Annotated in this window: 98 protein-coding genes, 4 pseudogenes and 1 riboswitch (2 of these 103 only partly in view); of the genes and pseudogenes, 35 read left to right on the top strand and 67 right to left on the bottom strand. The window is 65.2% G+C overall.

Features of this window, described 5'->3' with window-relative positions; all coding sequences use genetic code 11:
* The 4 genes in view from rlmH to ACZ899_RS16455 are tightly spaced (at most 44 nt apart) and all read right to left on the bottom strand, a layout consistent with a single transcriptional unit that may run on beyond the window.
* Positions 1-184, bottom strand: the beginning of a protein-coding gene (gene rlmH, locus ACZ899_RS16440) for a 23S rRNA (pseudouridine(1915)-N(3))-methyltransferase RlmH (RefSeq protein ID WP_023631106.1). 284 nt of this gene lie to the left of the window's left edge; 184 of the gene's 468 nt are visible here — the first part of the coding sequence; the start codon lies at positions 182-184; its stop codon lies off the left edge, out of view.
* Positions 185-193: 9 nt separating this feature from the next.
* The gene (gene rsfS / locus ACZ899_RS16445; protein WP_203648165.1) at positions 194-625 is read right to left on the bottom strand and encodes a ribosome silencing factor; all 432 of its coding nucleotides are present in this window, start codon (positions 623-625) and stop codon (positions 194-196) included.
* Between the two features lie 44 nt (positions 626-669).
* Complete coding sequence (nadD, locus tag ACZ899_RS16450; RefSeq protein ID WP_234562431.1) at positions 670-1,329, bottom strand: nicotinate-nucleotide adenylyltransferase; 660 nt, start codon at positions 1,327-1,329, stop codon at positions 670-672.
* A gap of 1 nt (position 1,330) precedes the next feature.
* Complete coding sequence (locus tag ACZ899_RS16455) at positions 1,331-2,602, bottom strand: glutamate-5-semialdehyde dehydrogenase (protein ID WP_203648167.1); 1,272 nt, start codon at positions 2,600-2,602, stop codon at positions 1,331-1,333.
* Positions 2,603-2,898: 296 nt separating this feature from the next.
* Between ACZ899_RS16455 and ACZ899_RS16460 the strand changes: the two genes are divergently transcribed.
* Entirely contained in the window at positions 2,899-3,591 is a 693-nt protein-coding gene (locus ACZ899_RS16460) for a DNA-3-methyladenine glycosylase (protein ID WP_234562432.1), read from the top strand.
* 3 nt (positions 3,592-3,594) lie between these two features.
* On the top strand, positions 3,595-4,911 hold the full coding sequence (locus tag ACZ899_RS16465; protein WP_203648169.1) for a bifunctional DedA family/phosphatase PAP2 family protein: 1,317 nt from the start codon (positions 3,595-3,597) through the stop codon (positions 4,909-4,911).
* A 167-nt stretch (positions 4,912-5,078) separates the two neighbouring features.
* Here the strand turns inward: ACZ899_RS16465 and ACZ899_RS16470 are convergent, their stop codons facing one another.
* From ACZ899_RS16470 to ACZ899_RS16480, 3 genes and pseudogenes are all read right to left on the bottom strand, one after another.
* Positions 5,079-5,669: an LON peptidase substrate-binding domain-containing protein gene (locus tag ACZ899_RS16470; RefSeq protein ID WP_203648170.1), complete on the bottom strand. Its 591-nt coding sequence runs from the start codon at positions 5,667-5,669 to the stop codon at positions 5,079-5,081.
* 9 nt (positions 5,670-5,678) lie between these two features.
* The gene (locus ACZ899_RS16475; RefSeq protein WP_203648171.1) at positions 5,679-6,395 is read right to left on the bottom strand and encodes an LrgB family protein; all 717 of its coding nucleotides are present in this window, start codon (positions 6,393-6,395) and stop codon (positions 5,679-5,681) included.
* Positions 6,392-6,755 (bottom strand): annotated as a pseudogene (locus tag ACZ899_RS16480) (CidA/LrgA family protein). Before ACZ899_RS16480 ends, ACZ899_RS16475 begins: the two are co-directional and overlap by 4 nt.
* Before the next feature lie 151 nt (positions 6,756-6,906).
* Between ACZ899_RS16480 and ACZ899_RS16485 the strand changes: the two are divergent.
* The 3 genes from ACZ899_RS16485 (at position 6,907) to ACZ899_RS16495 (ending at position 9,856) form a co-directional block, all read left to right on the top strand.
* The gene (locus ACZ899_RS16485) at positions 6,907-7,362 is read left to right on the top strand and encodes a MaoC family dehydratase (RefSeq protein WP_110737952.1); all 456 of its coding nucleotides are present in this window, start codon (positions 6,907-6,909) and stop codon (positions 7,360-7,362) included.
* An 88-nt stretch (positions 7,363-7,450) separates the two neighbouring features.
* A complete protein-coding gene (locus tag ACZ899_RS16490) occupies positions 7,451-9,184 on the top strand; it encodes a C13 family peptidase (protein ID WP_234562433.1) in 1,734 nt (577 codons plus the stop codon).
* 27 nt (positions 9,185-9,211) lie between these two features.
* Positions 9,212-9,856, top strand: a complete 645-nt coding sequence (locus ACZ899_RS16495; RefSeq protein ID WP_028690375.1) for an oxidoreductase — start codon at positions 9,212-9,214, stop codon at positions 9,854-9,856.
* Between the two features lie 95 nt (positions 9,857-9,951).
* Here the strand turns inward: ACZ899_RS16495 and ACZ899_RS16500 are convergent, their stop codons facing one another.
* The 4 genes and pseudogenes from ACZ899_RS16500 to ACZ899_RS16515 form a co-directional block, all read right to left on the bottom strand.
* A complete protein-coding gene (locus tag ACZ899_RS16500; RefSeq protein WP_234562434.1) occupies positions 9,952-10,239 on the bottom strand; it encodes a YceK/YidQ family lipoprotein in 288 nt (95 codons plus the stop codon).
* Entirely contained in the window at positions 10,236-10,865 is a 630-nt protein-coding gene (ubiX, locus tag ACZ899_RS16505) for a flavin prenyltransferase UbiX (protein ID WP_198744903.1), read from the bottom strand. The genes ACZ899_RS16500 and ubiX overlap by 4 nt, the downstream gene beginning before the upstream one ends.
* Positions 10,862-12,212, bottom strand: a pseudogene (gene mpl / locus ACZ899_RS16510) (UDP-N-acetylmuramate:L-alanyl-gamma-D-glutamyl-meso-diaminopimelate ligase). The gene ubiX and the pseudogene mpl overlap by 4 nt, the downstream one beginning before the upstream one ends.
* Before the next feature lie 66 nt (positions 12,213-12,278).
* The gene (locus ACZ899_RS16515) at positions 12,279-14,255 is read right to left on the bottom strand and encodes a sigma-54-dependent Fis family transcriptional regulator (RefSeq protein ID WP_234562436.1); all 1,977 of its coding nucleotides are present in this window, start codon (positions 14,253-14,255) and stop codon (positions 12,279-12,281) included.
* A gap of 267 nt (positions 14,256-14,522) precedes the next feature.
* Between ACZ899_RS16515 and exaC the strand changes: the two genes are divergently transcribed.
* The 8 genes from exaC to ppa all read left to right on the top strand — a co-directional run bounded on the left by exaC (position 14,523) and on the right by ppa (position 23,003).
* On the top strand, positions 14,523-16,043 hold the full coding sequence (exaC, locus tag ACZ899_RS16520) for an acetaldehyde dehydrogenase ExaC (protein ID WP_203648175.1): 1,521 nt from the start codon (positions 14,523-14,525) through the stop codon (positions 16,041-16,043).
* Positions 16,044-16,272: 229 nt separating this feature from the next.
* On the top strand, positions 16,273-17,721 hold the full coding sequence (eat, locus tag ACZ899_RS16525; protein ID WP_028690369.1) for an ethanolamine permease: 1,449 nt from the start codon (positions 16,273-16,275) through the stop codon (positions 17,719-17,721).
* Between the two features lie 49 nt (positions 17,722-17,770).
* A complete protein-coding gene (locus tag ACZ899_RS16530; protein WP_234562437.1) occupies positions 17,771-19,165 on the top strand; it encodes an ethanolamine ammonia-lyase subunit EutB in 1,395 nt (464 codons plus the stop codon).
* A gap of 8 nt (positions 19,166-19,173) precedes the next feature.
* Complete coding sequence (eutC, locus tag ACZ899_RS16535; protein WP_234562438.1) at positions 19,174-19,992, top strand: ethanolamine ammonia-lyase subunit EutC; 819 nt, start codon at positions 19,174-19,176, stop codon at positions 19,990-19,992.
* A gap of 107 nt (positions 19,993-20,099) precedes the next feature.
* A complete protein-coding gene (locus tag ACZ899_RS16540; RefSeq protein WP_110737966.1) occupies positions 20,100-20,558 on the top strand; it encodes a GNAT family N-acetyltransferase in 459 nt (152 codons plus the stop codon).
* A 354-nt stretch (positions 20,559-20,912) separates the two neighbouring features.
* Entirely contained in the window at positions 20,913-21,560 is a 648-nt protein-coding gene (locus ACZ899_RS16545; RefSeq protein ID WP_234562164.1) for a DedA family protein, read from the top strand.
* Positions 21,561-21,567: 7 nt separating this feature from the next.
* A complete protein-coding gene (locus ACZ899_RS16550; protein ID WP_203648180.1) occupies positions 21,568-22,383 on the top strand; it encodes a M90 family metallopeptidase in 816 nt (271 codons plus the stop codon).
* 92 nt (positions 22,384-22,475) lie between these two features.
* Positions 22,476-23,003, top strand: a complete 528-nt coding sequence (gene ppa / locus ACZ899_RS16555) for an inorganic diphosphatase (RefSeq protein ID WP_203648181.1) — start codon at positions 22,476-22,478, stop codon at positions 23,001-23,003.
* A 93-nt stretch (positions 23,004-23,096) separates the two neighbouring features.
* Here ppa and ACZ899_RS16560 read toward each other — a convergent pair whose 3' ends face one another.
* The 13 genes and pseudogenes from ACZ899_RS16560 to ACZ899_RS16620 all read right to left on the bottom strand — a co-directional run bounded on the left by ACZ899_RS16560 (position 23,097) and on the right by ACZ899_RS16620 (position 37,617).
* A complete protein-coding gene (locus tag ACZ899_RS16560; protein ID WP_371263162.1) occupies positions 23,097-23,981 on the bottom strand; it encodes a methyl-accepting chemotaxis protein in 885 nt (294 codons plus the stop codon).
* A 21-nt stretch (positions 23,982-24,002) separates the two neighbouring features.
* Positions 24,003-24,695: pseudogene (locus ACZ899_RS16565) on the bottom strand (methyl-accepting chemotaxis protein); the annotation flags it as partial.
* Positions 24,696-25,338: 643 nt separating this feature from the next.
* The gene (locus ACZ899_RS16570; protein ID WP_028688256.1) at positions 25,339-26,631 is read right to left on the bottom strand and encodes an adenylosuccinate synthase; all 1,293 of its coding nucleotides are present in this window, start codon (positions 26,629-26,631) and stop codon (positions 25,339-25,341) included.
* Positions 26,632-26,686: 55 nt separating this feature from the next.
* Positions 26,687-27,874: an ATP phosphoribosyltransferase regulatory subunit gene (locus tag ACZ899_RS16575; protein WP_110734905.1), complete on the bottom strand. Its 1,188-nt coding sequence runs from the start codon at positions 27,872-27,874 to the stop codon at positions 26,687-26,689.
* Positions 27,875-28,166: 292 nt separating this feature from the next.
* The gene (gene hflC / locus ACZ899_RS16580; protein ID WP_203648182.1) at positions 28,167-29,036 is read right to left on the bottom strand and encodes a protease modulator HflC; all 870 of its coding nucleotides are present in this window, start codon (positions 29,034-29,036) and stop codon (positions 28,167-28,169) included.
* Positions 29,036-30,220 carry an FtsH protease activity modulator HflK gene (gene hflK / locus ACZ899_RS16585; RefSeq protein ID WP_110734900.1) on the bottom strand — a complete coding sequence of 395 codons (1,185 nt, stop codon included), beginning with the start codon at positions 30,218-30,220 and terminating at the stop codon, positions 29,036-29,038. Before hflK ends, hflC begins: the two co-directional genes overlap by 1 nt.
* Before the next feature lie 96 nt (positions 30,221-30,316).
* Complete coding sequence (hflX, locus tag ACZ899_RS16590; RefSeq protein ID WP_023629895.1) at positions 30,317-31,618, bottom strand: ribosome rescue GTPase HflX; 1,302 nt, start codon at positions 31,616-31,618, stop codon at positions 30,317-30,319.
* Between the two features lie 18 nt (positions 31,619-31,636).
* Positions 31,637-31,897 carry an RNA chaperone Hfq gene (gene hfq, locus ACZ899_RS16595; RefSeq protein ID WP_203648183.1) on the bottom strand — a complete coding sequence of 87 codons (261 nt, stop codon included), beginning with the start codon at positions 31,895-31,897 and terminating at the stop codon, positions 31,637-31,639.
* 93 nt (positions 31,898-31,990) lie between these two features.
* Complete coding sequence (miaA, locus tag ACZ899_RS16600) at positions 31,991-32,962, bottom strand: tRNA (adenosine(37)-N6)-dimethylallyltransferase MiaA (protein ID WP_203648184.1); 972 nt, start codon at positions 32,960-32,962, stop codon at positions 31,991-31,993.
* A gap of 1 nt (position 32,963) precedes the next feature.
* A complete protein-coding gene (gene mutL / locus ACZ899_RS16605; RefSeq protein ID WP_203648185.1) occupies positions 32,964-34,865 on the bottom strand; it encodes a DNA mismatch repair endonuclease MutL in 1,902 nt (633 codons plus the stop codon).
* Entirely contained in the window at positions 34,862-36,304 is a 1,443-nt protein-coding gene (locus ACZ899_RS16610) for an N-acetylmuramoyl-L-alanine amidase (RefSeq protein ID WP_442800006.1), read from the bottom strand. The genes mutL and ACZ899_RS16610 overlap by 4 nt, the downstream gene beginning before the upstream one ends.
* A complete protein-coding gene (tsaE, locus tag ACZ899_RS16615; protein WP_442800007.1) occupies positions 36,305-36,757 on the bottom strand; it encodes a tRNA (adenosine(37)-N6)-threonylcarbamoyltransferase complex ATPase subunit type 1 TsaE in 453 nt (150 codons plus the stop codon).
* Positions 36,758-36,765: 8 nt separating this feature from the next.
* Positions 36,766-37,617: an NAD(P)H-hydrate dehydratase gene (locus ACZ899_RS16620; protein WP_234562158.1), complete on the bottom strand. Its 852-nt coding sequence runs from the start codon at positions 37,615-37,617 to the stop codon at positions 36,766-36,768.
* A 65-nt stretch (positions 37,618-37,682) separates the two neighbouring features.
* On the opposite strand from ACZ899_RS16620, the gene queG reads away from it, so the two are divergent.
* The gene (gene queG, locus ACZ899_RS16625) at positions 37,683-38,747 is read left to right on the top strand and encodes a tRNA epoxyqueuosine(34) reductase QueG (RefSeq protein WP_197866894.1); all 1,065 of its coding nucleotides are present in this window, start codon (positions 37,683-37,685) and stop codon (positions 38,745-38,747) included.
* Between the two features lie 896 nt (positions 38,748-39,643).
* On the opposite strand, the gene ACZ899_RS16630 is transcribed toward queG, so the two are convergent.
* Both ACZ899_RS16630 and orn read right to left on the bottom strand, forming a co-directional pair.
* A complete protein-coding gene (locus ACZ899_RS16630) occupies positions 39,644-40,255 on the bottom strand; it encodes a trimeric intracellular cation channel family protein (protein WP_203648189.1) in 612 nt (203 codons plus the stop codon).
* 92 nt (positions 40,256-40,347) lie between these two features.
* Positions 40,348-40,890, bottom strand: a complete 543-nt coding sequence (gene orn, locus ACZ899_RS16635) for an oligoribonuclease (protein WP_203648190.1) — start codon at positions 40,888-40,890, stop codon at positions 40,348-40,350.
* Positions 40,891-40,999: 109 nt separating this feature from the next.
* Here orn and rsgA point away from each other — a divergent pair, with 109 nt between their 5' ends.
* On the top strand, positions 41,000-42,031 hold the full coding sequence (gene rsgA, locus ACZ899_RS16640) for a small ribosomal subunit biogenesis GTPase RsgA (protein WP_203648191.1): 1,032 nt from the start codon (positions 41,000-41,002) through the stop codon (positions 42,029-42,031).
* 145 nt (positions 42,032-42,176) lie between these two features.
* The gene (locus ACZ899_RS16645) at positions 42,177-42,656 is read left to right on the top strand and encodes a molecular chaperone Tir (RefSeq protein ID WP_234562156.1); all 480 of its coding nucleotides are present in this window, start codon (positions 42,177-42,179) and stop codon (positions 42,654-42,656) included.
* Positions 42,657-42,786: 130 nt separating this feature from the next.
* On the opposite strand, the gene motB is transcribed toward ACZ899_RS16645, so the two are convergent.
* Together motB and motA are read right to left on the bottom strand one after the other, a co-directional pair.
* Positions 42,787-43,803, bottom strand: coding sequence for a flagellar motor protein MotB (gene motB / locus ACZ899_RS16650; protein ID WP_234562154.1), 1,017 nt, complete (start codon positions 43,801-43,803; stop codon positions 42,787-42,789).
* Between the two features lie 3 nt (positions 43,804-43,806).
* Positions 43,807-44,658: a flagellar motor stator protein MotA gene (gene motA, locus ACZ899_RS16655; protein WP_023630652.1), complete on the bottom strand. Its 852-nt coding sequence runs from the start codon at positions 44,656-44,658 to the stop codon at positions 43,807-43,809.
* 130 nt (positions 44,659-44,788) lie between these two features.
* On the opposite strand from motA, the gene ACZ899_RS16660 reads away from it, so the two are divergent.
* Genes ACZ899_RS16660 through asd form a run of 3 tightly spaced genes read left to right on the top strand, consistent with a single transcriptional unit; the run spans position 44,789 to position 48,051 of the window.
* Positions 44,789-46,324 (top strand): HDOD domain-containing protein, encoded by a 1,536-nt coding sequence (locus tag ACZ899_RS16660; protein ID WP_234562152.1) that lies wholly within the window; start codon positions 44,789-44,791, stop codon positions 46,322-46,324.
* A gap of 44 nt (positions 46,325-46,368) precedes the next feature.
* On the top strand, positions 46,369-47,178 hold the full coding sequence (locus ACZ899_RS16665) for a rhodanese-like domain-containing protein (protein WP_234562150.1): 810 nt from the start codon (positions 46,369-46,371) through the stop codon (positions 47,176-47,178).
* A gap of 9 nt (positions 47,179-47,187) precedes the next feature.
* On the top strand, positions 47,188-48,051 hold the full coding sequence (asd, locus tag ACZ899_RS16670) for an archaetidylserine decarboxylase (protein WP_232856319.1): 864 nt from the start codon (positions 47,188-47,190) through the stop codon (positions 48,049-48,051).
* 172 nt (positions 48,052-48,223) lie between these two features.
* On the opposite strand, the gene serB is transcribed toward asd, so the two are convergent.
* Complete coding sequence (gene serB / locus ACZ899_RS16675) at positions 48,224-49,438, bottom strand: phosphoserine phosphatase SerB (RefSeq protein WP_203648197.1); 1,215 nt, start codon at positions 49,436-49,438, stop codon at positions 48,224-48,226.
* A gap of 136 nt (positions 49,439-49,574) precedes the next feature.
* Here serB and ACZ899_RS16680 point away from each other — a divergent pair, with 136 nt between their 5' ends.
* Positions 49,575-51,026 carry a histidine kinase gene (locus ACZ899_RS16680; RefSeq protein WP_203648198.1) on the top strand — a complete coding sequence of 484 codons (1,452 nt, stop codon included), beginning with the start codon at positions 49,575-49,577 and terminating at the stop codon, positions 51,024-51,026.
* A 186-nt stretch (positions 51,027-51,212) separates the two neighbouring features.
* On the opposite strand, the gene ACZ899_RS16685 is transcribed toward ACZ899_RS16680, so the two are convergent.
* From ACZ899_RS16685 to ACZ899_RS16725, 9 genes and pseudogenes are all read right to left on the bottom strand, one after another.
* Complete coding sequence (locus tag ACZ899_RS16685) at positions 51,213-51,923, bottom strand: PqiC family protein (RefSeq protein ID WP_203648199.1); 711 nt, start codon at positions 51,921-51,923, stop codon at positions 51,213-51,215.
* A 175-nt stretch (positions 51,924-52,098) separates the two neighbouring features.
* The gene (gene parC, locus ACZ899_RS16690) at positions 52,099-54,357 is read right to left on the bottom strand and encodes a DNA topoisomerase IV subunit A (protein WP_203648200.1); all 2,259 of its coding nucleotides are present in this window, start codon (positions 54,355-54,357) and stop codon (positions 52,099-52,101) included.
* Between the two features lie 10 nt (positions 54,358-54,367).
* On the bottom strand, positions 54,368-54,886 hold the full coding sequence (locus ACZ899_RS16695; RefSeq protein ID WP_203648201.1) for a retropepsin-like aspartic protease family protein: 519 nt from the start codon (positions 54,884-54,886) through the stop codon (positions 54,368-54,370).
* A complete protein-coding gene (locus tag ACZ899_RS16700; RefSeq protein ID WP_234562148.1) occupies positions 54,883-55,869 on the bottom strand; it encodes an esterase-like activity of phytase family protein in 987 nt (328 codons plus the stop codon). The genes ACZ899_RS16695 and ACZ899_RS16700 overlap by 4 nt, the downstream gene beginning before the upstream one ends.
* A complete protein-coding gene (gene parE / locus ACZ899_RS16705) occupies positions 55,866-57,770 on the bottom strand; it encodes a DNA topoisomerase IV subunit B (RefSeq protein WP_203648202.1) in 1,905 nt (634 codons plus the stop codon). Before parE ends, ACZ899_RS16700 begins: the two co-directional genes overlap by 4 nt.
* Before the next feature lie 33 nt (positions 57,771-57,803).
* Positions 57,804-58,412 (bottom strand): YqiA/YcfP family alpha/beta fold hydrolase, encoded by a 609-nt coding sequence (locus ACZ899_RS16710; protein ID WP_234562146.1) that lies wholly within the window; start codon positions 58,410-58,412, stop codon positions 57,804-57,806.
* Between the two features lie 199 nt (positions 58,413-58,611).
* The gene (gene cpdA, locus ACZ899_RS16715) at positions 58,612-59,415 is read right to left on the bottom strand and encodes a 3',5'-cyclic-AMP phosphodiesterase (RefSeq protein ID WP_234562144.1); all 804 of its coding nucleotides are present in this window, start codon (positions 59,413-59,415) and stop codon (positions 58,612-58,614) included.
* An 85-nt stretch (positions 59,416-59,500) separates the two neighbouring features.
* Positions 59,501-59,954 (bottom strand): annotated as a pseudogene (locus ACZ899_RS16720) (DUF1249 domain-containing protein).
* Positions 59,945-60,562: an NUDIX domain-containing protein gene (locus ACZ899_RS16725; protein WP_234562142.1), complete on the bottom strand. Its 618-nt coding sequence runs from the start codon at positions 60,560-60,562 to the stop codon at positions 59,945-59,947. The pseudogene ACZ899_RS16720 and the gene ACZ899_RS16725 overlap by 10 nt, the downstream one beginning before the upstream one ends.
* A 185-nt stretch (positions 60,563-60,747) precedes the next feature.
* Here ACZ899_RS16725 and ACZ899_RS16730 point away from each other — a divergent pair, with 185 nt between their 5' ends.
* Positions 60,748-61,494, top strand: a complete 747-nt coding sequence (locus ACZ899_RS16730) for an RsiV family protein (protein ID WP_234562140.1) — start codon at positions 60,748-60,750, stop codon at positions 61,492-61,494.
* On the opposite strand, the gene cytX is transcribed toward ACZ899_RS16730, so the two are convergent.
* Both cytX and thiC read right to left on the bottom strand, forming a co-directional pair.
* The gene (gene cytX / locus ACZ899_RS16735) at positions 61,463-62,746 is read right to left on the bottom strand and encodes a putative hydroxymethylpyrimidine transporter CytX (protein ID WP_234562138.1); all 1,284 of its coding nucleotides are present in this window, start codon (positions 62,744-62,746) and stop codon (positions 61,463-61,465) included. The two genes, ACZ899_RS16730 and cytX, sit on opposite strands and share 32 nt — an antisense overlap.
* A gap of 129 nt (positions 62,747-62,875) precedes the next feature.
* Complete coding sequence (gene thiC, locus ACZ899_RS16740; RefSeq protein WP_234562136.1) at positions 62,876-64,756, bottom strand: phosphomethylpyrimidine synthase ThiC; 1,881 nt, start codon at positions 64,754-64,756, stop codon at positions 62,876-62,878.
* Between the two features lie 156 nt (positions 64,757-64,912).
* A riboswitch (TPP riboswitch) is annotated at positions 64,913-65,019 on the bottom strand.
* Between the two features lie 160 nt (positions 65,020-65,179).
* On the opposite strand from thiC, the gene ACZ899_RS16745 reads away from it, so the two are divergent.
* Positions 65,180-66,616 (top strand): TolC family outer membrane protein, encoded by a 1,437-nt coding sequence (locus ACZ899_RS16745; protein WP_234562132.1) that lies wholly within the window; start codon positions 65,180-65,182, stop codon positions 66,614-66,616.
* 138 nt (positions 66,617-66,754) lie between these two features.
* Here the strand turns inward: ACZ899_RS16745 and waaA are convergent, their stop codons facing one another.
* On the bottom strand, positions 66,755-68,026 hold the full coding sequence (waaA, locus tag ACZ899_RS16750; RefSeq protein ID WP_234562130.1) for a lipid IV(A) 3-deoxy-D-manno-octulosonic acid transferase: 1,272 nt from the start codon (positions 68,024-68,026) through the stop codon (positions 66,755-66,757).
* Positions 68,027-68,064: 38 nt separating this feature from the next.
* Positions 68,065-68,955, bottom strand: a complete 891-nt coding sequence (locus ACZ899_RS16755) for a LysR family transcriptional regulator (protein ID WP_203648210.1) — start codon at positions 68,953-68,955, stop codon at positions 68,065-68,067.
* A 90-nt stretch (positions 68,956-69,045) separates the two neighbouring features.
* Here ACZ899_RS16755 and ACZ899_RS16760 point away from each other — a divergent pair, with 90 nt between their 5' ends.
* The 4 genes from ACZ899_RS16760 to ACZ899_RS16775 all read left to right on the top strand — a co-directional run bounded on the left by ACZ899_RS16760 (position 69,046) and on the right by ACZ899_RS16775 (position 72,507).
* Positions 69,046-69,378 (top strand): DMT family transporter, encoded by a 333-nt coding sequence (locus tag ACZ899_RS16760; protein WP_050707183.1) that lies wholly within the window; start codon positions 69,046-69,048, stop codon positions 69,376-69,378.
* A 138-nt stretch (positions 69,379-69,516) separates the two neighbouring features.
* On the top strand, positions 69,517-70,692 hold the full coding sequence (locus ACZ899_RS16765) for an NAD(P)/FAD-dependent oxidoreductase (RefSeq protein WP_203648212.1): 1,176 nt from the start codon (positions 69,517-69,519) through the stop codon (positions 70,690-70,692).
* Entirely contained in the window at positions 70,689-71,501 is an 813-nt protein-coding gene (locus ACZ899_RS16770; protein ID WP_203648213.1) for an aldo/keto reductase, read from the top strand. Before ACZ899_RS16765 ends, ACZ899_RS16770 begins: the two co-directional genes overlap by 4 nt.
* A gap of 37 nt (positions 71,502-71,538) precedes the next feature.
* Positions 71,539-72,507: a metal ABC transporter ATPase gene (locus ACZ899_RS16775; RefSeq protein WP_203648214.1), complete on the top strand. Its 969-nt coding sequence runs from the start codon at positions 71,539-71,541 to the stop codon at positions 72,505-72,507.
* A gap of 63 nt (positions 72,508-72,570) precedes the next feature.
* On the opposite strand, the gene hldE is transcribed toward ACZ899_RS16775, so the two are convergent.
* Positions 72,571-73,992, bottom strand: coding sequence for a bifunctional D-glycero-beta-D-manno-heptose-7-phosphate kinase/D-glycero-beta-D-manno-heptose 1-phosphate adenylyltransferase HldE (gene hldE / locus ACZ899_RS16780; protein WP_234562686.1), 1,422 nt, complete (start codon positions 73,990-73,992; stop codon positions 72,571-72,573).
* A 132-nt stretch (positions 73,993-74,124) separates the two neighbouring features.
* Positions 74,125-75,927 (bottom strand): lipid A export permease/ATP-binding protein MsbA, encoded by a 1,803-nt coding sequence (msbA, locus tag ACZ899_RS16785; RefSeq protein ID WP_203648215.1) that lies wholly within the window; start codon positions 75,925-75,927, stop codon positions 74,125-74,127.
* 110 nt (positions 75,928-76,037) lie between these two features.
* Here msbA and ACZ899_RS16790 point away from each other — a divergent pair, with 110 nt between their 5' ends.
* The gene (locus ACZ899_RS16790; RefSeq protein WP_234562687.1) at positions 76,038-76,676 is read left to right on the top strand and encodes a phosphotransferase; all 639 of its coding nucleotides are present in this window, start codon (positions 76,038-76,040) and stop codon (positions 76,674-76,676) included.
* Between the two features lie 36 nt (positions 76,677-76,712).
* On the opposite strand, the gene ACZ899_RS16795 is transcribed toward ACZ899_RS16790, so the two are convergent.
* The 9 genes from ACZ899_RS16795 to putP all read right to left on the bottom strand — a co-directional run bounded on the left by ACZ899_RS16795 (position 76,713) and on the right by putP (position 87,502).
* Positions 76,713-77,870: an O-antigen ligase domain-containing protein gene (locus ACZ899_RS16795; protein ID WP_234562688.1), complete on the bottom strand. Its 1,158-nt coding sequence runs from the start codon at positions 77,868-77,870 to the stop codon at positions 76,713-76,715.
* Positions 77,863-78,630: a glycosyltransferase family 2 protein gene (locus tag ACZ899_RS16800; protein WP_203648218.1), complete on the bottom strand. Its 768-nt coding sequence runs from the start codon at positions 78,628-78,630 to the stop codon at positions 77,863-77,865. The genes ACZ899_RS16795 and ACZ899_RS16800 overlap by 8 nt, the downstream gene beginning before the upstream one ends.
* A 23-nt stretch (positions 78,631-78,653) precedes the next feature.
* Positions 78,654-79,616 carry a glycosyltransferase family protein gene (locus ACZ899_RS16805; RefSeq protein ID WP_203648219.1) on the bottom strand — a complete coding sequence of 321 codons (963 nt, stop codon included), beginning with the start codon at positions 79,614-79,616 and terminating at the stop codon, positions 78,654-78,656.
* Positions 79,613-81,040, bottom strand: a complete 1,428-nt coding sequence (locus ACZ899_RS16810; RefSeq protein WP_234562689.1) for a PIG-L deacetylase family protein — start codon at positions 81,038-81,040, stop codon at positions 79,613-79,615. The genes ACZ899_RS16805 and ACZ899_RS16810 overlap by 4 nt, the downstream gene beginning before the upstream one ends.
* 2 nt (positions 81,041-81,042) lie before the next feature.
* On the bottom strand, positions 81,043-81,939 hold the full coding sequence (locus ACZ899_RS16815) for an antimicrobial resistance protein Mig-14 (RefSeq protein WP_234562690.1): 897 nt from the start codon (positions 81,937-81,939) through the stop codon (positions 81,043-81,045).
* The gene (locus tag ACZ899_RS16820; protein WP_232856302.1) at positions 81,939-83,069 is read right to left on the bottom strand and encodes a glycosyltransferase; all 1,131 of its coding nucleotides are present in this window, start codon (positions 83,067-83,069) and stop codon (positions 81,939-81,941) included. The genes ACZ899_RS16815 and ACZ899_RS16820 overlap by 1 nt, the downstream gene beginning before the upstream one ends.
* A complete protein-coding gene (locus ACZ899_RS16825) occupies positions 83,053-84,810 on the bottom strand; it encodes a carbamoyltransferase family protein (protein ID WP_234562691.1) in 1,758 nt (585 codons plus the stop codon). The genes ACZ899_RS16820 and ACZ899_RS16825 overlap by 17 nt, the downstream gene beginning before the upstream one ends.
* A 234-nt stretch (positions 84,811-85,044) precedes the next feature.
* Positions 85,045-85,881, bottom strand: a complete 837-nt coding sequence (locus ACZ899_RS16830) for a 23S rRNA (adenine(2030)-N(6))-methyltransferase RlmJ (protein ID WP_203648224.1) — start codon at positions 85,879-85,881, stop codon at positions 85,045-85,047.
* 142 nt (positions 85,882-86,023) lie between these two features.
* Positions 86,024-87,502 (bottom strand): sodium/proline symporter PutP, encoded by a 1,479-nt coding sequence (putP, locus tag ACZ899_RS16835; protein ID WP_234562692.1) that lies wholly within the window; start codon positions 87,500-87,502, stop codon positions 86,024-86,026.
* A gap of 358 nt (positions 87,503-87,860) precedes the next feature.
* Here putP and putA point away from each other — a divergent pair, with 358 nt between their 5' ends.
* The gene (gene putA / locus ACZ899_RS16840; protein WP_234562693.1) at positions 87,861-91,811 is read left to right on the top strand and encodes a trifunctional transcriptional regulator/proline dehydrogenase/L-glutamate gamma-semialdehyde dehydrogenase; all 3,951 of its coding nucleotides are present in this window, start codon (positions 87,861-87,863) and stop codon (positions 91,809-91,811) included.
* 175 nt (positions 91,812-91,986) lie between these two features.
* Here the strand turns inward: putA and ACZ899_RS16845 are convergent, their stop codons facing one another.
* From ACZ899_RS16845 to ACZ899_RS16855, 3 genes are all read right to left on the bottom strand, one after another.
* Positions 91,987-92,250 carry a DUF3077 domain-containing protein gene (locus ACZ899_RS16845; RefSeq protein ID WP_234562694.1) on the bottom strand — a complete coding sequence of 88 codons (264 nt, stop codon included), beginning with the start codon at positions 92,248-92,250 and terminating at the stop codon, positions 91,987-91,989.
* A gap of 143 nt (positions 92,251-92,393) precedes the next feature.
* Positions 92,394-92,636, bottom strand: coding sequence for a hypothetical protein (locus tag ACZ899_RS16850; RefSeq protein WP_046854291.1), 243 nt, complete (start codon positions 92,634-92,636; stop codon positions 92,394-92,396).
* A 393-nt stretch (positions 92,637-93,029) separates the two neighbouring features.
* Positions 93,030-93,314 carry a helix-turn-helix domain-containing protein gene (locus tag ACZ899_RS16855; protein ID WP_234562695.1) on the bottom strand — a complete coding sequence of 95 codons (285 nt, stop codon included), beginning with the start codon at positions 93,312-93,314 and terminating at the stop codon, positions 93,030-93,032.
* 698 nt (positions 93,315-94,012) lie between these two features.
* Here ACZ899_RS16855 and ACZ899_RS16860 point away from each other — a divergent pair.
* From ACZ899_RS16860 to yccS, 7 genes are all read left to right on the top strand, one after another.
* Positions 94,013-95,809 (top strand): acyl-CoA dehydrogenase, encoded by a 1,797-nt coding sequence (locus tag ACZ899_RS16860; RefSeq protein ID WP_234562696.1) that lies wholly within the window; start codon positions 94,013-94,015, stop codon positions 95,807-95,809.
* A 30-nt stretch (positions 95,810-95,839) separates the two neighbouring features.
* The gene (locus ACZ899_RS16865) at positions 95,840-97,282 is read left to right on the top strand and encodes a TldD/PmbA family protein (RefSeq protein ID WP_234562697.1); all 1,443 of its coding nucleotides are present in this window, start codon (positions 95,840-95,842) and stop codon (positions 97,280-97,282) included.
* The gene (locus ACZ899_RS16870) at positions 97,282-98,610 is read left to right on the top strand and encodes a TldD/PmbA family protein (protein ID WP_234562698.1); all 1,329 of its coding nucleotides are present in this window, start codon (positions 97,282-97,284) and stop codon (positions 98,608-98,610) included. The genes ACZ899_RS16865 and ACZ899_RS16870 overlap by 1 nt, the downstream gene beginning before the upstream one ends.
* Positions 98,611-98,726: 116 nt before the next feature.
* Positions 98,727-100,154: a multidrug transporter subunit MdtD gene (gene mdtD, locus ACZ899_RS16875; protein WP_234562757.1), complete on the top strand. Its 1,428-nt coding sequence runs from the start codon at positions 98,727-98,729 to the stop codon at positions 100,152-100,154.
* Positions 100,155-100,266: 112 nt separating this feature from the next.
* Positions 100,267-101,604: an ATP-dependent RNA helicase DbpA gene (gene dbpA, locus ACZ899_RS16880; protein ID WP_231845326.1), complete on the top strand. Its 1,338-nt coding sequence runs from the start codon at positions 100,267-100,269 to the stop codon at positions 101,602-101,604.
* 146 nt (positions 101,605-101,750) lie between these two features.
* Positions 101,751-102,932, top strand: coding sequence for a BaiN/RdsA family NAD(P)/FAD-dependent oxidoreductase (locus ACZ899_RS16885; RefSeq protein WP_234562758.1), 1,182 nt, complete (start codon positions 101,751-101,753; stop codon positions 102,930-102,932).
* A 210-nt stretch (positions 102,933-103,142) separates the two neighbouring features.
* Positions 103,143-105,326 (top strand): YccS family putative transporter, encoded by a 2,184-nt coding sequence (yccS, locus tag ACZ899_RS16890; RefSeq protein WP_234562759.1) that lies wholly within the window; start codon positions 103,143-103,145, stop codon positions 105,324-105,326.
* A 127-nt stretch (positions 105,327-105,453) separates the two neighbouring features.
* Here yccS and ACZ899_RS16895 read toward each other — a convergent pair whose 3' ends face one another.
* The 11 genes from ACZ899_RS16895 to ACZ899_RS16945 form a co-directional block, all read right to left on the bottom strand.
* Entirely contained in the window at positions 105,454-106,191 is a 738-nt protein-coding gene (locus ACZ899_RS16895; protein ID WP_234562760.1) for a substrate-binding periplasmic protein, read from the bottom strand.
* 150 nt (positions 106,192-106,341) lie between these two features.
* Entirely contained in the window at positions 106,342-107,289 is a 948-nt protein-coding gene (locus ACZ899_RS16900; protein ID WP_234562761.1) for an ornithine cyclodeaminase family protein, read from the bottom strand.
* Positions 107,286-108,263, bottom strand: coding sequence for a threonine/serine dehydratase (locus ACZ899_RS16905; RefSeq protein WP_203648240.1), 978 nt, complete (start codon positions 108,261-108,263; stop codon positions 107,286-107,288). Before ACZ899_RS16905 ends, ACZ899_RS16900 begins: the two co-directional genes overlap by 4 nt.
* A gap of 98 nt (positions 108,264-108,361) precedes the next feature.
* Positions 108,362-108,991 (bottom strand): helix-turn-helix transcriptional regulator, encoded by a 630-nt coding sequence (locus ACZ899_RS16910; protein ID WP_234562762.1) that lies wholly within the window; start codon positions 108,989-108,991, stop codon positions 108,362-108,364.
* Positions 108,992-109,146: 155 nt separating this feature from the next.
* Complete coding sequence (locus tag ACZ899_RS16915; RefSeq protein ID WP_028688318.1) at positions 109,147-109,449, bottom strand: winged helix-turn-helix domain-containing protein; 303 nt, start codon at positions 109,447-109,449, stop codon at positions 109,147-109,149.
* A gap of 14 nt (positions 109,450-109,463) precedes the next feature.
* Positions 109,464-109,964, bottom strand: a complete 501-nt coding sequence (locus ACZ899_RS16920) for a M48 metallopeptidase family protein (protein ID WP_234562763.1) — start codon at positions 109,962-109,964, stop codon at positions 109,464-109,466.
* Between the two features lie 38 nt (positions 109,965-110,002).
* On the bottom strand, positions 110,003-112,120 hold the full coding sequence (locus ACZ899_RS16925; RefSeq protein WP_234562764.1) for a putative bifunctional diguanylate cyclase/phosphodiesterase: 2,118 nt from the start codon (positions 112,118-112,120) through the stop codon (positions 110,003-110,005).
* 224 nt (positions 112,121-112,344) lie between these two features.
* Positions 112,345-113,409 (bottom strand): class II fructose-bisphosphate aldolase, encoded by a 1,065-nt coding sequence (gene fba, locus ACZ899_RS16930; protein ID WP_232856288.1) that lies wholly within the window; start codon positions 113,407-113,409, stop codon positions 112,345-112,347.
* A gap of 100 nt (positions 113,410-113,509) precedes the next feature.
* On the bottom strand, positions 113,510-113,839 hold the full coding sequence (locus tag ACZ899_RS16935) for an MliC family protein (protein ID WP_110734782.1): 330 nt from the start codon (positions 113,837-113,839) through the stop codon (positions 113,510-113,512).
* A 160-nt stretch (positions 113,840-113,999) separates the two neighbouring features.
* Positions 114,000-114,218, bottom strand: a complete 219-nt coding sequence (locus ACZ899_RS16940) for a hypothetical protein (protein WP_110735172.1) — start codon at positions 114,216-114,218, stop codon at positions 114,000-114,002.
* A gap of 32 nt (positions 114,219-114,250) precedes the next feature.
* A protein-coding gene (locus tag ACZ899_RS16945; RefSeq protein WP_234562765.1) for a phosphoglycerate kinase crosses the window boundary here: on the bottom strand, positions 114,251-115,343 show its 3' portion. Its footprint extends 71 nt past the window's final position; 1,093 of the gene's 1,164 nt are visible here — the last part of the coding sequence; its start codon lies off the right edge, out of view; it ends in the stop codon at positions 114,251-114,253.

The raw sequence follows: 115,343 nt of genomic DNA on the forward strand, positions 1-115,343 counted from the left end.
TCAGCATCGCCTCGCCCTCCTGACGGATCAGGCGGGCGACATCGGCGTTCTTGCCGCGGGTGTTAAGCGGGATTTCCACCAGCTCCAGCGCAAGCTCCGGGGGCAGGCGCTTGGCATACTCATGCCAGCCTTCCTCGACCCACTTGGGCATGCGCGAGCCGACCGCGATCAGACGCAGACGCACGGCGCTTCCTTATTCCCGGTCTTTGAGCTTGTCGGTGAAGTAATCGCTGGCGTTTTCCGGGCTGTGGTGCTTGGCATCGGCGGCACGGCTCTGCTCGGCACCCAGCCACAGGCGCTCCAGGTCGTAGAACTGGCGGGCAGCGGCGGTCATCATGTGCACGATGACGTCGTTCAGGTCCAGCAGGACCCAGTCGCTGTCGCCCTTGCCTTCTTCACCCAGGGGTTGCGCACCCTCTTTCTTCACCGCTTCACGGACCTTTTCCAGCATCGCGTTGATCTGGCGATTGGAGGTACCGGTGGCAATGATCATGTAGTCGGTCAGGCTGTGCTTTTCGCGCACGTCGATGACCTGGATGTCCTGGGCCTTGACGTCTTCCAGGGCGCTGATGGTCAGTTTGACCAGCTCTTCGCCACTGATGCCATTGATTTTCTGCTTGGTCATATAAAACTCGTTCAACTCATTGATTGAGGCGCCAGCGGGCGCCGTCAGTTGGACACACGATACAGGTCGTGTGCCTCGATATAGGCCAGTACTGCGTCCGGCACCAGGAACCGCACCGACTTGCCGCTGGCCAGCAGCTGTCGGATTTGCGTGGCGGACACCGCGAGCGGGGTCTGCCAGACGAACGAAATGTGCCCCGCCGGGCCGGACATGGCGGTGGGATCGCTCTCCGAGCGCGCCGCCAACAGGTTGCGCAACTCGTCAGGGGGTTCGACATCGGCATCCGGGCGCTGCAGCACCAGGATGTGACAGTGTTGCAGCAGCTCTTCCCAGCGATGCCAGCTGGGCAGGCCGCAGAACGCGTCCCAGCCCAGCACCAGGAACAGCTGGTCGTGCACGTTCAATTCAGAGCGGATCGATTCGAGCGTGTCGATGGTGTACGACGGTTTGTCGCGGCCCAGTTCACGGGCATCGACACTCAGGCAATCAACCCCGGCCACCGCGCCGCGCACCATGGCCAACCGATCCTGGGCCGACACCAGCGGCGTGTCGCGGTGCGGCGGGCGGGCGTTAGGCAGCAGGCGCAGCTCGTCCAGGCGCATGAACTCGGCCACTTCCAGCGCGCTGCGCAGGTGACCGATATGCACCGGGTCGAAGGTACCGCCGAGAATGCCGATGCGCCGGACTGCCACAGCGTTGCTCAACTCAGCACGACTCCTGGCCGCGCAGCTGGCCGTCGCCGATCACCACGTACTTCTCGCAGGTCAGGCCTTCCAGGCCGACCGGGCCGCGGGCGTGCAGCTTGTCGGTGGAGATGCCGATTTCCGCGCCCAGGCCGTACTCGAAGCCATCGGCGAAGCAGGTCGGGGTGTTGAGCATGACCGACGCCGAGTCTACCTCGGCGATGAAACGCCGGGACTGGCCCTGGTGCTCGGTAATGATCGAGTCGGTGTGGTGCGAGCCGTAGTGGTTGATGTGTTCGATGGCCTGCTCCAGGCCGTCGACGACGCGGATCGACAGGATCGCGTCAAGGTATTCGGTGTGCCAGTCGTCTTCACTGGCCGGCTTGGCGTCGATGATCGCCCGGGTGCGCTCGCAGCCGCGCAGCTCGACGCCCTTGTCGTGGAATCGGCGGGCCATTTCCGGCAGGAAGCGCTCGGCCACGGCCTGGTCCACCAACAGGGTTTCCATGGCGCCACAGATGCCGTAGCGGTAGGTCTTGGCGTTGAAGGCCACGCGCCATGCCTTGTCCAGGTCGGCATGGGCATCGACGAAGACATGGCAGATGCCGTCCAGATGCTTGATTACCGGTACCCGGGCGTCGCGACTGATGCGCTCGATCAGGCCACGGCCGCCACGCGGGACAATCACATCGACGAATTCCGGCATGCTGATCAGCGCGCCCACGGCCTCGCGGTCGGTGGTCTCGACCACTTGCACCACCGCCGGCGGCAGGCCGGCCTCGGCCAGGCCGCGCTGGATGCAGGCGGCGATGGCGCGGTTGGAGTGGATGGCCTCGGAGCCGCCGCGCAGGATGGTGGCGTTGCCCGACTTCAGACACAGGCTGGCGGCGTCGATGGTCACGTTGGGGCGCGACTCGTAGATGATGCCAATGACACCCAGCGGCACGCGCATCTTGCCGACCTGGATGCCCGACGGGCGGTAGCTCATGTCGCGGATGGCACCGACCGGATCCGCCAGGCTGGCCACCTGGCGCAGGCCGGTGATCATGCCGTCGATGCGCGCCGGGGTGAGCGCCAGGCGGTCGAGCAGCGCCGGCTCCAGGCCGTTCTTGCGACCGTTGGCCAGGTCCTGTTCGTTGGCTGCGGTGAGCGCGTCGCGAGCCGCGTCGAGGGCGTCGGCGGCGGCCTGCAGGGCGCGGTTCTTCTGCGCGGTGCTGGCACGGCCGATCACCCGCGAGGCCTCACGGGCGGCGCGACCCAGGCGGGTCATATAGTCAAGAACGGACTCGGTCATGGGTTCGGTGTCTTGGCAAAGGGGAAATCGGCTGATTATAACTGGAGCGCTCGGGTACGCCCAGCGGCGGGTGGCGGATGGTCGAAAATGGTGGGGGGAATGTGTTGGAAAGATGTAACCGCCCGTATCGAAAAACGCCTCCGCCTCATCGCGGGGCAAGCCCGCTCCCACGCTGGCCGCGCTGCCCAGGCATTGTCGTGGGAGCGGGCTTGCCCCGCGATGGCGTCACTCCGATTCAGCCTCGATTAAGCCATTCATTGCTATCATCGCCGCCTTCACAGCCACGAACCGTGCGTATGTCCGTCCCAGCCCCCTGCCCGGCCCAGGCCTTGCCCGACAGCTTCTTCGACCGCGACGCCCAGACCCTCGCCCGCGAGCTGCTGGGCAAGGTCATCCGTCATCGCCACGGCGATCTCTGGCTGGCGGCGCGAATCATCGAGACCGAGGCCTACTACCTCACCGACAAGGGCAGCCACGCCTCCCTGGGCTTCACCGAGAAGCGCAAGGCGCTGTTCCTCGATGGCGGGCACATCTACATGTATTACGCCCGTGGCGGCGATTCACTGAACTTCAGCGCCCAGGGCCCGGGCAACGCGGTGCTGATCAAGTCCGCCTACCCCTGGACCGACGCCATCTCAGACGCCAACAGCCTGGCCCGGATGCAGCTGAACAACCCCGACGCCAGCGGCAACCTGCGCCCACCCGAGCGCCTGTGCAACGGCCAGACCCTGCTGTGCCGGGCCCTGGGCCTGAAGGTGCCGAACTGGGACGCCCGGCGCTTCGACCCCGAGCGCCTGTATGTCGAGGACTGCGCCATACAGGTACCAAGGGTGATCCAGACCACCCGGCTGGGCATCCCCCACGGCCGCGACGAACACCTGCCCTACCGCTTCGTCGATGCCGACTACGCGCGCTTCTGCAGCCGAAACCCGCTGCGCCGCGGCCAGGTCGAAGGCAAAGACTTCTTCATGCTCGAACAAGGAAACTGAACCATGGGCCAATGGCTCGACAGCCTGACCACCTGGCTTGGCGCCAATCCGCAGTGGCTCGGCCTGGCGATCTTCATCGTCGCCTGCGTCGAATGCCTGGCGATCGCCGGCATCATCGTGCCCGGCACCGTGCTGCTGTTCGCCGTCGCCGTGCTGGCCGGCAGCGGCGCCTTCAGCCTCGGCGAGACGCTGTTGCTGGGCTTCCTCGGCGGGATGCTGGGCGATGCGATCTCCTACGGCATCGGCAAGTACTTCCACCAGAACATCCGCCGCCTGCCGCTGCTGCGCAGCCACCCGCAGTGGATCGGCAGCGCCGAGGCGTACTTCCAGCGCTACGGCATTGCCAGCCTGCTGGTCGGCCGCTTCATCGGCCCGCTGCGACCGATGCTGCCGATGGTCGCCGGCATGTTCGACATGCCGCTGCCACGCTTCATCGCCGTGAGCCTGGTGGCCGGCGCCGGCTGGTCGGTAGCCTACCTGCTGCCCGGCTGGGCTACCGGCGCGGCCATGCGCCTGCCGCTGCCGGAAGGGTTCTGGCTGGACGCCGGGATCGTCGTCGGCACCCTGGCAGTGCTCATCGGCCTGAGCTTGAGCACCAGCATTCGCGACCAGCGCCACGGCACCCGGCTGATCGCCGCCCTCAGCGGCCTGGCCGTGGCCGCGCTGTTCATCGGCTGGCCATACCTGAGCGAGTTCGACCAGGGCGTGATGACCCTGGTTCAGGAACACCGCAGCCAGGCCATCGACGGCGCCGTGGTGCTGGTCACCCGCCTGGGCGACTTCCGCACCCAGTTCTTCCTGGGCGGCCTGCTCACCGGCTTGCTGCTGCTGGCCCGGCAATGGCGTCACGCCTTGTTCGCCGGCACCGCGCTGATCGGCACGGCCTTGGCCAACGGTACGCTGAAATGGCTGTTCGCCCGCGCCCGCCCCGAGGTGCTGGTCGATCCGCTGACCAGCTACAGCATGCCCAGCGGCCACAGCTCGGCGTCATTCGCCTTCTTCCTGGTGCTGGCGGTGCTGGCCGGACGCGGGCAGCCGCCGCGCATGCGCCTGACCTGGGTCATGCTGGGCTGCCTGCCGGCGCTGGCGATCGCCTTGTCGCGGGTTTACCTGGGCGCGCACTGGCCAACCGATATCCTCGCCGGAGCGTTGCTGGCGTGCTGCGTGTGCGCGGCGAGCCTGACCCTGGTGCAGCATCGCCAGCCGCTGGTGGCGCTGGCGCAACGGGTGTGGTGGCTGGTGCTGCCGGCATGCGTCGCGTTGCTGGCGTTCTTTGCCCTGCACGCGCTGCCAAAGGCGTTGTTGCGCTACCAGTATTGATACAGTCGCAAGTCCCTGTAGGAGCGGCCTTGTGCCGCGAAAGGGCTGCGAAGCGGCCCCGGGATTTCAGCGCTAAAGCAAAAATCGCCGGGGCCGCGTTGCGCCCCTTTCGCGGCACAAGGCCGCTCCTACAGGGATCGCATGGGCCGCTGGGCGGGCAATCCTGATCAGGCGAACAACTCGCCCTGGATCCGCTCGAGCAACGCCTGGATCGCCTCCAGCCTGAGCTGCGGCGAATCGATGGCCAGCAGGCCGAGCTTATCCTCTTCCATGAACGGCAGCAGGTACGCCAGCTGGTTGCCCAGCGACTGGCGCCCGTCCACGTCGCGCGGCATGTCCAGCGCTTCGACCATCGGGTGCTCGCCCAACGCCAGCAGCAGGGCCAGGAGGTCGTCGTCCTGCTCCAACAACGGGCTGTCCGCCAGGTCCGGCAGCCATTGCACCTCGGCGAGCATCAGCTGGTCCTTCTGCACCTCGGTCCGCTCGACGCGAAACCGCCGCACGCCCTCGACACGGATGCCCAGCAGGCCGTTGTCCTGCTGCACGAAATCGCGGATCAACGCCTCGCAGCCGAGCGAGGCCACCACTGGCGGCGCCTTGCCCACCTGTTCGCCTTCAAGGATGCACACCACGCCGAAACCGGCGCCCTGCTTCATGCAGCGGCCGATCATGTCCAGGTAGCGCGCCTCGAAGATCTGCAGGTCGAGCAGGCAACCGGGGAACAGCACGGTATTGAGGGGAAACAGCGGTAACGTCATCTCGATTCCTCAAGCCACCAGGCTGACCGCCAACGGCAGGAACACCGCCGTGGCCACCCCCATCAGGCTCATCGCCAGCGCGGCGAAGGCGCCGCATTCGTCACTTTCCTGCAAGGCCACCGAGGTACCCACCGCGTGGGCGGTCACCCCCAGCGCCATGCCCCGCGCCTCCGGGCTGAGCACGCCGCAGCGGGTCAACAGCGCCGGGCCGAAGATCGCGCCGATCACCCCGGTGATCAGCACGAACACCGCGGCCAGGGCCGCCACCCCGCCGATCTGCTCGGCCACCAGCATGGCGATCGGCGAAGTGACCGACTTCGGCGCCATGGTCATCAGGATCATGTGTTCGGCACCGAACCACCACCCCAGCGCCAGGCACGCCACGGTGGCGAACAGGCCTCCGACTACCAGCGTAGTAAATGTCGGCCAGAACAGCTGCCGAATACGCCGCAGGTTGAGGTAGAGCGGCACCGCCAGGGCCACGGTAGCCGGCCCCAGGAGGATGTTCATGATCTCGGTGCTCTTGCGGTACTCGGCGTAGTCGATGCCGCAGGCCAGGAGGATGCCGATCACCACCAGCATCGACACCAGCACCGGCTGCAGGAAGATCCAGCGGGTCCTCTCATAGCCCGCCAGCACCAGCTGGTAGGCGGCCAGGGTGATGCCGATGCCGAACAACGGATGGTGGATGACCGCCTCGAGCGCGCCGTGCCAGTCGAGGATCATGGCTGCTCCTCACGCCTGCCCTGACGCTGGATCAACTTCTGCATCAGCACGCCGACGAACACCAGGGTCAGCAGGCAGGAAATCAGCAGGGCTCCGACAATGGCCCAGAAGTCGGCGGCGATGTCCCTGGCATAGACCATCACCCCCCACCGCCGGCGGCACCAGCAGCAGCGGCAGGTAGCGCAACAGGCTGCCGGCGGCCTCGTTGAGTGGCTGGCCGACCTCGCCACGGATCATCAGGAAGGCCATCAGCAGCAACAGGCCGATGATGGGCCCGGGCAGGATGGGCAGCAACAGGTGGTTGATCGCCGTTCCCAGCAACTGGAACAGCACCAGCCAGGTCAAACCACGCAACAGCATATGGACCTCCCTCAGAGCATGGCGACCATTATAAGCACGCTAAGCAACTGCCTATAAGGCGATATTCGGCGAAAAGCGGGCAACTTGACTGAAACGGTTCGCCGTGCTGATCTTGCACACTCGTACCAAATGACAATCTGGAGATGTCGCGATGCCCTATGTACCCGTTACAGAGCTTTCGCAGTACGTTGGCAAGGAACTGGGACGTTCCGCCTGGCTGAAGATCGATCAGCAACGCATCAACCTGTTCGCCGAGGCCACTGGCGATTTCCAGTTCATCCATGTCGACCCGGTCAAAGCGGCCAAGACCCCGTTCGGCACCACCATCGCCCATGGTTTTCTCACCCTGTCGTTGATTCCCAAACTGATGGAAGACATCCTCGTGCTGCCCGAAGGGCTGAAGATGGTGGTCAACTACGGCCTGGACAGCGTGCGCTTCATCCAGCCGGTGAAGGTCGACAGCCAGGTACGACTGAAGGTCGACCTGACCGACGCCACCGAGAAGAAACCGGGGCAATGGCTGCTCAAGGCCACCGTCACCCTCGAGATCGAAGGCGAAGAAAAACCCGCCTACATCGCCGAACCGCTGTCGCTCTGCTTCGTCTGAGCCGCCCCAGGGGTCGCCACGCGGCCCCGATTCACGCACCTGCGCATTCTGCGGCATACTCGGCGCATCGATTGTCCCGGAACCCGCCATGCGCCGTCTGCTCCCCCTGACCCTGATCCTGCTGCTCGCCGCCTGCGGCGAAGGCGAACCACTGTCGCCCCCGGACGCCCGGCTGCCCGACGGCGGCCGCTACCGCGGCCAGGTGGTTGACGGCCTGCTGCAAGGCGAGGGGCGCATCGACTATCCCAACGGCAGCTGGTACGCCGGCACCTTCAAGGACGGCCAGTGGCATGGCCAGGGCGAATGGCACGGCAGCAACGGCGAGGTCTATCGCGGCCAATTCAGCGAAGGCCTGTTCCAGGGCCTGGGCGACCTGACCACCCCCGGCAGCCATTATGCCGGCACCTTCAAGCATGGCCGCCGCGATGGCGAGGGCACGCTCAAACAAAACGACCAGACCTACCGCGGCCAGTTCAAGGACGACCAGTACGAAGGTGCCGGCCAGCTCGAACTGGCCGACGGCAGCCGCTACCAGGGCCTGTTCGCCAAGGGCAAGCCCAACGGCGCCGGGGTGCGCAGCGACGCCAGCGGCAACCAGTTCGGCGGCCACTTCATCGACGGCCAGCTGCAAGGCGCCGGCACCTACGACAGCGCCGACGGCGAGCAGTACATCGGCGAGTTCAAGGACAACCGCCTCGAAGGCCGGGGTCGCTACGAGAGCGCCGACGGCGATGTCTGGATCGGCGACTTCAAGGATGGGTCGCTGGTCGGCCAGGGCGAACTGCTGGGCAGCGACGGCAGCCGCTACAAGGGTGGTTTTCGCGACTGGCGCTTCGCCGGCAGCGGCACCTTGCAACTGGCCGACGGCAGCCAGTATGTCGGCGGTTTTGCCGACGACGCCTACCATGGTCGCGGCAAGCTGACCCACCCGGACGGACGGGTCGAGAGCGGCACCTGGGTCAACGGCGTGCGGGTGCGCGATACCCAGGGCAAGCTGCTGCCCGACCCGCTGGACCTGGCCCTGCTCAACCAGGGCAAACTACTGGCCGATGCACTGGCCAAGGTGCCTGCGTCGGTGCCGCCTGTGCAGCTGTACAGCCTGGTGGTGGCCGGTGACGGCCAGCAAAGCGTGTTCCTGCGTGAGGCCGACTATGTCAGCAACATGCTCAAGGTGCGCTTCGGCGCCCACGGCCAGGTGACCCTGGTCAATCATCGCGACCATCTGGCCGACCGCCCCATGGCCACACGCGAGAACATCACCCGTGCCGCCCGTACCCTGGCCGAGCGCAGCGGCCCGGAGGACCTGGTGTTCATCTACTTGACCAGCCACGGCAGCCATGACCACCAACTGGTGCTCGACCAGCCGCGCCTGCAACTGGCCGACCTGTCCGCCGACGAACTGGCCAGCGCCCTGGCACCACTGAAGGACCGCGACAAGGTGATCGTCATCTCCGCCTGTTATTCCGGTGGCTATATCGCCCCGCTCAAGGACGACCGCACCCTGGTCATGACCGCCGCGCGCCCCGACCGGGTGTCGTTCGGCTGCTCGGAAGAGGCCGACTTCACCTACTTCGGCGACGCCCTGTTCGCCCAGGCGCTGAACCAGACCGACGACCTGAAACAGGCGTTTGAACTGGCGCGGCAAAGCGTTGCCGAAAGAGAACGAAGGGAGGGCTTCGAAGCCTCGGAGCCACAGCTCTGGGCGCCGCCGCCAGTGATCAGCCACTGGCAGCGCCTGCGCCACCAACAGGCCGAGCAAGCCCTGCGCAATGAAGCCCAGCCAGCTTCGGGGGAACAGGCAAAAAAACCTGGCGCCCACTAAGCTGTGTAGTAACGAGGGAGAGACACCATGTACCTGACGCCTCAACATGTCCTGCTTGCCGGTGCCACGGGTCTGACGGGTGAACACCTGCTGGATCGCCTGCTCAACGAGCCCACCATCAGCCGCGTGCTGGCACCGACCCGCCGCCCCCTGGCCGAGCATCCGCACCTGGAAAACCCGGTGGGCGATCCGGCCGTGTTTCTCCCGCAACTGGCCGGTCGTGTCGATATCGCCTTCTGCTGCCTGGGCACCACGCTCAAGCAGGCAGGCTCGGAAAACGCCTTCCGCGCCGTCGACCTGGACATGGTCGTGGCCTTCAGCAAGCGTGCCCGCGAGATGGGTGCGCGCCACCTGCTGGTGATCAGCGCCCTGGGCGCCGATCCGAAATCGTCGGTCTTCTACAACCGGGTCAAGGGCGAGATGGAAGAGGCGCTCAAGCAGCAGGACTGGCCGCAGTTGACCATCGTGCGGCCTTCGCTATTGCTCGGAGAGCGCATAGAGCCGCGCCTGGGTGAGCGCATGGCGGCGCCGTTTGCCCGTCTGATACCGGGCAAGTACCGGGGCATCGAGGCCTGCACCCTGGCCCGGGCGCTGTGGCGCCTGGCGCTGGAAGAGGAAGACGGGATTCGGGTGGTCGAGTCGGACGAGTTGCGAAAACTCGGCAAGAAATAAGTCGCCAATGCCGGCCTCATCGCGGGGCAAGCCCGCTCCCACGCTCCGGGTATCGTTCAAGGGCGTGGGAGCGGGCTTGCCCCGCGATTGCTTTATTACAGACCACCGGTGGCGTTGAAACCCACCCCCGCCGCAGTCAACAACGACAGCGGCAGCAACAAGGTATCCAGCAACGCGCTCCCCGGCAGGTCCAACCCCGGATAAGCCGGCGCCTCGGCGCCGAAGCGATCTTCGGGACAACAACCGCCATTGATCACGTACAGGTCAAGCCGCGTTCCGGCATACACCACCGGCGCCCCCGGCTTGTTGGCATCGAGGGTGCGCACCGTGGCGCAGCCGCCGAGCAGGGCCAGTATCACCAGCCCCGCCAACACCCGCTTCAATCATCGACCCCGTAGTGATGCTCGCCCCAGCGCGGCAGCATGTCCTGCGGGATGTTCAGCAGGTTGAGGATGCGCGCCACGACGAAATCGACCAGGTCGTCGATGCTCTGCGGCTGGTGATAGAACCCCGGTGCCGCCGGCAGGATCACCGCGCCCATCTGCGACAGCTTGAGCATGTTCTCCAGGTGGATGGTGGAGAACGGCGCCTCGCGCGGCACCAGGATCAGTTGCCGACGTTCCTTGAGGGTCACGTCGGCGGCGCGCTCGATCAGGTTGTTGCAGGCACCCGTGGCGATCGCCGACAGGGTGCCGGTGGAACAGGGCACCACCACCATCGCCGCCGGCGCGCCGGAGCCCGAGGCCACCGGCGACATCCAGTCCTCCTTGCCGTACACGCGGATCTGCCCGTCGGCCGCGCCGGTGTACTCGGTGAGGAACGCCTGCATGGCCTGGGGCTTGGCCGGCAGCAGCACGTCGGTCTCGGTGGCCATCACCAACTGCGCGGCCTTGGAGATGAGGAAGTGCACCTCGCGGTCCTCGCGCACCAGGCAATCGAGCAGACGCAGGCCATACTGCGCCCCGGAGGCGCCGGTCATGGCCAGGGTGATGCGTTCCGGCCCGCTCACTTCAGCGCCTCGGCCAGCTTGCCGTGCAGGCCGCCGAAGCCGCCGTTGCTCATGATCACCACATGGGTGCCCGGGCGGGCCTGGCCCTTGATGCGCTCGATGATGGCTTCGAGGCTGTCGGCCACCACGCTCGGCACCTTGCACTGCGCGGCGGTGCCCGCCAGGTCCCAGCCCAGGGTTGGGCGGCGCGTACCAGATCACCTGGTCGGCGTCGTTGACGCTTTCCGGCAGGCCATCGCGGTGGGCGCCAAGCTTCATGGAGTTGGAGCGCGGCTCGATCACCGCAATCACCGGCGCCTCGCCAACGCGCTTGCGCAGGCCATCGAGGGTGGTGGCAATGGCAGTCGGGTGGTGGGCGAAGTCATCGTAGATGGTCACGCCTTGAACTTCGGCGATCTTCTCCATACGCCGTTTGACGCTCTTGAACGCGCTCAGGCCCTCGATGCCCATGGCCGGGGCCACACCCACATGGCGGGCGGCCGCCAGGGTGGCCAGGGCGTTGGCAACGTTGTGCTGGCCAGTCAGGGCCCAGTCCACCACGCCTTGCGCCTCGTCCTCGAACAGCACCTCGAAGCGCGAACCGTCGGCGCTGAGCAGGCGCGCCTGCCACTGGCCACCAGCTCCGGTGGTCTGCACCGGGGTCCAGCAGCCCATGCCGATCACTCGCTCCAGCGCCTGCTCGGTGGTCGGGTGGATGACCAGGCCTTCGCTCGGGATGGTGCGCACCAGGTGGTGGAACTGCCGCTCGATGGACGCCAGGTCCGGGAAGATGTCCGCGTGATCGAACTCGAGGTTGTTGAGGATCGCGGTGCGCGGGTGGTAGTGCACGAACTTCGAGCGCTTGTCGAAGAAGGCGCTGTCGTATTCGTCGGCCTCGACCACGAAGAACGGTGTGCCGCCCAGGCGCGCCGACACCGAGAAGTTCTGCGGCACGCCGCCGATCAGGAAGCCCGGGCTCATGCCGGCATGTTCCAGGACCCAGGCCAGCATGCTGCTGGTGGTGGTCTTGCCATGGGTACCGGCCACGGCCAGCACCCAGCGGCCCTGCAGCACATGGTCGGCCAGCCACTGCGGGCCGGACACATAGGGCAGGCCCTTGTTCAGCACGTACTCCACCGCCGGGTTGCCCCGCGACATGGCGTTGCCGATCACCACCAGGTCAGGTGCCGGCTCCAGCTGGGCCGGGTCGTAGCCCTGGGTCAGCTCGATGCCCTGGGCCTCGAGCTGGGTGCTCATCGGGGGATAGACGTTGGCATCGGAGCCGGTGACGCGGTGGCCCAGTTCCTTGGCCAGCACCGCCAGCGAACCCATGAAAGTGCCGCAAATACCGAGAATATGAATGTGCATGATCGACCTCGCAAAACGTCGAGGCAGGGTAGCCCAGGGCGAGGGAAATCGCACTCGCTGTTTCGCTCAACCAGCCCTGGCGATGCCGTGTTTGCGCAGTTTTCGATACAAGGTATTGCGGCTGATGCCCAGGTGTTCGGCGACGCGGGTCAAGTGCCAGCGGTTTGCCTCCAGTACGGCGAGCAATGCATCGCGCTCGGCGTGTAGGAGCGGCCTTGTGCCGCGAAAGGGCTGCGCAGCGGCCCCGGCGATTTCAGCGATATGGTCAGGATCCTGGGGCCGCTCTGCGGCCCTTTCGCGGCACAAGGCCGCTCCTACAGAGGGCGCGCCATGGCGGACAATTGCAGGGAGATCGGAAAACTCGATGTGCGCACCTTCGCACAACGCCACCAGCGTACGCAGCACATTCCTCATCTGCCGCACGTTACCCGGCCAGGTGAAGTCCAGCAGTGCCTGGCGGGCGGCCGGGTCGAGGCCAACGGGTTGGCCCTCGGCCTCCTGCGCCAGCAGGAAATCGAGCAACTGCGCCTTGTCGCTACGCTCGCGCAGCGCCGGCAGTGCAACCTCGAGGCCATTGAGGCGGTAATAGAGATCTTCGCGAAAGCCCCCCTGTTCAACCCGTTCCAGCAGGTCACGGTGGGTGGCGCTGACGATCCGCACATCCACCGCCTGCGGCTCGCCACCGATGGGCACCACCTGGCGTTCTTCGAGCACCCGCAGCAGGCGGGTCTGTAGCGCCAGCGGCATATCGCCGATCTCATCCAGCAGCAAGGTGCCGCCATCGGCCTGCAACAGCTTGCCGCGCATGCCCTCCTTGCGCGCGCCGGTGAAGCTGCCGCCGCGATAGCCGAACAGCTCGCTCTCGATCAGGCTCTCGGGAATCGACGCGCAGTTGATCGCCACGAACGGCTTGTGCCGGCGCGAGCTGGCCTGGTGCACGGCCTGGGCGAAGGCCTCCTTGCCGCAGCCGGTCTCGCCGCGCAGCAGCAGCGGCACATCACGCTCGAACACCCGCACGGCGCGGCGAAAGTCCTCGCGCAGGGCCGGGTCGAGCAGGCAGATGCCGGGGTCGCTGGCCCGGGGCAAGGCCACCGGCACTGACCACACCGGCGTTCGGGCCTGGCCGCGCAAGCTGGCGAACACCTGGCGGCCATCGCGGGTGTGCAGCGGCCAGGCGCTGCTGCCCTGGGGCGTGGCGCGACTGAACAGCTCGTCGTGGCTGCAGGCGAAGAACCTGTCCAGTGGCTTGCCCAGCACGCCGCCTCGGATGGTCCCCAGCAGGTTCAAGGCGCTCTGGTTGGCGGCGCAAATCCGCCCGTCGCCATCGACGGCAAGCAACCCTTCGCTGAACAGGCCGACCGACTCGGCCTGCAGGTGGAAGCGCAGCAGCCACTGCTGCTCGAAATGACGCAGGAAATAACAGCTTTCGATCATCTTCGCCGACAGGTTGACCAGGGCCATGGTGTGGAACTGGCTCTGGCGCGAAACATCCGGCCGTGCCGATGACACGTCGAGTACCCCCAGCAGTTCACCGTGGGGGTCGAATACCGGGCTGGCCGAGCAGGTCAGGCCGGTATGGCGGCCACGAAAGTGCTCGTCCTGGTGAATGGTCAGGGCCTGGCGCTCGACCAGGCAGGTGCCGATGCCGTTGGTGCCCTCGCGGGCTTCGCTCCAGTCGGCGCCAAGCCACAGCCCGGCGCGCTCGAAGATGCGCCGCTCGCCGGGAGCGGTGACGCAGTTGAGGATCACCCCGCGGGCGTCGGTCAGCAACACCGCGTGCCCGCTGCCGGAGAGCTGCTGGTGCAGGCTGTTCATCTCGTTGTCGGCGATCTGCAGCACCTGGCGCAGGCGCTCGCGGCTCTCCAGCAGGCGGCCGTGCTCGAGCACCACCGGGGCCTGGGCCCGTGCCGGGTCGAGGTGGTAGTCCTCCAGGCAGCGCAGCCAGGAGCGGGCGATCGACGGGTCGCTGCCCGGCCCGCTGGCCTGGCCGTGGGCGACCGTGAGCACTTGCTGGGCATGGCGGCTGAACGGGTTGCTCTGCATTTGTAGTTGTTCTCCGCAGATAGAGCGTGTCGCCAGCATCCTCCAGGCGGGAACGCTTTGCAATGGTGCACTGACCCTGCGGTCACGACCCGTGTCGCAAACGGTACAAAGTGTCACCCAGGCCGTACCGGCCTTGGCACAGAGCATGGCCAACCGCTTACCGCCCTTGACCCAAGTCATTGATACACAAGGACCTCCAGGCGCTGGCCCGACCTTTGCTCTACGCTAGGAAACTCCGCAACAATCACAACGACCAGGAGACACACCATGCGTTACGCACATCCCGGTACCGAGGGCGCGAAGGTTTCCTTCAAGAGCCGCTACGGCAACTACATCGGTGGTGAGTTCGTTCCTCCGGTAAAGGGTGAGTACTTCACCAACACCTCGCCGGTGAACGGCCAGGCGATCGCCGAGTTCCCCCGCTCCAGCGCCGAAGACATCGAAAAGGCCCTCGACGCCGCCCATGCCGCCGCCGACGCCTGGGGCCGCACCTCGGTGCAGGACCGCTCCAACGTCCTGCTGCGCATCGCCGATCGCATCGAGCAGAACCTCGAACTGCTGGCCATCACCGAGACCTGGGACAACGGCAAGCCGATCCGCGAAACCCTCAACGCCGACATCCCGCTGGCGGTCGATCACTTCCGCTACTTCGCCGGCTGCATCCGCGCCCAGGAAGGCGGCGCCGCCGAGATCAACGAATCCACCGTGGCTTATCACATCCACGAGCCACTGGGCGTGGTCGGGCAGATCATCCCGTGGAACTTCCCGCTGCTGATGGCCGCCTGGAAGCTGGCCCCGGCCCTGGCCGCCGGCAACTGCGTGGTGCTCAAGCCTGCCGAGCAGACGCCGCTGGGCATCACCGTGCTGCTGGAGCTGATCGGCGACCTGCTGCCCAAAGGCGTGCTCAACGTGGTGCAAGGCTATGGCCGCGAGGCCGGTGAAGCCCTGGCCACCAGCAAGCGCATCGCCAAGATCGCCTTCACCGGCTCCACCCCGGTCGGCGCGCATATCATGAAATGCGCCGCCGAGAACATCATCCCGTCCACCGTCGAGCTGGGTGGCAAGTCGCCCAACGTCTACTTCGAGGACATCATGCAGGCCGAGCCGGCCTTCATCGACAAGGCCGCCGAAGGCATGGTGCTGGCGTTCTTCAACCAGGGTGAAGTATGCACCTGCCCGTCGCGCGCCCTGGTGCAGGAGTCGATCTACCCGCAGTTCATGGAAGTGGTGATGAAGAAGGTCCTGCAGATCAAGCGCGGCGACCCGCTGGACACCGACACCATGGTCGGCGCCCAGGCATCCCAGCAGCAGTTCGAAAAGATCCAGTCGTACCTGAAGATTGCCCAGGAAGAAGGCGCCGAGCTGCTCACCGGCGGCAAGGTGGAGCAGCTCGAAGGCGCGCTGGCCAGCGGGTACTACATCCAGCCGACCCTGCTCAAGGGCAACAACAAGATGCGCGTGTTCCAGGAAGAAATCTTCGGCCCGGTGGTCAGCGTCACCACCTTCAAGGACGAAGCCGAGGCCCTGGCCATCGCCAACGACACCGAGTTCGGCCTCGGTGCCGGCGTGTGGACCCGCGACATCAACCGCGCCTACCGCATGGGCCGCGGTATCAAGGCCGGCCGCGTGTGGACCAACTGCTACCACCTGTACCCGGCGCACGCCGCGTTCGGTGGCTACAAGAAGTCCGGCGTCGGCCGTGAAACCCACAAGATGATGCTCGACCACTACCAGCAGACCAAGAACCTGCTGGTGAGCTACGACATCAACCCGCTGGGCTTCTTCTAAACAGGCCCCAGGGGCTGCTGCGCAGCCCTTTCCGGCCGGTCCGGCGCCCCGGCGAGGCCGCTCCTACAGAAACAACGCGATCCCATGTAGGAGCGGCCTTGCCGAGGCGTCGGACCGGCCGGAAAAGGCCGCAAAGCGGCCCCAAAGGCTCTGGCTCGCTTCCTGCAGTAAAAATCACCAAGGGCCGGCAGTCCCTCCGGCAACCTAAGAAAAACAACAGGTGAACCCTATGCCAAGCGATCATTCCGGCAGCGCGCCGGCGAGTTCCTCCGTCGACTTCGAAAAAGTCGGATCGGACTATTTCCAGCAACGTGAACTGAAGAAAGGCGCCGCCGGCTGGGTCCTGCTGGTGGGCCTGGGCGTGGCCTACGTGATCTCCGGCGACTATGCCGGCTGGAACTTCGGCCTGGCCCAGGGTGGCTGGGGCGGCATGTTCCTCGCCACCCTGCTGATGGCCACCATGTACCTGTGCATGTGCTTCTCCCTGGCGGAACTGTCGTCGATGATCCCCACCGCCGGCGGCGGCTATGGCTTTGCCCGCAGCGCCTTTGGCCCCTGGGGCGGGTTCCTCACCGGCACGGCGATCCTCATCGAGTACGCCATTGCCCCCGCAGCCATCGCCGTGTTCATCGGCGCCTACTGCCAGTCGCTGTTCGGTATCGGCGGCTGGATGATCTACCTGGCCTTCTACATCGTGTTCATCGGCATCCACATCTTCGGGGTGGGCGAGGCGCTGAAGCTGATGTTCATCATCACCGCCGTCGCCGCCATCGCCCTGGCGGTGTTCCTGATCGGCATGGTGCCCCATTTCGATGCAGCCAACCTGTTCGACATCGCCAAGACTGACGCCGTGGGTGCCAGCAGCTTCCTGCCGTTCGGCTATGTCGGCGTGTGGGCGGCGATTCCCTACGCAATCTGGTTCTTCCTCGCGGTCGAGGGCGTACCGCTGGCCGCCGAAGAGACCAAGAACCCGAAACGCGACCTGCCCCGCGGCCTGATCGGCGCGATGCTGGTGCTGCTGGCCTTCGCCCTGCTGATCCTGGTGGTCGGCCCCGGCGGCGCCGGCTCAGAGGCCCTGAAAGCCTCGGGCAACCCGCTGGTCGAGGCGCTGTCCAAGGCCTACGGCGGCTCCACCTGGATGGGCGGCTTCGTCAACCTGGTGGGCCTGGCCGGCCTGATCGCCAGCTTCTTCTCGATCATCTATGCCTATTCGCGGCAGATCTTCGCGCTTTCCCGTGCCGGCTACCTGCCGCGCAAGCTGTCGGAAACCAACAAGAGCAAGGCCCCGGTACTGGCCCTGGTGATCCCCGGCATCATCGGCTTCGCCCTGTCGCTGACTGGCCAGGGCGACCTGCTGATCCTGGTGGCGGTGTTCGGCGCCACGCTGTCCTACGTGCTGATGATGGCCGCGCACATCACCCTGCGTATCCGTCGCCCGAAAATGGAGCGCCCGTACCGCACCCCCGGCGGCATCTTCACCTCGGGCGTGGCCCTGGTGCTGGCCTGCATCGCCGTGGTCGCCGGGTTCCTGGTCGATCCGCGGGTGGTGATTGGCGCTGCGGTGATCTATGCAGTATTAATTGCCTACTTTGCTTTCTACAGCCGTCACCACCTGGTGGCTGGTACCCCGGAAGAGGAATTCGCCGCGATCCAGAAGGCCGAAGAGGCCCTGCACTGATCGCCGACTTGCGCCGCAGGCCAGGCCTGCGGCGCCCTGGAGATTCTGTATGGCAAGTTTCACGCATACGGTGGGCCACCAGGTCTACCGCTTCGACAGCCTCAAAGAGGTGATAGCCAAGGCCAGCCCGGCGCGTTCGGGCGACTACCTGGCGGGGGTCGCCGCCAGCAACGACGGCGAGCGGGTGGCGGCGCAGATGGCCCTGGCCAACATCCCGCTCAAGCACTTCCTCAGCGAGGCGCTGATTCCTTATGAACAGGACGAAGTCACCCGCCTGATCATAGACACCCACGATGCGCAGGCCTTCGCCGCTGTCAGCCACCTGACCGTCGGCGGCCTGCGCGACTGGCTGCTGGGCGAGCAGGCCGACGAGCACAGCCTGCGCGCCCTGGCGCCAGGCCTGACGCCGGAAATGGCGGCGGCGGTATCGAAGATCATGCGCGTGCAGGACCTGGTGCTGGTGGCGCAGAAAATCCGCGTGGTCACCGCCTTTCGCGGCACCATGGGGCTGCGCGGGCGGCTGTCGACGCGCCTGCAGCCCAACCACCCGACCGACGAACCGGCCGGCATCGCCGCGAGCATCCTCGACGGCCTGCTGTACGGCAACGGCGACGCCATGATCGGCATCAACCCGGCCACCGACAGCATCGCCTCGATCTGCGCACTGCTGGAGATGCTCGACGCGATCATCCAGCGCTACGACATCCCCACCCAGTCCTGTGTGCTGACCCACGTCACCACCTCGATCGAGGCGATCAACCGTGGCGTGCCGCTGGACCTGGTGTTCCAGTCCATCGCCGGCACCGAGGCGGCCAACGCCGGCTTCGGCATCAACCTCAACGTGCTCCAGGAAGGCTACGAGGCGGGCCTGTCGCTCAAGCGCGGCACGCTCGGGCAGAACCTGATGTACTTCGAGACCGGCCAGGGCAGCGCGTTGTCGGCCAACGCCCACCACGGCGTCGACCAGCAGACCTGCGAGACCCGCGCCTACGCCGTGGCCCGCCACTTCAAGCCGTTCCTGGTCAACACAGTGGTCGGCTTCATCGGCCCGGAATACCTGTACAACGGCAAGCAGATCATCCGCGCCGGTCTCGAGGACCACTTCTGCGGCAAGCTGCTGGGCGTGCCGATGGGCTGCGACATCTGCTACACCAACCACGCCGAGGCCGACCAGGACGACATGGACACCCTGCTGACCCTGCTGGGCGTGGCCGGGATCAACTTCATCATGGGCATCCCCGGCTCCGACGACATCATGCTCAACTACCAGACCACCTCGTTCCACGACGCGCTCTACGCGCGCCAGACCCTGGGCCTGAAGCCCGGGCCGGAATTCGAGGCGTGGCTGGAGCGCACCGGCATCTTCACCCAGGCCGACGGCCGCATCCGCTTCGGCGACAACCTGCCGCCAGCCTTCCGCCAGGCCCTGGCACAGCTGGCCTAGAGGTGACCATGGAACGACACACCCCCACTCCGGACAATCCCTGGCTGGCCCTGCGCAACCTCACCCCGGCGCGCATCGCCCTCGGCCGCACCGGCATCAGCCTGCCGACCGGCGCCCAGCTGGACTTCCAGTTCGCCCACGCCCAGGCCCGCGATGCCGTGCATCTGCCGTTCGACCACGTCGGCCTGCGCCAGCAGCTTGGCGAGCGCGGCCGCGACAGCCTGCTGCTGCACAGCGCCGCCAGCGACCGCCATCAGTACCTGCAACGCCCGGACCTTGGCCGGCGCCTGCACGAGGACTCGGCGCAGCGCCTGCGCGAGCATGCCCAGGCCAACCCCGGCGGCGTAGACCTGGCGATCGTCGTCGCCGATGGTCTGTCGGCGTTGGCCGTGCACCGCCACACCCTGCCCTTCCTGAGCCGCTTCGAGGAGCAGGCCGCCGCCGATGGCTGGACCAGCGCCCCGGTTATATTGGTGGAGCAAGGCCGGGTCGCGGTGGCCGACGAAGTCGGTGAGCTGCTTGGCGCACGCATGACAGTCATGTTGATCGGCGAACGCCCGGGCTTGAGTTCGCCCGACAGCCTGGGGCTGTACTTCACCTACGCGCCCAAGGTCGGCTTGACCGACGCCTACCGCAACTGCATTTCCAACGTGCGCCTGGAAGGCCTGAGCTACGGCATGGCCGCCCACCGCCTGCTGTACCTGATGCGCGAAGCGTGCCGACGCCAGCTCTCGGGGGTGAATCTGAAGGACGAAGCAGAGGTCCATAGTATCGACAGTGAAGACTCTGCCGGAAAAAGCTCAAACTTCCTGCTCGGTGAAGGGTAAACAACATGTCACGGAAGGCGGATTGCGCTTCTGGCCTGCTTTAGGCAGCATGCCAGAGGACGCTGCAGGCAATCCGCCGTATCCCCAATGGACTCAGAGGCCCGCCCATGCGCATCATCCAGGCAACCTTGGAACACCTCGACCTGCTCACCCCGCTGTTCGTGAAATATCGCGAGTTTTATGGGCAATTGCCTTACCCGGACAGCTCACGATCCTTCCTCGAGAAGCGCCTCAAGCGTAAAGAGTCGATTATCTACCTGGCCCTGCCGGATGACGGCGATGATCGCCTGCTGGGCTTCTGCCAGCTGTACCCGAGCTTCTCCTCGCTGTCACTCAAGCGCGTGTGGATCCTCAATGACATCTACGTGGCCGAGGACTCACGACGCATGCTGGTAGCGGACAACCTGATGCGCGAGGCCAAGAAGATGGCCAAGCAATCCAACGCCGTGCGCATGCGCGTGTCCACCAGCAGCGACAACGAAGTGGCGCGCAAGACTTATGAGTCCATGGGTTTTCGCAAGGACACCGAGTTCGAGAACTATATCTTGCCGATCAGTCAGGATTGAGCGATGCACGGGGCCATCGGCATACAAGATGACCGTACACGTACGCCTGTAGGAGCGGCCTTGTGCCGCGAAAGGGCTGCGAAGCGGCCCCGGGATTTTGGATGCACCAACAATCGCCGGGGCTGCTCCGCAGCCCTTTCGCGGCACAAGGCCGCTCCTACAGAGAATGCGCCTGGTCTGAAAGAGTCGTAACCCCTCGCTACAAACTCTCCGGGCACAATCCGGACTTCGCCGTATAATCCCCTTCCTGTCATGTGCGAAAAGTTACCCGCCTAGCCGGTAAACCTTCCCCAACCATGGCGCTGTCCGTCATCGCGCGCCCGTAGTAGCGGGTCAAGAACACAGGTGCTGTACATGGATTTCAACCCGCTGGACCTCATCCTGCATCTCGATGCCTACCTCGATCTGCTGGTCAACAACTACGGTCCCTGGATCTATGCCATCCTCTTCGCCGTGATCTTCTGCGAGACCGGCCTGGTGGTGATGCCGTTCCTGCCGGGCGACTCGCTGCTGTTCATCGCCGGCGCCGTGGCCGCCGGTGGCGGCATGGATCCGGTGCTGCTGGCCGGCCTGCTGATGACCGCAGCTATCCTCGGCGACAGCACCAACTACGTGATCGGGCGCACGGCGGGCGAACGCCTGTTCCGCAACCCCAACTCGAAGATCTTCCGCCAGGACTACCTGCAGCGCACCCACGAGTTCTATGAACGCCATGGCGGCAAGACCGTCACCCTGGCGCGCTTCCTGCCGATCCTGCGCACTTTCGCGCCGTTCGTCGCCGGTATCGCCCACATGCACTACCCGCGTTTCCTGGCCTTCAGCGTGGCCGGCTCGCTGCTGTGGGTAGGTGGCCTGGTGACCCTGGGCTACTTCTTCGGCAACGTACCGTTCATCAAGCAGCACCTGTCGTTGATGGTCGTCGCCATCATCATCCTGTCGCTGGTGCCGATGATCCTCGGCCTGTTGCGCGGTCGCCTGGGCCGTACGGCCAAGGCCCACTGAGCGGCGCATGTGGTCCTTCAGCGCCTGGCGCCGCCGGCGCACCCTGGCCCGTTATCCAGTCGACCCGCGCATGTGGCAGGTGGTCCGCGAGCGCCTGCCGCTGCTGGATGGTATCAGCGACGAGGAAGACCGCTGGCTGCGTGAAGCCAGCGTGCTGTTCCTGCATGACAAGCACCTGACTACCCTGCCGGGCGTCGAGCTGGACGACGAGCAGCGCCTGTTCCTCGCCGCCCAGGCCCAATTGCCGCTGCTGCACCTGGGCGAGCTGAACTGGTACCAGGGCTTCCACGAGATCATCCTCTACCCCGACGACTTCAAGAGCCCTCAGCGCCACCGCGACGCCAGCGGCGTCGAGCACGTGTGGGATGCCGAGCACAGTGGCGAAGCCTGGCAGCAGGGCCCGGTGATCCTGGCCTGGCCCGGGGTCCTGGCCAGCGGCGGCTGGGAAGCCTACAACCTGGTGATCCACGAGCTGGCGCACAAGCTGGACATGCTCAACGGCGACGCCAACGGCCTGCCGCCCCTGCACCACGGCATGCGCGTCGAGGACTGGGCCCAGGCCATGCAGCAGGCCTATGACGCGATGAATCGCCAGCTCGATGCCGACCCGGACGCCGAAACGGCCATCGATCCCTACGCCGCGGAAAACCCTGCCGAGTTCTTTGCCGTCACCAGTGAATACTTCTTCAGCGCCCCCGATCTGCTGCACCAGGCTTACCCGCAGGTCTACCAGCAGCTGTCGCTGTTCTATCGCCAGGATCCGCTCGAGCGTCTGATGCACCTTCAGGCCGAACACCCGGACTATCGCGAAAGCCACGCCTGAACGCCCGCACATCAGGCCGGACGTGGCACCCACCGTGGGAATGTGCCTATAATCGCCGCCACTTTTTTGTTCAAACACGGGGGCATTGCCCAATGAGCTACAGCAAGATTCCAGCCGGCAAAGACCTGCCGAACGACATCTACGTCGCCATCGAAATCCCGGCCAACCACGCGCCGATCAAGTACGAGATCGACAAGGACAGCGATGCCCTGTTCGTCGACCGTTTCATGGCCACCCCGATGTTCTACCCGGCCAACTACGGCTACATCCCCAACACCCTGGCCGACGACGGTGATCCGCTGGACGTGCTGGTCGTTACCCCGTACCCGGTTGCCCCAGGCTCGGTGATCCGCGCCCGTCCGGTCGGCATCCTGAACATGACCGACGACGGCGGCGGCGACGCCAAGGTCATCGCTGTTCCGCACGACAAGCTGAGCCAGCTGTACGTTGACGTGAAGGAATACACCGACCTGCCAGCCCTGCTGATCCAGCAGATCGAGCACTTCTTCGCGAACTACAAGGATCTCGAGAAGGGCAAATGGGTCAAGATCGAAGGCTGGGAAGGCGCCGACGCCGCCCGTGCCGCGATCACCAAGTCGGTCGCTGCCTACAAGGGCTGAGCCTGACACAAGAAAAGCCCTGCTTCGGCAGGGCTTTTTCATGGGCGTTCGGCAACGGACATTGCCCAACGCAGGCGCTATAAAGGCGCAATATCAGGCCCTGAACTGCCCCAGGCTGGCCCGCAACTGCGCCGCCAGGTCGTCCAGCACCTTGCTGCTGGCCGTGGTCTGCATCACTACCTCGGCCGAACGCTCAGCCTGGGCATGGATGTTCTCCACCCGCCCACGTACCGCCTGCGCGCCATTGGCCTGCTGCTCCGCCGCACGGGTGGCCAGGCCGATCGCCGCATGCACCTGTTCCACTGCCGCCTGCACCGACTGCTGGCGCCGCTCGTTGTCGCGCAGCACCAGCAGGCCCTCGCTGGCCTGGCGCCCAGCCTGGCTGATGGTCGCCACCGCCTCCTTGGCCCCCTGCTGCAAGGCGGCGATATGCGACTGGATATCCCCGGTCGAACTCTGCGTCTTGCTCGCCAGCGCCCGCACCTCGTCGGCCACCACGGCGAAGCCGCGCCCGGTTTCCCCGGCCCGCGCCGCCTCGATGGCGGCGTTCAGCGCCAACAGATTGGTCTGCTCGGCGATACCATGGATCACCGTCAACACCACCTCGATCTGTTCGCTCTGCTTGGCCAGCCGCTCGATCACCTGGGAGCCGGTCTGTACCTCACCGGCCAGGTTCTCGATCAACCGCGCCAGCTGGGTAGAGGCGCGGCTGTTCTCATCGGTGGCCTGGCGAATGTCCACCACCTGCTGCAACGCCGCCTGCATGGCATGGCTCTCGGCCTGGGCCTCGTCGGCCATGCTCGACAGGTCGCGCAGGCTGGCCGCCACTTCGTCGCGCTGCAGCGCAGCGGCAGCATCGGCCCCCGCGTTGCGCTGGGCCATGCTGCCGATCTCCACGCCAGTGCGCTGTGCCACCTCACCGGCCTCGCGAACGATGGGCTGGAGCTTGTCGACGAAGCGGTTGACCGCCGAGGCCATGTCACCGATCTCGTCACGGCTGTCGAGCTTGACCCGCTTGGTCAGGTCGCCCTCGCCCGCGGCCAGGTCGTTCAGCGCGGCGATCAGCAGGCCGAGCTTGCTCAGTACCCGGCGCCCGAGCACCACCGCCACCACCAGCAGCACGCCCAAGCCGACCAGCACCAGGCCCAGGCCGATGCGCCAGCGCAGCTCGGCGGCGGCATCGCGCACGGTCTGCGCGGTATTGGCCTGCATCGCCGTGGCGCTGTTCTGGGCCGTCTCCAACCGCGCGCGCAGGGCCTTGCCGCTGTCGGCGGCGGCAGCCACCAGGCTGTCGCCGACCAGTTGCTCGCCGCTGGCGATCAGTGCGGCGAAGCGCTGGTCGAGGGCCTTGAGCTCCTGGTCGACGCCCGCGGTGGAGACGCCCATCAGCACCTTGCCGATCTCGGCACCGTTGGGGTTGATCGAGGCCTCGACGTAGTACACCGACGGGTCCTTGCGTGCGGCATCCAGCACCTTGTCCAGCGCCCGCTCGCCCTGCCCCTTGTCCATCAACGCCTGGTTGATCGGGTTCTGCCGGTTGAGGTAGCGGGTCAGGTGCTGGCCCTGGGCGTCGTCATAGATGACGAACAGCACGTTGGGATTGCGCTGGGCACGGCGGGCGAAGTCCGACAGCGTCGGCACGTCGTTGTCCCAGATCGCCCGCGGCGCTACCGAGGCCAGCAGCTCGGCCATGTCGTTGGCCGAATCCTTGAGGTTCTTTTCCAAGGTGGCGCGCAATTGCTGCTGCTCGGCCTGCAGCCGCTCGGAAAGGCCGGCGCTTAGGCGCTGGCGGGTACTGGCCGACAGGCTGTCGAGCCCGGCGCGGACATCCTGCCCGGCCTGCTCGAGTTCGGCGGCCAGTTTCTGGCTGTCGTTGCCCAGGCGCGCCCCCAAATCGGCCTCCAGGGCGGTGACCGTGCTCCGTGTCAGTGCAACGGCGACCAGCACCTGCACCAGAAGAGCGATACCAAGCGCAACAAACACAGGCCGCAAGAGGCGGCTTCGTAACAGTGAAAGGATGGCAGACACGTTGTAACCCTCGTGTTTCTGGCGCCATTACTTTGATGGCATCGTCAGAAACTTCTTACAGCAAGGGTTGTGCCGAAGGCAGCAGGTAAAAATGCCAGGTCGGGCGGCATCTGTACCTGTGACAGAGTTGAAAGCAAAGCAACATCTCTGTGGGAGCGGGTTTACCCGCGAATGCAATGCTGGATTCACCGCCGCATTCGCGGGTAAACCCGCTCCCACAGAGACTCGACAGTACTGCCATACAGAAACAAAAACGCCGCGTTCCCTTGCGGGAACGCGGCGTTCAATCAGCTACCGAAGCGGCCGATCAGGCAAACGGATGACGCAGCACGATGGTCTCGTTGCGGTCCGGGCCGGTCGAGATGATGTCGATCGGCGCGCCGACCAGCTCCTCGATACGCTTGATGTAGTTGCGCGCGGCTTGCGGCAGCTCTTCCAGGGTTTTCACGCCCAGGGTCGACTCGCTCCAGCCCGGCATCTCTTCGTACACCGGCTCCAGGCCGATGTAGCTGTCGGCATCGGACGGCGCGTCGATGACGGCACCGTTCTCGTTCTTGTAGCCAACGCAGATGTTGATGGTTTCCAGGCCGTCCAGTACGTCCAGCTTGGTCAGGCAGATGCCCGAGATGCTGTTGACGTCGATGGCGCGACGCAGGATGACGGCGTCGAACCAGCCGCAACGACGGGCGCGGCCGGTAGTCGAGCCGAACTCGTGACCACGCTTGGCCAGGGTGGCGCCGGTCTCGTCGAACAGTTCGGTCGGGAACGGACCGGAACCGACGCGAGTGGTGTACGCCTTGGTGATGCCCAGGATGTAGTCCAGGTACATCGGGCCAACGCCGGAACCGGTGGAGATGCCGCCGGCGGTGGTGTTGGAGCTGGTGACGTACGGGTAGGTACCGTGGTCGATGTCCAGCAGCGAGCCCTGGGCGCCTTCGAACATGATGTCCTTGCCGGCGCGGCGCAGGTTGTGCAGTTCGGCGGTGACGTCGAGCATCATCGGCTTGAGCTGCTCGGCGTAGGCCATGCACTCGTCCAGGGTCTGCTGGAAGTCGATGGCCGGCTCTTTGTAGTAGTTCACCAGCTGGAAGTTGTGGTAGTCCAGCAGCTCACCGAGCTTGGCGGCGAAACGCTCGCGGTGGAACAGGTCGCCGACGCGCAGGCCGCGACGGGCCACCTTGTCTTCGTAGGCCGGGCCGATGCCACGACCGGTGGTGCCGATCTTGGCTTCGCCACGGGCCTTCTCACGGGCCTGGTCGAGGGCCACATGGTACGACAGGATCAGCGGGGCGGCCGGGCTGATGCGCAGGCGCTCGCGCACTGGCACGCCCTTCTCTTCCAGCTTGGTGATTTCACGCATCAGGGCGTCAGGAGCAACGACCACGCCGTTGCCGATCAGGCACTGCACGCCTTCACGCAGGATGCCAGAGGGAATCAGGTGCAGAACGGTCTTCTCACCGTTGATCACCAGGGTGTGGCCCGCGTTGTGGCCACCTTGGTAGCGCACTACGGCGGCAGCATGTTCGGTCAGCAGATCGACGATCTTGCCTTTGCCCTCATCACCCCACTGGGTGCCCAGGACGACGACATTCTTACCCATAACACTTGTCCTCATTCACGCAACTTGGTTGCCGGCCCACTGCCGGCGAAGAATCTCAATGGGTCAGCGGCAGAACCTGCCAGCGCCCGTCTTGCTGAATCAATTGCCGATCACAATCCGCTTCGAAGGCAGCACTCAACGGCTGGCCAGGCAGGGCCTGGACCACACGCTGGCCTTCGTTGCGCAACTGGCAGACTTGCTGCCAGAGGGCCGCATCGCTGCTGTCGGGCATCCAGATGCCGCCAGCAGGCAATACGACCTCCGCTCGCCCCAGTGTGACCAGGGTCTTCAAATCCGTGGAGAATCCGGTGGCCGGGCGTGCCCGGCCGAAATCGGCGCCGATGTCGTCGTAGCGACCGCCCTGGGCGATCGACTGACCTTCGCCCGGCACGAACACCGCGAACACCACGCCGGTGTGATAGTTGTAGCCGCGCAGCTCGCCGAGGTCGAAGTACAACGGCAGGTCCGGGTAGCGCGACGCCAGGCGATCGGCGATCGCCAGCAGGTCGTCCAGCGCCGCCAGCACGCTGGCCGGGGCACGGCCCAGGCGCACACGGGCCTCGGCCAGCACTTCACGGCCGCCGCACAACTCGACCAGGGCGCGCAGCATGTTGCCCAGGTCCTTCGGCAGGTCGGCGGTGAGCGCCTGCACTTCGTCGACCGCCTTGCGCTGCAGGGCGTCGAACAGCTGCTGCTCGACCGCGCCAGACAGGTTGGCGGCGCGGGCCAGGCCGCGGTAGATACCGACGTGGCCAAGGTCCATGTGCACATCCGGCACATCGGTCAGCTGCAGCGTGGCGAGCATCAGGCTGATGACCTCGACATCACTGGTGGGGCTGGCGTCGCCGTACAGCTCGGCGCCCAGTTGGATCGGGCTGCGCGAGGTGGACAGGGCACGCGGTTGCGCGTGCAGCACGCTGCCGGCGTAGCACAGGCGGCTCGGGCCTTCACGGCGCAAGGTGTGGGCGTCGATACGCGCCACCTGCGGGGTGAAGTCGGCACGGAAGCCCATCAGGCGGCCGGACTGTGGGTCGACGACCTTGAAGGTGCGCTGGTCCAGGTCCTGGCCGGCGCCGGTGAGCAGCGACTCCAGGTACTCGATATGCGGCGTGACGACCAGTTCGTAACCCCAACTCTGGAACAGGTCCAACACCTGACGTCGCGCGATCTCGATGCGCGCGGCCTCAGGTGGCAGTACTTCCTCGATGCCATCTGGCAGCAGCCAGCGGTCTACCGTTGCCATTACGCCATTTCCCCTCTGGTCCGGGCGGCCTGCCCGCAGGCGAGCCGTGAGTAAAGCAGGCGTTGGCGCACAATAGCGGGCAGCACCGATCCCAGCGCAACCACCGTACCCAACACCCTCGAATTGCCTTGCGTCCTGACCAAACCGTCAACAAGCCATGGGCCGATCAACCTTGCAGACGCAAAAAAGCCGGGAATTTCCCGGCTGCCGCATCATACACCCCTTTTCATTCAGGATGCACCCCGCCTGGCATTTTAGCTGCCAGACGGGGCGCCCCGTCATGAGAGCAGCATCAGGGCTTGCTCTTGTCCAGGTAACGGAAGAACTCGTTCTTCGGGTCCAGGACCAGTACGTCGCTCTTGCTCGAGAAGCTCTCGCGGTAGGCCTGCAGGCTACGGTGGAACGCATAGAAATCAGCGTCCTGGCTGTAGGCCTTGGCGTAGATGGAGGCCGCCTGGGCGTCGCCATCACCGCGGGTCTCTTCCGCTTCACGATACGCCTCGGCCAGCAGCACGCGGCGCTGACGGTCGGCGTCGGCACGAATACCTTCGGCCAGCTCGTTGCCCTTGGCGCGGTGCTCGCGAGCCTCACGCTCACGCTCGGTGCTCATGCGGTCGAATACGCTACGGTTGACTTCCTTCGGCAGGTCGATGGCCTTGACGCGAACGTCGACCACTTCGATACCCAGCTCCTTGCTGGCCATGCGGTTCAGCGAAGCGGTGATGTCAGCCATCAACGCGTCACGCTCACCGGACACCACTTCGTGCAGGGTGCGTTTACCGAACTGGTCACGCAGGCCGCTTTCCAGACGACGCGACAGACGCTCGTCGGCGATCTGCTTCATGCCCGAAGTGGCGGTGTAGAAGCGCTCGGCGTCCTTGACCCGCCACTTGGCGTAGGCATCGACCATCACCGCCTTCTTCTCCAGGGTCAGGAAACGCTGGGTCGGGGCGTCGAGGGTCATCAGGCGGGCATCGAACTTGCGCACCTGGTTCACGTACGGCACCTTCACGTGCAGGCCGGGCTGGACATCAGCCTTGACCACGCGGCCGAACTGCAGCAATACCGCGCGCTCGGTCTGCGAGACGATGTAGAAGCAGTTCCAGGCGACGATCGCCAGCACCACGGCGCCAATCAGGGCGAACAGCGATTTATTGCTCATCAGCGGCTCTCCCTGGAACGCAGCGGCGGTTGTTGTTGCAGGTCCTGCGCGGCACGTGCGGCGGCGTCGTTAACCGACGGCGAAACTCCGCTGACCGGCGCTGGCGTGCTGTTGCGGCTGCCTTCGACCATCTTGTCCAGTGGCAGGTAGAGCAGGTTGTTCTGCCCGTCCTTGGTCGCCACCATGACCTTGCTGGAGTTGCTGTACACCTCCTGCATGGTTTCCAGGTACAGACGCTGACGGGTCACGTCCGGCGCCTTGCGGTACTCGGCAACCAGCTTGGTGAAGCGATCGGCCTCACCCTTGGCACGGGCGATTACCTCATCGCGGTAGCCATTGGCGTCCTCGATGATGCGCTGCGCCTGACCGCGGGCCTCGGGCACCACGCCGTTGGCGTAGGACTCGGCCTGGTTGCGCGCACGCTGTTCGTCTTCACGGGCACGGATCACGTCGTCGAAGGCTTCCTGTACTTCACGCGGAGCTGCCGCGCTCTGCACGTTGACCTGGGTGACGGTGATACCGGTGCGGTAGGTGTCGAGGAAACGCTGCAGACGCTCGCGGATGTCCACGGCCATCTGCTCGCGGCCTTCGGTCAGCACCTGGTCCATCGAGGTGGAACCCACCACGTGGCGCAGGGCGCTGTCGGTCGCATGCTGCAGGCTGACTTCCGGCTGGTCGACGTTGAGCACGAAGTCCTGCAGGTTGCTGATGCGGTACTGCACGGTCAGCGGCACCTCGACGATGTTCTCGTCTTCGGTGAGCATCTGGCCCTGCTTGGTGTAAGCCCGCTCGCGAGTCACGTTTTCCATGTACTTGCGGTCGATCGGCGGGAAGTAGATGTTCAGGCCGGGACCGACGGTCTCGTAGTACTTGCCGAAGCGCAGCACCACGGCCTGCTCCTGCTCGTCCACCACGTACACGGCGTTGTACAGCCAGATGGCCGCCAGCACCGCCAGGCCGATACCCAGCAAGCCATAGCTGCCGCCCTTGCCGATATTGCGGTCGCCACCGCCACCGCGTTTCTTGCCACTGCCGAACATGCCGTTCAGGCTGTCCTGCAGCTTGCGGAAGGCCTCGTCGAGATCCGGTGGACCTTTCTTGTCGCCACCACCGCCGCCGCCGTTACGGCGACCGCCCCAGGGATCCTGATTGTTCGAGTTGCCACCCGGCTCGTTCCAAGCCATAGCGCTCTCCATCTGATAAAGCAAAGACGCGCCCACGGCGCGCCGTCCAATGCTACAGAATGCCTGTCACCGCTGCCCGACGACCTCGACGGGCATTTATTGCAAAGTGTGTTGCTCGACAAACACTTGCGGCTCCATGCCTTCGCGGCTGACCAGGCGATTCAACTCGACCCTGGGCAGTCGCACGCTCAGCAGGCTGCGCCCTTCTTCATCATGCTCTTCACTCTGCACGGCACCCAGGGCAAAGAATTGCGCGCGCAGGCGGGCAAACCGTTGCTCCAGGCACAGGGTTCCGACATACAGGTCGTCCCCCAGCAACTCGGCAATCGCCTGGCCAACCAGCTCCAGGCCTCGACCATCGCGTGCCGATACCCAGACCCGCTGCGGCTTGCCATCGGCATCGCGCTGGATCTGCGGCTCGACATCTTCGAGCAGGTCGAGTTTGTTATAGACCTCGAGGATCGGCAAGCTCTCGGCCCCGATCTCACCCAATACCGCCAGCACCTGCTCGATCTGCTCCATGCGTTCGGGCTCATGGGCGTCGATCACGTGCAGCAGCAGGTCGGAGTTGCTCGACTCTTCGAGCGTAGCCCGAAATGCCTCGACCAGCTTGTGCGGCAGGTGGCGAATGAAGCCCACGGTGTCGGCCAGCACGATCGGTCCCAGGTCGGCCAGTTCGAGCCGGCGCAAGGTCGGGTCGAGGGTGGCGAACAACTGGTCCGCGGCATACACGTCGGATTGCGTCAGGGCGTTGAACAAGGTCGACTTGCCGGCGTTGGTGTAGCCCACCAGCGAAACCGACGGAATGTCCGCGCGTTTGCGCCCGCGACGGGCCTGCTCACGCTGGCTGCGCACCTTCTCAAGGCGTGCCTTGATCTGGCGCAGACGCACCCGCAGCAGGCGGCGGTCGGTTTCCAGCTGGGTCTCGCCCGGGCCGCGCAGGCCAATACCACCTTTCTGTCGCTCAAGGTGGGTCCAGCCGCGCACCAGCCGCGTGCTCATGTGCTCGAGCTGGGCCAGTTCGACCTGCAGCTTGCCTTCATGAGTACGCGCCCGTTGGGCGAAGATATCGAGAATCAGCCCGGTACGGTCCAGCACGCGACACTCGAAGACACGTTCGAGGTTGCGTTCCTGGCTGGGCGTGAGGGTGTGATTGAAAATCACCAGATCGGCTTCGGCCGAATGGACCAGGTCGCGTAGCTCCTCGACCTTGCCGCTGCCGATCAGAAACTTGGCGGTGGGCTGATGCCGCGCCACTGTTACCAGCGAAACGATATCGGCGCCGGCCGACAGCGCCAGCTCCTGAAACTCCTGCGGGTCTTCGCGCGCCTCAGGGTTCTGACCTTCCAAGTGAACGAGCAGCGCTCGCTCACCACCACCGTGGCGCTCAAAGAACAATGCAGGCTCCTACTATTTTCAAGCGTTGCCTGGCTCGCTGTCACCGTGCTCGGCATCGGTCGGGCTTGGCAGGCGAACCGGACGTGCCGGGACGACGGTCGAAATGGCGTGCTTGTAGACCATCTGGCTGACGGTATTCTTCAGCAGCACGACGAACTGGTCGAAGGATTCGATCTGGCCCTGCAGCTTGATCCCGTTGACCAGATAGATCGAAACCGGGACTTTTTCTTTTCTCAAGGTGTTCAAGTAAGGGTCTTGTAGCGAATGCCCTTTTGACATATGCCGCACTCCTGTAAGGATCAATAGTAGAAAAACTGGAAATTCGATGATTCATGCCGTTTTTCGTAAGAATAGACGGCTATAAGCAGGGACTCAGCTCAATATGGAGACGGCCCCAAGGTATTTCAAGGTGCGGGACAGATTGTCGCAGGCCAGGCTATCCAGCCAGTGCACGCCTTCCCAGCCGCGCAACCAGGTGAACTGCCGCTTGGCCAGCTGGCGCGTGGCAATGATACCGCGTTCACGCATCTCATTCTCAGTCAGCTGACCGTCGAGATAATCCCAGACCTGTCGATAGCCCACTGCCCGTATAGACGGCAGCCCCGCGTGCAAGTCACTTCTGGCGCGCAGCGATCGGACCTCATCGACGAAGCCCTGTTCCAGCATCTGCGAAAATCGTAGCGCAATTCGCTGATGCAAAATGTGACGATCTGTAGGAGCAATCGCCAAACTCGCGACAGTATAGGGCAAATGCCCGTTCGCGCCTGCGTCTGCGTCGCGACTTTCCGCGAATTGACGCTGGCGGTGGGCGGTCATGCTCTCGCCGCTCACCCGGTATACCTCGAGCGCGCGGATAAGACGCTGCGGGTCATTCGGATGGATGCGCGCGGCTGATTCCGGGTCGACTTCGGCCAGTTGCCGATGCAATTCAGCCAGCCCCAGCGCACTTGCCTGCGCCTCGAGCTCGGCGCGCACGGCGGCGTCGGCCGGTGGCATGTCAGCCAGACCATCGACCAGGGCCTTGTAATAGAGCATGGTGCCGCCCACCAGCAGCGGGATCTTGCCGCGCGCGGTGATCTCGGCCATGGCTTCAAGGGCGTCGGTGCAGAACTGCTTGGCCGAATAGCTTTCGACCGGGTCAAGAATGTCGATCAGCCGATGCGGATGAGCGGCCAAGATCTCTTTCGAAGGTTTGGCAGTGCCAATATCCATGCCGCGATAGACCAACGCCGAATCGACGCTGATCAGCTCGCAGGGCAGCACCTGGGTCAGCTCGATGGCAAGGTCGGTCTTGCCGGCCGCAGTCGGTCCCATGAGGAATATCGCCGGGGGTTTTGCGCTCATCTTATCGGCCCCGCAGGAACAGCTTGTCCAGGTCGTCCAGGCCCATCTGGGTCCAGGTCGGCCGGCCATGGTTGCACTGGCCGCTGCGCTCGGTGTTCTCCATGTCGCGCAGCAGCGCGTTCATCTCCGGGATGGCCAGGCGCCGATTGGCGCGCACCGCGCCGTGGCAGGCCATGGTCCCGAGCAGTTCGTTCAGGTGCGCCTGGATACGGTCGCTGGTGCCGTATTCCATCAGGTCGGCAAGCACGTCCTGGACCAGACGGTTAGCCTCGGCCTGCTTGAGCAGCGCCGGGATCTGGCGGATCGCCAGGGTTTCCGGGCCCAGGCGCTGCAGCTCGAAGCCCAGGCGCTGGAACCACTGGGCGTGCTCCTCGGCGCAATCGGCCTCGCGCTGGCTCAGCGCCAGCGACTCGGGCACCAGCAGCGGCTGGCCGCTCAGGCCCTCGCTGGCCATGGCCACCTTCAGACGCTCGTACATGATCCGCTCATGGGCGGCGTGCATGTCCACCAGCACCAGGCCGACGGCGTTCTCGGCGAGGATATAGATACCCTTGAGCTGCGCCAGGGCGTAGCCCAGCGGCGGGATGTCGCCCTGGCTTTCCGGCAGCGCGTTTGGCGTGGCGGTAGCGTTGTCCAGCGGCGCGTAGAACTCGCGGTAGACCGCCTGGGCCTCGCCGACGTTGACCGGCTGCGCGGGGCGCGGGGTGTACTGGTACTGATAGCCGGCGCCAGAACCGCCGGAGGAAAAGGCCGGCCGCGCCTCGCCCTGGGGCTGCTCGAGCACTGGCGAGGCCAGGCGCATCTCGCCCTGCGGGCCGAACTCGCCGGCCTGCAGACCGCTAGGGCGAAGCATCTCGCTGGTCGCGGCGGGCGCGGCGAGCTGGTCCTCCGGACGCACGTCGGCCAGGGCGCGGTGCAGGGTGCCATAAAGGAAGTCGTGGACCGTGCGCCCTTCGCGGAAGCGCACCTCGTGCTTGGTTGGGTGTACGTTGACGTCCACCCCGGTCGGGTCGCACTCGAGGAACAGTACGAAAGTCGGGTGCCGGCCATTGAACAGCACGTCGCGATAGGCCTGGCGCACCGCGTGGGCGACCAGCTTGTCGCGCACGGCGCGGCCATTGACGAAGAAGTACTGCAGGTCGGCCTGGCTGCGCGAGAAGGTCGGCAGGCCGACCCAGCCCCACAGCCGCAGGCCGTTGCGCTCGACGTCGATCGGCAGCGCTTGTTCGAGGAAGCCCGGACCACAGATGGTGCCCACGCGCCGCGCGCGGGCCATCTCGTCGGCTGCTTCGTGCAGGCTGAAGATGGTCTTGCCGTTGTGGCGCAGGTGGAAGCCGACATCAAAGCGCGCCAGCGCCAGGCGCCGGATCACTTCCTGCAGGTGATCGAACTCGGTCTTCTCGGCCTTGAGAAACTTGCGTCGGGCCGGGGTGTTGAAAAACAGGTCGCGCACTTCGACCGAGGTGCCGACCGGATGCGCGGCAGGCTGCACCCGCGGCGTCATCTCGCGCCCTTCGGTTTCCACCTGCCAGGCTTCGCTGGCGTCGGCGGTACGCGAGGTCAGGGTCAGGCGCGCCACCGAGCTGATCGAGGCCAGGGCCTCGCCGCGAAAACCGAGGCTGAGCACGCCTTCGAGGTCCTCCAGTTCGCGGATCTTGCTGGTGGCGTGGCGCGCCAGGGCCAGCGGCAGGTCGTCCGGGGCGATGCCGCTGCCGTTGTCGCGCACCCGCAGCAACTTCACGCCACCCTGCTCGACCTCGACCTCGATGCGCCGGGCACCGGAGTCGAGGCTGTTTTCCAGCAGCTCCTTGGCCACCGACGCGGGGCGCTCGACCACCTCGCCGGCGGCGATCTGGTTGGCCAGCCGCGGGCTGAGCAGCTGGATACGCGAACCGCCACTCATTGCTGGGACGCCAGGGCGGTGGTGGGGATATCCAGGTGCTGGCCGACCTTCAGTTCGTCGGTCTTCAGGCTGTTGCTGCTGCGCAGGCTGGCAACGCTGACCTGGTAGCGCACCGCGATCATCGCCAGGGTCTCGCCGGGACGCACGGTGTGCTCACGCGGCCCCTGGGCGATCTTGCCGCTGTCGCGCAGCCAGGCGATGTAGGTGCCCGGTGGCGGGTTCTGCTGGAAGAACTGGCGCACGCCGGTGTGGATCGAGCGCGCCAGTGCCTGCTGATGGCTACGTGTCGCCAGCTTGGCGGCCTCGTTGGCGTTGGAAATGAAGCCGGTCTCGACCAGGATCGACGGAATGTCCGGCGATTTCAGCACCATGAATCCGGCCTGTTCCACGCGCTGCTTGTGCAGCGGCGTGACCCGCCCCATGTTGCCCAGCACCTTCTGGCCGACGTTGAGACTGGAGCTGAGGGTGGCGGTCATCGACAGGTCGAGCAGCACACCGGCCAGCATGCGGTCCTTGTCGTCGAGGCTGACATTGCCGGCACCGCCGATCAGGTCGGAGCGGTTTTCCGTGTCGGCCAGCCAGCGAGCGGTCTCGGAGGTGGCGCCACGGTCGGACAAGGCGAACACCGAGGCGCCAAAGGCGGCCTTCGACGGCGCGGCGTCGGCGTGGATCGAGACGAACAGGTCGGCGCCCTTCTTGCGAGCGATCTCGGTGCGCTTGCGCAGCGGGATGAAGTAGTCGCCGGTCCGGGTCAGCTCGGCGCGGTAACCCTTCTCGGAGTTGATCTGGCGCTGCAGCTCCTTGGCGATATCCAGCACGATGTCTTTTTCGTGCTGGCCGCGCGAGCCGGATGCGCCCGGGTCCTCGCCGCCGTGGCCGGCGTCGATGGCGACCACGATGTCACGCTTACCGGCCGGGGCTGGCGGCAGTTTGATCGCCGGTTGCGCCGGGGTGACCGGCACCGCCGGCGTGGTGGCCGGTGGCTGCGGCGTCGGTGGCGGGGTCGGGTTGCTGGCGGCAACGGCGTCGGCTTCCTGGTCGTACAGGTCGACCACCAGACGGTTGCCGTACTGGGCGTTCGGCGCCAGGACGAAGCTTTTGGGCGAGACGGCCTTCTTCAGGTCGACCACTACGCGCAGGTCGGTAGGCGTGCGCTGGGCCGAGCGCACGCTGGTGATCGGCGTGTTCGAGGTGGAGACGTTCAGCGGCGCGCCCAGGGCGGCGCCGTTGATGTCGATCACCAGGCGATCGGGTGCGGTCAGGGTGAAGACGCTGTGCTGCACAGGCCCGGACAGGTCGAAGACCAGCCGCGTGTTGTCCGGAGCGCGCCACAGGCGCATGCTCTTGACTTGAGTGACGGCCAGAGCGTCAACGGTCACCGCGGTCAGCAGCAGCCCAACGACGGCGACCAGTGCGCGTATGCGCATACCTTTCCCCACTTACTGTTTGAATTCTTTGGCCAGAACGGCACACCAGGCTTCGCCGCGTGCCCCCTGCGGCGACAGGTTCAGCGAACGTCCGCCCGCTTGCGGGCTTATGGTAATGGTCAGGTCGGGCTTTGGCAAAACGCCCGCGCCTTTATCCGGCCATTCGAACAGGCACAGCGCATCGCCCTCGAAATAGTCGCGAATGCCCATGAACTCCAGTTCCTCCGGATCGACCAGGCGATAGAGGTCGAAATGGAAGGCGCGGATGTCGCCGATCTCGTAGGGTTCGACCACGGTGAAAGTCGGGCTTTTCACCGAGCCGTCGTGGCCCAGGCCACGGATCAGGCCACGGGACAGCGTGGTCTTGCCGGCGCCCAGGTCGCCTTCGAGAAAGATCACGCCATGACCTTGGGTCACTTCGGCCAGCTTGGCGCCAAAGGCGACGGTGGCTGGCTCGTCGGCCAGAAACAGGGTTACACCTGACACGCTGAATGCTCCTCCAATAACGCTCTAATGACCGGGACCAGATCGCTGGCCGCCAGCCCTCTACCTTTGACACCCAGGCTCTCGCCCGCGCAGGCATGCAGCCATACCCCCAGGCACGCGGCCTGCCAGGCGTCCAGCCCCTGGGCCAGCAACGCCGCCAGCACGCCGCTGAGCACATCCCCCAGCCCGGCACCGGCCATGGCCGGATGCCCTCGCCCGCACTGCGCCAGCTGCCCGACCGGGTCGGCCACCAGCGTGCCCGCGCCCTTGAGCACGCAGACGCTGGCGTAGCGCCGCGCCAGCTTGCGCGCGGCCCCCGGCCGGTCGGCCTGCACCGCCTCGGTGGAGATGCCCAGCAGCCGCGCTGCCTCGCCCGGGTGCGGGGTGAGGATGCTGCCGCTGGGCAACGCCAGTGGCGCAGCGGCCAGCAGGTTGAGGGCATCTGCATCCCATACCTGCGGCAGATGCGCAGGGGTCACCGCCGACAGCAGGCTGCGGCCCCAGGCCGCCTGGCCCAAGCCGGGGCCGACCACCAGCACCGTGGCCCGTGCGAGCGGGCCGAGCAACTGGTTGGCCGAACTCACGCCCTGCCACATCACCTCCGGCAGACGGGCCAGCCCGGCAGCGACGTGCTCGGCACGGGTCGCCACGCTGACCAGGCCGGCGCCGCAACGCAGCGCCGCCTCGCTGCTGAGCATGACCGCGCCGCCGGTACCCAGGTCGCCGCCGATCACCAGCACATGGCCGAAATCGCCCTTGTGGGCATCGGCGGCACGGGGTGGCAGCCCGGCCAAGGTCAGGCTGCTCAGCAGCAATGGGGGGTGTTTGGTCTGAGGCATGGGGTCAAAGGCTCCGATGTCTGGCAGAATTATACGCACCTGTGCCTGTAATGCCTTATCCATCCATGCCCGCCACGACTCCAGACATCGCCACACTGGCCCAATCGATCAAGGATTGGGGCCGCGAACTCGGTTTTGCCCATGTCGGCATCGCCGGCGTCGACCTTGGCGAACACGAACAGCACCTGCAGCGCTGGCTCGCCGCCGGCTACAACGGTGAGATGGAGTACATGGGTGACCATGGCCACAAGCGCTCGCGCCCTGCCGAGCTGATCCCCGGCACGCTGCGGGTGATTTCGTTGCGCATGGACTACCTGCCCGGCGACACGCAGATGGCCAAGCGCCTGGCGGAGCCGGAAAAAGCCTACATCTCGCGCTACGCCCTGGGCCGCGATTACCACAAGCTGGTGCGCAAGCGCGTGCAGCACTTCGCCGACCGCATCCAGGAGGCCATCGGCCCCTTTGGCTACCGTGCCTTCGTCGACAGCGCCCCGGTGCTGGAGAAGGCCCTGGCCCAGGAGGCCGGCCTGGGCTGGATCGGCAAGAACACCCTGCTGCTCAACCGCAAGGCCGGCAGCTATTTCTTCCTGGCCGAGCTGTTCGTCGACCTGCCGCTGCCGATTGATGGCGTGCAAGGTAGCGACCATTGCGGGCGCTGCCAGGCGTGCCTGGACATCTGTCCGACCCAGGCTTTTGTTGGGCCTTACCAGCTCGATGCGCGGCGTTGCATTTCGTACCTGACTATCGAATTGCGCGGTGCCATTCCACTGGAACTGCGGCCATTGATTGGTAACCGGGTGTTCGGTTGCGACGATTGCCAGATCGTCTGCCCTTGGAACCGTTTCGCCAAGACCACTACCGAAGACGACTTCATGCCCCGCCGGGGGCTGGACAATATCGAGCTGGCCGAGTTGTTCCTGTGGGATGAAAAGCGTTTTCTCGGCTGCACCGAGGGTTCGCCCCTGCGGCGGGCGGGGTATGAGCGGTTTTTGCGTAACCTGGCGGTGGGGCTGGGGAATGCGCCTTCGACCATTCCCGTCTTGGAAGCGCTCAACGCGCGGCGGGATGATCCTTCGGAGCTGGTACGCGAGCACGTGGAGTGGGCGCTGGCTCGCCACGACGCCCTTTGACGCTTGCTGCCTTTTGCTTTTGCTTTTGCGATCAGAAGATTAACCCCGCAGCCCACTAGCGACAGCTGCGCCATCCCAGGCGCCGCCCGTAACTTCGCGACTTCAGGAGGCCGAACGCAGGCCTTGCGGAGGGAGGTGACGGGCATGGATGCCCGTCAAGCGCTGGGGCCCAGGATGGGCCCTGCAGCGCGGTCCTCCCGGGAGCAAGGCCGGAGTGAGGGGACCCGGAGCGAAGCGTAGGGCCGGATGAATGGAGCGAGGATTTTTTGGTTCCTTTTTGATCCTTCAAAAAGGGACTCGCCGTAAGGGCGAAAAGGTGACTATGCGTCAGTATAGCCAATGAATGCGCTTACACCTGTAAAAACCCACGCCGATCGCATTTGACTTTGACTTTGACTTTGACTTTGACTTTGACTTTGACTTTGACTTTTAGAGCATGTGTTTTGAAAGTTATATGCGCATTCATTCGCGATAGTGACGCGAAGTCACCTTTCCGCCCTTACGGCGGGTCCCTTTTTGAAGGATCAAAAAGGAACCAAAAAATCCTCGCTCCATTCATCCGGCCCCTACGCTTCGCTCCGGGGTTCCCTCGCTCCGTTCTTGCTCCCGGGAGGACCGCGCTGAACGCCCCATCCTGGGGCGCAGCGCTTGACGGGCATCCATGCCCGTCACCTCCCTCCGCAAGAACTCCGCTCGGCCTCCTGAAGTCGCAATTGGCGTCGCCTGAACTACCGCGCACTTACAAGCAAGATCAAAATCAAGATCAAAATCAAGATCAAAATCAACGGGCATGGGCCAATTATCGGGGTACTGGCAGTGTAGCTACAACTTTATGCTCTCGCCGGCAAGCCGGCTCCCACAAGAACAACTGAACACCTCAGAGCGCAGCGCCATACTTATTGTTGATCGTTGTAATGAAACTTCGGCATCTCCCAATGAAACCGAATAGCCAACAACCGCACCAGAAAACCACCAAACAGCGTCAGCAACATGGCCTGTTCCGCCGGCACGTTGAAGTAAACACACCCCAGGTAGAACCAGGCCGCCGCGAACGACACACTGGCATAGAGCTCACGCCGAAACACCAGCGGAATATCGTTGCAGAAGATATCCCGCAGGATGCCACCAAACACCCCGGTGATTACCCCGCTGATCGAAGCGACCAGGAACCCCTGCCCCATTTCCAGAGCAGTCATGCAACCAATCAGGGTGAACGCCACAAGCCCCAGGGCGTCGAGCACCAGGAACAGCGACCGCAGGTGGCGCATCAAGGGCGCGATGAAGATGGTCAGCAGCGCCGCGAAACTGGTCAGCACCAGGTACTCCGGATGCTTCACCCAGGTCAGCGGGTAATGCCCGAGCAGCACGTCGCGCACCGAGCCGCCACCGAGCGCGGTAACGCAGGCGATCAGCACCACGCCGAACCAGTCCATGCCGCGACGGCCGGCGGACAGGGCGCCAGTCATGGCTTCGGCGGTGATGGCGATGAGGTAGAGCATCAGCAACATGGTGCAGGTCCGTGCGGGAAAGGCGCGCAGTCTACCCAGTCGCGCGGGGCACCAAAAGGGGGCGCGCCGACGATCGTCGGCGCACGGCAAGGTCAGACCTTGATGAAGTGCTCGCGATAGTGGCGCAGCTCACCGATCGACTCGCGGATGTCATCCAGCGCCAGGTGGGTGCTGCCCTTCTTGAAACTGTCGCGCACATCCGGCGCCCAGCGTGCGGCCAGCTCCTTGAGCGTGGAGACATCGAGGTTGCGATAGTGGAAGTAGTTTTCCAGTTCACGCATGTGGCGATAGAGAAAACGGCGGTCCTGGCAGATGCTGTTGCCACAGATCGGCGACTTGCCCTTCGGCACCCACTGCTCGAGGAAAGCGATGGTCTGCGCCTCGGCCTGCGCCATGCTCACCTTGCTCTCGCGCACACGCTGGGTCAGGCCCGAGGCGCCGTGGGTGCGGGTGTTCCACTCGTCCATGCGCGCCAGCACCTCATCGCTGTGATGAATGGCGATCACCGGGCCTTCGGCCAGGGTGTTCAGCTCGCTGTCGGTGACGATGGTGGCCATCTCGATGATGACGTCGTTGTCCGGATCCAGGCCGGTCATCTCCAGATCGATCCAGATCAGGTTCTGTGGGTTCTGCATGAAAAGGCTCCTCGAATAGCCCGTCATATTAGCCTAGCGGGGCGGCTCGTGGGCACGCCGTGCTAAACTGCCCGCCGTTTTCTTTCTGCCCCGCCGACACGGAACCCTCATGGCCAAACGCCAGCTCAACCGCCGCCAGAACTGGCGCATCGAAAAGATCCAGGGCGAGCGCGCCGCCCGCGCCGCCAAACGCGAGCAGCACGTGCTGCAGGAGCTGGAAGGTGGCGACCTGGGGCCTGAGCAGCTTGGCCTGGTGATCGCCCACTTCGGCGTGCAGGTCGAGGTCGAGGCCCAGGACGGCGAGGCCGCCGGCCAGGTCTTCCGCTGCCACCTGCGGGCCAACCTGCCGGCGTTGGTCACCGGCGACCGCGTGGTCTGGCGCGCCGGCAACCAGGGGATCGGCGTGATCGTCGCGCAGATGCCGCGCAGCACCGAGCTGTGCCGACCGAACAACCACGGCCAGCTCAAGCCGGTAGCGGCCAACGTCGACCTGATCGTCATCGTCTTCGCCCCGGCGCCCGAGCCGCACCCCAACCTGATCGACCGCTACCTGGTAGCCGCCGAGCATGCCGGTATCCGCCCGCTGCTGCTGCTGAACAAGGCCGACCTGATCGACGACGAGAACGGTCCGACCCTCCATGCGATGCTCGAGGTCTACCGTGGCCTGGGCTACCCGCTGCTGGAGGTCTCGGCCCACCACGGCGATGGCATGCAGCGCCTGCAGGAGACCCTCGACGGCCATATCAGCGTGTTCGTCGGCCAATCCGGCGTGGGCAAATCCTCGCTGGTCAACAGCCTGCTGCCCGCCGCCGACACGCGCGTTGGCGACCTGTCGGAGTGGTCCGGCCAGGGTACCCATACCACCACCACGGCACGGCTGTACCACTTCCCCAACGGCGGTGACCTGATCGACTCGCCGGGCATCCGCGAGTTCGGCCTGATGCACGTCAGCCGCGATGATGTCGAGGATGGTTTTATCGAATTCCGCGAACTGATCGGCCACTGTCGCTTTCGCGACTGCAAACATGATCGCGAGCCCGGTTGCGCGCTGCTCAAGGCTCTGGAGGACGGCAGCGTCACCCAGCAGCGGATGAACAGTTACCGCTCGATCATCGCCAGCCTGCCTGAAGACACCTACTGATTGGCAGGTTTGCCTGCCTAGATCGTAGGAAATTTTACCGTAGCAGGTAGGACCGCTCCGGTTTTGCGGTCACCTATTGTCCCTATCCCTGCTTTCCCTGATGGTCATGCCTTGTCGTCGGCATTGATCAGGGAGGGCAACAAGGATGCCGGTTTTCATCAGTTACCGCCGGGATGAGCGGCTCGATGCCTTCATCCTTAATGAACGCCTGCTGCTCGAAGGCATTCCCACCCAACTGGTGCCCTTCGACAGTGAAGGGCAGACCCTGGACGACCTGCATGGCGGCTTCTGCCAGCACATGGCCGATGCCACCCACTGGATCGGCGTGCTGTCCGAGCACACCGTCGACGACTGGTGGACGGCCTGGTTGCTGGGCGCTGCAGCCATGGCCAATCGCCGGGTGAGTTTCTATCACGCAGGTACCGGCGAGCTGCCGGAGTGCCTTGGCAGATGGCCGGCAATGCGCGAGCGGGAGCATATCGAGCTGTTCGTGCGGGCCTACCACGACGAGCAGACCTTTGGCCGCGCCATGGCCTCGATGGCCCGGAGCGGGAGCGAATCGGACAGGGACAACGCGGATTTCTTTCACGCCGACCTCAAGGCCAAGATCAGGCGGGGTTTCTGAATGCAGCCGGACAGGCTTGTGGGAGCAACTGTCTTGCACTGCCTGCGCTTGACTCATCGCGGGGCAAGCCCGCTCCCACGCTGAACGTGATGCTGGCAATGAAAAAGGGCCGCGATGCGGCCCCTGTCATTTACTGGTCCTTGGCCTCGTCCATCTTCAACACGCCATCCTCGAAGATGTTCAGTTTCTGGCGCAGCTCGCGCGGCTGCATCGGCGCGTCGCCCGGCGCCGCGGCGGCCCCGGGTGCGGCTTCCGCAGGCGGTGTTGCAGTGGCCGGTGGCGTGGCCTCCGGCGCACCCTGCTCACCCTCGATATCGCGCTGGGCCTTCTTGGTCAGGACGATGATATCGATGCGGCGGTTTACCGGGTTGAACGGATTGGCCCGGTCGAACAGCGAAGACGAGGCATAGCCGACCACCCGTGCCACCTGCTCGTCCGGATAGCCACCGGCAACCAGGGCCCGACGCGCGGCGTTGGCGCGGTTGGCCGACAGTTCCCAGTTGCCGAAGTCGCCAGTGCCGGAATACGGCTTGGCGTCGGTGTGGCCACTGATGCTGATCTTGTTCGGCACCGCCTTGATGGTGTCGGCCATGGCCAGCAGGATGTCCTCGAAATACGGCTGCAACCGCGCGCTGCCGAGGTCGAACATCGGCCGGTTCTCGGCGTCCATGATCTGGATGCGCAGGCCGTCCTGGGTGATCTCGAACAGGATCTGGTCCTTGAACTTCTGCAACTGCGGGTTTTCCTCAACCTTGTTCTGCAGCTCCTGCAGCAGCAGCTCGAGACGCTCGCGCTCGACCTGCTCGGCCATGGTCTCGACCTGGTCCTTGTCCAGCTGGATGCTGGTGTCAGGCGTCGGCTCCGACTTGGTTTCCGGGTTGATGGTCTTTTCCGGCGCCAGTTGCGGCGAGCCGCCCAGGTCAATGATGTAGGGCGTGCCGCTCTCGGAGAAGCCAATCGGATCCTTGAAGTAACCGGCGATGGCGATCTTCTGCTCGGGCGTGGCCGTCGACAGCAGCCAGAGCACCAGGAAGAACGCCATCATCGCCGTGGCGAAGTCGGCGAAGGCGATTTTCCAGGCGCCGCCGTGATGGCCGTCGCCAAAGCGCTTGACGCGCTTGACGATGATGGGCTGATTGTTCTCCATGGCTTAGCGACCGCGTACTGCTTGTTCCAGCTCGGCAAAGCTCGGGCGGTGCGCCGGGTACAGCACCTTGCGACCGAACTCGACCGCCAGCGACGGCGGCATGCCGGAGGCCGAGGCCACCAGCGAGGCCTTGATCGCCTCGTAGACGTTCAGTTCCTCTTTCGCATCGTGGCGCAGGGCGTTGGCCAGCGGGCCGAAGAAGCCGTAGGCGGCGAGAATACCGAAGAAGGTACCGACCAGCGCCGCGCCCACGTGCAGGCCGATGGACTTCTGGTCGCCATCACCCAGCGAGGCCATGGTCACCACGATACCCAGTACCGCCGCGACGATACCGAAGCCGGGCATGCCGTCGGCGATGCCGGTCACCGCGTGGGACGGGTGCTCCAGCTCCTCCTTCATGCTCAGCAGCTCCATGTCGAACAGGCCTTCGAGCTCATGGGGCGCCATGTTGCCGGTGGACATGATCCGCAGGTAATCGCAGATGAACGCGGTCATGCGCTCATCACCCAGCACGGCCGGATACTTGGCGAAGATCGGGCTGGCCGCGGCGTCCTCGATGTCGCCCTCGATCGCCATCATGCCTTCACGACGGCTCTTGTTGAGGATCTCGTACACCAGGCCCAGCACCTCGAGGTAGAAGGTGTGGGTGAAGCGGGTGCCGAACATCTTCAGCGACTTCTTGATTACATGCATGGTCATGTAACCAGGGTTGGCCTGGAGGAACGCACCAAAGGCCGCGCCGCCGATGATCAGCACTTCGAACGGCTGGATCAGTGCCGCGATCTTGCCGTGGGAAAGCACGTAGCCGCCGAGCACGCTCGCGAATACGACGATGATGCCGATAATTTTAGCCATAAGTTGGAAGCACTTGCTGTCGTGGTCAGGGTAGGGAACGGAAGCTTGAAAACTCTTCTTCTACTTATCGGCAGAACTGCGCCAGACTATAGCCACTCATTGCGAAAAGCCAGTTCGGACTGATGTCAATATGCCAATTGAAACCAAGGTGCCAACTCAGGTCCCGACGAGCCTGGAGGGCTGGATAAAGCTGCTCGACGGGGTCCGCGTGCCGGTCCCGAAAGAGAGCCATGACCGCGTTCTGCAGGCCATCAACGACAGTCGCCGCTCCCTGCGCGACATAGCCGAACTGATGCAGGACAGCCCCGCGCTGGTGCTGTGCGTGATGCGCGAGGCCAACCATTCGGCCAATGCCAGCCAGGCCGAGCCAGCTGAAAGTCTGGAAATTGCCCTCAACCGCCTGGGCCTGGCCCGTATCAGCCAACTGCTGGCACGCTTGCCAGCGGTGCCCGGCGACGACATTCCACCGGTACTGCGCCAGTTCCTGCTGATCAGCCAGCATGCCACCCAGCAGGCCAATGGCCTGTTCGCCAGCCGCCTGGCACGGCTGTGGCAGGAGATCCACTGGGGCAGCCTGCTGTTCCTCTCGCCGCTGTGGCCCCTGGCCCTGGCCTACCCCAAGCTGCTCGACACCTGGGAACTGCGGGTGATTCACAAGGGCGAGGACGCTGCCGTGGTCGAGCGGGAGCTGTTCGGGGTGCGCCTGATGCAGCTGTGCCGAAGCCTGGCCGAACACTGGCGCCTGCCCGAATGGGTCATCCAGGGCTACCGCCTGCTGCTCGAAGAACGCGAGCAGCTCGCCCAGGTGCTGAACATCGCCCGCGAGCAGGACCCGCTGGTCCAGCAGCAGCGCCTGGACGACGAACCGGCCCTGCGCCGCTGGTTCAACCAGCCGCCCAACACCGTGCTGCTGGCCAACGGCCTGGCCCTGGCGGCCCAGGTCGGCTGGGACAACCCGCACCTGCTGCGCTGGCAGCTGCTCACCGCGCTGTACCTGCAGACCACCCTGGACGATGTCCAGCAGCAGGTCCACCAACAGGCTGCGGCCAGTGCCCGCCATCACGCCCGGCATGCGCTTTTCCACCCGGCCGAGGCGCTGATCTGGCCCTGGCACCAGCGCCGGCCGCACCCGGACATGCTCACGCCGCCACCGCCCAGCACCGAGGACCTCGGCCGTTGGCGTGCGCTGTGCCAGGAACTGCTGGCCCAGCCCAGCCCGTTCAGCAACGCCGTGCACCTGGCCACCCAGGCCCGCGACGCCCTGCTGGCCTGTGGCATGCAGCGCATCATGCTGCTGAGCCTGGACAAGGCCACCGACTATCTGCGCGTGCAGCAGACCGCCGGCCTGCCGCAAGAGGCCGCCGCCATGGCGTTGCCCGTCGCGCAGAACAAATTGTTGCAAAAGTTGATGGCAAAAGCCGGCCAACTGCGCCTGACGCCCGACAACCATGGCCAGTTCAGCGCCCTGCTGCCGGCACCGCTACGCGCCTTCTTTCGCGGCGAGCACCTGTTGCTGCGCTCGCTGGCGGTGGGCGACCAGGTGCTGATGCTGGCGGTGGCCGACCAGGGCGGCAAGCCACTGGCCGATGTCAGCGTGCAGGCGTTCGGCAAGACCGCGCAATGCGTTGAACGCGCCCTCGCCGTGTTTGCCACCCGCAATGCCTGACCCTTGCGCTACAATCGCCCCTCTTTCCACCCTGGAGAACGTGGATGACTGACTTTTCCGGCCTGCCCCTGGTGATCGAAGCCGATGACCTGTTGCCGCGTCTGGATTCGCCGCGGCTGATCCTGGTCGACCTGAGCAGCGCCAACCGCTATGTCAGCGGGCATATCCCCGGAGCCCGCTTCGTCGACCCGAAACGCACCCAGTTGGGCCAGCCCCCGGCCCCCGGCCTGCTGCCGGCCCGGGCCGACCTGGAGAAACTGTTCGGTGAACTCGGCCACCGCAACGATGCTGTGTATGTAGTCTACGACGACGAGGGCGGCGGCTGGGCCGGGCGCTTCATCTGGCTGCTCGACGTCATCGGCCATAAGGGTTACCACTACCTGAATGGCGGCATCCAGGCCTGGCCGGCGGACAAGCTGTCCACCGAAACCCCCAAAGTCGCCGGCGGCCCGGTGAGTCTGCACCTGCATGGCGAACCCACCGCCACCCGCGAGTACCTGCAGAGCCGCCTGGGCGCCGCCGACCTGGTCATCTGGGACGCCCGCGGGCCACTGGAATACAGTGGCGAGAAGTTGCTGGCGGCCAAAGGCGGACACATTCCCGGCGCGGTCAACTTCGAGTGGACCGCCGGCATGGATCTCAACGACCACCTGCGCATCCGCAAGGACATCGCCGAGGTCCTGCAAAACCTGGGTATCACTCCGGACAAGGAAGTGATCACCCACTGCCAGACCCACCACCGCTCCGGCTTCACCTACCTCGTGGCCAAGGCCCTCGGCTATCCACGGGTAAAGGGCTATGCCGGTTCCTGGGGCGAATGGGGCAACCACCCCGATACGCCCGTCGAAGTTTAAGGACGCTCAATGAAATCCCGCTTGTTCATCATCAGCCAGTACCTGCTGCCGCACCACCTGCTGTCGCGGCTGGCCGGCTGCGTCGCCGAGTGCCGCGCGCGCTGGTTCAAGAACGCCTTCACCGCCTGGTTCGCCAAGCGCTACCAGGTGAACATGTCCGAGGCACTGGTCGAAGACCTCAGCGCCTACGAGCACTTCAACGCCTTCTTCACCCGCGCCCTCAAGCCCGGTGCCCGCCCGCTGGACGAAACCCCCGGCGCGATCCTCTGCCCAGCCGATGGTGCCGTCAGCCAGCTCGGCCCGATTGAGCACGGCCGCATCTTCCAGGCCAAGGGCCACGGCTACAGTGCCCTGGAGCTGCTGGGCGGCGATCCGGCCCTGGCCGCACCGTTCATGGGCGGCGAATTCGCCACCATCTACCTGTCGCCCAAGGACTATCACCGCGTGCACATGCCGCTGGCCGGCACCCTGCGCGAGATGGTCTATGTGCCGGGCCGGCTGTTCTCGGTCAACCAGACCACCGCAGAAAACGTGCCTGAGCTGTTCGCCCGCAACGAGCGCGTGGTCTGCCTGTTCGATACCGAGCGCGGGCCGATGGCCGTGGTGCTGGTCGGCGCGATGATCGTCGCCTCGATCGAAACCGTCTGGGCCGGCCTGGTCACGCCGCCGAAGCGCGAGCTGAAGACCTTCCGCTACGACGAAGCCAGCCGTGCGCCGATCCATCTGGAAAAAGGTGCCGAACTGGGCCGCTTCAAGCTGGGCTCCACCGCCATCGTGCTGTTCGGGCCGGAGCAGGTGAAGTGGGCCGAGAGTCTGGGTGCGGGTTCTGCAGTGCGCATGGGTGAGCTGCTGGCGCAGCCGAACCAGGCCTGAGCATCCGGTAATAAAAAGGCCCTGCATGATTCATGTCATGCAGGGCCTTTTTTTGCCTTGGGATTGCTGGGAGGGCTTCGCCCTCCTTTCGCGACGCAAGGCCGCTCCTACAGGGGGACGCGATCATCTGTAGGACCGGCCGCAAGGGCCGCAACGCGGCCCCGGCTCAAGATCAACCGCGCGCTTCGCGATCGCGCACGCCCAGCAGGTACAGCACGCCATCCAGCCCCAGGGTCGAGATCGCCTGCTTGGCCGACTGACGCACCAGCGGCTTGGCACGGAAGGCCACGCCCAGGCCGGCCAGGGACAGCATCGGCAGGTCGTTGGCGCCATCGCCAACAGCGATGGTCTGCTCGAGCTGCAGGCCTTCCTCGCTGGCCAGCTGCTGCAGCAGTTCGGCCTTGCGCTGGGCATCGACGATCGGCTCGACGGCAACGCCGGTCACCTTGCCGTCAACCACCTCCAGTTCATTGGCGAACACGTAGTCGATGCCCAGGCGCGCCTGCACCTGCTTGGCAAAGTAGGTAAAGCCGCCAGAGAGGATAGCGGTCTTGTAGCCCAGGCGCTTGAGCTCGGCGAACAGGTGCTCGGCACCCTCGGTCAGGCGCAGCGAGGCGCCGATCTGGTCGAGCACACCCACGTCCAGGCCCTTGAGCAGCGCCATGCGCTCCTTGAAGCTGGCGCGAAAATCCAGCTCGCCACGCATGGCGCGCTCGGTGATCGCCGCCACCTGCTCGCCAACGCCAGCGGCCTTTGCCAACTCGTCGATCACCTCGGCCTCGATCAGGGTCGAGTCCATGTCGAACACCGCCAGGCGGCGGTTGCGACGGAACAGGTCATCGCGCTGGAAGGCGATGTCGACGTTGAGTTCTTCGGACAACGCAAAGAAATCGGCGCGCAGGGCCTGGGCATCGCTGGCCTCGCCTCGCACGGAGATTTCCAGCGCGGACTTGCCCTTGTCGGTCGGGGCATCCAGCGCCACGCGGGCGGACAGCCGCTCGATGCGCTCGATGGTCAGGCCATACTGGCTGATGATCGCGCTGACCCGCTGCAACTGCTGCGGGGTCACCCGGCGGCTGAGCAGGGTAACGATATGGCGCGCCTCGCCCTGGCTGTCGGCCCAGTGCTGGTAGTCGGCCTCGGAAATGGGGGTGTAGCGGGCCTGCAGGTCCAGTTCGTGAGCCTTGGACTGCACGCTCTGCAGCAGCGCGGTGGCCACTTCGTTGTCGGGGATGTCGACCAGGATGCCGAACGACAATGTGCCGTGCATGACCGCCAGGCCTATGTCGAGAATGTTCACACCGCCCTGGAGCAGGACGCCGGTGATGGCCGCAGTGAGACCTGGACGGTCTTCACCAGTGATGTTGATCAGGACGATTTCGCGCAAGACCGGGGCTCCAACTCGATGAAAAATGCGCATTCTACCGATTTTCCATGACCATCGGGCGCCAACGATACTTTGCCGACAAAACACGTATCGCTATACTGCGCAGCAACTTTCTCGCCATAAAGAGCCGAGCTCTGTGAACCGGCCCACGCCCGTAAAACCCGACAACTTCTTCCTGATGATCTACCGAGCCCTGAGCCAGCGCCGAATTCCACTGGCCCTGCGCATTGCCAGCCATAACATCTTCCTGGTGGCCCTGGCCCTGGTGATCTACGCCTGCGTGATGGGCCTGCAGTTCAAGCAGGCCATGCACGAGCAGGCCGATGCCGTCGGCCAGAGCCTGACCACCCAGACAGCCACCTCGGCCACCGAGCTGCTGGTGTCCAACGACATCCTCAGCCTCAACGTGCTGCTGGGCAACCTGGTGAAGAACCCGCTGGTGGCCCATGCGGCCATCTATAGCGTGGACAACCGCATCCTCGCCGAGGCCGGCCAGCGCCCGCGCAACAGCCTGCTGGGCGAAACCGAAGGGGTCTACCAGACCAAGATCACCTTCCAGGACGTCACGGCCGGCCAGTTGCGCATCAGCCTGGACATGAGCCAGTTCCAGCAGCCGATGCTGATCAGCCTGCAGAGCATGGGCATCCTCGCCGCGATCCTGCTGGCCCTGGCCCTGACCCTCAGCCTGCGCCTGGGCCGCTTCATCTCGACCCCGCTGCTGCAGCTGCGCGTCTGGTTGCGCGACCCGCACCCCTACACGCCGGGCACCGACCGCCAGGACGAGATTGGCGACCTGGCGCGCCAGCTGCACGCCCGCCTCGCCCCGCCACCGCCACCGGAGCCTGAGGAAGAAGACGAGGAAGACGATTTCGACGACGCGCCAGCTGCCAAGGTCGCTCCACGGGCGAAAGCGGCGGTACAGACTGTCGATCACGACGAGGACGACGACGCCTTCGCCGATCTGATGGATGAGCAAAGCGCCCCGGCCAAGCCTGTCATCGTCGAGTCCGACGAGCCGCAGTTCAGTGCCGTGCTGGCCGTGCAGCTGGGCTCCCAGGAGCAACTGCGCCGCCTGCCACGCACCCGCCTGACCGAATTGCTCGAACGCTACCGCGACTGCCTGGAGCAGGCCGCTTCGCTGTACGAAGGGGAAGTCCACACCCTGAATGACGGCAGCACCCTGCTGTTGTTCCACAGCCGCGATTGCGGCGAGGACTACCTGACCAACGCCATCTGCTGTGGCGAGCTGCTGCGCGCCCTGGGCCATGCCCTGCAGATCGAGGTGGCTGACAGCGGCATCACCCTGCAACTGCAACTGGGCCTGGTACTGGCCGACGACCTGCAGGGCATGGATCAGGTCGACCTGCTGATGACCGAGCAGGCCCAGGATGCCCTGGCCCTGTCGCAGCACAGCCGCAACCTGCTGCTGGTGGAACGCCGTATCAGCGATGACGCCCTGGTGCGCCAGCGTGCGCGTATTAGGCCGATCGCAAGCCCCGAGGGCGCCTGCTGCGTCGAGCGCCTGATGGAGCCTTACCCGTCGATGCTCGAACGCCAGCTGGCACGGATGCACGAGCGCCGCGCCTGAGCTCTCGCGATCCCTGTAGGAGCGGCCTCGTGCCGCGAAAGGGCTGCGTAGCAGCCCCAGGATCTCAGTGTTGATGCGAAGATTGTCGGGGCCGCTCTGCGGCCCTTTCGCGGCACGAGGCCGCTCCTACAGGTCATCGTGCACAAAAAAGCCCGCATCGCTGCGGGCTTTTTTTGTCTGCGGATATCAGAAGCGGAACACTTCCATATCGGTACGAATCGGCGAAGCCATCGGGATCTTCGGCTTCTCCGGCTCTTTCTTCACCTGCACCGGGGCCGCCTGCTTGCGGGGCGTCTCCTCGGCGATGGCCGGCTGGTTGGCCAGTGGCTTGACTGCGCTGCTCAGCTGTTCGGCCAGCTTCTGCAGCAATTGCCCCTGGGCCTGGACCTGCGCCGACTCGGTGCCCGCATGGGGCTGCTCGAGGTGGACGATGCGGTTGTCACGCACCTGGCCCCGGCGGTCCAGCACGCGCCACTGGGCATCCAGGATCGCCGGCTGGTTCTTGCCCGAATCCAGGCGGGTGATCGACAGCAGCACCTGCACGTCCGGCGTGAAGCCGGCGCTTGCCGGCGCCAGCACCACGCGCTGGCTGTCCAGGCGCCAGGCCAGCTGGCGCACCAGCAACTGGTCGATATCCGACGAAAGGCTACCGGCCCAGCGGCCATCGGTGGCCGCTGTCAGGCTGCCGTCGGCCTGACGCTGGAGAAAGGTCTCGCGTTGCAGGTAGTCGGCCACCGATACCGGGCCGAGCACCACCGCCATGCCCGCCGCCTGGGTCGGCTGGCCGGGTTCACCACTGTCGAGCTGATACAGGGCAACCGGCTGATGCATGCTGCATCCGCTCAGGCCCAGCAAACCAGTCATCAGCAGCGCAAATGGAAGGCGCGGAAATTTCATTCATCCCATCCAGGCGGCCGTCACCAGACTGACCGCAGTGATACTCATGTAGATTCATCCTGGCACTCGGCCACGCCGGCGCCACGCGGGCACTATCATCCGCGAAATAGCCACCAGACTCCAGCATTTCCGCCTGAAGCGGCGCCGAAAGCGCCGCAGCAGACGGTCCATCCACTCAGGCCGGGGTTTCCACCATCAGCCCGTCGACGCGCTGGAAGCCACGTGGCAATTTGCTACCACGGCGACCACGCTCACCCTTGTAATGCTCGAGGTCATCCGGCTTCAGGGAAAGGGTACGCTTGCCAGCCTGCAATACAAGGGTCGAGCCCTCGCTGATCACCGCCAGGTCGGTCACGTACTCCTCGCGGCTGGCTACCCGGTCGCCCGGCACGCCGATGATCTTGTTGCCCTTGCCCTTGCCCAGCTGCGGCAGGTCGGCGACCTTGAACACCAGCAAACGGCCTTCGGTGGTCACCGCGGCCAGCCAGTCCTGCTCGCGGTTGGCCACCGGGCGCGGGGTCATCACCTTGGCGCCGTTGGGCAGGCTGAGCAGGCCCTTGCCGGCCTTGTTCTTGGCCTGCAGATCCTCACCCTTGACCACGAAACCGTAGCCAGCGTCGGAGGCCACCACGTACAGAGCGTCATCTTCAGGCAACAACACACACTCGAAGGTGGCGCCTGGTGGTGGGGTCAGGCGACCGGTCAGCGGCTCGCCCTGGCCACGAGCCGACGGCAGGCTGTGGGCGGCCAGTGAGTAGCTGCGGCCGGTGGAGTCGATGAGCACGGCGAATTGGTTGGAGCGTCCGGCAGCGGCAGCCTTGAAGCCGTCCCCCGCCTTGTACGAAAGCCCCGTGGCGTCGATGTCATGGCCCTTGGCGCAACGCACCCAGCCCTTCTCCGACAGCACCACGGTGACCGGCTCGGTCGGCATCAGCTCGTTTTCCGACAGGGCCTTGGCCTCGGCGCGCTCGACGATCGGCGAGCGGCGGTCGTCACCATAGGTTTCGGCGTCTTCGAGCAGTTCGCTGCGCACCAGCTTGCGCAGCTTGGCATCGCTGCCCAGCAGGGTAGTCAGGCGCTTCTGTTCCTTGAGCAACTCGTCCTGCTCGCCACGGATCTTCATCTCTTCCAGACGGGCCAGCTGACGCAGGCGGGTCTCGAGGATGTAGTCGGCCTGGATCTCGGTGAGGCCGAAACGGGCGATCAGGGCCTGCTTGGGGTGCTCCTCGGTGCGGATGATGTGGATCACTTCATCCAGGTTGAGGAACGCGGTGAGCAAGCCTTCCAACAGGTGCAGGCGCTTCTCGACCTTGTCCAGACGGTGCTGCAGGCGGCGACGAACGGTACCGATCCGGTACTCCAGCCACTCCAGCAGCAGCGCGCGCAGGTTCTTCAGCTGCGGACGGCCGTCGAGGCCGATGATATTGACGTTGACCCGGTAGGTGCTCTCGAGATCAGTGGTGGCGAACAGGTGCTGCATCAGTTCGGCGGCATCGACGCGGTTCGAACGCGGGATGATGACGATGCGGCAGGGGTTCTCGTGGTCCGACTCGTCGCGCAGGTCGGCGACCATCGGCAGCTTCTTGGCCTGCATCTGCGCGGCGATCTGCTCCAGCACCTTGGCCCCGGAGACCTGGTGCGGCAGCGCGGTGACGACGATGTCGCCATCCTCGATGCGGTACACCGCGCGCATGCGGATCGAGCCCTTGCCACTCTCGTACATCTTCAGGATATCGGCACGCGGGGTGACGATCTCGGCCTCGGTCGGGTAGTCCGGGCCCTGGATGTGCTCGCACAGCTGCTCGAGGGTGGCCTTGGGCTCGTCGAGCAGGCGCACGCAGGCGCTGGCCACTTCGCGCAGGTTGTGCGGCGGCACGTCGGTGGCCATGCCCACGGCAATGCCGGTGGTGCCGTTGAGCAGGATGTTCGGCAGCCGCGCCGGCAGCACCGCCGGCTCCTGCAGGGTACCGTCGAAGTTCGGCACCCAGTCGACGGTGCCCTGGCCCAGTTCGCTGAGCAGCACTTCGGCATAGCGCGACAGGCGCGCCTCGGTGTAACGCATGGCGGCGAACGACTTCGGATCGTCCGGCGCACCCCAGTTGCCCTGGCCGTCGACTAGGGTATAGCGGTAGCTGAACGGCTGGGCCATCAGCACCATGGCCTCGTAGCAGGCCGAGTCGCCGTGGGGGTGGAACTTGCCGAGCACGTCGCCGACGGTACGCGCCGACTTCTTGTGCTTGGAGTCGGCGTCGAGCCCCAGCTCGCTCATGGCATAGACGATGCGACGCTGCACCGGCTTGAGGCCGTCGCCGATGTGCGGCAGGGCACGGTCCATGATCACGTACATGGAGTAGTTGAGGTAGGCCTGTTCGGTGAAGTCAGCCAGGGAACGGCGTTCGACGCCTTCAAGGCTGAGTTCGAGTGAGTCGCTCATGCGGGCCTCGTCATTTCAGGTTCTGGCGCAGCAGCATGGTGCCGCCGCGCTGGGTAAATTCAAGTTGTTTCAGGGCGCTCATGCCCAGCAGCACGGCCTGGCCATCCAGGCCGGGCACCACCAGCGCGCGCACGTCGCGCAGGTGGATGTCACCCAGTTGCAGGCTGTCGAGCCGGGTGCGGTAGCCTTCGGTGCGGCCATTGGCGGTACTCAGTTGCACCGGGGCGCCGCGGGCCAGGTCCAGCTCGCGGGCCATCGCTTCGGGGATCGCCACATCAGTGGCGCCGGTATCGAGCATGAAATGCACCACCCGGCCATTGATTGCGCCGTCGGCGACGAAATGGCCCTGGCCGTTGCTCAGCAGGCGCACTTCGACGAAGCCGTCGCCCTGCTCGCTCTGCACCACGGCGTTGGGGTTCTGCTGGCGCTCCTCCCATTGGCCGAAAAAGCGCGTGGCCAGGAACATCGCCGCCGCCCAGGCGACGATCATCAGCACCCTGCCCGCCCGCTTGCCCGCTGGCTGGCTCATGGCTTGGCGCTCCAGCCGCCGGCCGGCGCACCGAAGCGCCAGACGACCGGCCGCGTTTCACCGTCCGACCGCGGGCGGTCGTTGTTGTCCACGCCGATCCAGGCACCGTCCTTGTCGATTACCAGCGCCTCGGCCAGGCCATAGGGCTGTGAATAACGACGCGATTCCACCAGCGCATCGGCGGCGAACGACCAGCAGCGCTCCACGGCGCCGCTGTCGGCATCGCGCCGGCAAATGCGATAGGCGTTGCGCTCGAGGGTGAACAGCTTGCCCTCGAACCAGGCCAGGTCGGCGAAGTCGCGGGAAACCGGGCGTGCCTCGGGGAATTGCGGCGGTTGCATTTCCACGCCGGCCTCACTGAGCAGCACGCAGCCGCGCCCGCAGTTCCATACCGACTGCTGGCGCTGCACGGAGAGCAGGCCGCGCCGCTCACGCTCGGCGGCCAGCCACAGGCGGTCGCCCGCCGGGTTGATTGCCAGCCCTTCGAACAGTGCGTTGAAATGCAGCAGCATGCCGCTGGCCCGCGCCTGACGTACCATGGCCTGGTCGATTCTCAGCCAGTCCGGCTCGCCTTCCAGGGGCAGTTGCATCACCGCGGCCTGGGCCTCGCTGACGATGAACAGGTTGCCGGCCTGGTCGCAGGTGATGCCTTCGAAATCCAGCGCGCCGCCACGGATGTAGGACGCTGCCCAGTTGCGCGATTTCAGCCCCCAGGGCAACCCGGTATCGGGGGCCGGCGGCGGGGTGAAGGTCAGCGGCTGGGCCTGCCAGGCCGCACCGTCCTGGTCCAGGCGGTAGATGCGGTCGTCATCGCGGTCGGACACCGCCCACAACGCCCCCCGGCACCAGGCCAGGCCCGACAGGTTGCCGCCGCGCATGCCATCGACCACGTGCTCGCCGCTGAGCTTGAACTGCGGCCAGTCGCCGGCCTGGGCCTGCAGGGCGAACAGCGCCAGGCAGGCCATGAGCAACGGACGAATCAAACCAGGACCTCGGCCAGGTTACCTTTGGTTTCCAGCCAGTTCTTGCGGTCACCCGCACGCTTCTTGGCCAGCAGCATGTCCATGATCTCGGTGGTGCCCTGCACGTCGTCCAGGGTGAGCTGGACCAGGCGCCGGGTGTTCGGGTCCATGGTGGTCTCACGCAGCTGCGGCGGGTTCATCTCGCCCAGGCCCTTGAATCGGGTGACCTGCGGCTTGCCGCGCTTCTTCTCGGCGACCAGCCGGTCGAGGATGCCGTCGCGCTCGGCTTCGTCCAGGGCGTAGTAGATCTCCTTGCCCAGGTCGATGCGGTACAGCGGCGGCATGGCCACGTAGACGTGCCCGGCCTCGACCAGCGGACGGAAGTGCTGGACGAACAGCGCGCACAGCAGGGTGGCGATGTGCAGGCCGTCGGAGTCGGCGTCGGCGAGGATGCAGACCTTGCCGTAGCGCAATTGCGAAAGGTCGGTGGCACCCGGGTCGACGCCGATGGCCACGGCGATGTTGTGCACCTCCTGGCTGGCCAGGACTTCGCCGCCATCGACTTCCCAGGTGTTGAGGATCTTGCCGCGCAGCGGCAGGATCGCCTGGAATTCCTTGTCCCGCGCCTGCTTGGCCGAACCGCCGGCGGAATCACCCTCGACCAGGAACAGCTCGGCGCGCATCGGATCCTGGCCTGCGCAGTCGGCCAGCTTGCCGGGCAGCGCCGGGCCCTGGGTGATGCGCTTGCGCTCGACCTTCTTGCTTGCTTTCAGGCGACGGCCGGCGTTGCTAATGGCCAATTCGGCCAGTTGCATGCCCAGCTCGGGATTGGCATTGAGCCACAGGCTGAAAGCGTCCTTGACCACGCCGGAGACGAAGGCCGCCGCCTCACGGGACGACAGGCGCTCCTTGGTCTGCCCGGAGAACTGCGGCTCCTGCATCTTCATCGACAGCACGAAGCTGATGCGTTCCCAGACGTCCTCGGGGGCCAGCTTGACCCCGCGCGGCAACAGGTTGCGGAACTCGCAGAATTCACGCATGGCGTCCAGCAGGCCCTGGCGCAAGCCATTGACGTGGGTGCCACCTTGCGCGGTGGGGATCAGGTTGACGTAGCTCTCCTGGATGCTGTCGCCGCCCTCGGGCAGCCACAGCAGGGCCCAGTCCACGGCTTCCTTGTTGCCGGCCAGGCTGGCGCAGAACGGCTCGTCGGGCAGGCGCAGGTACTCGCTGACCGAGTCGACCAGGTAGGAACGCAGGCCGTCCTCGTAGTGCCATTCGACCTTCTCGCCGGTGCCCTTGTCCTCGAAGCTGATGGACAGCCCCGGGCACAGCACGGCCTTGGCCTTGAGCACGTGCTTGAGGCGGCTGATGGAGAATTTCGGCGAGTCGAAGTACTTCGGATCGGGGGTGAAGTACACGCTGGTGCCGGTGTTGCGCTTGCCGACGGTGCCGACCACTTCCAGCTCGCTGGCCTTGAAGCCGTCGGCGAAGGTCATCTGGTATTCGTTGCCGTCGCGCTTGACGCGTACCCGCACCTGGCTCGACAGGGCGTTGACCACCGAGATGCCGACGCCGTGCAGGCCGCCGGAGAACTGGTAGTTCTTGTTGGAGAACTTGCCGCCGGCGTGCAGCTTGGTGAGGATCAGCTCGACGCCGGAAACGCCCTCTTCGGGGTGGATGTCCACCGGCATGCCGCGGCCATCGTCGCTGACCTCCAGCGAGTGGTCGGCATGCAGGATCACCTGTACCGAGCGGGCGTGGCCTGCCAGGGCTTCGTCGACGCTGTTGTCGATGACTTCCTGGGCCAGGTGGTTGGGCCGGCTGGTGTCGGTGTACATGCCCGGCCGCTTGCGGACCGGATCAAGGCCCGAGAGGACTTCGATGGCGTCTGCGTTATAGGCGCTAGCGCTGGGATTGGCCATGGGTTCTCGTCGTCAGTCTGGTGAATGCAAAAGTCAAAATACAGAAAAATCCAGCGCCGCATACTGCCCGCGGGCAATGCCGGCGAAGGCCAGCAGGGCCGGGAGCTGCTCGGCGAAGCCCTGGTAGCTGTGGTCGCCGCCAGCCTGGATACGCAGGGCACAGGCGCGGTAATAGCGCTCGGCGTGGCGATAGTCCAGTGTTTCATCGGCGGTCTGCAACCACACTTGATAGCGGGCGGCGTCCTGCGGCGGCGGCACTTCCAGTTCGGCCAGGGCGTCCACGTGGTCGTGGGTCAGCTCCCAGGCCTCATCGGTATAGAGGTTGCGCTGGGTGCCCAGGTAGCCGTCGAACAGGCGGTGCGGGCCGACCACCGGGTTGACCAGCAGGGCTTTGAGGCCGTAGCGCTCGGCAAGGTGAGTGGCATAGTAGCCGCCGAGGGAGCTGCCGACCAGCAAGGGGGCGCCGAGCTCGGCGATGGCGGCCTCCAGCTGGGCAATGGCCTGGCGCGGGTGGTGGTGCAGGGCCGGAACGCGCAGCTGGTCGGATAGCCCGAGCCGCTGCATCAGCGCCTCGAGCTGGCACGCCTTCTTCGACAGCGGCGAGCTGTTGAAGCCATGGATATAGAGGATGGAACCCGACATGCTGCCCCCGGACGCAAAGACGCGCAGTGTAGCGTGTTCGAAGGGCATTGGCGCAGCGTGGGGATTTTCGCAACAAATTCTTCAAACAGCTGGGGGCGCTTTGCGCCCCTTTCGCGGCACAAGGCCGCTCCTACAGGGAGACGCGTACCCTGTAGGAGCGGCCTTGTGCCGCGAAAGGACCGCAAAGCGGTCCCCTGATTCAGTAACCCGGGCTGTCGAAATCCAGCTTCACCTCGAAATCGCACGCCCGCTCCACCCCGGTCTCCAACCGTCCGTCGGCATGCAGCCGCAACCAGCGGTAGCCCGGCTGCTCCTCGCTCACCTTGAAATCCTCGCTGCGCGGCGCGAACTGGATGCAGGTCGAAGGCGTGGCGAGGCAACGGATGTCGTCGCGCACCTCATCCCATTCCTGATGGATATGCCCCCATAGCAGCGCCTTTACCTGTGGATAACTGCGCAAGCGCTTCAACAACTCATCGGCATTGCGCAACCCGATCGGTGCAATCCACGCACAACCGATATCCACCGGCTGATGGTGGCAGCACACCAGGCAATGGCGTTCGCCTGCCCCGTCCAGCGCCTGGTCAAGCACCGCCAGCTGGTCGTCAGCCAACAAACCGAAGGTGGCACCCACCACTGCCGAATCGAGCATGACGATGCGCCATTGGCCAATGTCCGTCACCGCCTGCACCAGTTCCGGCGCCACGGACTGCATCACCTGGGCCTCGTCATGATTGCCCGGCAGCCAGCGTGCTGGCGCTCCCAACTTCGAGGTCAACTCGCTAAATACCTGGTAGGAGGCGACGCTGGCATCCTGCGACAGATCGCCCGTGCACAGCAGCAGGTCGATGCGCGGCTGCTCGCGGCGCACCTGGTCGATCACATGCTCAAGGCTGTCACGGGTATTCAGGCCCAGCAAGGTGCCCGCCGGATCGGCGAACAGGTGGGCGTCGGTCAGTTGCACCACATGGATGGGTGACGGAAGTGAGTGTGGTTGCGGCAACGGCCGTCTCCTCGAGCGGATTCAGCACCGATTATGGCGGCGGATCGGTTTCGAGCAAGTACTCGAAACCGACGCGCATCACATTTCAGCGCACCGCTTCCAGTTCGTGGCCACAGGCCAGGCAACTGGCTCAGCCATTCACCGAGGAACAGGTTGAGCTGAGCCTTCTCGTCCGGCTGGTGCATCGCCGTGTTGGGGTACGGGTAGATGCTGCGCAGGCGGCGGGCATGTTCGGCGCTGACCACCTCGGCCATGCGTGCGTCATGGTAGACCTGCACCTCCAGCTCGGGCACCGGCAGCCAGGGCAGGCTGTGCTCCTGGCGCACCTTGAGGGTGGTGGTATAGGGGCAGGCGAGCAGCACTTCGAGCACCAGCACGCCGAGCATCTGGTCGCCCTGGGTCATGCCGATACGGCGCGAGCTCTGCGTGGTGCGCATGTCCGGCAGCAGGCGCATCAGACGGGCATAGTTGGCCTCGCAGGCCGACTGCAGCCCGACCAGATCGACCCGATAGCGCTCACGCAGCAGGTTCACTTCCACATACCTCGGACTTCGTCACGGTTGAGTGCCAGCCATTGCAGGCCGATGATCGTGGCGGCGTTGCAGATACGCCCGTCACGCACCGCCTGCAGGGCATCCTCGAACGCCCACACGCGCACGCGGATATCCTCGCTCTCTTCTTCCAGGCCATGCAGGCCACCGGCGCCCTCGCTGATGCAACGGCCCAGGAACAGGTGGACGTACTCGTCGCTGCCGCCAGGCGAGGGGAAATAGCGCGTCATCGGCCACAGTGCGGAAAAGGTCAGGCCGGCCTCTTCCTGGGCTTCGCGATGGGCAACCTCCTCCGGCTGCTCATCCTTGTCTATCAACCCGGCGACCATCTCGATCAGCCAGGGGTTGCCGACCTTGCCCATGGCCCCCACGCGAAACTGCTCTATCAGCACCACTTCATCGCGCTGCGGATCGTAGGGCAGCACACAGACGGCGTCATGGCGCACGAACAGCTCGCGGGTGAACTCGCGGCTCATGCCGCCGGCGAACAATTCGTGGCGCAGGTGCAGCTTGTCGAGCTTGTAGAAGCCCTTGAACAGATGCTCACGCCGGGCGATTTTGACCTGGGTGGGCACAGTATTTGACGTGTCCGTCATGCAAACTCCTTGATACCTCGTTTACCGCATCGCGCAATCCTACTCTGCGCGCCGCCCGGTTTCATCCCTTTCCGGCGACCGTTCGGGCAGCCGGGACAGGCGCGCCGCTCTCTGTTAGCTTAGTGGCGAACTGAAGGCCGCGCAGGCGGTCAAAGGCCGATCATCACCGTTGTGAAAGAGGCAACATGACGCTTGTCAAACTGACTTCCGTGGCCGTCCTGGCATTGGCGCTCGGCGCCTGCCAGAGCCTGTTCACGCCCAATTACCGCGCCCCGCTCGAGGTCAAGCGCGAGGCCTGGGAACACGTCAAGCCCGGCTGCAGCGAGAGCGACTGCCCGCTGGTCAACATCGACGTGGTGCACTTCCCCGCCCTGCCCAAGCTCGACGCCATCGTCGAGAAGCGCCTGCTGATGCTGACCGAGGACAACCAGCGCGGCACCCCGCCGGCCTCGCTGCAAGCCTATGAACAGCAGTACCTGGCCCGCGCCGACAAGCGCAACAGCAGCTACCTGCAGGCCAAGGTACGCGAGCAGCATGACGGGCTGGTGATCGTCGAGCTGTCCAGCTACCTGGACAGCGGCGGCGCCCATGGCATGCCCGGACGCGGCTTCATCAACTACTCGCGCAAGCTGGACAAGGTGCTGACCCTGGACGACATGCTCGTGCCCGGCCAGGAAGCGACCTTCTGGAAGACCGCCGAGGAGTCCCACCGCGCCTGGCTGACCAGCACCGGCATGGACAAGGACGCCGAGTTCGTCAAGACCTGGCCGTTCAAGCAGTCGCCGCACATCGCCCTGACCTATGGCGCGGTGGTAATCAAGTACGAGGTCTACGCCATAGCGCCCTATTCCATGGGCCACGTCGAGCTGAAGATCCCCTACCCGCGCCTCAACGGCGTGATCAGGCCCGAGCTGTTTCCCGGCCGCGGCTGAGCGATAGCAGCAGATGCAGCCCCCCTGCCAGCAGCAGTGCCGGCAGGGTCGCTCCCACCTCCGGCGCCGCGTTAGCCATCAGGTGATAGGCCGCCACCCCCACCGCCCAGGCCAGCAGCGCCTGCCAGTGCAAGCCCTCGACCAGCGCCGGCAGGCGACGGCGACGGACCACGAAGTGGTCCACCAGCACCACGCCGAACAGCGGCGCGAATACCGAGCCGATCAGCAGCAGGAAGTTCTGGTACTGGGCCAGCGGCGCCAGCAGGGCTATCAGCGTGCACAGCACGCCGATAGCCAAGGCCAGGTGCTCGACCTTGAGCTTGACCAGCAACCCGCTGGAGACGGCCGCCGAGTGGATATCGGCAAAGGCGTTCTCCGATTCGTCCAGCAGGATCAGCAGCAGCGGAATCCCCAACCCGGCGCCAGCCAGCGCCAGCAGCAGCGCATTCACCTCACCGCTTGGGGCGAACGCCAGGGTGTAGGCCACGCCCAGGCTCATCAGCCAGGCGTTGCCGATGAAAAAGCCCAGTGCCGTACCGCCGAATACCCGGCTGGCCCGCTGGCCGAAGCGTGAATAGTCGGCGATCAGCGGCAGCCACGACAGCGGCATGGCGATGACGATGTCGAAGCCCAGGGCCAGGGACAGCGAACCATCCCCCGGGCGCTGCCACAGAGCGGCCAGGTCGGCCTTGGCGAACAGGTTCCAGGTCAGCCAGATACAAGCACCGAGCAGCAGCCAGATGCCCCACTTGCGCAACACCTTGCGCACGAACGCCAGCGGCCCGCTGACCGCCAGCAGGGTGGCCAGGGCGCCGAAGCACAGGGTCCACAGCAACGGGCTGCTCCAGCCACTGCCCTCGCCGAAGGCGCGGGTGCCCAGCAGGCTGGCGGCGTCGCGCATGACGATGATCTCGAACGAGCCCCAGCCCACCAGTTGCAGCAGGTTGAGCAAGGCCGGCAGGCGCGCGCCATGGCTACCCAGCGTCAGGCGCAGGGTGGCCATGGCCGAGAGGCCGGTGTCACTGCCGATCACCCCCGCCGCGGCCAGCAGCAGCACGCCTACCGCCGTGCCGAGGGCGATTGCCAGGATCGAGCCGGCCAGACCCAGGCCCGGCGCCAACAGGGCGCCGACCTGCAGCACCATCAGGCCGATGCCGAGGGAGAACCACAGCGAGAACAGGTCGCGGGCACCGAACTGGCGGTGGTGGGTGGGGACGGGGTGGTCGGGGGAGAAGTGGCTGGGGGTGGTCATTGCTGTTTACCAATTACCTGAAGATTAGAGCTGAAACGTGGGAGCGGGCTTGCCCCGCGATGGCGTCGTTGAATCCAACATCGCCATCGCGGGGCAAGCCCGCTCCCACGCTGCGTCACAGCTAACGCGTCAAACTTTCTGGTACAACTGACTGCCTTCCTGGCGGAACCGCTCGGCCTGCTCACGCATGCCCTGCTCGACCGTCACATCCACGGTCTCGATCTTGGCGGCGTACTCACGCACTTCCTGGGTAATCTTCATCGAGCAGAACTTCGGCCCGCACATCGAGCAGAAGTGTGCGACCTTGGCCGACTCCTTGGGTAGCGTCTCGTCGTGGAAGGACCGCGCGGTGTCCGGATCCAGGCCGAGGTTGAACTGGTCTTCCCAGCGGAACTCGAAGCGTGCCTTGGACAGCGCGTTGTCACGAATCTGCGCGCCTGGATGGCCCTTGGCGAGGTCGGCAGCGTGCGCGGCGATCTTGTAGGTGATGATGCCGGTCTTCACGTCATCCTTGTTCGGCAGGCCCAGGTGCTCCTTGGGCGTGACGTAGCAGAGCATGGCGCAACCGAACCAGCCGATCATCGCCGCGCCGATGCCAGAGGTGATGTGGTCGTAGCCGGGAGCGATATCGGTGGTCAGCGGGCCGAGGGTGTAGAACGGCGCCTCGTCGCAGCACTCGAGCTGCTTGTCCATGTTCTCCTTGATCAACTGCATCGGCACGTGGCCGGGGCCTTCGATCATGCACTGCACATCGTGCTTCCAGGCGATCTTGGTCAGCTCGCCAAGGGTTTCCAGCTCACCGAACTGGGCGGCGTCGTTGGCGTCGGCGATCGAGCCCGGGCGCAGGCCGTCGCCCAGCGAGAAGCTGACGTCGTAGGCCTTCATGATCTCGCAGATCTCGTCGAAGTGCGTGTACAGGAAGTTCTCTTTATGGTGCGCCAGGCACCACTTGGCCATGATCGAGCCGCCGCGGCTGACGATGCCGGTGACGCGCTTGGCGGTCAGCGGCACATAGCGCAGCAGGACGCCGGCGTGGATGGTGAAGTAGTCCACGCCCTGCTCGGCCTGTTCGATCAGGGTGTCGCGGAACAGCTCCCAGGTCAGGTCTTCGGCCACGCCATTGACCTTCTCCAGGGCCTGGTAGATCGGCACGGTACCGATCGGCACCGGCGAATTGCGGATGATCCACTCACGGGTCTCGTGAATGTGCTTGCCGGTGGACAGGTCCATGACCGTGTCCGAGCCCCAGCGGATACCCCAGGTCAGCTTGGCCACTTCTTCCTCGATCGAGGAACCCAGGGCGCTGTTGCCGATGTTGCCGTTGATCTTCACCAGGAAGTTGCGGCCGATGATCATCGGCTCCAGCTCGGTGTGGTTGATGTTGGCCGGAATGATCGCGCGGCCGCGGGCGATCTCTTCGCGGACGAACTCGGGGGTGATCTCTTTCGGGATGCTGGCGCCGAAGCTGTGGCCGGCGTGCTGCTGGTTCAGCAGGCCGGCGGCACGGGCTTCCTGCAGCTTCATGTTCTCGCGGATGGCGACGTATTCCATCTCGGCGGTGATGATGCCCTGGCGCGCGTAGTGCATCTGCGTGACGTTGGCGCCGGCCTTGGCGCGGCGCGGGTTGCGCACATGGGCGAAGCGCAGCTTGGCCAGCTCCGCGTCGTTCAGGCGCTGCTGGCCGAAGTTCGAGCTCAGGCCCTCCAGGCGCTCGGTGTCGCCACGGGCGTCGATCCAGGCCGAGCGCACATCGCCCAGGCCCTTGCGCACATCGATGATGACATTGGGGTCGGTGTACGGGCCGGAAGTGTCATACACCAGCACCGGGGCGTTCTTTTCGCCGCCGAAGTCGGTGGGGGTGTCGTGCAGGCTGATCTCGCGCATGGGCACGCGGATGTCGGGGCGCGAGCCTTCGACATAGACCTTGCGCGAATTGGGCAGGGGTTGCACGGACTGTTGGTCGACTTGGGCCGACTCGCTCAGACTGATTGTTTTTTCTTGTTTGCTCATCACAGGCTCTCCAGACAGCTTCCAGGCGGTGGAATGTCGGGGTGAACCTGAAAGGCGTGGACGCACCCGTGTTGACGAGTGCAGTGCCGGACATGGGGTGCCGTGGGCTGCAAGCAGCTGTGGCGATCCCGGACCTGGCACAAGAGGCTCCCGGGATGTGAGAGCAATCTTGTTCCCTACGCAGGCGCTAACCTGATCAGGTTCAACGGGATCCGCACCTCTGCGATCTCAGCCTTTGCTTCAAGGCACCCCGACAAGAACATGCGCAGTCTAGACTGGAGTGGCCGGCAAAGCCAAGCGGGTAAATCCGGGGGTGATAAATGGCACACACGGCGGATTGTTGATGGCGGCGCGCGGCACTACACTGGCGCATCGCTCGATACCCGACAGTACAGTAAATAAAATTTGATCAAGGATTGCCCTATGCTGCGCAAACTCTCACTGGCAATTGCCGTGTCTTGTGCGTCCCACGGAGTGGCCTGGGCAGTGGATACGCCCACGACGGTGAAGACCGACCTGGTCAGCGTCTACCAGGAAGCGGTCGACAACAACGCCGACCTGGCCGCCGCCCGCGCCGATTACGGCGCCCGCCGCGAAGTGGTGCCCCAGGCCCGCGCCGGCCTGCTGCCGAACCTTTCGGCCGGCGCCGAGATGATGAGCACCCGCACCAAGCTCGACGAACCGTCGGTCACCTCCAACCGCAGCGGCAATGCCTGGAGCGCCACCCTGGCGCAGCCGATCTTCCGCGCCGACCGCTGGTTCCAGCTACAAGCCGCCGAGTCGGTCAACGAACAGGCCGCCCTGGAACTGTCAGCCACCGAGCAGAACCTGATCCTGCAGAGCGCCGAGAACTACTTCGCGGTGCTGCGTGCGCAGGACAACCTGGCCTCGACCAAGGCCGAAGAAGCGGCCTTCAAGCGCCAGCTCGACCAATCCAACGAGCGCTTCGACGTCGGTCTCTCGGACAAGACCGACGTGCTGCAGTCCCAGGCCAGCTACGACACCGCCCGGGCCAACCGGATCATCGCCGAGCGCCAGGTGCAGGATGCCTTCGAAGCCTTGATCACCTTGACCAACCGCCAGTACTCGGCGATCCAGGGCGTGGTCCACACCCTGCCGGTGCAGGTGCCCACGCCCAACGACGCCATGGCCTGGGTCGAAACCGCCGGGCGGCAGAACCTCAACCTGCTGGCGACCAATCACGCCGTGGCGGCGGCCGAGGAGACCGTGCGCCAGCGCAAGGCCGGCCATGCGCCGACCCTCGACGCGGTGGCCAAGTACCAGAAGGGCGACAACGACAACCTCGGTTTCACCAATTCTCAGCTGCAACCGAACGTGCGCTATGGCGGTGACGTGGAGCAGACCAGCATCGGCCTGCAACTGAACATCCCGATCTACAGTGGCGGCCTGACCAGCTCCCAGGTGCGCGAGGCCTACGCCCGCCTGACCCAGAGCGAGCAGCAGCGCGAAAGCCTGCGTCGCCAGGTGGTGGAGAACACCCGCAACCTGCACCGCGCGGTGAACACCGACGTGGAGCAGGTGCAGGCGCGCAAGCAGTCGATCATCTCCAACCAGAGCGCGCTGGAAGCCACCGAGATCGGCTACCAGGTCGGTACCCGCAACATCGTCGATGTGCTCGACGCGCAGCGCCAGCTGTACACCTCGGTGCGTGACTACAACAACAGCCGCTATGACTACATTCTCGACAACCTGCGTCTGAAGCAAGCCGCCGGCACCCTGAGCCCGCAGGACCTGCAGGACCTGGGACGCTACCTGAAGGCCGACTACAACCCGGACAAGGATTTCCTGCCTCCGGACCTGGCGGCGGCAGCGGCGAAGAACTTCGAACGCCGGCCTTGAAGGTCATGGACCACCTGTAGGGACGGGCTTCGTGGGAGCGGGCTTGCCCCGCGATAGGGGCCGATCAGGCAGTAATGCTGTCTGGTCGGGCCCTATCGCGGGGCAAGCCCGCTCCCACGATACCTACAAGGATCATTATCAGCTCAGAAGTCGCCCCAACCCATCCAGCAACCGCTGCAACGCCCCCTGGTTAGCCTGCATCACCGCCCTGCCCGCCTCACCCATGCGCCGCGCATCCTGCGGCAGCTCGACCAACCGGCGCACCGCCCCGGCCAGCCCTTCGGCATCGTCCACCTGTTGCAACGCCCCCGCCTCGCGCAGCATCGCGCTGATCTCGAGGAAGTTGAACACATGCGGCCCCATGAGCACCGGCAGCGCCAGCGCCGCCGGCTCCAGCGGGTTGTGCCCGCCGGTGGCCACCAGGCTGCCACCGACGAAGGCGATGTCGGCCAGGGCATAGAGGAACAGCAGCTCACCCATGGTGTCGCCCAGCAGTACCTGGGTCTGCGCCGTGACCGCATCGCCGGTCGAACGGCGCACCGTGGAGAACTGCCCGGCGCACAGGTCATGCACCGCCACAAAACGCTCGGGATGGCGCGGCACCAGGATCAGCAACGCATCGCTGTGGACCTTCAGCAGCTCACGATGAGCCTGGAGAATCAACGCGTCTTCGCCATCGTGGGTACTGGCAGCGATCCATACCGGACGTTGCTGGGCAGCCCACTGCTCGCGCAATGCACCGGCCCGTGGCAGCAGTTGATCGTCGATCTTCAGGTCGAACTTGATCGAACCGGTTACCTGCACGCATTCGTGGCGCGCACCGAGCGCTAGGAAACGCTCGGCCTCGGCTTCGGTCTGCACGGCGATCAGGCTCATCTCCTCGAGCATCGGCCGGGTCAGGCCGGCGAAGCGGGCATAGCCACGGGCCGAGCGCTCGGACAGCCGGGCATTGGCCAGCGCCACCGGAATGCCGCGCCTGGCGCACTGGTGGATATGGTTCGGCCACAGCTCGGTTTCCATGATGATGCCCAGGCGCGGGCGCACATGATCGAGGAACCGCCCGGCCGCCCACGGCAGGTCGTAAGGCAGGTAGCAGTGTTGCACCCGTGGCTCACCCTCGAACATCGCGCGGATGCGCTCGGAGCCGGTCGGGGTCATGCAGGTAAGCGTGATCGGCAGGTCCGGGTACTGCTTGAGCAGGGCCCGGACCATCGGCGCGGCGGCGATGCTCTCGCCCACCGAGACCGCATGCACCCAGATGCCGCCCTGGCGCATCGGCGGTAGCTGGCAGGCGAAGCGCTCGGCGATCCGCGCACGGTACGCAGGCGCCTTGCGCCCGCGCAGGAACAGGCGCAGCGCGACCAGCGGCAGGCCCAGGTGAAACAGCAGGGTATAGAGGGTTCTGTTCATGGCGGCGGAGTTTACTAGGAACTGGATGAAAAGGCCTGTCAGCCAATCGCCCGCAGGTGCACGGCGAAGCGCTCGGCCAGCCACTGCGCGGCCGGACCCAGCGGCTCGTCGCGCCGCCAGGCCAGCTCCGCCACCAGCGCCGGCGGACGCCACTCACTGTCCAGTTCGACCATCTGCGTCTGGTAGGTGGGGTACTGCACCACATGCCGGGGCAGCCAGGCCCAGCCCAGGCCACGCATCAGCAACTCGGCCATGGCGTAGAAACTGTCGGCGCGCCAGACCTGCGGACTGATCGCCTCGCCGCCCGGGTAGCCGCTCTGCTGCGGAGTGATCAACAACTGGCGGTGGCGGGCCAGTTGCTGGCGGCTGACCTTGGCCAGGTGTGCCAACGGATGATCGATGGCACACACCGTGACCATCTCGACACTGCCCAGGGCGCGCCGCTCCAACGAGGCAGGGATGCTTTCGTGGTGGAAGAACAAACCCAGGTCGGCGCGCCGCTCCACCAGCTTGCGCGCCACATCGCCCTGGGCGCCGCTGGCCAGTTGCACTTCCAGGTAGGGATAGCGCGCCGCCAGCTCGTCGAGGCTGTCGATCACCGGCTGGTAGGGCATGGCCTCGTCCTGGGCCACCCGCAGCAACGCCTCCTGCCCACGCATCAAGGCCAGCGCCCGGCCATCCAGGCGCTCGCACTGGCGCAACAGCTCACGGGCGTCCTCCAGCAAGGCGGCGCCGCTTTCGGTCAGGCGCGGCTGCCGGCCGCTGCTGCGTTCAAACAGGGTCACCCCCAGATCCGCCTCGAGCAAGGCGATGGCGCTGCTGATCGCCGACTGGGCCTTGCGCTGCTCGCGGGCCACGGCGGAAAACGACCGCAGCTCGGCGGCCCGCACGAACAGACGTAGTTGCTCGAGACTCCAGTGTTCAGTCATTGCCACCCTATCTCCAAAGTAGATAGGTAATGACTTTACCGCATCCGGGGATTCCCTAGAATGCCCATCCAGCAACGGAGGACCCGCACCATGAACGCCTACACCTATCTCGCCATCGCCATCTGCGCCGAAGTCATCGCCACCGCCTCCATGAAAGCGGTCAAGGGGCTGAACACGCCGCTGCCGCTGCTGCTGATGGTCTGCGGCTATGGCGTGGCATTCTGGATGCTGACCCTGGTGGTGCGCAGCATTCCGGTGGGCATCGCCTATGCGATCTGGTCGGGGCTGGGGATCGTGCTGATCAGCATCGCGGCGCTGGTGATCTACGGGCAGAAGCTGGATGTGCCGGCGATGCTGGGCATGGCCATGATCGTCGGCGGGGTGGTGGTGATCCAGGTGTTTTCCAATACTGCCGGGCACTGAGCACAGAACGGGTCGTGGGAGCGGGCTTGCCCCGCGATAGGGCCGCATGGGTATCGCGGGGCAAGCCCGCTCCCACGGTCCTCTCCCCGGGTTACAGCCTGTATACTGCGCACCTGTCCCAGTTTTCGAGGTGCCCGCATGCCATCCGCCATTACCACTGACGTGCTGATCGTCGGCGCCGGGGTCGCAGGCCTCTGGCTCAATGCCCGGCTGCGCCGCCTGGGCTATTCGACGGTGCTGGTGGAGCGCGCCAGCCTGGGCGGCGAGCAGACCATCAAGTCGCAAGGCATCATCCATGGTGGCACCAAATACGCCCTGCACGGCGCCCTCAGCGGCGCCTCCGAGGCCATCGCCGACATGCCGCGGCGCTGGCGCGAAGCGCTGGCCGGCAACGGCGAGCTGGACCTGACCGGTACCCGCCTGCTCTCCGACGCCCACTACCTGTGGTCCCCCGGCACCCTGGCCGGCAACCTCACCAGTTTCTTCGCCAGCAAGGCCGTGCGTGGCCGGGTCGACCAGGTCAAGGGCGAGCAACTGCCGCCGGCCCTGCAGGACCGCGCCTTCAAGGGCAAGGTCTACCGCCTGGCCGAACTGGTCATCGACGTGCCCAGCCTGCTGACCAACCTGGCGCAACTGGCGGGCGACAGCCTGCTGGCCGGCGAGCGGATCGAGCCACTGCGCGACGGCGATGAACTGGCCGGGCTGGTGGTCGATGGCCGCGAAATCCGCGCCCAACGCATCGTCCTCAGCGCCGGCGGCGGCACCGAAGCGCTGCTGCACGCCCTGGGGCTGAGCCAACCGGCCATGCAGCGCCGTCCGCTGCACATGGTCCTGGCCAAGGGCCCCAATCTCAAGCCGCTGTACGCCCACTGCCTGGGCGGCGGGCCCAAGCCGCGCATTACCGTGACCACCCACCCGGCCGCCGATGGCCAATGGGTGTGGTACCTGGGTGGCGACATTGCCGAGGCCGATGGCGTGGCCCGCGAGCCCGCCGCGCAGATCGCCGCGGCGCAAAAGGAAGTCGCCAGCCTGTTGCCGTGGGTCGACCAGGCCCAGGTGCGCTGGGCCACCCTGCGGGTCGACCGCGCCGAACCGGCGCAATCAGGCCTGGTGCGTCCGGACAACGCCTTCCTCGCCGACCAGCAGCGCCTGCTGGTCGGCTGGCCGACCAAGCTCGCCCTGGCGCCGGACTTCGCCGATCGCGTACTGGCCAGCTTCGAACGTGACGGCATCCGCCCGGCAAGCCGGCCGGACCTTGCCGACCTGCCTCGTCCACCGCTGGCGTTGCCGGCCTGGGAGCAACTGCTGCCATGACGCTGCCGACCCTGCACGATCATCACCGCCCCCTGGGCAGCACGGGCCTGCGGGTATCGCCGCTGGGCCTGGGCACGGTCAAGCTTGGCCGCGACCAGGGCGTGAAATACCCCAACGGTTTCACTATCCCCGATGACGAGGCCGCCCGCCTGCTGCTCGCCCAGGCCCGCGAGCTGGGTATCAACCTGATTGATACCGCGCCAGCCTACGGCCGCAGCGAGGAGCGCCTCGGCCCGCTGCTGCGCGGTCAGCGCGAGCAGTGGGTGATCGTCAGCAAGGTCGGCGAAGAGTTCGAGGCCGGCCAGTCGCACTTCGACTTCAGCGCCGCCCACACCCGCCGCTCGGTCGAGCGCAGCCTCCAGCGCCTGGAAACCGACCGCATCGAACTGGTGCTGGTGCATTCCGACGGCAACGACCTGGCGATCCTCGAGCAGCAGGGCGTGTACGAAACCCTCGCCGCGCTCAAGCAGGAAGGCAAGATTCTCGGCTATGGTTTGTCCGGCAAGACTGTCGCCGGCGGCCTGAAGGCGCTGGAGCAAGGTGATTGCGCCATGGTCACCTACAACCTCAACGAGCAGGCGGAGCGGCCCGTGCTGGACTACGCTGCCGAACACGGCAAGGCCATCCTGGTGAAGAAGGCCCTGGCCAGCGGGCATATCTGCCTGGCGCCCGGGGTCGATCCGGTGCAGGCCAGTTTCGAGTTGCTGTTCGCCCACCCGGGCGTGAGCAGTGCCATCGTTGGCACCATCAACCCGCTGCACCTGGCCCACAACGTGGCCACCGTCGCCCGCATCCTGGGCCGGCCCTGAGCCGCCCGGGCGGGGGCCCAACGCAAGGAGGAGCCTCGTGCCGCGTACGCTGATCCGCAAGAATCCGAGCAACTTCAAGACCCTGCCGCTGCATGTCGAGGCCACGCCCGAAGGCCTGGCCTACCAGAGCATCGGCATGCCGCTGAACTTCGCCCAAACCCTGCAGCGGCGCAAGGCCATCCAGGTCGCCGACCCCGAGCACTTCGTGGCGGAACTTGCCAACCTCGGCGTGTCGGTGCGACTGACCCTGCACTGGCAGGGCCGCGACTACTGGGTACTGGTCCGCCAGCGCCGCCAGGACCGTGGCGATGTGGTGCTCAAGCTGATTTCCGGCTATGTCCCGGCCCACGAGCTGAACCTGCCGCTGCACACGGCGATCCAGGAAGTGGCCGAGGAATGCCTGCTGGAAACCCCGGAGGGCTGGCTGGGCGGACGCTTCAACGACACCTGGTTGCCAGCGCCCTATGCCGACGCCCTGCACTATCGCGAGGCCCTGCCGTTCGTGCTCTCACCCGAGTCCGGTGCCGCCCGCCCGGTGCATTGCGCCAAGCTGATGCTGCTGGAGCGCCCGCGCGCCTATGTACACCTGCCCACCGCGTCGTTGCAGCTGATCTACGACCTGCGCCTGCAGGTGCCCAGGGAGGCCAAGTCGCTGAGCCTGTTCCATGTCGACGAGCGCCTGGAGGGCGATCAGTTGGTGGCCAGGCTCAATCGCAAGCGGCCGGACCTCTACCTGATGCCGCTCAAGGACGGCCAGCCAGTGGCCGAGCTGTACACCTTGAAGAAGGACCAGCTGACCCCCGCGGGCACGCGCGGATTGTGGCTGGCGGAGAGTTTCGCCCGCCAGGATGGCTGGGTGGTGCGGGATGAGCGGGTACGCTGGAAGGACTGGCTGAAGCAGCAGGGGCTGGTCGAAAGCAAGCCCGCGCCGGCGTCGCACCTGGAACGATTCGGGGACAAGGCACGGGAACTGCTGGCCCGGGCGCGGACCTCACTGCATAAATGAACGCGGGGCAAGCCCGCTCCCAGCATTTCGTGGGAGCGGGCTTGCCCCGCGACTTGCAACGTATCAGTGCTTGCGGATCTTCTCGACGATCGCCGTGGTCGAGCTATTCTCCACCAGGCCCAGCACCTTCACCGTGCCGCCGTAGGCCTTGACGATATCGGCGCCGACCACCTGCTCGATACCGTAGTCCCCCCCCTTGACCAGTACATCCGGCTTGACCTGGCGCAGCAGGTTCTCCGGCGTGTCCTCGGGGAAGCTGATGACCCAGTCCACCGCACCGAGGCCAGCCAGCACGGCCATGCGTCGGTCGACGCTGTTGATCGGCCGGCCCGGGCCCTTCAGGCGGCTGACCGAGGCATCGTCGTTGATGGCAACGATCAGCCGGTCGCCCTGGGCGCGAGCCTGTTCCAGGTAGGTCACGTGACCCGCGTGAAGGATATCGAAACAGCCGTTGGTGAAGACGATCTTCTCGTTGTGCGCACGGGCATCATCGATGGCCAGCAGCAGTTGCTCCAGCCCCAGCACACCCCGCTCCGAGCCCTCTTCACGCTGGATGGCGCGACGCAGCTCGGGGGCGCTGATGGCAGCGGTACCCAGCTTGCCGACCACGATACCGGCGGCCAGGTTGGCCAGGGCGACGGCATGCGGCAGGTCTTCGCCTGCGGCAATGGCGGCGGCGAGCGTGGAGATCACCGTATCACCGGCACCAGTGACATCGAACACCTCGCGAGCGCGGGCCGGCAGGTGCAAAGCCGGGTGGCCGGTGCGCAGCAGGGTCATGCCGTGCTCGCCACGGGTCACCAGCAGTGCGCCCAGGTCCAGCTCTTCGAGCAGCTTCAGGCCTTTGGCGACCAGCTCGGTTTCATCGGTGCAACGGCCAACGATGGTCTCGAATTCGCTGAGGTTCGGGGTGATCAGGCTGGCACCGCGGTAGATCGAGAAATCCTTGCCCTTGGGGTCGGCCAGCACCGGGATGCCCTTGCTGCGGGCAGCCTGGATCAGCGCCTGATGGTTCTGCAGTGCACCCTTGCCGTAGTCGGACAGCACCAGCACCTTGATACCTTCGAGCAAGGCATCGACCTCCGCGCCCAGCGACAGCGGGTCGGTGGCGAACGGCTCTTCGAAGTCGATACGCAGCAGTTGCTGGTGACGGCTCATCACCCGCAGCTTGACGATGGTCGGCTGGTGAGCGATGCGCTGGAAGATCGAGCGTACACCGGCAGCGTGCAGGCTGTTGGCGAGGCTATCGGCAGCCTCGTCCTGGCCGGTGACCCCGACCAGCGCGGCCGGCGCGCCAAGGGCGGCGATGTTCAAGGCCACGTTGGCCGCGCCGCCGGGGCGATCCTCGATCTGATCGACCTTGACCACCGGCACCGGCGCTTCAGGCGAAATACGCGAAGTACCGCCATGCCAGTAGCGGTCGAGCATGACATCGCCGACCACCAGTACCGGGGCTTGATCGAAACGCGGCATGGACAACTTCATGGGCAACCCATTTTTGGAAAAGTGAACAGGGGCAGGATATTAGCACAGGGATGCGCAGGGCTTTATGGCCAACCGCAGCGATGCTGTATCGATTGACCGGCGAGGCCTGCCAGGCCTCGCCGTGACGCTGACTCAGGTGATGTTGGCCTTTTCGGCCTCGTCCAGCCCCATGGCGTGCAGACGGGCGTAATGGCCATTGGCCTGGAGCAGTTCGGCGTGTGTGCCGCGCTCCACCAGACGCCCCTGGTCCATGACCAGGATCAGGTCGGCCTTCTCGATGGTCGACAGACGGTGCGCGATCACCAGGGTGGTGCGCCCCTCCATCACATGATCCAGCGCCGCCTGGATATGCCGTTCAGACTCGGTATCCAGGGCCGAGGTGGCCTCGTCGAGAATCAGCAGCGGCGCATTCTTGAGCAAGGCCCGGGCAATCGCCAGGCGCTGGCGCTGGCCGCCGGAAAGCAGCACACCGTTCTCGCCGACTTCGGTATCGAAGCCCTTGGGCAACTGGTCGACGAACTCCTTGGCATAGGCATCGGCGGCGGCGGCCTCGATATCCGCGCGCGGCGCGCCGGCCAGATCGCCGTAGGCGATGTTGTTGGCCACGGTGTCGTTGAACAAGGTGACATGCTGGGTCACCTGGGAAACATGGCGGCGCAGGTTGCGCAGGCGGTATTCCTCGATCTCCACGCCGTCGAGCAGGATCTGCCCTTCCGTATGGTGGTAGAAGCGCGGGATCAACGCCGCCAGCGTCGACTTGCCACTGCCCGAGCGACCTACCAGGGCGATCATCTGCCCGGGCTCGGCGGTGAAGCTGATATTGCTGAGCACCTGACGTTCGGTACCCGGGTAGGTGAAGCTGAGGTTGCGCACGTCCAGGCGCCCCTCGACCCGCTCTTTCTCGATGGTGCCGTTGTCGACTTCGGGCTTCTCGTCCAGTTGCTCGAAAATGCTCTCGGCGCCGGCAAGGCCCTTCTGGATGGTCGAGCTGACTTCGGAGAGCTGGCGAATCGGCTTGGGCAGAAGGCCTGCCGCGGTGATGTAGGCCACCAGGTCACCCGCAGAAGCCTCGCCACGCAGGAACAGCACCAGGAACATCAGCGCGGCCATGGCGGTGTAGATCACCAGTTGCAGCATCGGCGTGTACAGCGCGCCGGTCTTGGTCATGCGCAGTTGCTTGTCGGTGTTGCTCTGGCTGGCCTTCTCGAAGCGGCGCTCCTCGTAGCTTTCGCCACCGAAGCTGCGCACCACGCGGTAACCCTGGATGGTCTCGGAGGCCACGTGGGTAACGTCGCCCATGGCCACCTGGATCTTCTTGCTCTGCTTGCGGAATTTCTTGCTGGCGGTGCTCACCATCACCGCGATCAGCGGCAGGATCGCCACCATCACCAGGGTCAGCTTCCAGTTCATCCACAGCAGGTAGGCAAACAGGAACACCACCGTCAGGCCCTCACGAATGACTACCTTGATGGCATCGGTGGCGGCGCCGGTGACCATGGTCACGTTGAAGGTGATGCGCGAGATCAGATGCCCGGAATTGTGGTTGTCGAAGTAGCGGTTGGGCAGGACCAGCAACTTGTTGAACAGCTCGACCCGCAGGTCGTGCACCAGGCACAGCGAGACCTTGGACAGGTAGTAGTTGCCGAGGAACGAACCCAGGCCCTGCCAGGCGGCAATCAGGATGATCAGCAGCGGTACCGCCTGCAGCAACTGCAGGTCGCGCAGGTAGGGCACGTCGGGGAACAGCACCGCCTGCGGATTGCTCAGCCCATCGACGAAATACTTGAGGATCCCGGCCAGCATCGGCTGGGTCGAGGCGAAGATCACGAAGCCGACGATGCTCAGCAGGAAGATGCCGATGTAGGGTTTGACATAGCCCAGCAGGCGCAGATAGATCTTCAGGCTTGCGGGGGAAGACGATTCGGGAACTGTCATGAGAATCCGTCGGGTCAAAAAGAGTCGGGATTATACCACACACGGTGTCTTGCACCGCCCGCCACAGGTTAAGATAGACGGCTGTTCCGAACCCTGGCCCCGGAGGCTTGATGCACGCACTTGACCACGCCCGTTACCTTGCCCTGCGCGAGGGCGCCCACGTCCTCGAGGCCGACGGGACTGGCGACAAGGTCCTGCGCCTGAGCGACGGTTCGATGCTCAAGCTGTTCCGCCGCAAGCGCCTGATCAGCTCGGCGGCCTGGTATCCCTACGCCCGGCGTTTCGCCGACAACTGCCAGGCCCTGGCCGAACGCGGCATCCCCTGCCCGCAGGTCAAGGCGGTTTACCGTATCGCCGAGATTGCCCGCGATGCCGTGCACTATGACCCGCTACCCGGTCATACGCTGCGCCAACTGCTGGAGCAACCCGGCAACCACCCAGGCTTGCGCGACCAGCTCGGACGTTTCATCGCGGCGCTTCATGAAGCGGGGGTGTACTTCCGCTCCGCGCACCTGGGCAACGTGGTGCTGACGCCCGAAGGCAAGCTGGGGTTGATCGACGTCGCCGACCTGCGCATGTACCGCAAGCCACTTCGCCGCTCACAACGCCAGCGCAACTTCCGTCATATGCTGCGTTACCGGGAAGATCGGGCGTGGTTGCTGGGTGACGGCGACAACGCCTTCATCGAAGCCTATCTCGCCAGCCAGCAGGTCTGCCGCCGCCAGGACCTGGCCAACGCACTGGCCTGAACGATAATGGCCGCCCGGAGGCGGCCATCTTCATCATCAGTTCGAACGTCGCTGCTGCAACCCACGGCCCAGCACCATGGCTGCCGGCAACAGGACCAATGGCCACAGCTCGTCAGGGTTGCCGATCAGCTTGCTGCCATCGAAGTTGAGCATTACCAGGGCACAGGCCAGGTACATGCCCCAAGGGTCACGAAGGCGCAAGGCCTGGACCAGGGTCATCACCACGATGACCAGGAACAGGACCAGCGAGACGCCACCGGTGTAGAGGCCCAGGGCAACGAAGATATTGTGTGGATGCTGGATCGGCATGAAGCCGCTCAGCAGCTTGTCGGTATGGAACTCGACGCCGCAGCCGACCATCCAGCCACAGTTCTGCCACTCGCCGACCATCACGTGGAACAACTCGCCGCGATAGGAATCACCGCGCTCGAACAGCGAATGGAACCAGGCCATGTCCTTCACCAACCAGAGGGCTATGCCGCCAAGTACCGCGAATACCAGCAGCCAACTGCCGGCCACGCGCGGGAAGCGCCACAGCGCCCAGCACGCCCAGGCGGCAAACAGGAACGCCGCGCCGACCATCGCGGTACGCGTCTGCAGGACGAAGGTAATCGCCACCACCGACAGCGCCACGGCGGCAAACGCTTCGACCCAGCGACGACGGTGCAACCACCCCGGCATGGCCAGCGCCAGCGCACAGAGCAGCCATATACTGGTGTAGATCACGTTCTGCATGCGCGCGGGCATCAGGCTGACCCGCTCACCCAAGGCGTAGATGCCGGTCAGGTAGGCAAACGCCGAATAGCCGAAAATGTAAAGGCAGATGATCCAGAACAGCGCACGCGCGAACACTTCAGAGCGGAAGAAGCCCTGATTCGTCAGCCCTGCCACGGCAAAGACAAAGAGCGCTACATAAGCAATGTGCTTGTAGAACTGCCCATCGCCAGCAATCGCTGCGGGTACCAGGAACCACAGCAGGAATACCAGCCACACCAGCCCAAGCTTGTCGCCAAACAGCCCCGCGCCACGCTCCTTGACCAGGAACACCAGGCCAGGCAACGCGATGAAGGCGTAGAAAATGTTGTTGGTCCATTTCGATGAGGCCATCAACACGAAGCTGGCCAGGAACATGATCAGCGCAGCGCTGAAGTAACGCCTGCTCGTGCGGTTGTCGTTACCAATCCCTTCAAACATCCTTCAACACCCATCCCAGCAATAGTCCGATAACCAGCACGCCCAACAGACGAATGCGATCCATGCGCTTGCGCCGTGCCTTCTTGATTTTCTCTTCCGCCATTTCCACATGCTCGCCGAAACCGGTATGCAGCACGGCGTCGTTCTCCAGGATCAACGCATAGCGGTCGCGCTCGGCGTACAACCGCGACAAGCTCTTCTCGCCGGAATGCGAGGCGTACGGTGCATGTGCCTGGTAGTCGGCCAGCCTGCGCAGGCCCGGGTTGAACGAGAACCCCTGCCATTCCGCCTTGTGCGAGCCCAGCTTGTGGAAAGCGATGCCCTGCAGCACCTGGCGCTCCTCCAGGAACACATAGGGGCTGTGCACCTGCAGGTCATGATTGAAGCTGCGCAGCCAGACCTGCAACGCTTGCGGGTCGGCCTCCAGCAGTGCCTGGGATTCCTCGATGAACCCCGGGCGATAGAAGGCCCAGTCATCCTCGCAATGGAACACCCAGAAGGTCTTGATCTGCGAATAGGCGGCGTCCACCGAGCGCAACTGCCCAAGCTTGGGATTGTTGACGATGAAGGTGGTGTGCTCGCGCCAGTGTTCCGGGATGCAGCCACGCACCGCCTCGTCACCGGAGTCTTCGGTGATGAAGACTTCACGGATGGGCGCCGTGTTGTAGCGGTCGAAACTTTCGAGCGTGCGCTTGAGCAGTTCGAATCGACCACAGCTGGTCACCACCAGTGTGATCTCGCTGTTTTCACTGAAGATCATGGCTTCCTCGATGTGTGTAGGGCTTAACGCGACAGGCCGATGGCCAGCAGCACACGCTCCAGCAGGCCAGGCTTCGCGGCCGGGCGCAGCGGCGCGCGCATGGCCTCGGTGATCGCCTGCCCGAGCGCGTGGAAGGTATAGCGCTGCTCGGCCAACTGCTGGCCATTGCGCGAGATACGCTCGGCCAGGGCGAGATCGCCACGCAGCCGGGCGAGCTTCTCGCGCAACTGCTCGAGGTCGCGGTAGAGCACGATATTGTGCATGTCGACGAAGCCCAGCGCCTGGTTCTCTTCCTCGCCCTGGTCATAGGCGAACAGGACGCAGCCACAGGCCATGGCTTCGAAGTTCTTGATCATGTACTCGCCCATGCCGACATCGGCACTGACGAAAAAGCGGATGCGGCTGAGAGTCCGACTGTACTCCTCGCCGGATTTGGTACGGGTGATCAGCAGGTTTTCCACCGCCGCAATCGACTCGAGCATCTGCTTGCGCCCGGAGTAGGCCACGCTGCGCAGGCTGCCGACGAACGCCAACTCGATATCACGCTCATGGTTTTCATTGCGCAGCAGCGCCTGGTCGTAACCCTTGGGCACGAAGATCGCGTCGAAGCCTTCATCGCGCAGGCGTCGGGTGACCACCGCGCCTGAGGTGATGATGCGCGCCCATGGCAGCTGGCGGTAGTACTCGCTGAATTTGCCGGTGTACTTGCAGGGAATGTAGTTCTGGTAGGCGTCGTGCTCGAGGATCACCAGGTTCGGGATCGTCCGAATGAAGCGTGCCTGGCGGATCTCTTTCTTGAACCGCAGGAAGAACAGGATGCGGTCGTACTGCTCGACCTGCACATGCTCGCGGAAATAGCTGCGCAGATCGGCCTGCTCGTCACCGGTCAACCAACGGATATCGCACTCGCAGTCGGCCGCGATGCCTTCGTACAGACGGTCCAGGATGGCGCGTTGCTCTTTCTGGACCAGGAACAGGACTTTCACCGTGGTTCTCTCTTGTCGATCATTGTGCCGACCCACAGCAGTTCGTGGCGCCGTACGGCCTTGCGGAAGAATTCATTTTCACCGAATGCGGGCCAGCGCCGGGCGGCGAGGCAGCGCTGCAGGAAGCGACGGATTCGGCGCTTGAGCGGGGCCGCGGGCTGCAGGTCGTGCATCATACCCAAAGCGATGGCCTTTTGCCTCTGCTCTTGCGCATCCACCCCAAGCACCCAAGGGCGCATGGGCATGCCGGCATCGAAGAAGGGTGGCAAAGGTACACCGGTACCGGCATCACCCATCGGCCAACGGTCATTGTCGTGCAGGTGGTTGGCGTAGAACAGCAGGGTTTCAGGCCGCCAGTCGGCGCTCTGCAACGCCTGCTGCAAGGCGTCATGGGCACACACATGGTCCGGGTGCGGATCGAGGGTCGGATGCGGCATCACGATGGTTGCCGGACGCGCGCGCTCGATGAGCTCGCGCAGGTCCTGGACCAGGTTGGTCCAACTCGGCCGGCCATCGGCATCGCTTTGCAACGCGACTTCGTTGAAACGACGGAATGGCCGGGTGTCGGCCAGGTCCGCCTCGCGCGACGGGATCGATGCCTCGGGCTCGGCCTGCATGGCAGGCAACTGCATGCAGAAATAGCCCAACTGCACGGATTGACTGGAAGGCACGCCGGCCCAACGCGGCACGGCGACGCTGTCCCAACTGCGCAATTGGCCCTTGAGCCGGGCCGCCTCGGCCAGGTCGAGGCCGAAGGTGTCACGGTAGTACTCGTTCTCGATCTCGCCAGCGGTGAGGGTCACGATCCAGCTGCTCTTCGCCCGGGAATAGGCAGCGAATGCCGCCAGCTCGGCATCGTCGGCATGGGGGGCGATAACCATCAGGGTGCCAGCCAGGTAGTCGGGGTGACGCAACACCAGCAACTCCATCTCGGGTGCTACGCGACAATGGCGACCACTCAGGCGCAACTGCCCGGCGTTCAGCGCCTCGGCCTGCCCACTCAGGTTCAGGTAGCGCACACCTCTCACACCCCGCTCGAAGGCCTGGTAATCGGCGACACCACCGTCGATACGTACTGCCGGATCGAACAGCCGCCCCAACCAGCCGGCGCGCAGGCTCACCCGCAACAACAGGGTCTCGCTACCGTCCAGCGTGCAATCGCCCGGCAAGGCCAGCACCCCACCCTGGCTGCGCAGCGCATGACGCTCGCTGGCTTGCAGGTCGTACTGGTAGTCGCTGCCCGGCACATAGAAGAGGTGGTCGGAAAACCAGGCCTCATGAGCCACCCACAGCAGCACCGCGAGCACGGGCGGCAGCCACAGCGCCCACAGCGCCGAGAACAGCAGCACGACCAGCGCCAGCAGCAGGATCACCCGTTTGCGCTTGCGATGGCGTTTGAGCAGTTGCTGTTTGTTGGCGCTCATGTTCAGACCTGGAAGACGTTGACGGGGTTGCACCAACGATCCTTGTACTCCCGGTCGGACCGACCGAACGAGAACCGCAGCGCCTTGCCGCGGGTATTGGCATCCTCCCAGGCGGCCTGGGTATTGAGGAAGCTCAATACGCTACCAGGGCTGAAAGCCTTGGTCTCTGGATCGACACCGCCGTTTACATATTCGACGCTGATCCATTGCGGCGCCTCGACGCGATACACCAGTTGAATGGCGATGGGCGCCCCTTCAAGGAACAGCACCGAACCGATCAGCAGCTCGCGCAGGCGCTCGACCACCTCTGCCATGCGGGCCGCGCCGGTGGCCGGGAAGCCCCAGCGACGCTGGAACAAGTCACAGTACATCGCGGCGATCTCGGCTGCAGTGAAATCGCCGATCGGTCGCACCTGGCCACCCGCCTCTTCCAGCAGGCGCAGCTCACGACGCTGGTTGTAGCGGAATTTCTTCGACAGATCTTCATGGGGCCGCGCCATGGCCAACTGCTCAGGTTGTGCCTTCAGGCCGGCGAAACGGCCCTGGTTCAACTCCGACAGGTAGCGACCGGCGTGGCGCAGTGGCGCCCCGGCATCGGCGGCGGCTGGCAGGATGATCTCGGCATTGCCCAGGTCGAACAGGCCTTTCTTGCCTTCACGCTTGAGCACGTCCTTGGACAGCGCCAGGTGGCGCCCCCAGGTTGGCAGCGCGGCCTTGAGCTCGGCGCCCTGAAACCAGCCCAGGTAACGCACCGGGATCCCGGCCAGGTCCGCCAGTTGCTCGATCACCAACGGGTGCGTGGCGACACTGCCGCCAAAACGCTGCCAGGCTTCGTTGTAGGCGGCCGCATCGATCACTTGCCAGCCGCGCTCACGCCAGGCCTTGAGATGATTGAGCATCAGGCCTCCGCCATCAGCGCGCGGACGTGCGGCAGTTGCCAGAAGGCATCCCGCACTGCCGAGTCACTGAAGCGCTGCTGCAGGCGCTGCAGCATATGCCCGGCGCATGCCTCGCGCTGCTGCGCGTCCAGTCCGGCCATGTGCTTCAAGCCCTGGGCCAGCTGCGCGGCATCGCCCAGCGGGAACAGCACACCCACGCCCTCGACCACTTCCCGGGCGCCGCCACAGGCGGTGGCCAGCACCGGCACGCCAGCGACCATGGCTTCGAGCAGGACCATGCCGAACGGCTCATGGTCGGAGCTCAGGGCGAACACGTCGAAAGCGCGGAAATAGCGGCGTGCATCCGGCACCTGGCCGAGGAAGTCGACCTGCCCGGCGATGCCCAACTCGGCAGCCAGGGCCTTGAGTTTCGCCTCGAGGCGCCCCTTGCCCAGGATCGCCAGGCGTGCACCGGCCGGCAACCCCGGCAAGGCTTCGGCGAAACCACGCAGCAGCGTGGCCTGGTCCTTGTCCGGATGCAGGCGACCGACGTTACCGACCACCCAGGCACGTTCATCCAGGCCCAAGGCCCGGCGCGCCTCGTCACGCGGCACCAGGCTGGCCTGCAGTGCCTCGACATCGATGCGGTTGTACAAGGTCTGGATACGCTCGGCCGGCCACTGGCCCAGGCAGCGTCGCATGTCGTCGCGCACCGCATCCGACACACCGAGCAGGCTCAGGCGCTTGCGGAACAGGTTGGCGAACAGCCGCCGCCCCTTGCGCTCATAATCACCGAAGGCATGGTGCACGCCGATTACCGGCAAGCCGGTCCCCAGCAGCGCAACATAGATCGGTTTGAAGCGGTGGGCGATGCAAAAGCTGAAATTGCGCTGCGCGGCGATCTTGCGCAGCGCGCGGATCGCGCCCAGCTTCAGGCCGCGCACGGCCTTGGAACTGAACTCGAGAAACAGCACCTCGTCCGAGGCACAGCCGGCCGCTACTTTCGCGTCGGCTGCCCCGGTGAGGAACACGGTAGTGACCTTGTAGCCGCTGCCCTGGAACAGGCTGGCGTATTGACGGGCACAATCGAGGAACGGCCCGTCATAGCCATGGCAGAACTGCAGGATGCGCGGTTCAGAGCGGCTGGTCATACGGCGCGGCGCCTTCCTTGACCACCAGGATGTCTTCCATGATCAGGTACTGCAGGTCCGAGCCGAAGAACATGTTCAGGGCGTCGGTCGGCGAGCAGATCATCGGTTCGCCGCGGCGGTTCAGCGAGGTGTTCAGCGACACGCCGTTGCCGGTCAGGTCTTCCAGCGCCTTCATCATGTCGTAGTAGCGCGGGTTGTACTCGCGCTTGAGCACCTGGGCGCGCGAAGTGCCGTCCTCGTGGACGACTTCCGGCACGCGGGTCTTCCACTCTTCGGCGACTTCGAAGGTGAAGGTCATGAATGGCGCGGGGTGATCGATCTTGATCATCTGCGGCGCGACGGTGTCGAGCATCGACGGGCAGAAAGGTCTCCAGCGTTCGCGGAACTTGATCTGATGGTTGATGCGGTCGGCCACGCCTTCCACGCTCGGGCAGCCAATGATCGAACGACCGCCCAGGGCGCGCGGACCGAACTCCATGCGACCCTGGAACCAGGCCACCGGGTTGCCATCGACCATGATCTTGGCGATCTGCTCCGGCATGTTCTCGAGCTTGCGCCATTTCGGCTGGCTCGGGTGACGGGCACAGGCGGCGATCACGTCTTCGTTGGAAAACGCAGGGCCGAGGTAGACATGCTCCATCTTCTCGACCGGCACGCCACGGGCGTGGGAAACGTAGGCGGCCGCACCAACGGCGGTACCGGCGTCGCCGGAGGCCGGCTGGACGAACAGCTCCTTCACATCATCACGGGCGATGATCTTCTGGTTCAGCTTGACGTTCAACGCGCAACCGCCGGCGAAGGCCAGCTTGCCGGTCTCTTTCAGCGTGTCGCCCAGGTAATGGTCGATCATCTGCAGGGCCAGCTTCTCGAACAGCGCCTGCATGCTGGCGGCGTAGTGGATGTACGGCTCGTCGGCGATGTCGCCTTCACGTTTCGGGCCCAGCCACTCGATCAGCTTGGGCGAGAAGTAGAAGCCCTTGCCCTTCTCTTTATAGCGACGCAGGCCGATGACGTTGGCGTATTCGGTGTTGATCACCAGCTCGCCGTTTTCGAAGCTGGCCAGGCGCGAGAAGTCATACTTGCTGGCGTCGCCATACGGCGCCATGCCCATGACCTTGAACTCGCCATCGAGCATTTCGAAGCCGAGGAACTCGGTGATCGCGCCATACAGGCCACCCAGCGAGTCCGGATCGAAGAATTCCTTGATCTTGTGAATCTTGCCGTTTTCGCCGTAGCCGAAGAAAGTGGTGGCGTACTCGCCCTTGCCGTCGATACCGAGGATCGCGGTTTTCTCTTTGAAACCCGAGCAGTGGTAGGCGCTGGAGGCGTGGGCCAGGTGGTGCTCGACCGGCTCGATCTTGATCTTTTTCGGATCGAAGCCCAGTTGCTCCAGGCACCAGACGATCTTCTTGCGGTAGCGCTTGTAGCGGCGGTTGCCCATCAGCAGCGCGTCCAGGGCGCGGTCCGGGGCGTACCAGTAGCGCTTGGCGTAGTGCCAGCGGGCCTTGCCGAACAGGCTGATCGGGGCGAACGGAATGGCCACCACGTCGACGTCCGACGGCTTGATGCCGGCCTGCTCCAGGCAGAACTTCGCCGACTCGTAGGGCATGCGGTTCTTCGCATGCTTGTCACGCACGAAGCGCTCTTCTTCGGCGGCGGCAATCAGCTTGCCGTCGATGTACAGGGCCGCGGAAGGGTCATGGCTAAGGGCGCCGGACAGGCCAAGAATCGTCAGTGCCAAGGGTCTAGCCTCTCAAATCGGTATGAAGTGCGCCAACGGCCATTCGGGCGGATGGCGGCTAAAGGGCGGGATTATAACGCAAAGATGGCGGACACACCGCCCCCTTGTAGGAGCGGCCTGGTGCCGCGAAAGGGCTGCGAAGCAGCCCCGGCAATTTCAGCGGCGCATATGAAATCCGGGGCCGCTGCGCAGCCCTTTCGCGGCACCAGGCCGCTCCTACAGGGTTCGTGCGGGTTATTCGGCGATCAGCCAGTCCATGCGCAAGCTGCCGGCGGTCTGCGCCAGCTCCTTGGCCAGCCACGGCAGCAGCGTCTTGAGCTCATCTTCCAGGCCCCAAGGCGGGTTGGCGATGGCCAGGCCCGAGCCGTTCAGGCCCTGCGGGCTGTCCTGGTGATGCACGTACAACTCGACCCGCAGCAGCTTCGGCGCGCCGGTGCTGGTCAGGTCCTGGTAGAAACGGGTCAGCGAGCGCTGGTCCTTGATCGGATACCAGATCGCCGCGACAGTCTGGCGCATGCGACCGATCGCCTCTTTCATGGCCACGGTGCAGCGCTTGAGCTCGTCGGCCTGCTCGAACGGCGGGTCGATCAGCATGATCGCGCGCTTTTCCTGCACCGGCAGAAGCGCCCGCGGGATGTGCCAGCCTTCACCCAGGTGAACGGTGACCCGCGGATCTTTCTTCATGTTCTCCTTGAGCAGCGCCCCATCTTCAGGGTGCTTCTCGTTGAGCAAGGCGCGGTCCTGCTGGCGCATCAGGCGGCGCGCGAGCTCGGGCGAGCCCGGGTAGTAGCGCAGCTCGCCATCCGGGTTCAGGCGCTTGATGATGCGCAGGTAGTCTGCGGCCGCTTCCGGCAGGTCGTCGCGGTTCCACAGGCGGGCCACGCCCTCGAGGTATTCGCCGGTACGGCTCGCCTGGTCACCCTGCAGGTCGTAGAGACCCAGGCCAGCGTGAGTGTCGATGTAGGCGAACGGCTGCTCCTTGCGCGACATCAGGGCGATGAGGCGGGTGAGCACGATGTGCTTGAGGACGTCGGCGTGATTGCCGGCATGGAAGGCGTGACGATAGTTCATGAGGACTCCTGCGGGGGCGCCAAGTTTACCTTGCCTTGCAGTCGGCAAAAAGCATCGCGGGGCAAGCCCGCTCCCACAAATGCCCGAGGACACGTGGGAGCGGGCTTGCCCCGCGATAGGGACAACGCCGATTCAGCAGGCGTTACTTGTCGGCGTGATACGCCGCATCAGCAGTTTCAAAACGCGAAACCATGCTGTTCGACGGACTGCCCAGCTTGCTCACCACGAAGATGGCGACGCTGGCGAACAGGAAGCCCGGGATGATCTCGTACAGACCCATGTCCACGTAGTTCTTCCACAGGATCACGGTCAGCGCGCCGACCACGATACCGGCCAGGGCGCCGTTGCGGGTCATGCCCTTCCACAGCACCGAGATCAGCACCACCGGACCGAAGGCGGCACCGAAGCCGGCCCAGGCGTAGGCCACCAGGCCCAGCACACGGTTTTCCGGATTGGAGGCCATCGCAATGGCGATCAGCGCGACAGCCAGGACCATCAGGCGACCGACCCAGACCAATTCCTTCTGCGAAGCGCTCTTGCGCAGGAAGGCCTTGTAGAAGTCCTCGGTCAGTGCACTGGAGCACACCAGCAACTGGCAGCTCAAGGTGCTCATCACAGCGGCCAGGATGGCCGACAGCAGGATACCGGCAATCCACGGGTTGAACAGGATCTTGGCCAGCTCGATGAACACGCGCTCGTGGTTCTCGGTGACCGGACCTGCCAGGTCAGGGTGCGCCGAGAAGTAGGCGATGCCGAAGAAGCCGACCGCGCAGGTACCGGCCAGGCACAGGATCATCCAGGTCATGGAGATGCGACGGGCGTTGGTGATCGACTTCACCGAGTCGGCGGCCATGAAGCGCGCCAGGATGTGCGGCTGCCCGAAGTAGCCAAGGCCCCAGCCCATCAGCGAGATGATGCCGATGAAGGTCGCGCCCTTGAACATGTCGAAGTGCGCCGGGTTCACCGCGTCGATGGCAGCGAAGGTCTGGTCAAAGCCGCCAGTGGAGATCAGCACGATCACCGGGGTGAGGATCAGCGCGAAGATCATCAGCGAAGCCTGCACGGTATCGGTCCAGCTTACAGCCAGGAAACCACCGATGAAGGTGTAGGCGATAGTCGCCGCGGCACCGGCCCACAGGGCGGTTTCGTACGGCATGCCGAAGGTGCTTTCGAACAGGCGGGCGCCGGCGACGATGCCGGAGGCGCAGTAGATGGTGAAGAACACCAGGATGACAATCGCCGAGATGATCCGCAGCAGACCGGTCTGGTCTTCGAAACGGCTGGAGAAGTAGTCCGGCAGGGTCAGGGCGTCACCGTTGTGCTCGGTCTGCACCCGCAGACGGCCGGCGACGAACAGCCAGTTCAGGTAGGCGCCGACGGTCAGGCCGATGGCGATCCAGGCCTCGGAAAGGCCCGCGAAGTAGATGGCGCCCGGCAGGCCCATCAACAGCCAGCCGCTCATGTCCGATGCGCCGGCGGAAAGCGCGGTGACCACGCTGCCGAGACTACGGCCGCCGAGAATATAGTCGGAAAGGTTCTTGGTGGAGCGATAGGCGGCGAAGCCGATCAGCACCATTGCCGCAATGTAGATCACGAAGGTGATCGTTAGTGGATTGCCCATGAGTTGTGCCCTGGCGTTGTTTTTATCTCTTGCGACCGCCGCGCACGACGGTTGCACCCAGGCGGCGAATCCTATGCAACAACATGAACGAGGTGCAACCATTTTTCATTTGCAAGTTGCACCCGCCCATGGTTTTTCGGATAAAGCCCCTTTTTTGCTCCTTTTCGGAGCAAACACAGCGTTTTAAATAAGCAAAAGCAGCAAAAAAGACCGTTTCGGCTGTAAGGAAACAACCTTCAGACGAGTTGCACCTTTACCGCGAAGATTTCGGGTTGCACCCGGTTGCACCCGAATTGTCCTACAGGCTAATCTTGCCTTCAGCTTAGGCCACATCCGTGACCAATAACGAGGATAAGAAATGGCGACGACCACCCTTGGGGTCAAACTCGACGACCCGACCCGTGAGCGACTCAAAGCAGCTGCGCAATCCATCGACCGCACGCCGCACTGGTTGATCAAGCAAGCGATCTTCAACTATCTCGAGAAGCTCGAGGGTGGCGCCACCCTGAACGACCTCAACGGCCATGCCGCCGCTGGCGATGACGCCGGCGAAGTCGCCGCCGACCACGCCCACCAGTGCTTCCTGGAGTTCGCCGAAAGCATCCTGCCGCAGTCGGTACTGCGCTCGGCGATCACTGCCGCCTACCGCCGCCCCGAGCAGGAAGTAGTGCCGATGCTGCTGGAGCAGGCACGCCTGCCGGCCGCCCAGGCCGAAGCCACCAACAAGCTGGCCGCGAGCCTGGCCGACAAGCTGCGCAACCAGAAGAGCGCGGGTGGCCGTGCCGGTATCGTCCAGGGCCTGCTGCAGGAGTTCTCGCTGTCGTCCCAGGAAGGCGTGGCGCTGATGTGCCTGGCCGAAGCGCTGCTGCGCATCCCCGACAAGGGTACCCGTGACGCGCTGATCCGCGACAAGATCAGCACCGGCAACTGGCAGCCGCACCTGGGCAACAGCCCGTCGCTGTTCGTCAACGCCGCCACCTGGGGCCTGCTGCTGACCGGCAAGCTGGTCAGCACCCACAACGAATCCGGCCTGACCTCCTCGCTCACCCGCATCATCGGCAAGAGCGGCGAGCCGATGATCCGCAAGGGCGTCGACATGGCCATGCGCCTGATGGGCGAGCAGTTCGTCACCGGCGAGACCATCGCCGAGGCCCTGGCCAACGCCAGCAAGTTCGAAGCCAAGGGCTTCCGCTACAGCTACGACATGCTCGGCGAAGCCGCGCTGACCGAGCACGACGCGCAGAAATACCTGGCCTCCTACGAGCAGGCGATCCACTCGATCGGCAAGGCTTCGCACGGCCGTGGCATCTATGAAGGCCCGGGCATCTCGATCAAGCTCTCGGCCCTGCACCCACGCTACAGCCGCGCCCAGTACGAACGCGTGATGAGCGAGCTGTACCCGCGCCTGCTGTCGCTGACCCTGCTGGCCAAGCAGTACGACATCGGCCTGAACATCGACGCCGAGGAAGCCGACCGCCTGGAGCTGTCGCTGGACCTGCTCGAGCGCCTGTGCTTCGAGCCGTCGCTGGCCGGCTGGAACGGTATCGGCTTCGTCATCCAGGCCTACCAGAAGCGCTGCCCGTACGTGATCGACTACGTCATCGACCTGGCCAAGCGCAGCCGTCACCGCCTGATGATCCGCCTGGTGAAGGGCGCCTACTGGGACAGCGAGATCAAGCGCGCCCAGGTCGAGGGCCTGGAAGGCTATCCGGTCTACACCCGCAAGGTGTACACCGACGTGTCCTACGTCGCCTGCGCCCGCAAGCTGCTGGCCGTGCCAGAAGCCATCTACCCGCAGTTCGCCACCCACAACGCCCACACCCTGTCGGCCATCTACACCATCGCCGGGCAGAACTACTACCCGGGCCAGTACGAGTTCCAGTGCCTGCACGGCATGGGTGAACCGCTGTACGAGCAAGTCGTGGGCAAGATCTCCGAGGGCAAGCTGAACCGTCCGTGCCGCGTGTACGCGCCGGTCGGCACCCACGAGACCCTACTGGCCTACCTGGTCCGCCGCCTGCTGGAAAACGGCGCCAACACCTCGTTCGTCAACCGCATCGCCGACCACTCGATCTCCATCCAGGAACTGGTCGCCGACCCGGTCGCCAGCATCGAGCGCATGGGCACCCAAGAGGGCAGCATCGGCCTGCCGCACCCGCGCATCCCGATGCCGCGTGAGCTGTACGGCAGCGAGCGGGCCAACTCGGCCGGTATCGACATGGCCAACGAACACCGCCTGGCGTCGCTGTCCTGCGCCCTGCTGGCCACCGCCCACAACGACTGGAAAGCCGCCCCGCTGCTGGGCTGCGCCGCCAGCGAGCAGCCGGCCGCGCCGGTGCTCAACCCGGCCGACCACCGCGATGTCGTGGGTCATGTGCAGGAAGCCACCGTCGCCGACGTCGACAACGCCATCCAGTGCGCGCTGAACGCCGCGCCGATCTGGCAGGCCACCCCGCCGGCCGAGCGCGCCGCGATCCTCGAACGCGCCGCCGACCTGATGGAAGCCGACATCCAGCCGCTGATGGGCCTGCTGGTGCGCGAAGCCGGCAAGACCTACGCCAACGCCATCGCCGAGGTGCGCGAGGCCGTGGACTTCCTGCGCTACTACGCGGTGCAGGCACGCAACGACCTGCGCAACGACAGCTGCCGCCCGCTGGGCCCGGTGGTGTGCATCAGCCCGTGGAACTTCCCGCTGGCGATCTTCTCCGGCCAGGTTGCCGCGGCGCTGGCTGCCGGCAACCCGGTACTGGCCAAGCCGGCCGAACAGACCCCGCTGGTCGCCGCCCAGGCCGTGCGCCTGCTGCTGGAAGCCGGCATTCCCGAAGGCGTGCTGCAACTGCTGCCAGGCCAGGGCGAAACCGTCGGTGCCGGCCTGGTCGGTGACGAGCGTGTCAAGGGCGTGATGTTCACCGGTTCCACCGAGGTTGCCCGCCTGCTGCAACGCAACATTGCCGGTCGCCTGGACAACCAGGGCCGCCCGATCCCGCTGATCGCCGAAACCGGCGGCCAGAACGCCATGATCGTCGACTCCTCGGCGCTGACCGAGCAGGTGGTGATCGATGTGGTCTCCTCGGCCTTTGACAGTGCCGGCCAGCGTTGCTCGGCCCTGCGCGTGCTGTGCCTGCAGGAAGACTCCGCCGACCGCGTGATCGAGATGCTCAAGGGCGCCATGGCCGAAAGCCGCCTGGGCAACCCGGAGCGCCTGTCCGTGGACATCGGCCCGGTGATCGACGCCGAAGCCAAGGCCGGTATCGAGAAGCACATCCAGGGCATGCGCGACAAAGGCCGCACCGTCTACCAGGTGGCCATCGCCGAAGGCGAGGAAATCAAGCGCGGCACCTTCGTGATGCCGACCCTGATCGAACTGGAAAGCTTCGACGAGCTCAAGCGTGAAATCTTCGGCCCGGTGCTGCACGTGGTTCGCTACAACCGCAAGGACCTGGACCAGCTGATCGAGCAGATCAACGCTTCCGGCTACGGCCTGACCCTGGGCGTGCACACCCGCATCGACGAGACCATCGCCAAGGTGGTGGACAACGTCAACGCCGGCAACATGTACGTCAACCGCAACATCGTCGGTGCCGTGGTCGGCGTGCAGCCGTTCGGCGGTGAAGGCCTGTCGGGCACCGGCCCGAAAGCCGGTGGCCCACTGTACCTGTACCGCCTGCTGTCGACCCGCCCGGCCGACGCCATCGCCCGCCACTTCCAGGCCGACGATGCGCGCAGCCAGGCCGACACCACCCTGCGCGACCAGCAGCTCAAGCCGCTGACCACCCTCAAGACCTGGGCGGCCAGCAGCCAGATGAGCGACCTGGCCGCGCTGTGCGAGCAGTTCGCCGAGCAGTCGCAGAGCGGCATCACCCGCGTGCTGCCAGGCCCGACCGGCGAGCGCAACACCTACAGCGTGCTGCCACGCGAGCACGTGCTGTGCCTGGCCGACAACGAGGCCGACCTGCTGGCCCAGCTGGCGGCGGTACTGGCCGTGGGTAGCTCGGCGGTGTTCCAGGACGGCGAGCCGGCCAAGACCGTGCGCGGCCGTCTGCCGAAGGAGCTGCAGGCGAAGATCAAGCTGGTGGCCGACTGGAGCAAGGACGAGGTGGCCTTCGACGCGGTCATCCACCACGGTCACTCCGACCAGTTGCGCGGCGTCTGCGAGCAGGTGGCCAAGCGTGCCGGCGCGATCGTCGGCGTGCACGGGCTGTCGAGCGGCGATCACCAGATCGCCCTGGAACGCCTGGTGATCGAGCGGGCGGTGAGTGTTAACACCGCGGCGGCGGGCGGTAACGCCAGCCTGATGACCATCGGCTGACGCTGACAGTCGTTGAACGGAAAAGGAGAGCTCAGGCTCTCCTTTTTTATTAGCCCCTCGCGGGCCTCTTCGCGGGTAAACCCGCTCCCACAGGTACAGCGCGGGCCTTAAGGCACAGGTGACCACTGTGGGAGCGGGTTTACCCGCGAAGAGGCCGGCACTGACTGCACAAATCTCAGTGTTTCATGCCGAGTTCGGCATCATCCATCAATGCCTTGGCCAGGGCGCTCAGGTAATACGACGCCCAGAGCAACTGGGGCTTTTCCTCCATGATCCCGGTGATGGTCAGGTCGCGTGCGCAGCCCATCAGCTCCGAGGCCTGGTCGCGGGCGTGCTGGCAGGGGATGCCGGGCTCGATGCAGAACAGCGGGTCGGTCATGCCTTCGCCCTGGTAGAACTTGGTCTTGCCGACGGTGGTGGGGATGTTGCCTGTGGTCATGGTTTTTCTCCCTGAAAGGGTCGGTGCCTGTGCGGGCCTCTTCGCGGGCAAGCCCGCTCCCACAGGTACGGCGCTGGCTCCAAGGCACAGCTGAACCTGTGGGAGCGGGTTTACCCGCGAAAGGGCCCGACCAGGCACGCGACCTAGTGCAATGTGGGCGCCTGCGCCGGCATCTGCACCTGGATCAACGCCGCTTCGAGCAACACACGCAGCGATTCCATTTCATGCATCGACGCCATCATCAACACGGCAGCCGGCGACCTGGGTTTGAGCTGTACGGCGTGATGGGCCACGGTCAAGGCGCACAGGGCGTACTCGGTGGCCTGGATGAGGGTGTCTTCGAGGGAATGAGGGTTGTGGGGTGGATCGGGGACAATCTTCAACATAGCTACCTCTTGCTGATCAAGTGGGACCACCACCCGTTGCTGTCAAACAAGAAGGTGGCAGCTGTACATGGGTTGACAGACCGGTCAGCAAGAGCAAAACCCCGGCGCACGCGAAGTGCCCCACATACAGCCGCCATAAAGGGCAAAGCCGTTGAGTAAGCTCTTGATAATCGACCTGTCAAAGTCGGTCGCTGATTTTGCAGCGACCGTCCGAGACTAGAGGCCAACCCAGAGCGCCGCAATGGCTTGAAAGGGCTTGGGAGTATGTTTGGGAATTGGACTACATGGAATAGGGAAAGTCTTGGAATCTGCGTAGGAAACGCACTGCGGCTCGGCCATTCGAGCCATAGGTGCGACTGGAAAGCTGCGATTAATTTGAGGCCAAAGCAGCCATCAGGCCGATTTCTTTTTCACCGTAAAATCGACTTCCAGATCGGCGTTCGCCAGGATATTCACCAGAGCATCCAGCGAGAACTTGTCTATCTTGCCATTGAGCAAGTCACTCAAGCGTGGCTGAGTCAGATGCAGTCGCCGTGCTGCGTCTTTCTGCGGCAGATCCCAGGATCGGACAATCTTGGTCAATACCCGCATCAGCGTCGCCCGAAGCCGCAGGTTCTCGGCCTCTTCGGGTGAGTCGAACAGCGCATCCCATACCGAAGTGGAGCGTTCGTTTGTCATTCTGTATCCCTCGCCACCAATCTCAGTCACAAATGAAGCCAGGCCGGACGCCACCGGCTTACGGCTAAACTTTTCGAGGCTCGCCGCCCTGCCTCGGTTGCGAGATTAAATCCATATCAGTATCGATATAAGAGAAAACCCATTTCCTCTTTTTTCGGCATGTTTCCCTGTATTTCAGGCTTCAGGCTTTGATCTCCTCGCGCGCTGCCAAAACGTTTCTGGGGCCCTTCATTTCTAGGTCTTGGGGAGGCTGCCAGGTGTTCGCCGAGAGGCTTCTGGCGCTTATGAGATCGAGCGCCGCCCGCGCGGCGCATCGCTGGCAAGCCAGCTCCCACATCTGTTTCGGGCCAGTTACTCCTGCGAATTCATCACTGTCCGCCTTGTTGGTACGACACGGTTTCAGTGTGGGCGCTGCCGCCGCTCCGCATGACTCAAGACATGCGCCAAGGCAGGCGCCGGTACTTTCACAGGAATGATTGGCCCGAAACAAACTGTGGGAGCTGGCTTGCCAGCGATGCGCCGCGCGGGCGGCGCTCGATCTCATAGGCGCTGAAGAGCTTTCGACGAACACCTGGCAGCCCTCACCTAATCCCCCCGAAAACACAGCCTTCTAAACCCATATCACCCAAACCAATTAACCTGTCCCCTGCCCTATTACCTTGCCTAGACTCGCTGCATCCCGAACCAGGAATGCCGCCATGTCCGAGCAACTCCTCAGCAGCCGCAACCTCGCCTTCGAACTCTACGAAGTCCTCGACGCCGAGGCCCTGACCCAGCGCCCACGCTTCGCCGAGCACAGCCGCGAGACCTTCGACGCGGCGCTGACCACCGCCCGCACCATTGCCGAAAAGTACTTCGCCCCGCACAACCGCAAGGGCGACGAAAACGAGCCGCGCTACGTGGACGGCCGCGCCGAGCTGATCCCGGACGTTAAGCCTGCGGTCGACGCCTTCCTCGAAGCGGGCTTCCTCAACGCCAACCGCGACTTCGAAGTCGGCGGCATGCAGCTGCCCAGCCTGGTATCGCAAGCCTGCTTCGCCCACTTCCAGGCCGCCAACGCCGGCACCACGGCCTACCCGTTCCTGACCATGGGCGCGGCCAACCTGATCGAGAGCTTCGGCAGCGACGAACAGCAACGCCTGTTCCTGCAACCGATGATCGAGGGCCGCTACTTCGGCACCATGGCCCTGACCGAACCCCACGCTGGCTCGTCGCTGGCCGATATCCGCACCCGCGCCGAACCCGCGGGCGACGGCACCTACCGGCTCAAGGGCAACAAGATCTTCATCTCCGGCGGCGACCACGAGCTTTCGCAGAACATCGTGCACATGGTCCTGGCCAAGCTGCCGGACGCGCCGCCCGGGGTGAAGGGCATCTCGCTGTTCATCGTGCCCAAGTACCTGGTCAACGCCGACGGCAGCCTGGGGCCACGCAACGACGTGCTGCTGGCCGGGCTGTTCCACAAGATGGGCTGGCGCGGGACCACCTCCACCGCGCTTAACTTCGGGGACAACGGCCAGTGCGTCGGCTACCTGGTGGGCCAACCGCACCAGGGCCTGGCCTGCATGTTCCAGATGATGAACGAGGCGCGCATCGGCGTCGGCATGGGCGCGGTGATGCTGGGCTATGCCGGTTACCTCTATTCACTGGATTACGCCCGCCAACGTCCACAGGGCCGACTGCCGGACAACAAGGACCCACACAGCCCCGCCGTACCGATCATCGAGCACAGCGATGTGAAACGCATGCTGCTGGCACAGAAGGCCTACGTCGAGGGTGCTTTCGACCTGGGCTTGTACGCGGCCCGGCTATTCGATGACACCCATACCGCCACGGATGCAGAGGCACGCCGGCAAGCCCTGGAACTGCTCGACCTGCTCACGCCCATCGTCAAGTCCTGGCCTTCGGCGTTTTGTCTGAAAGCCAACGAACTGGCGATCCAGATCCTTGGCGGCCACGGCTACACCCGCGAATACCCGGTAGAGCAGTACTACCGCGACAACCGCCTCAACCCGATCCACGAGGGTACCGAGGGCATCCAGTCCCTCGACCTGCTCGGGCGCAAGCTGGCGCAGAACAACGGCGCCGGGCTCAAGCAACTGATCCGCTTGATCGCCGGCACCTGCGAGCGCGCCAGCCATCACCCGAACCTCGATCCGTTGCGCCAGCCCCTGGAGCACCTGGTCAATCGCCTGCAAAGCGTGACCCTCGCCCTGCTCGGCGACCTGGCCGCCGGCAAGGTCGCCGGCGCGCTGGCCAACTCGGCGCTGTACCTCAAGGTGTTCGGCCACTGCGTGATCGGCTGGCGCTGGCTGGAGCAGGCCATTCATGCCGAGGTCGGCCTGCTCAAGGGCAGCGACCGCGACTTCTATCAGGGCAAGCTCCAGGCCGCGCGTTATTTCCTCACCTGGGAGGTGCCGGGCTGCCATAATGACCTCGCTTTGCTCGAGGCCCGCGACGACACCTGCCTCGCGATGCAAGAGGGGTGGTTCTAGGGGGAACCACCGCACACACGGAGGTTTCCGATGTTCGACTCCAGCACCCTGCTGCGCCGCCGCTTTGCCGCGCTGCGCAGCACGGCCGAACTGTTCTCGCTTCGCCATGTGAAACAATCGCACCAGTCACTGTCGGTACGGCGCAACGTCGCCGAGCCGCCCTTCTTCAGCCAGGACGAAGGCGCCATGCTCACCGTGCGGGTGGAGGGCGTCGAGGCCTACGCGGCCACCGCCGACCTGTCCCAGGCCGGGCTGCAACGCGCCCTGGAGCAGGCCGAGGCGCTGGCCCGGCGGATCAAGGCCAGCAGCCTGCTCGACCTGAGCGGCCAGCCGGCCCCGGACGGGCGCCACGACCATGTCTCGCCCAACTTCGAACAGCCCCTGCCCAACCTCGCCGACTGCCTGGACCTGCTGGCCGCCGAATCGGCCAGCGTGCCACGTGACGAACGCCTGGTGGACTGGCAGGCTAGCCTTGGCATCAGCGTGGTCGAGCAGACCTACCTGAACTCCGCCGGCGCCGAGCTGCGCCATGCCCAGCGCTTCGTCTACCCGGGCCTGGGCGTCACCGCCAGCGACGGCCAGGACAGCCAGAGCCGCAGCCTGGGCCGGGAGAACTTCGGCCAGCAGGGCGGCTTCGAGGTGATCGAGCGCTGCGGCCTGGTCGGCGCGGCCCGCCGCGTGGCTGACGAGGCGCTGCAATTGCTGCTGGCACCCAATACCCCGAGCGGCCGGAGCGACCTGCTGCTGATGCCCGACCAGATGATGCTGCAGATCCACGAGTCCATCGGCCATCCACTGGAGCTGGATCGCATCCTGGGCGATGAGCGCAACTACGCCGGTACCAGCTTCGTCAAAGCCGGCGACTTCGGCCATCTGCAATACGGCTCGAAGCTACTCAACGTGACCTTCGACCCGACCCTTCGCGAGGAGCTGGCCAGCTACAGCTTCGATGACGACGGCACCCCGGCCAGCAAGCAGTTCCTGATCCGCGACGGCCTGCTGGTGCGCCCCCTCGGCGGCGCGCTGTCGCAGCTGCGCTCGGGCCTGGACGGCGTCGCCAACAGCCGCGCCTGCGGCTGGAACCGCGCGCCGATCGACCGCATGGCCAACCTCAACATCGAGCCGGGCGACCAGTCGCTGGCGCAGCTGATCGGCGGCATCGAAAACGGCATCCTGATGCGCACCAACCGCTCGTGGTCCATCGATGACGCCCGCAACAAGTTCCAGTTCGGCTGTGAATGGGGCCAGTTGATCGAGAACGGCGAGCTCAAGGGCGTGGTGAAAAACCCGAATTACAGGGGCATCTCCGCCGATTTCTGGCGCAACCTGTCGGCGGTCGGCGATCGCAGCACCTTCCAGGTACTCGGCACGCCCAACTGCGGAAAGGGTGAACCCAACCAGGTGGTGCGGGTCGGCCACGCCTCGCCGGCCTGCGTGTTCCGCCAGATCGACGTATTCGGAGGGGACGCCTGATGAGCACCTATCAACAACGCTTCGAGGACCTGCTCGGCGCCTTGCGCGATGCGCTGCAACCGGGCGAGCAGTTCACCCTGGGCTACAGCGCCGAGCACTCGCAGTTCGTGCGCTTCAACCATGCCCAAGTGCGCCAGGCTGGATTGGTCAGCCAGGCCAGCGTGCAAGTGCGCTTGATCCGCGACGGCCGCCAGGCAGAGCAGCAGATCACCCTGGGTGATGACGCCGAACTGGATCGTCAGCGCCTGCACGATGGCCTCGGGCAACTGCGTCAGACCCTGCCGCTGCTGCCGGTCGATCCGTACCTGAGCCTAGACGAGCGTGCCTGGCACAGCCACAGCCTGCTGGAGCAGCCACTGCCCGAGCTGGATGAAGTGCTGACCCTGGTCGAACACGACGCAGGTGACCTGGACCTGGTCGGCATCTACGCCGCCGGCCCCATCTGCCGGGGCTTCGCCAGCTCCTTCGGGGCCTTCGGCTGGCACCAGGCCAACAGCTTCAACCTCGACTGGAGCCTGTTCCACGCCAACGGCCAGGCGGTCAAGGCCAACTATGCCGGGCAGGCCTGGAGTGGCGAGGCCTTCGCCTCGCGCCTGCGCCAGGCTCGCGAACAACTGGCTCACCTGGGGCGCCCGGCCATTACCCTCAAGCCCGGCAGCTACCGCGCCTACCTGGCGCCGGCGGCGATGGACGAAATCGCCGGGATGCTGTGCTGGGGAGGTTTCTCCGCGCAGGCACTGGCCACGGGCAACAGCCCGTTGCAGCGCCTGTACAACGGCGATGCGCAACTGAGCCCGCAGGTGAGCTTCAGTGAACAGGTCAGCGGCTCGCTGAGCCCGGCGTTCTCCGACGAAGGCTCGCCCCGTCGCGACCTGCTGCTGATCGGTGAAGGCAGGGCGCTGGAGCGGCTGGTAAGCGCCCGCAGCGCCGCCGAGTTCGCCCAGGAGGCCAATGGCGCCGACAGCCATGAGTCGCCGTGCGCGCTGAGCCTGGCCCCGGGCAACCTGCCCGGCGCAGAGGTTCTGGAGCGCCTGGGCACCGGGCTGTACATCAGCAACCTGTGGTACCTGAACTATTCGGACCTGCCTGCGGCGCGCATGACCGGGCTGACCCGCTTCGCCACCTTCTGGGTGGAGAACGGGCAGATCCAGGGGCCGGTAAGCACCATGCGCTTCGACGACAGCCTGTACAGCCTGCTGGGCAGCCAGCTGGAGGACCTGACCCAGGAGCGCGAGATGATCCTCTCGACCAGCACCTACGGGCAGCGCAGCACCGGGTCGAGTCATCTGCCGGGGGCGTTGGTCAAAGGGCTGACCCTCACCTTGTAACATGCGTGGGAGCGGGCTTGCCCCGCGATAGCGGCATCGCGGGGCAAGCCCGCTCCCACGCTCTGGCTCCTACGAGCCCCTCCCACAATGGGTCCCACACTCGCCTGAGGTATCTCATGCCCGACCGTGCCCCGCTGGACCCCGTCACCGCCCGCTGGATCCCCTGGGTGGTGGCCATCGCCTTCTTCATGCAGTCTCTCGACGGCACCATCCTCAACACCGCGCTGCCGGCCATGGCCCGCTCCCTGGCCGAAGACCCGCTGCGCATGCAGGGGGTGATCATCGCCTACATGCTCACCGTGGCCCTGCTGATCCCGGCCTCGGGTTGGATCGCCGACCGTTTCGGCACCAAGCGCATCTTCTTCAGCGCCATTCTGCTGTTCAGCTTCGGCTCGCTCTTGTGCGCCATGGCCAACAGCCTCGGCTTCCTGATCCTCGCCCGGGTCATCCAGGGCCTGGGCGGCGCGCTGATGCTGCCGGTCGGGCGCCTGGTGGTGCTGCGCGCCTACCCGCGCTCGGAACTGGTGCGGATCATGAGTTTCATCACCATCCCCGGCCTGCTCGGCCCGCTGCTGGGCCCGACCCTGGGTGGCTGGCTGGTGGAGATCCTCAGCTGGCACTGGATCTTCCTGATCAACCTGCCGGTGGGCGCACTGGGCTGCTACGCCGTGTGGAAGTTCATCCCCGACCTGCGCGGCGCCGAACGCACCAGCTTCGATGGCCCGGGCTTCCTGCTGTTCGGCGCGGCGATGGTGCTGATCACCATCGCCATGGAAGGCCTGGGCGAACTGCACCTGCCACACCTGCGGGTGATGCTGTTGCTGTTCGCCGGCATGGCCTGCCTCGCCGCCTACTGGCTGCGCGCCGGGCGTGACCCGGAGCCCCTGTTCTCGCCCTCGCTGTTTCGCGTACGGACCTTTGCCATCGGCATTCTCGGCAACCTGTTCGCCCGCCTGGGCAGCGGCGCCCTGCCCTTCCTGGTGCCGTTGCTGCTGCAGGTGGCGCTGGGCTACTCGCCGGCCCAGGCCGGCATGAGCATGATCCCGCTGGCGGCGGCGGCGATGCTCGCCAAGTCCATCGCCCGGCCGCTGATCGAGCGCCTGGGCTACCGCATCGTGCTGACCGGCAACACCCTGCTGCTGGGCCTGCTGCTGGCCAGCCTGGGGCTGGTCGACGAGCAGACGCCCTATGCCGTGCTGCTGGGGCAACTGGCGCTGCTGGGCGCGGTCAACTCGATGCAATTCACGGCAATGAACACGGTGACGCTGATCGACCTCGACGACGCCAGCGCCAGCAGCGGCAACAGCCTGCTGTCAGTGGTCGCGCAACTGTCGCTGAGCCTGGGCGTGGCCTGCGCCGGCGCCTTGCTCGGCGGTTTCACCGCGGCCGGCAGCGGCGATGGCGTGGAGAGCACGCTGGGCGCGTTCCAACTGACCTTCGTCACCATCGGCGTGATGGCCATGCTGGCGGCGGCGATCTTCCTGCAACTGGCGCCGACGGACGGAAGGCGCGCCCGTCGTCCGGAACATCACGTCGAGTCGTAGGGCGAATGGCTTTGAGGCTGGTAGACTATGCGGCATTTTTCGCTTCGCACCGCAGGCCCGCCTCGTGACCGTTGAAACCACCGCTTTTGCCACCCTACCGCTGTCCGCCGCCATGCTGGCCAACCTGGACGCCCTGGGCTACGCCTCGATGACACCGATCCAGGCCCAGAGCCTGCCGGTCATCCTCAAGGGCCAGGACCTGATCGCCCAGGCCAAGACCGGTAGCGGCAAGACCGCCGCCTTCGGCATCGGCCTGCTCAACCCGATCAACCCGCGCTACTTCGGCTGCCAGGCCCTGGTGCTGTGCCCGACCCGCGAACTGGCCGACCAGGTGGCCAAGGAGCTACGCCGCCTGGCCCGCGCCGAGGACAACATCAAGATCCTCACCCTGTGCGGCGGCGTCTCGCTGGGCCCGCAGATCGCCTCGCTGGAACACGGCGCGCACATCATCGTCGGCACCCCGGGGCGCATCCAGCAGCACCTGGACAAAGGCACCCTGGTGCTCGACGGTCTCAACACCCTGGTCCTGGACGAAGCCGACCGCATGCTCGACATGGGCTTCTTCGACGCCATCGCCAGCATCATCGGCAAGACCCCGTCGCGCCGCCAGACCCTGCTGTTCTCCGCCACCTACCCGGCCGGCATCGAGCAACTGGCCAAGGACTTCATGCGCCAGCCGCAGCAGGTCAAGGTCGAGGCGCTGCACAGCGACAGCCAGATCGAACAGCGCTTCATCGAGATCGACCCGCAGCAGCGCCTGGAAGCGGTGACCCGCGTGCTCGGCCACTATCGCCCGCAGTCCTGCGTGGCGTTCTGCTTCACCAAGCAGCAGTGCGAGGACCTGGTCACCCACCTGACCGCCAAGGGCATCGTCGCCCAGGCCCTGCACGGCGACCTGGAGCAGCGCGACCGCGACCAGGTGCTGACGATGTTCGCCAACCGCAGCAGCTCGGTGCTGGTGGCCACCGACGTGGCCGCCCGCGGCCTGGACATCGACGGCCTGGACCTGGTGATCAACGTCGAGCTGGCCCGTGACGCCGAGATCCACGTGCACCGCGTCGGCCGTACTGGTCGCGCCGGTGAGAAGGGCGTGGCGATCAGCCTGGTGGCCCCTGCCGAAGGCCACCGCGCCCAGGCCATCGAGGACCTGCAGAACAAGCCGCTGCGCTGGGAACAGCTGGACAACCTCAAGAGCAAGGGCGGCGAGCCGCTGCTGCCGACGATGACCACCCTGTGCATCGGCGCCGGGCGCAAGGACAAGCTGCGCCCGGGCGACATCCTCGGCGCGCTGACCGGCGATGCCGGGTTGCCAGGCAAGCAGGTGGGCAAGATCGCCATCTTCGATTTCGTGGCGTTCGTGGCCGTGGAGCGGGCGGTGGCCAAGCAGGCGATGCAGCGGCTGAACAGCGGCAAGATCAAGGGTCGTGCCCTTAAAGTCCGTATCGTTTAACTAGTTGACCGTACCGTGGGAGCGGGCTTGCCCCGCGATAGCGCCAGGCCAGGCAATGATGTTGCCCCTGCTGGCGCCATCGCGGGGCAAGCCCGCTCCCACGCTGCCCTGACACACTAAACTCCAATTGCAAAGGTCCACCCACCGTGCACTCCACCGACGTGATCATCCTCGGTGCCGGCGCCGCCGGCCTGATGTGTGCCCAGCTCAGCGCCCGCCGCGGGCGCCGGGTGCTGCTGCTCGACCACGCCAACAAGCCGGGCAAGAAGATCCTCATGTCCGGCGGCGGGCGTTGCAACTTCACCAACATGTATACCGAGCCGGCCAACTTCCTCTCGCACAACCCGCACTTCTGCAAGTCGGCGCTGGCCCGCTACACCCAGTGGGACTTCATCGAGCTGGTGTGCAAGCACGGCGTGCCGTACCACGAGAAGAAGCTCGGCCAGCTGTTCTGCGATAACAAGTCCAGCGACATCCTCGACATGCTCCTGGCCGAGTGCGACGAGGCCGGCGCCGAGCTGCGCATGAACACCAGCATCGAGCGCATCGACAAGACCGAAGGCGGCTACACCCTGCAGACCAGCGCCGGCCCGTTCGCCTGCCAGTCGCTGGTGATTGCCACCGGAGGCCTGTCGATTCCTACCCTGGGCGCCACCGGCTTCGGCTACCAGGTCGCCCGCCAGTTCGGCCATGAACTGCTGCCGACCCGCGCCGGGCTGGTGCCGTTCACCATCACCGAGCCCCAGCTCAAGGCACTGTGCACCGAGCTGTCGGGCACCTCGCTGGACTGCGTCGCCAGCTGCAATGGCACAAGCTTTCGCGAGAACCTGTTGTTCACCCACCGCGGCCTGAGCGGCCCGGCGATCCTGCAGATCTCGTCGTTCTGGGAAGCCGGCGACACGCTGGAGATCAACCTGCTGCCTGATCGCGATGCGCTGGAGTGGCTGCAGGGCCAGCAGGTCGAGCGCCCCAACAGCGAGCTGAAGACCGTGCTGGGCGAGGTATTCACCCGCAAGCTGGCCAACCTGCTGGCCGAACAGTGGTTCGTTTCGAAACCGCTGAAGCAGTACACCCCGGCGGAATTGACCCAGATCGCCGAAAAACTGGCGGCCTGGCAGGTGATCCCGGCTGGTACCGAGGGTTATCGCACCGCCGAGGTGACCTTGGGCGGTGTCGATACCCGCGAGGTGTCGTCCAAGACCATGGAGTCGCTGAAAAGCCCTGGGCTGTACTTCATCGGCGAGGTGCTGGACGTGAGCGGGCACCTGGGTGGTTTCAACTTCCAGTGGGCCTGGGCTTCGGCCAACGCGGCGGCGCAGTTCGTGTAGAGTAGAATCCATTCAGCAGCACGGAACGCTTCTTGCTGGTCTGTGCTGGAGCGCCATTTATTGGGGCTGCTGCGCAGCCCTTTCGCGGCACAAGGCCGCTCCTACAGAGGGACGCGATCTCCTGTAGGAGCGGCCTTGTGCCGCGAAAGGGCCGCACAGCGGCCCCAAACGGCCTCAAAGGTATTCAACCGATCTCAGCCCAGGGCCATCATGTCATCGAGCTCGTTCCGCCATTCATTGCGTCGCCTGTGGGGCCAAGACAAGTTCAGCTACGCCATCCGCGTGACCATCGCCCTCACCGGCAGCATGGCCTGGTGCTGGTACCAGAACGAGATGAGCCTGCTGATTCCGCTGTTCCTCGGCATCATCGCCAGCGCCCTGGCCGAGACCGACGATGGCTGGCAAGGCCGGCTCAGCGCCCTGCTGGTGACCCTGGGCTGCTTTGCCATCGCCGCGCTGTCGGTCGAGCTGCTGTTCCCCTACCCCTGGATCTTCGCCGTCGCCCTGGCCCTGGCGGCGTTTTCCCTGACCATGCTCGGCGCCCTGGGCGAACGCTACGGGGCGATCGCCTCGGCCACGCTGATCCTGTCGGTCTATACCATGATTGGCGTCGACCAGCGCGGTGGTGAAGTCAGCGATTTCTGGCACGAGCCGTTGCTGCTGGTGGCGGGGGCGGCCTGGTACGGGCTGCTGTCGGTGCTGTGGCAGGCGCTGTTCTCCAACCAGCCGGTGCAGCAGAGCCTGGCCAGGCTGTTCTTTGAACTGGGCAGCTACCTCAAGCTCAAGGCCAGCCTGTTCGAGCCGGTGCGTACCCTCGACGTCGAGGCCACGCGCCTGGAGCTGGCCAAGCAGAACGGCAGGGTGGTGGCGGCGCTCAACGCGGCCAAGGAAATCATCCTGCACCGGGTCGGCAACAGCCAGCCCAACTCCAAGGTCAGCCGCTACCTCAAGCTGTACTTCCTGGCCCAGGACATCCATGAGCGGGTCAGTGCCTCGCACTACCCCTACAATGCGCTGACCGAGGCTTTTTTCCACAGCGACGTGATGTTCCGCTGCCAGCGCCTGCTGCGAAAGCAGGGCTCATCCTGCCAGGAGCTGGCCCGCTCGATCCGCCTGCGCCAGCCCTTTGTGCTCGCCAGCGGCTACCCCGAGGCCCTGGAAGACCTCAATGCTTCGCTCGAGCACCTGCGCATCCAGAGCAACCCGGCCTGGCGCGGCCTGCTGCGCTCGCTGCGGGCGCTGGCGGCAAACCTGGCCACCCTGGACCGACTGCTCAGCGCCGCGAGCAACCCGGACAGCCTGGCCGATGCCAGCGACAGCAGCCTGCTCGACCGCTCGCCACGCAACCTCAAGGATGTGTGGAAACGCCTGCGCACCCAGCTGACGCCGACCTCTCTGCTGTTCCGCCACGCCCTGCGCCTGTCGCTGGCGCTGTCGGTGGGCTATGGCATGGTGCACCTGATCCACCCGACTCAAGGCTACTGGATCATCCTCACCACACTGTTCGTCTGCCAGCCCAACTATGGCGCAACCCGGCGCAAACTGGTGCAGCGGATTTTCGGTACCGCCATCGGTCTGACCGTGGGCTGGGCGCTGTTCGACCTGTTCCCCAACCCGATCATCCAGTCGCTGTTCGCGGTGGTCGCCGGGGTGGTGTTCTTCGTCAATCGCACCACCCGCTACACCCTGGCCACGGCGGCGATCACCCTGATGGTGCTGTTCTGCTTCAACCAGATCGGCGATGGCTACGGCCTGTTCCTGCCGCGCCTGTTCGATACCCTGGTGGGCAGCCTGATCGCCATTCTCGCGGTGTTCCTGTTCCTGCCCGACTGGCAAGGCCGGCGGCTGAACAAGGTGCTGGCCAACACCCTGGCCTGCGCCAGCGAGTACCTGCGTCAGATCATGCAGCAATACGCCCACGGCAAGCGCGACGACCTGGCCTATCGCCTGGCCCGGCGCAACGCGCACAACGCCGACGCGGCGCTGTCCACCACCTTGGCCAACATGCTGATGGAACCGGGGCACTTTCGTAAGGAAGCCGATGTCGGCTTCCGCTTCCTGGTGCTGTCGCACACCTTGCTCAGCTACCTCTCGGGGCTGGGGGCGCACCGCGACACGGCGCTGCCGGCCGAGGTCCACGAGCAGTTGATCGATGGCGCCGGGCGAAGCCTGGCCAGCAGCCTCGACGAAATCGCCAATGGCCTGGCGGCGCGCTTGCCGGTGGCGATCCACAGCGATGCCGAGGAAGCCCTGGCCAATGCGCTGGAGCAGATGCCGGAGGAGCTGGACGAGCATCAGCGGCTGGTGCAGACGCAACTGGCGTTGATCTGCCGGCAACTGGGGCCGTTGCGGACCTTGGCGGGGCATTTGATCAAGGAAGGTGAGCCAGCCTGAAATTCAGCCCCCTGTACCGGCCCTTTCGCGGGTAAACCCGCTCCCACAGGGAACGCATTGCACCTGAAGACGGCTCCCGACCTGTGGGAGCGGGTTTACCCGCGAAGGCATCAACACAGGTACAAGATCAGAACCCATGCTGGCGCAGCAACCGGTCGTAGCTGCCGTCGGCCTTCATCGTGGCGATGGCCTTCTCGAAGCGGGCGACGATCTTCTGGTGCTCGGGATGTTTGAGGCTGACCAGGATATGCAGGCTGTTCTCGCTCAGCGGCGGGTCGACGAACGCTACCCCCTCCCGCACCGGCTGCGGCTCGCGCTGCAGGTTGTAGCGCGCCACGTACTCATCCTCCACCGCCAGGTTGACCCTGCCGGCCGCCAGCATGCGCACGGCGGACGAGAAGTTGCGCACCAGCACCTTGTTCAGGCGCTCGTCGCTGTCGAATTCGGGGGAATAGGCGTAATCGCGCACCACGGCGATGGTGTAGGGATACAGGTCGGACTGGCGCGCATAGGCGAACGCTTCACCCTCGCGCTTGAGCAGGCGGATGCGGTTGACCAGGTAGGCGTCGGAGAACTGGCCGATCAAGGTACGGTCATTGTTGTACCAAGCGTTGATCAGCACATCGTAGCGCCCCTCGCCCACGCCCATCAGCGCCCTGGCCCAGGGCACCTCCTCGAACTCGGTGGCGTAGCCGGCGCGGGTCAGCGCCGTGGTGACGATACTGGTGGCCAGGCCGCCACCAGGCATGCTGGTGTCGGTAAAAGGCGGCCAGCTGTCGGCCACCAGCCGCAACTTGCCATGGGCCAGGGCAGGCCCCGCGCACAACAGCCCGAGCAAACCAAGAACGCAAAGCAGTGGCCGCATGCTCAAGTCCTTTCGCAATTGGTAACCCACGCGGTAACGGCGATCTTAACGACTACTGTTCTGGGAGCCTACACAAGGCTGATCGTTGTAGCACGCGACAATACTGTCAAATTGCCTCTATTTTGGCCGGACTGTGGATAATTTCATCGTTCAACCGCGCAGGCGTTCGAAGACCCACTGGGCAATCTGCGTATCCTGCACCGCGACACCGGTCAGGTCGGCCAAGGTGACCTCGTGCTGATCCTGACGCCCCGTTCCCTGGCCGGCCAGCACCGCGCCCAGCTCCAGCAGGCGCGAAGGTTCGAACAACCCCGCCTTGAGCGCGTGGGAAACCTCGCCATAGGCACCGCACTGGGCCTGCGAGTCGACGATGATTCGCGACATCGAAGCGACCAGCGCCGCATCCAGCTCCTGCTTGCCGATGCAGTCCGCGCCGACCGCCGTGATATGGGTACCGGGACGAACCCACTCGCGCCTGAGCAACGGCTCACGTGACGGGGTAGTGGTGACGATCAGGTTGGCCGCCTGCGCGACAGCCTGCGGCTGCCCGACCGTCTGCACGCTGAAGCCCAGCGCCCGGGCATGCTCACGATAGTCCGACAGGCCCTGCGCACTGCGCCCCCAGACCACCACCTGGCGGCAGTTCGTCAGCGGCATCAGGTACTCCAGTTGCAGGCGGGCCTGCAGACCGGTGCCAAGCATGCCGATGGCCTCGACCTCGCGAGGCGCCAGCAGGCGGGCAACAATGCGCCCGGCCAAGGCTGTGCGCACGGCGGTCAGCCAACCCTGGTCGGCCAGCCAGGCCAACGGTTCACCGGTGCGGGCCGACAGCACCAGCATCAAGCCGTCATTGCTGGGCAGGCCTTTACCCGGATTGTCGTAGAAACCACTGGAGACCTTGACCACGAAGGTTTCGCCGCCTTCGAGATACGCCGACTTGATACAGCAATCACCATTGGCCTGGGGGAACTGGAAAGTCTGCACCGGCGGGGCCTGCACCTGACCCGCACTGTAGGCCTTGAAACCGTCCACCAGCCGCCGCTCGATCGCGTCAAGGTCGAGGCAGGCCTTGATCGCCTGAAGGTCGTGGATCTTCATGCGAGGGCCTCCAGGTATTTCTCCAGCTGGATGTTGCGCCCGCACAACACCACCGCCACCTTCTTGCCCTGGTAGTGCCCGGCCAGCTGCTTCATGCCTGCCAGCGCGACGGCGGCAGCGCCTTCGATGATCCAGCGCTCGCAAGCAGCGGCATCACGCATGGCCTGCCTGATCTCGTCCTCGCTGACCAGCACAGTGCGCGTCAGCAGGCGCTGGCAAATGGGCAAGGTGACCGCGTCCGGCTCCACGCCACCGGCGGTGCCGTCGGACAGGGTCGGCAGTTCATCCATCTCGATGATCCGGCCTTGCTCAATGGAGCGTTGCAGGGTCGGCGCGTTGGCCGGCCAGCAGCCGATGATCTGCACCGACGGCGCCAGCTTGTGCAGTGCGGTGGCGATGCCGGAGACCATCCCGCCGCCACCCACCGCGACGAACACCGCGTCCAGGTCCGGCGCCTGCTCGAACAGTTCCATGCCGATGGTCCCCTGCCCGGCGATGACCTCCAGATCGTTGTAAGGTGAGACGAACGGCTTGTTCTGACACCCAGCCTCCTCACGAGCCAGTTGCTCCGCCCCCAGCGAATCGACCTCCAGGACCTGCACCTGCGCCCCCAGCAGACGCATCGCCTCGATCTTGGCCGGCGAGGCTTCATCGCTGACATACACCGTCACCGGCACATCCAGCAGCTGACCGGCCAGGGCAAGCCCTTGCCCATGATTGCCCGAGGAAGCTGCAATAACCCCCCTGCTGCGTTGCGCCTTGCCCAGCAGGCGCAGCTTGTTGCTGGCGCCGCGGAACTTGAACGAACCGGTCTGCTGGAGGTGTTCGCACTTGAGGTGAACGTCGCAGCCAGTCATGGCCGAGAGCGCCAGGCTGCGCGCAAGCGGGGTGACCGGCACCTGCGGGCGCAGGGCCTGATGAGCCTGGAGAATGGACTGGTACAGCTGCTCGAGCGCCAGATCGTCGATAGGCATGGGGCGGAATCTCCTCGGAAAGCGACAGGCAGGCGCCGACGCACAATGGAATAAAAATCCACCGTAGAATATTTTTCCACCAAGCACAAGCCTGGAAACTAGGCCTCCCGAGCGAGCTTCACATACTTGTAGACCGTCGCCCTGCCCATGCCGAGGATATTGGCCACGTAGTCGAACGTACCGCCGTCGCGGAAGGCACCTTCCCCGTGCAGGGCCTCGACCAGCTCGCGTTTCTGCTCCCGGCTGAGCCCGTCGAGGCTCAAGCCATGCTGCCTGAGCCAGGCATGCAGGAAGGTGTTGATGCGCTCCTGCCAGTCATCACGGAACAGCACGTCTGGTTGGGGCAGCAAGCGGCTGGCCTGGAAGAACAGGTCCAGTGCCTGCTTGGCCTGCTCCAGCACCGAGATGTTGAAGTTGATGCACAGCAGCGCCTCGGCAGCCCCTGACTCATCGACCATGACGCTGCTGATCGAACGCACTTTCTGACCGTTCCAGTTGAGCTTCTCGTAGGGCCCCAGCGGCGTCGTGGCGCTGAGCTCGCCCGGCAGATCCTCCAGCGCCGAGTCGTCGCCCAACTGCCGTCTGGAAATATTGTTGGCGATATGCACGACCGTCTGGCTGCGCAGGTCGTGGACCACCACTTCGGCATGGGGGAACAACAGGGTCGCGACACCATCGGCCATGGCGGCGTAGTTGCTGAAGCGTGTATTGGTGGCCTTGGCAGACATCGGAACATCCTGAAAATTGGGTGTATTGCTCAAAACCTGAAAACTTGCGCAGTCCCTGTGGGAGCGGGCTTGCCCGCGAACACGGGCGCAGCCCGTGCCATACAGCGCGGTGTCTGTTTCGCGGCTAAAGCCGCTCCCACAGAGGACATGGCCTGTCAGGGATAACCCAGCACTTCGCGCAGCTGGCGCAGGTGCTGGATGATCCACTGCTTGTCGATCGCTCCCCAGTCGCGGATACGGTAGTGCCCGGCATGGTTGCGCGCCCCGGCCTGCTGCTCGAACTCGCAGACGATATCCAGGTCGGCCAGGGCGGCGATGGTGTCCTGCGCCGTGCGCCGGGGCATGCCGGTCGCTTCCATCAGCGCCGGCACGCTGGTGGCGGTCTGGCTGTCGATCAGCCAGGCCACGTAGAGGCGGCGGTAGAAGCTGCTGCGGGTCTTGCTCACTTCCGTGGTCATGGGGTGCTTGTCCCTCAGGTATTGCCCGGCAGTTCCCGATAGGTCAGGTAGACGCGCAGGTCGAATTCAAGTTGATGGTAGTCCGGCTCCATGTGCTGGCAGAGCTGGTAGAACGCCTTGTTGTGATCGCGCTCCCTCAGGTGCGCCAGCTCATGCACCACGATCATGCGCAAAAACTGCGGCGCTGCCTCGCGGAACAACGAGGCGACGCGGATTTCCTTCTTGGCCTTGAGCTTGCCGCCCTGCACCCGCGACACCGCCGTGTTCAGGCCCAGTGCCCGGTGGGTGAGGTCCAGGCGGTTGTCGAACAACACCTTGTCCAGCGGCGGCGCACTGCGCAGGTACTGCTGCTTGATTTCCTGGGCATAGCCGTACAGCGCCTTGTCGCTCTGCACGTCATGACGCTCGGGGTAGCGCTGGCGCAGGTAGTCGCCCAGGCGATCGTTGGCGATCATCTGGCGCACCTGTTCCTGCAGGTGCGGCGGGTAGGCTTGCAGGTAGCGTAAGGCGGTCATGGCAGGCGTTCGGAACGGGAAGACGCGAGTTTAGCCAATCACGACGCCCATGGGAAAACCACCGGGAAATTGCCGGCATCGCTGGCGGTCAGCGGACGGGCGACCAGGAACCCCTGCACGTAGGCGCAGCCGGCATCCTTGAGCCATTCGGCCTGGGCCTGGGTCTCCACGCCCTCGGCAATCACCGTGATGTCATAGGCCGCGCACAGGCCGATGACGCTGCGCACCAGGGCGATGTCCGCCGCCGACCCCGGCAGTCGCGCGACCAGATGACGGTCGAGTTTGAGGGTGTCGATGGACAGGTCACGCAGCATGCGCAACGAGCAGTCACCGGCGCCGAAGTCGTCCAGCGCCACGCGTATGCCCAGCTCACGCAGGCGGTGCACCTGCTTCACCGCCGCGTCGATGTTGTACATCAGCGACGTCTCGGCCACCTCCACCTCCAACTGGGCGGGCTGCAGCTGGTGCTTGTCGATCACCTGGGCCAGTTCATCGACCAACCCGGGCATGGTGAACTGGGCGCGGCTCAGGCTGATGCCCAGCACCAGCTGCGAACCGAATCGATCACTCCAGGCATTGCGTTGCGCGGCGCCCTTGCGATAGATCCAGCTGGCCAGGCGGTTGATCAGGCGCGCCTCTTCCAACAAGGGAATGAACAGCCCGGGCGGCACATCGCCGACACTCGGGTGCTTCCACCGTAACAGCGCCTCGAAGCCGCGCAGCCGGCCATCGGCGAACGCCACCTGGGGCTGGTAGACCAGGCTGAAGTCGTTCTGCTCGATGGCCGTGCGCACGCTGTCCTCGAGCATCAGCCGCGAGCGGGCGCGGCCGTTGAGCTCCTGGTCGTAGAAGCGGTACTGCTGGCGACCGGCCTGCTTGGCCGCATACATTGCGGCATCGGCCGCCCGCAGCAGGCCTTCCACGTTGGCGCCGCAGTCAGGGTAGGTGGCGATGCCGATACTCACCCCCAGGTTGACCTCCAGGCCGTCCACCTGCTGGAAGCTCGACATCCGCTCCAGCAGCTTCTCGGCATAGCGCCCGGCTTGCTCGGGGTACGGCAGGCCATCGAACAGCGCGGTGAACTCGTCGCCACCCATCCTGGCCAGTAGCGCCTCGCTGCCCAGGCACTCCTTGAGCTGATCGGCCACCCAGCGCAGGACCTTGTCACCGGCCTCGTGGCCAAGCAGGTCGTTGATCCGCTTGAAGCCGTCCAGGTCCATGTACATCAAGGCCTTGGCCTTGTCCGAGCGCTCGTTGCGCAGCAGCGCGCTCTCGGCGGCCTGGTAGAAGCCACGACGGTTGAGCAATCCGGTCAACGGGTCGGTGACCGCCTGGTACTCGAGCTGCTGGTGCAGGCTGCGCACCACCGACATGTCCAGCACCGTCACCACCATGGCCTTCTGCTCGGCGGGCAGCGGCGCGCAGGACAGCGCCACCGGCACCAGCTGGCCACCGAGGGTGCGCAACTGGGCATCGTGCACGCGGAAGATCTGCCGGCCCAGGTAGGCCTGGTAGAAGTCCGACTCATGCCACAGGTTGGCGCAGGGTAGCTGGATCAGGTCGAGCATGTGCGCGCCCTGCAGCTTGTCCACCGGGGCATCGAGCAGGCGCGAGATGGCCGGGTTGGCGAAGCCGATGCAGCCCGCCTCGTCCACCACCAGGATACCCTCGGCGGCGTTCTCCAGGATCGAGGCGTTGAAGGCCCGCGCCGACTCCAGTTCGCGGGTCAGACGCTGCAGCATGCGCCGGTTGCGCTGCTGCTCCAGCAAGGCCTGGACCTTGGGCTTGAGAATCTGTGGGTCGAAGGGTTTGAACAGGTAGTCCACCGCGCCGCTGGCATAGCCTTTGAGCACCGCGGCATCGGACTGTTCGTTGGCGGTGAGGAAGATGATCGGGGTCAGCCGCGTGCGTTGGCTGCCGCGCATCAGGCGGGCCACCTCAAAGCCGTCCATCTCGGGCATCTGCACGTCGAGCAGGACCAGGTCGACTTCGTGTGCGAGCAGGGTGCTCAGGGCTTCCATCCCTGAACTGGCAGTCAATACCTGCCAATCCTGGCGGGACAACAGGGCCCGCATGCTGATGAGGTTCTCCGGATAGTCGTCTACGACCAGCAGCACCGAGCTGCTTTCCGGTGATTGTGAATAAGCGCCATCCATGCTGCTTCTCTTGGTAAGTCCAACTTCGACTTGTGATTGGATCCGATTGTTACTCTAGACTCGGCACCCGAAGACGCAATGCAGGCAGATGGCTATACGCCATCGGAATTGATGTTAGCCGACTAACGGTATAAGCGGTGGAGAGGCGACGTACGGGACGCGTAAACCAGCAGGCACAAAAAAGCCCGCATCACTGCGGGCTTTTTTTGTTGAACGGTGCCGGATCAGTTGATCTTGGCGGCCAGTTCACCCTTGGCGTAACGCTGGAACATGCCTTCCAGGGAAATCGGCTTGATCTTCGAGGCGTTGCCGGCGGTACCGAAGGCTTCGTAGCGAGCGATGCACACGTCGCGCATGGCCTTGACGGTTTCACCGAAGAACTTGCGTGGGTCGAACTCGCTTGGGTTGGTCGCCATCAGACGACGCATGGCACCGGTCGAGGCCAAGCGCAGGTCGGTGTCGATGTTGACCTTGCGCACGCCGTACTTGATGCCTTCGACGATTTCTTCGACCGGCACGCCGTAGGTTTCTTTGATGTCGCCACCGTACTGATTGATGATCGCCAGCCACTCTTGCGGCACCGAGGAGGAACCGTGCATCACCAGGTGGGTGTTGGGGATGCGCTTGTGGATTTCCTTGATGCGATCGATCGCCAGGATGTCACCGGTTGGCGGCTTGGTGAACTTGTAGGCGCCGTGGCTGGTGCCGATGGCGATGGCCAGGGCATCGACCTGGGTCTTCTTGACGAAGTCGGCGGCTTCTTCCGGGTCGGTCAGCATCTGGCTGTGGTCCAGGATGCCTTCGGCGCCAACGCCGTCTTCCTCGCCGGCCTGGCCGGTTTCCAGGCTGCCCAGGCAGCCCAGCTCACCTTCCACCGACACGCCGCAGGCGTGGGCGAACGCCACGGTCTGCTGGGTGACGCGGACGTTGTAGTCATAGTCGGACGGGGTCTTGCCGTCTTCCTTCAGCGAGCCGTCCATCATCACCGAGCTGAAGCCCAGCTGGATCGAGCGCTGGCACACGTCAGGGCTGGTGCCGTGGTCCTGGTGCATGCACACCGGGATGTGCGGGAACTCTTCGATGGCGGCCAGGATCAGGTGGCGCAGGAACGGGGCACCAGCATACTTGCGGGCGCCGGCCGAGGCCTGGACGATGACCGGAGAGTCGGTGGCGTCGGCGGCTTCCATGATCGCGCGCATCTGCTCGAGGTTGTTGACGTTGAAAGCCGGAACGCCGTAGCCGAACTCGGCGGCGTGGTCCAGCATCTGGCGCATGCTAATGAGTGCCATTGTGTATCTCTCTCCCGACAAGCGTCGTTTGTTTCATGCAAGCCTGCCGCAGGGGCGGTTGCTGTTCAAGTAGTGTGGGCCATCTACGTGGCCCGGCCAGTCACGGTGCCTTGCAGCCCCGCCCAATCAGATCGTTGGTCGCCACCCAGTACACCAGGCCCTCTTCACCTTTGGTGTGGAAGGCCAGCATGCCATCGCTGTACAGCGCGCCGGAGGCACCCGGCTCGGCCTTGAGCCGATGGACCTGGTCGCCGCCGCCGAGACGGACATCGACCGCGTCCTGCTGCGCGTCGGCGAAACGCCACAGCACTTCGGCCTGGCTGTCGCAGACCCAGCGGGTCCAGTTATCCGCCGGGGCGGGTTTGGCAGGCTGCAACAGCGAGCAGCCTGCCAGGGTCGCCAGGGCCAGTGCGGCCAGAAGCGCTTTCATCCTAAAACCTCGTCATGGGTCCGCTGCGCGGCCCTTCGCGGGTAAACCCGCTCCCACAAGGTCAGTGCATTCCCTGTGGGAGCGGGTTTACCCGCGAAGGGCTGCGCAACAGCCCCTCTTCCAAGACCACAAAACCCAGGCGTGGTTGCCAACCACCCGATTAAGGGCAGCCCGGGGCCTTGCGCTGGTGTTCGTCGTCGTACTTTTCCAGGCCGTCCGGCCCCAGGCGCTTGTTGATCACCGGTGCCGTCTCCGCCTGCCACTGGGACTGGTAGCAGCCACCCTTGGGCGGCTGCGCCGGATCGGCCTCGCTGCCCTTGTTGCCGGCGCAGGCGCCCAGCAACAAGGCCACGATCATCACAGGCAATTGCTTGACCATCAGGTCGCTCCCTTTGCCAGGCGCCTTCACGCTCAGGCCTTGGCCCGCTCTTCCAGGATTGCCACGGCAGGCAGGACCTTGCCTTCGACGAACTCGAGGAACGCGCCGCCACCGGTAGAAATGTAGGAGATATCGGCACCCACGCCATACTTGTCGATGGCCGCCAGGGTGTCACCGCCACCGGCGATGGAGAATGCGGCGCTGTCGGCGATGGCCTTGGCCAGGACCTTGGTGCCGTTGCCGAACTGGTCGAACTCGAACACACCGACCGGACCGTTCCACAGGATAGTCTTCGAGGTCTTCAGCAACTCGGCGAACTGCTCGGCGGTCTTTGGACCGATGTCCAGGATCATGTCGTCGGCGGCCACGTCGGCGATCGCCTTGACGGTGGCTTCGGCGCTTTCGGCGAACTCCTTGGCGACCACCACGTCCACCGGCAGCGGTACGCTGACCTTGGCGGCGATGGCCTTGGCGGTCTCGACCAGGTCAGGCTCGTACAGCGACTTGCCGACCGGGTGACCGGCGGCGGCGAGGAAGGTGTTGGCGATGCCGCCACCGACGATCAGCTGGTCGCAGACGGTGCTCAGGCTGTTCAGCACGTCCAGCTTGGTGGAGACCTTGGAGCCGGCAACGATGGCCGCCATCGGTTTGGCTGGAGCCTTCAGGGCCTTGCCCAGGGCATCCAGTTCGGCGGCCAGCAGCGGGCCTGCGGCAGCGACCTTGGCGAACTTGGCAACACCGTGGGTGGAGCCCTCGGCGCGGTGGGCGGTGCCGAAGGCGTCCATCACGAACACATCGCACAGGGCGGCGTATTTCTGCGCCAGCTCGTCGGCGTTCTTCTTCTCGCCCTTGTTGAAGCGCACGTTTTCGAACAGCACCAGGTCACCGGCCTGAACCTGAACGCCGTCGAGGTAATCGGCGACCAGCGGCACGTCGCGGCCCAGGGCCTTGCTCAGGTAGTCGGCAACCGGCTTGAGGCTGTTCTCGGCAGAGAACTCGCCTTCGGTCGGGCGGCCCAGGTGCGAGCAGACCATCACCGCCGCGCCCTTCTCCAGGGCCAGCTTGATGGTCGGCAGCGCTGCCAGGATACGCGCGTCGCTGGCCACCACACCGTCCTTCACAGGG

Source organism: Pseudomonas sp. TE31087 (assembly GCF_057284075.1).

Bases quoted from the DNA above. Each gene is read 5' to 3' on its own strand.
- rsfS (WP_203648165.1), bottom strand. From the start codon at position 625: ATGACCAAGCAGAAAATCAATGGCATCAGTGGCGAAGAGCTGGTCAAA.
- ACZ899_RS16455 (WP_203648167.1), bottom strand. From the start codon at position 2,602: ATGACCGAGTCCGTTCTTGACTATATGACCCGCCTGGGTCGCGCCGCC.
- ACZ899_RS16460 (WP_234562432.1), top strand. From the start codon at position 2,899: ATGTCCGTCCCAGCCCCCTGCCCGGCCCAGGCCTTGCCCGACAGCTTC.
- ACZ899_RS16465 (WP_203648169.1), top strand. From the start codon at position 3,595: ATGGGCCAATGGCTCGACAGCCTGACCACCTGGCTTGGCGCCAATCCG.
- ACZ899_RS16470 (WP_203648170.1), bottom strand. From the start codon at position 5,669: ATGACGTTACCGCTGTTTCCCCTCAATACCGTGCTGTTCCCCGGTTGC.
- ACZ899_RS16475 (WP_203648171.1), bottom strand. From the start codon at position 6,395: ATGATCCTCGACTGGCACGGCGCGCTCGAGGCGGTCATCCACCATCCG.
- ACZ899_RS16485 (WP_110737952.1), top strand. From the start codon at position 6,907: ATGCCCTATGTACCCGTTACAGAGCTTTCGCAGTACGTTGGCAAGGAA.
- ACZ899_RS16490 (WP_234562433.1), top strand. From the start codon at position 7,451: ATGCGCCGTCTGCTCCCCCTGACCCTGATCCTGCTGCTCGCCGCCTGC.
- ACZ899_RS16495 (WP_028690375.1), top strand. From the start codon at position 9,212: ATGTACCTGACGCCTCAACATGTCCTGCTTGCCGGTGCCACGGGTCTG.
- ACZ899_RS16515 (WP_234562436.1), bottom strand. From the start codon at position 14,255: ATGCAGAGCAACCCGTTCAGCCGCCATGCCCAGCAAGTGCTCACGGTC.
- exaC (WP_203648175.1), top strand. From the start codon at position 14,523: ATGCGTTACGCACATCCCGGTACCGAGGGCGCGAAGGTTTCCTTCAAG.
- eat (WP_028690369.1), top strand. From the start codon at position 16,273: ATGCCAAGCGATCATTCCGGCAGCGCGCCGGCGAGTTCCTCCGTCGAC.
- ACZ899_RS16530 (WP_234562437.1), top strand. From the start codon at position 17,771: ATGGCAAGTTTCACGCATACGGTGGGCCACCAGGTCTACCGCTTCGAC.
- eutC (WP_234562438.1), top strand. From the start codon at position 19,174: ATGGAACGACACACCCCCACTCCGGACAATCCCTGGCTGGCCCTGCGC.
- ACZ899_RS16540 (WP_110737966.1), top strand. From the start codon at position 20,100: ATGCGCATCATCCAGGCAACCTTGGAACACCTCGACCTGCTCACCCCG.
- ACZ899_RS16545 (WP_234562164.1), top strand. From the start codon at position 20,913: ATGGATTTCAACCCGCTGGACCTCATCCTGCATCTCGATGCCTACCTC.
- ACZ899_RS16550 (WP_203648180.1), top strand. From the start codon at position 21,568: ATGTGGTCCTTCAGCGCCTGGCGCCGCCGGCGCACCCTGGCCCGTTAT.
- ppa (WP_203648181.1), top strand. From the start codon at position 22,476: ATGAGCTACAGCAAGATTCCAGCCGGCAAAGACCTGCCGAACGACATC.
- ACZ899_RS16560 (WP_371263162.1), bottom strand. From the start codon at position 23,981: ATGGCCTCGGCGGTCAACCGCTTCGTCGACAAGCTCCAGCCCATCGTT.
- ACZ899_RS16570 (WP_028688256.1), bottom strand. From the start codon at position 26,631: ATGGGTAAGAATGTCGTCGTCCTGGGCACCCAGTGGGGTGATGAGGGC.
- ACZ899_RS16575 (WP_110734905.1), bottom strand. From the start codon at position 27,874: ATGGCAACGGTAGACCGCTGGCTGCTGCCAGATGGCATCGAGGAAGTA.
- hflC (WP_203648182.1), bottom strand. From the start codon at position 29,036: ATGAGCAATAAATCGCTGTTCGCCCTGATTGGCGCCGTGGTGCTGGCG.
- hflK (WP_110734900.1), bottom strand. From the start codon at position 30,220: ATGGCTTGGAACGAGCCGGGTGGCAACTCGAACAATCAGGATCCCTGG.
- hfq (WP_203648183.1), bottom strand. From the start codon at position 31,897: ATGTCAAAAGGGCATTCGCTACAAGACCCTTACTTGAACACCTTGAGA.
- miaA (WP_203648184.1), bottom strand. From the start codon at position 32,962: ATGAGCGCAAAACCCCCGGCGATATTCCTCATGGGACCGACTGCGGCC.
- mutL (WP_203648185.1), bottom strand. From the start codon at position 34,865: ATGAGTGGCGGTTCGCGTATCCAGCTGCTCAGCCCGCGGCTGGCCAAC.
- ACZ899_RS16620 (WP_234562158.1), bottom strand. From the start codon at position 37,617: ATGCCTCAGACCAAACACCCCCCATTGCTGCTGAGCAGCCTGACCTTG.
- queG (WP_197866894.1), top strand. From the start codon at position 37,683: ATGCCCGCCACGACTCCAGACATCGCCACACTGGCCCAATCGATCAAG.
- ACZ899_RS16630 (WP_203648189.1), bottom strand. From the start codon at position 40,255: ATGTTGCTGATGCTCTACCTCATCGCCATCACCGCCGAAGCCATGACT.
- orn (WP_203648190.1), bottom strand. From the start codon at position 40,890: ATGCAGAACCCACAGAACCTGATCTGGATCGATCTGGAGATGACCGGC.
- rsgA (WP_203648191.1), top strand. From the start codon at position 41,000: ATGGCCAAACGCCAGCTCAACCGCCGCCAGAACTGGCGCATCGAAAAG.
- ACZ899_RS16645 (WP_234562156.1), top strand. From the start codon at position 42,177: ATGCCGGTTTTCATCAGTTACCGCCGGGATGAGCGGCTCGATGCCTTC.
- motB (WP_234562154.1), bottom strand. From the start codon at position 43,803: ATGGAGAACAATCAGCCCATCATCGTCAAGCGCGTCAAGCGCTTTGGC.
- motA (WP_023630652.1), bottom strand. From the start codon at position 44,658: ATGGCTAAAATTATCGGCATCATCGTCGTATTCGCGAGCGTGCTCGGC.
- ACZ899_RS16660 (WP_234562152.1), top strand. From the start codon at position 44,789: ATGCCAATTGAAACCAAGGTGCCAACTCAGGTCCCGACGAGCCTGGAG.
- ACZ899_RS16665 (WP_234562150.1), top strand. From the start codon at position 46,369: ATGACTGACTTTTCCGGCCTGCCCCTGGTGATCGAAGCCGATGACCTG.
- asd (WP_232856319.1), top strand. From the start codon at position 47,188: ATGAAATCCCGCTTGTTCATCATCAGCCAGTACCTGCTGCCGCACCAC.
- ACZ899_RS16685 (WP_203648199.1), bottom strand. From the start codon at position 51,923: ATGAAATTTCCGCGCCTTCCATTTGCGCTGCTGATGACTGGTTTGCTG.
- parC (WP_203648200.1), bottom strand. From the start codon at position 54,357: ATGAGCGACTCACTCGAACTCAGCCTTGAAGGCGTCGAACGCCGTTCC.
- ACZ899_RS16695 (WP_203648201.1), bottom strand. From the start codon at position 54,886: ATGAGCCAGCCAGCGGGCAAGCGGGCGGGCAGGGTGCTGATGATCGTC.
- parE (WP_203648202.1), bottom strand. From the start codon at position 57,770: ATGGCCAATCCCAGCGCTAGCGCCTATAACGCAGACGCCATCGAAGTC.
- ACZ899_RS16710 (WP_234562146.1), bottom strand. From the start codon at position 58,412: ATGTCGGGTTCCATCCTCTATATCCATGGCTTCAACAGCTCGCCGCTG.
- ACZ899_RS16725 (WP_234562142.1), bottom strand. From the start codon at position 60,562: ATGACGGACACGTCAAATACTGTGCCCACCCAGGTCAAAATCGCCCGG.
- ACZ899_RS16730 (WP_234562140.1), top strand. From the start codon at position 60,748: ATGACGCTTGTCAAACTGACTTCCGTGGCCGTCCTGGCATTGGCGCTC.
- cytX (WP_234562138.1), bottom strand. From the start codon at position 62,746: ATGACCACCCCCAGCCACTTCTCCCCCGACCACCCCGTCCCCACCCAC.
- thiC (WP_234562136.1), bottom strand. From the start codon at position 64,756: ATGAGCAAACAAGAAAAAACAATCAGTCTGAGCGAGTCGGCCCAAGTC.
- ACZ899_RS16745 (WP_234562132.1), top strand. From the start codon at position 65,180: ATGCTGCGCAAACTCTCACTGGCAATTGCCGTGTCTTGTGCGTCCCAC.
- waaA (WP_234562130.1), bottom strand. From the start codon at position 68,026: ATGAACAGAACCCTCTATACCCTGCTGTTTCACCTGGGCCTGCCGCTG.
- ACZ899_RS16755 (WP_203648210.1), bottom strand. From the start codon at position 68,955: ATGACTGAACACTGGAGTCTCGAGCAACTACGTCTGTTCGTGCGGGCC.
- ACZ899_RS16760 (WP_050707183.1), top strand. From the start codon at position 69,046: ATGAACGCCTACACCTATCTCGCCATCGCCATCTGCGCCGAAGTCATC.
- ACZ899_RS16765 (WP_203648212.1), top strand. From the start codon at position 69,517: ATGCCATCCGCCATTACCACTGACGTGCTGATCGTCGGCGCCGGGGTC.
- ACZ899_RS16770 (WP_203648213.1), top strand. From the start codon at position 70,689: ATGACGCTGCCGACCCTGCACGATCATCACCGCCCCCTGGGCAGCACG.
- hldE (WP_234562686.1), bottom strand. From the start codon at position 73,992: ATGAAGTTGTCCATGCCGCGTTTCGATCAAGCCCCGGTACTGGTGGTC.
- msbA (WP_203648215.1), bottom strand. From the start codon at position 75,927: ATGACAGTTCCCGAATCGTCTTCCCCCGCAAGCCTGAAGATCTATCTG.
- ACZ899_RS16790 (WP_234562687.1), top strand. From the start codon at position 76,038: ATGCACGCACTTGACCACGCCCGTTACCTTGCCCTGCGCGAGGGCGCC.
- ACZ899_RS16795 (WP_234562688.1), bottom strand. From the start codon at position 77,870: ATGTTTGAAGGGATTGGTAACGACAACCGCACGAGCAGGCGTTACTTC.
- ACZ899_RS16800 (WP_203648218.1), bottom strand. From the start codon at position 78,630: ATGATCTTCAGTGAAAACAGCGAGATCACACTGGTGGTGACCAGCTGT.
- ACZ899_RS16810 (WP_234562689.1), bottom strand. From the start codon at position 81,040: ATGAGCGCCAACAAACAGCAACTGCTCAAACGCCATCGCAAGCGCAAA.
- ACZ899_RS16815 (WP_234562690.1), bottom strand. From the start codon at position 81,939: ATGCTCAATCATCTCAAGGCCTGGCGTGAGCGCGGCTGGCAAGTGATC.
- ACZ899_RS16820 (WP_232856302.1), bottom strand. From the start codon at position 83,069: ATGACCAGCCGCTCTGAACCGCGCATCCTGCAGTTCTGCCATGGCTAT.
- ACZ899_RS16830 (WP_203648224.1), bottom strand. From the start codon at position 85,881: ATGAACTATCGTCACGCCTTCCATGCCGGCAATCACGCCGACGTCCTC.
- putP (WP_234562692.1), bottom strand. From the start codon at position 87,502: ATGGGCAATCCACTAACGATCACCTTCGTGATCTACATTGCGGCAATG.
- putA (WP_234562693.1), top strand. From the start codon at position 87,861: ATGGCGACGACCACCCTTGGGGTCAAACTCGACGACCCGACCCGTGAG.
- ACZ899_RS16845 (WP_234562694.1), bottom strand. From the start codon at position 92,250: ATGACCACAGGCAACATCCCCACCACCGTCGGCAAGACCAAGTTCTAC.
- ACZ899_RS16850 (WP_046854291.1), bottom strand. From the start codon at position 92,636: ATGTTGAAGATTGTCCCCGATCCACCCCACAACCCTCATTCCCTCGAA.
- ACZ899_RS16855 (WP_234562695.1), bottom strand. From the start codon at position 93,314: ATGACAAACGAACGCTCCACTTCGGTATGGGATGCGCTGTTCGACTCA.
- ACZ899_RS16860 (WP_234562696.1), top strand. From the start codon at position 94,013: ATGTCCGAGCAACTCCTCAGCAGCCGCAACCTCGCCTTCGAACTCTAC.
- ACZ899_RS16865 (WP_234562697.1), top strand. From the start codon at position 95,840: ATGTTCGACTCCAGCACCCTGCTGCGCCGCCGCTTTGCCGCGCTGCGC.
- ACZ899_RS16870 (WP_234562698.1), top strand. From the start codon at position 97,282: ATGAGCACCTATCAACAACGCTTCGAGGACCTGCTCGGCGCCTTGCGC.
- mdtD (WP_234562757.1), top strand. From the start codon at position 98,727: ATGCCCGACCGTGCCCCGCTGGACCCCGTCACCGCCCGCTGGATCCCC.
- dbpA (WP_231845326.1), top strand. From the start codon at position 100,267: ATGCTGGCCAACCTGGACGCCCTGGGCTACGCCTCGATGACACCGATC.
- yccS (WP_234562759.1), top strand. From the start codon at position 103,143: ATGTCATCGAGCTCGTTCCGCCATTCATTGCGTCGCCTGTGGGGCCAA.
- ACZ899_RS16895 (WP_234562760.1), bottom strand. From the start codon at position 106,191: ATGCGGCCACTGCTTTGCGTTCTTGGTTTGCTCGGGCTGTTGTGCGCG.
- ACZ899_RS16900 (WP_234562761.1), bottom strand. From the start codon at position 107,289: ATGAAGATCCACGACCTTCAGGCGATCAAGGCCTGCCTCGACCTTGAC.
- ACZ899_RS16905 (WP_203648240.1), bottom strand. From the start codon at position 108,263: ATGCCTATCGACGATCTGGCGCTCGAGCAGCTGTACCAGTCCATTCTC.
- ACZ899_RS16910 (WP_234562762.1), bottom strand. From the start codon at position 108,991: ATGTCTGCCAAGGCCACCAATACACGCTTCAGCAACTACGCCGCCATG.
- ACZ899_RS16915 (WP_028688318.1), bottom strand. From the start codon at position 109,449: ATGACCACGGAAGTGAGCAAGACCCGCAGCAGCTTCTACCGCCGCCTC.
- ACZ899_RS16920 (WP_234562763.1), bottom strand. From the start codon at position 109,964: ATGACCGCCTTACGCTACCTGCAAGCCTACCCGCCGCACCTGCAGGAA.
- ACZ899_RS16925 (WP_234562764.1), bottom strand. From the start codon at position 112,120: ATGGATGGCGCTTATTCACAATCACCGGAAAGCAGCTCGGTGCTGCTG.
- fba (WP_232856288.1), bottom strand. From the start codon at position 113,409: ATGGCACTCATTAGCATGCGCCAGATGCTGGACCACGCCGCCGAGTTC.
- ACZ899_RS16935 (WP_110734782.1), bottom strand. From the start codon at position 113,839: ATGAAAGCGCTTCTGGCCGCACTGGCCCTGGCGACCCTGGCAGGCTGC.
- ACZ899_RS16940 (WP_110735172.1), bottom strand. From the start codon at position 114,218: ATGGTCAAGCAATTGCCTGTGATGATCGTGGCCTTGTTGCTGGGCGCC.